General features: G+C 65.3%; 110 protein-coding genes and 4 tRNA genes (2 of these 114 running past the window's edge). 84 read left to right on the forward strand and 30 right to left on the reverse strand.

Annotated features, from left to right (window positions below; translation table 11 throughout):
* From LH390_RS01545 to LH390_RS01595, 11 genes are all read left to right on the forward strand, one after another.
* Window positions 1-165: the final stretch of an o-succinylbenzoate synthase gene (locus LH390_RS01545; protein WP_227280920.1), read on the forward strand. Its footprint begins 852 nt before the window's first position; the window shows 165 of its 1,017 coding nt (coding positions 853-1,017); its start codon lies beyond the left edge, outside the window; its stop codon occupies window positions 163-165.
* 276 nt (window positions 166-441) lie between these two features.
* Window positions 442-564, forward strand: coding sequence for an HNH endonuclease (locus LH390_RS11640; RefSeq protein ID WP_227280919.1), 123 nt, complete (start codon window positions 442-444; stop codon window positions 562-564).
* Window positions 561-1,061, forward strand: coding sequence for an SMI1/KNR4 family protein (locus LH390_RS01555; protein WP_227280918.1), 501 nt, complete (start codon window positions 561-563; stop codon window positions 1,059-1,061). Before LH390_RS11640 ends, LH390_RS01555 begins: the two co-directional genes overlap by 4 nt.
* An 80-nt stretch (window positions 1,062-1,141) precedes the next feature.
* The gene (locus LH390_RS01560; protein ID WP_227288252.1) at window positions 1,142-1,648 is read left to right on the forward strand and encodes an SMI1/KNR4 family protein; all 507 of its coding nucleotides are present in this window, start codon (window positions 1,142-1,144) and stop codon (window positions 1,646-1,648) included.
* Between the two features lie 35 nt (window positions 1,649-1,683).
* Complete coding sequence (locus LH390_RS01565) at window positions 1,684-2,178, forward strand: hypothetical protein (RefSeq protein WP_227280916.1); 495 nt, start codon at window positions 1,684-1,686, stop codon at window positions 2,176-2,178.
* Complete coding sequence (locus tag LH390_RS01570; protein WP_227280915.1) at window positions 2,178-2,666, forward strand: SMI1/KNR4 family protein; 489 nt, start codon at window positions 2,178-2,180, stop codon at window positions 2,664-2,666. The genes LH390_RS01565 and LH390_RS01570 overlap by 1 nt, the downstream gene beginning before the upstream one ends.
* A gap of 81 nt (window positions 2,667-2,747) precedes the next feature.
* On the forward strand, window positions 2,748-3,419 hold the full coding sequence (locus LH390_RS01575; RefSeq protein ID WP_227280914.1) for a hypothetical protein: 672 nt from the start codon (window positions 2,748-2,750) through the stop codon (window positions 3,417-3,419).
* Between the two features lie 38 nt (window positions 3,420-3,457).
* On the forward strand, window positions 3,458-5,104 hold the full coding sequence (gene menD / locus LH390_RS01580; RefSeq protein ID WP_227280913.1) for a 2-succinyl-5-enolpyruvyl-6-hydroxy-3-cyclohexene-1-carboxylic-acid synthase: 1,647 nt from the start codon (window positions 3,458-3,460) through the stop codon (window positions 5,102-5,104).
* 128 nt (window positions 5,105-5,232) lie between these two features.
* Window positions 5,233-5,628, forward strand: coding sequence for a DUF3592 domain-containing protein (locus LH390_RS01585; protein WP_227282658.1), 396 nt, complete (start codon window positions 5,233-5,235; stop codon window positions 5,626-5,628).
* A gap of 108 nt (window positions 5,629-5,736) precedes the next feature.
* Window positions 5,737-6,915: a glycosyltransferase family 4 protein gene (locus tag LH390_RS01590; RefSeq protein ID WP_227280912.1), complete on the forward strand. Its 1,179-nt coding sequence runs from the start codon at window positions 5,737-5,739 to the stop codon at window positions 6,913-6,915.
* Between the two features lie 16 nt (window positions 6,916-6,931).
* Window positions 6,932-7,618, forward strand: a complete 687-nt coding sequence (locus LH390_RS01595) for a demethylmenaquinone methyltransferase (RefSeq protein ID WP_227280911.1) — start codon at window positions 6,932-6,934, stop codon at window positions 7,616-7,618.
* Window positions 7,619-7,684: 66 nt separating this feature from the next.
* Here the strand turns inward: LH390_RS01595 and LH390_RS01600 are convergent, their stop codons facing one another.
* Window positions 7,685-8,416: a hypothetical protein gene (locus LH390_RS01600; protein WP_227280910.1), complete on the reverse strand. Its 732-nt coding sequence runs from the start codon at window positions 8,414-8,416 to the stop codon at window positions 7,685-7,687.
* A 106-nt stretch (window positions 8,417-8,522) separates the two neighbouring features.
* Complete coding sequence (locus tag LH390_RS01605) at window positions 8,523-9,803, reverse strand: geranylgeranyl reductase family protein (protein ID WP_399524987.1); 1,281 nt, start codon at window positions 9,801-9,803, stop codon at window positions 8,523-8,525.
* A 219-nt stretch (window positions 9,804-10,022) separates the two neighbouring features.
* Here LH390_RS01605 and LH390_RS01610 point away from each other — a divergent pair, with 219 nt between their 5' ends.
* The 12 genes from LH390_RS01610 to LH390_RS01665 all read left to right on the forward strand — a co-directional run bounded on the left by LH390_RS01610 (window position 10,023) and on the right by LH390_RS01665 (window position 20,388).
* Complete coding sequence (locus tag LH390_RS01610; RefSeq protein ID WP_227280908.1) at window positions 10,023-11,060, forward strand: polyprenyl synthetase family protein; 1,038 nt, start codon at window positions 10,023-10,025, stop codon at window positions 11,058-11,060.
* Window positions 11,061-11,295: 235 nt separating this feature from the next.
* Window positions 11,296-11,377 (forward strand) — tRNA-Tyr (locus LH390_RS01615).
* 886 nt (window positions 11,378-12,263) lie between these two features.
* Window positions 12,264-12,336, forward strand: a tRNA-Thr gene (locus tag LH390_RS01620).
* Window positions 12,337-12,398: 62 nt separating this feature from the next.
* Window positions 12,399-12,470 (forward strand) — tRNA-Met (locus tag LH390_RS01625).
* Between the two features lie 147 nt (window positions 12,471-12,617).
* Window positions 12,618-12,693, forward strand: a tRNA-Trp gene (locus LH390_RS01630).
* A gap of 27 nt (window positions 12,694-12,720) precedes the next feature.
* Complete coding sequence (secE, locus tag LH390_RS01635; RefSeq protein ID WP_227280907.1) at window positions 12,721-13,035, forward strand: preprotein translocase subunit SecE; 315 nt, start codon at window positions 12,721-12,723, stop codon at window positions 13,033-13,035.
* A 204-nt stretch (window positions 13,036-13,239) separates the two neighbouring features.
* Window positions 13,240-14,211 (forward strand): transcription termination/antitermination protein NusG, encoded by a 972-nt coding sequence (nusG, locus tag LH390_RS01640; protein WP_227280906.1) that lies wholly within the window; start codon window positions 13,240-13,242, stop codon window positions 14,209-14,211.
* A 443-nt stretch (window positions 14,212-14,654) separates the two neighbouring features.
* On the forward strand, window positions 14,655-15,086 hold the full coding sequence (rplK, locus tag LH390_RS01645; protein ID WP_227280905.1) for a 50S ribosomal protein L11: 432 nt from the start codon (window positions 14,655-14,657) through the stop codon (window positions 15,084-15,086).
* A gap of 73 nt (window positions 15,087-15,159) precedes the next feature.
* The gene (gene rplA, locus LH390_RS01650) at window positions 15,160-15,867 is read left to right on the forward strand and encodes a 50S ribosomal protein L1 (protein WP_227280904.1); all 708 of its coding nucleotides are present in this window, start codon (window positions 15,160-15,162) and stop codon (window positions 15,865-15,867) included.
* Window positions 15,868-17,354: 1,487 nt separating this feature from the next.
* The gene (gene rplJ / locus LH390_RS01655) at window positions 17,355-17,870 is read left to right on the forward strand and encodes a 50S ribosomal protein L10 (RefSeq protein WP_227280903.1); all 516 of its coding nucleotides are present in this window, start codon (window positions 17,355-17,357) and stop codon (window positions 17,868-17,870) included.
* A 129-nt stretch (window positions 17,871-17,999) separates the two neighbouring features.
* On the forward strand, window positions 18,000-18,383 hold the full coding sequence (gene rplL / locus LH390_RS01660; RefSeq protein WP_227280902.1) for a 50S ribosomal protein L7/L12: 384 nt from the start codon (window positions 18,000-18,002) through the stop codon (window positions 18,381-18,383).
* A gap of 715 nt (window positions 18,384-19,098) precedes the next feature.
* The gene (locus LH390_RS01665) at window positions 19,099-20,388 is read left to right on the forward strand and encodes an MFS transporter (RefSeq protein ID WP_227280901.1); all 1,290 of its coding nucleotides are present in this window, start codon (window positions 19,099-19,101) and stop codon (window positions 20,386-20,388) included.
* A 10-nt stretch (window positions 20,389-20,398) separates the two neighbouring features.
* Here LH390_RS01665 and nirD read toward each other — a convergent pair whose 3' ends face one another.
* Complete coding sequence (gene nirD, locus LH390_RS01670) at window positions 20,399-20,737, reverse strand: nitrite reductase small subunit NirD (protein WP_227280900.1); 339 nt, start codon at window positions 20,735-20,737, stop codon at window positions 20,399-20,401.
* Window positions 20,738-20,763: 26 nt separating this feature from the next.
* The gene (gene nirB, locus LH390_RS01675) at window positions 20,764-23,295 is read right to left on the reverse strand and encodes a nitrite reductase large subunit NirB (RefSeq protein WP_227280899.1); all 2,532 of its coding nucleotides are present in this window, start codon (window positions 23,293-23,295) and stop codon (window positions 20,764-20,766) included.
* A gap of 344 nt (window positions 23,296-23,639) precedes the next feature.
* On the opposite strand from nirB, the gene pgfA reads away from it, so the two are divergent.
* The 6 genes from pgfA (at window position 23,640) to LH390_RS01705 (ending at window position 36,154) form a co-directional block, all read left to right on the forward strand.
* Complete coding sequence (gene pgfA / locus LH390_RS01680) at window positions 23,640-24,941, forward strand: cell envelope lipid trafficking protein PgfA (RefSeq protein ID WP_227280898.1); 1,302 nt, start codon at window positions 23,640-23,642, stop codon at window positions 24,939-24,941.
* 239 nt (window positions 24,942-25,180) lie between these two features.
* Window positions 25,181-28,672, forward strand: coding sequence for a DNA-directed RNA polymerase subunit beta (rpoB, locus tag LH390_RS01685; RefSeq protein ID WP_227280897.1), 3,492 nt, complete (start codon window positions 25,181-25,183; stop codon window positions 28,670-28,672).
* A 130-nt stretch (window positions 28,673-28,802) separates the two neighbouring features.
* Complete coding sequence (locus LH390_RS01690) at window positions 28,803-32,813, forward strand: DNA-directed RNA polymerase subunit beta' (RefSeq protein WP_227280896.1); 4,011 nt, start codon at window positions 28,803-28,805, stop codon at window positions 32,811-32,813.
* Between the two features lie 395 nt (window positions 32,814-33,208).
* Window positions 33,209-34,513: an MFS transporter gene (locus tag LH390_RS01695; RefSeq protein WP_227280895.1), complete on the forward strand. Its 1,305-nt coding sequence runs from the start codon at window positions 33,209-33,211 to the stop codon at window positions 34,511-34,513.
* A 299-nt stretch (window positions 34,514-34,812) separates the two neighbouring features.
* Complete coding sequence (locus LH390_RS01700) at window positions 34,813-35,208, forward strand: hypothetical protein (RefSeq protein WP_227280894.1); 396 nt, start codon at window positions 34,813-34,815, stop codon at window positions 35,206-35,208.
* Between the two features lie 58 nt (window positions 35,209-35,266).
* Entirely contained in the window at window positions 35,267-36,154 is an 888-nt protein-coding gene (locus LH390_RS01705) for a hypothetical protein (protein ID WP_227280893.1), read from the forward strand.
* A 46-nt stretch (window positions 36,155-36,200) separates the two neighbouring features.
* Here LH390_RS01705 and LH390_RS01710 read toward each other — a convergent pair whose 3' ends face one another.
* Together LH390_RS01710 and LH390_RS01715 are read right to left on the reverse strand one after the other, a co-directional pair.
* Window positions 36,201-36,833, reverse strand: a complete 633-nt coding sequence (locus LH390_RS01710; protein ID WP_227280892.1) for an anaerobic ribonucleoside-triphosphate reductase activating protein — start codon at window positions 36,831-36,833, stop codon at window positions 36,201-36,203.
* Window positions 36,826-38,724, reverse strand: a complete 1,899-nt coding sequence (locus LH390_RS01715) for a ribonucleoside triphosphate reductase (protein ID WP_227280891.1) — start codon at window positions 38,722-38,724, stop codon at window positions 36,826-36,828. Before LH390_RS01715 ends, LH390_RS01710 begins: the two co-directional genes overlap by 8 nt.
* A gap of 660 nt (window positions 38,725-39,384) precedes the next feature.
* Between LH390_RS01715 and rpsL the strand changes: the two genes are divergently transcribed.
* The 6 genes from rpsL to LH390_RS01745 all read left to right on the forward strand — a co-directional run bounded on the left by rpsL (window position 39,385) and on the right by LH390_RS01745 (window position 45,635).
* Entirely contained in the window at window positions 39,385-39,756 is a 372-nt protein-coding gene (gene rpsL / locus LH390_RS01720) for a 30S ribosomal protein S12 (RefSeq protein WP_227280890.1), read from the forward strand.
* Between the two features lie 3 nt (window positions 39,757-39,759).
* Entirely contained in the window at window positions 39,760-40,227 is a 468-nt protein-coding gene (rpsG, locus tag LH390_RS01725) for a 30S ribosomal protein S7 (protein WP_227280889.1), read from the forward strand.
* A 393-nt stretch (window positions 40,228-40,620) separates the two neighbouring features.
* Entirely contained in the window at window positions 40,621-42,744 is a 2,124-nt protein-coding gene (gene fusA / locus LH390_RS01730; protein ID WP_227280888.1) for an elongation factor G, read from the forward strand.
* A gap of 412 nt (window positions 42,745-43,156) precedes the next feature.
* Window positions 43,157-44,347, forward strand: coding sequence for an elongation factor Tu (tuf, locus tag LH390_RS01735; RefSeq protein ID WP_227280887.1), 1,191 nt, complete (start codon window positions 43,157-43,159; stop codon window positions 44,345-44,347).
* An 84-nt stretch (window positions 44,348-44,431) separates the two neighbouring features.
* Window positions 44,432-45,109, forward strand: a complete 678-nt coding sequence (locus tag LH390_RS01740) for a hypothetical protein (protein WP_227280886.1) — start codon at window positions 44,432-44,434, stop codon at window positions 45,107-45,109.
* 133 nt (window positions 45,110-45,242) lie between these two features.
* Window positions 45,243-45,635, forward strand: a complete 393-nt coding sequence (locus LH390_RS01745; protein WP_227280885.1) for a hypothetical protein — start codon at window positions 45,243-45,245, stop codon at window positions 45,633-45,635.
* 15 nt (window positions 45,636-45,650) lie between these two features.
* Here the strand turns inward: LH390_RS01745 and LH390_RS01750 are convergent, their stop codons facing one another.
* From LH390_RS01750 to LH390_RS01775, 6 genes are all read right to left on the reverse strand, one after another.
* Window positions 45,651-46,208, reverse strand: a complete 558-nt coding sequence (locus tag LH390_RS01750) for an alkaline shock response membrane anchor protein AmaP (protein WP_227280884.1) — start codon at window positions 46,206-46,208, stop codon at window positions 45,651-45,653.
* Between the two features lie 3 nt (window positions 46,209-46,211).
* Window positions 46,212-46,790 (reverse strand): DUF6286 domain-containing protein, encoded by a 579-nt coding sequence (locus tag LH390_RS01755; RefSeq protein ID WP_227280883.1) that lies wholly within the window; start codon window positions 46,788-46,790, stop codon window positions 46,212-46,214.
* Complete coding sequence (locus tag LH390_RS01760; protein WP_227280882.1) at window positions 46,774-47,772, reverse strand: Asp23/Gls24 family envelope stress response protein; 999 nt, start codon at window positions 47,770-47,772, stop codon at window positions 46,774-46,776. Before LH390_RS01760 ends, LH390_RS01755 begins: the two co-directional genes overlap by 17 nt.
* Window positions 47,769-47,966: a hypothetical protein gene (locus tag LH390_RS01765; protein ID WP_227280881.1), complete on the reverse strand. Its 198-nt coding sequence runs from the start codon at window positions 47,964-47,966 to the stop codon at window positions 47,769-47,771. Before LH390_RS01765 ends, LH390_RS01760 begins: the two co-directional genes overlap by 4 nt.
* 182 nt (window positions 47,967-48,148) lie before the next feature.
* Window positions 48,149-48,565 carry a hypothetical protein gene (locus LH390_RS01770; protein WP_227280880.1) on the reverse strand — a complete coding sequence of 139 codons (417 nt, stop codon included), beginning with the start codon at window positions 48,563-48,565 and terminating at the stop codon, window positions 48,149-48,151.
* Between the two features lie 109 nt (window positions 48,566-48,674).
* The gene (locus LH390_RS01775; RefSeq protein ID WP_227324345.1) at window positions 48,675-49,211 is read right to left on the reverse strand and encodes an Asp23/Gls24 family envelope stress response protein; all 537 of its coding nucleotides are present in this window, start codon (window positions 49,209-49,211) and stop codon (window positions 48,675-48,677) included.
* A 900-nt stretch (window positions 49,212-50,111) separates the two neighbouring features.
* Here LH390_RS01775 and rpsJ point away from each other — a divergent pair.
* From rpsJ to rpsQ, 11 genes are read left to right on the forward strand one after another with little or no spacing between them, the layout of a single operon-like run.
* The gene (gene rpsJ, locus LH390_RS01780; protein WP_003854291.1) at window positions 50,112-50,417 is read left to right on the forward strand and encodes a 30S ribosomal protein S10; all 306 of its coding nucleotides are present in this window, start codon (window positions 50,112-50,114) and stop codon (window positions 50,415-50,417) included.
* 37 nt (window positions 50,418-50,454) lie between these two features.
* Window positions 50,455-51,111 carry a 50S ribosomal protein L3 gene (gene rplC, locus LH390_RS01785; RefSeq protein ID WP_227280878.1) on the forward strand — a complete coding sequence of 219 codons (657 nt, stop codon included), beginning with the start codon at window positions 50,455-50,457 and terminating at the stop codon, window positions 51,109-51,111.
* Window positions 51,108-51,761: a 50S ribosomal protein L4 gene (gene rplD / locus LH390_RS01790; protein ID WP_227280877.1), complete on the forward strand. Its 654-nt coding sequence runs from the start codon at window positions 51,108-51,110 to the stop codon at window positions 51,759-51,761. The genes rplC and rplD overlap by 4 nt, the downstream gene beginning before the upstream one ends.
* The gene (rplW, locus tag LH390_RS01795; RefSeq protein ID WP_227280876.1) at window positions 51,761-52,066 is read left to right on the forward strand and encodes a 50S ribosomal protein L23; all 306 of its coding nucleotides are present in this window, start codon (window positions 51,761-51,763) and stop codon (window positions 52,064-52,066) included. Before rplD ends, rplW begins: the two co-directional genes overlap by 1 nt.
* 38 nt (window positions 52,067-52,104) lie before the next feature.
* Entirely contained in the window at window positions 52,105-52,938 is an 834-nt protein-coding gene (rplB, locus tag LH390_RS01800; protein WP_227280875.1) for a 50S ribosomal protein L2, read from the forward strand.
* A gap of 16 nt (window positions 52,939-52,954) precedes the next feature.
* Complete coding sequence (gene rpsS / locus LH390_RS01805; RefSeq protein ID WP_146325605.1) at window positions 52,955-53,233, forward strand: 30S ribosomal protein S19; 279 nt, start codon at window positions 52,955-52,957, stop codon at window positions 53,231-53,233.
* 3 nt (window positions 53,234-53,236) lie between these two features.
* Entirely contained in the window at window positions 53,237-53,599 is a 363-nt protein-coding gene (gene rplV, locus LH390_RS01810; protein ID WP_227280874.1) for a 50S ribosomal protein L22, read from the forward strand.
* Entirely contained in the window at window positions 53,599-54,354 is a 756-nt protein-coding gene (gene rpsC / locus LH390_RS01815; protein ID WP_227280873.1) for a 30S ribosomal protein S3, read from the forward strand. The genes rplV and rpsC overlap by 1 nt, the downstream gene beginning before the upstream one ends.
* 2 nt (window positions 54,355-54,356) lie before the next feature.
* Window positions 54,357-54,773 carry a 50S ribosomal protein L16 gene (gene rplP, locus LH390_RS01820; protein WP_227280872.1) on the forward strand — a complete coding sequence of 139 codons (417 nt, stop codon included), beginning with the start codon at window positions 54,357-54,359 and terminating at the stop codon, window positions 54,771-54,773.
* On the forward strand, window positions 54,773-55,003 hold the full coding sequence (gene rpmC / locus LH390_RS01825; protein ID WP_227280871.1) for a 50S ribosomal protein L29: 231 nt from the start codon (window positions 54,773-54,775) through the stop codon (window positions 55,001-55,003). Before rplP ends, rpmC begins: the two co-directional genes overlap by 1 nt.
* Entirely contained in the window at window positions 55,004-55,282 is a 279-nt protein-coding gene (gene rpsQ, locus LH390_RS01830) for a 30S ribosomal protein S17 (protein ID WP_227280870.1), read from the forward strand.
* Between the two features lie 128 nt (window positions 55,283-55,410).
* Here rpsQ and LH390_RS01835 read toward each other — a convergent pair whose 3' ends face one another.
* The 8 genes from LH390_RS01835 to LH390_RS01870 all read right to left on the reverse strand — a co-directional run bounded on the left by LH390_RS01835 (window position 55,411) and on the right by LH390_RS01870 (window position 66,787).
* On the reverse strand, window positions 55,411-55,572 hold the full coding sequence (locus LH390_RS01835; protein ID WP_227280869.1) for a hypothetical protein: 162 nt from the start codon (window positions 55,570-55,572) through the stop codon (window positions 55,411-55,413).
* A 754-nt stretch (window positions 55,573-56,326) separates the two neighbouring features.
* Window positions 56,327-57,154: a lipase family alpha/beta hydrolase gene (locus tag LH390_RS01840; RefSeq protein ID WP_227280868.1), complete on the reverse strand. Its 828-nt coding sequence runs from the start codon at window positions 57,152-57,154 to the stop codon at window positions 56,327-56,329.
* A gap of 3 nt (window positions 57,155-57,157) precedes the next feature.
* Entirely contained in the window at window positions 57,158-58,426 is a 1,269-nt protein-coding gene (locus LH390_RS01845; protein WP_227280867.1) for an MFS transporter, read from the reverse strand.
* A gap of 31 nt (window positions 58,427-58,457) precedes the next feature.
* The gene (locus LH390_RS01850) at window positions 58,458-62,426 is read right to left on the reverse strand and encodes a non-ribosomal peptide synthetase (protein WP_227280866.1); all 3,969 of its coding nucleotides are present in this window, start codon (window positions 62,424-62,426) and stop codon (window positions 58,458-58,460) included.
* Window positions 62,423-63,763 (reverse strand): enterochelin esterase domain-containing protein, encoded by a 1,341-nt coding sequence (locus LH390_RS01855; RefSeq protein ID WP_227280865.1) that lies wholly within the window; start codon window positions 63,761-63,763, stop codon window positions 62,423-62,425. The genes LH390_RS01850 and LH390_RS01855 overlap by 4 nt, the downstream gene beginning before the upstream one ends.
* A gap of 93 nt (window positions 63,764-63,856) precedes the next feature.
* Entirely contained in the window at window positions 63,857-64,639 is a 783-nt protein-coding gene (locus LH390_RS01860; protein WP_227280864.1) for a heme ABC transporter ATP-binding protein, read from the reverse strand.
* Entirely contained in the window at window positions 64,636-65,691 is a 1,056-nt protein-coding gene (locus LH390_RS01865) for a FecCD family ABC transporter permease (protein WP_227280863.1), read from the reverse strand. Before LH390_RS01865 ends, LH390_RS01860 begins: the two co-directional genes overlap by 4 nt.
* Window positions 65,675-66,787, reverse strand: coding sequence for a heme/hemin ABC transporter substrate-binding protein (locus LH390_RS01870; protein WP_269961669.1), 1,113 nt, complete (start codon window positions 66,785-66,787; stop codon window positions 65,675-65,677). The genes LH390_RS01865 and LH390_RS01870 overlap by 17 nt, the downstream gene beginning before the upstream one ends.
* A gap of 444 nt (window positions 66,788-67,231) precedes the next feature.
* Here LH390_RS01870 and LH390_RS01880 point away from each other — a divergent pair, with 444 nt between their 5' ends.
* From LH390_RS01880 to LH390_RS01890, 3 genes are all read left to right on the forward strand, one after another.
* Entirely contained in the window at window positions 67,232-68,395 is a 1,164-nt protein-coding gene (locus LH390_RS01880) for a nucleotide disphospho-sugar-binding domain-containing protein (protein ID WP_227280862.1), read from the forward strand.
* A gap of 27 nt (window positions 68,396-68,422) precedes the next feature.
* Window positions 68,423-71,872, forward strand: coding sequence for an ABC transporter transmembrane domain-containing protein (locus LH390_RS01885; RefSeq protein WP_227337385.1), 3,450 nt, complete (start codon window positions 68,423-68,425; stop codon window positions 71,870-71,872).
* Window positions 71,873-72,677: 805 nt separating this feature from the next.
* Window positions 72,678-73,064 carry an SdpI family protein gene (locus LH390_RS01890; RefSeq protein WP_227280860.1) on the forward strand — a complete coding sequence of 129 codons (387 nt, stop codon included), beginning with the start codon at window positions 72,678-72,680 and terminating at the stop codon, window positions 73,062-73,064.
* 183 nt (window positions 73,065-73,247) lie between these two features.
* Here the strand turns inward: LH390_RS01890 and LH390_RS01895 are convergent, their stop codons facing one another.
* From LH390_RS01895 to LH390_RS01915, 5 genes are read right to left on the reverse strand one after another with little or no spacing between them, the layout of a single operon-like run.
* Window positions 73,248-73,475, reverse strand: coding sequence for a phosphopantetheine-binding protein (locus LH390_RS01895; RefSeq protein ID WP_227280859.1), 228 nt, complete (start codon window positions 73,473-73,475; stop codon window positions 73,248-73,250).
* Between the two features lie 3 nt (window positions 73,476-73,478).
* Complete coding sequence (locus tag LH390_RS01900; RefSeq protein ID WP_428845116.1) at window positions 73,479-75,113, reverse strand: (2,3-dihydroxybenzoyl)adenylate synthase; 1,635 nt, start codon at window positions 75,111-75,113, stop codon at window positions 73,479-73,481.
* Complete coding sequence (locus tag LH390_RS01905; protein ID WP_227280857.1) at window positions 75,110-76,243, reverse strand: isochorismate synthase; 1,134 nt, start codon at window positions 76,241-76,243, stop codon at window positions 75,110-75,112. Before LH390_RS01905 ends, LH390_RS01900 begins: the two co-directional genes overlap by 4 nt.
* Window positions 76,240-76,875, reverse strand: coding sequence for an isochorismatase family protein (locus tag LH390_RS01910; RefSeq protein WP_227280856.1), 636 nt, complete (start codon window positions 76,873-76,875; stop codon window positions 76,240-76,242). The genes LH390_RS01905 and LH390_RS01910 overlap by 4 nt, the downstream gene beginning before the upstream one ends.
* Window positions 76,876-76,913: 38 nt before the next feature.
* Window positions 76,914-77,690 carry an SDR family oxidoreductase gene (locus LH390_RS01915; RefSeq protein WP_227280855.1) on the reverse strand — a complete coding sequence of 259 codons (777 nt, stop codon included), beginning with the start codon at window positions 77,688-77,690 and terminating at the stop codon, window positions 76,914-76,916.
* A 760-nt stretch (window positions 77,691-78,450) separates the two neighbouring features.
* Here LH390_RS01915 and LH390_RS01920 point away from each other — a divergent pair.
* The 3 genes from LH390_RS01920 (at window position 78,451) to LH390_RS01930 (ending at window position 80,373) form a co-directional block, all read left to right on the forward strand.
* Entirely contained in the window at window positions 78,451-78,999 is a 549-nt protein-coding gene (locus tag LH390_RS01920; protein ID WP_227280854.1) for a hypothetical protein, read from the forward strand.
* Window positions 79,000-79,080: 81 nt separating this feature from the next.
* Window positions 79,081-79,761, forward strand: coding sequence for a hypothetical protein (locus LH390_RS01925; RefSeq protein ID WP_227280853.1), 681 nt, complete (start codon window positions 79,081-79,083; stop codon window positions 79,759-79,761).
* Between the two features lie 12 nt (window positions 79,762-79,773).
* Window positions 79,774-80,373 (forward strand): hypothetical protein, encoded by a 600-nt coding sequence (locus tag LH390_RS01930; protein WP_227280852.1) that lies wholly within the window; start codon window positions 79,774-79,776, stop codon window positions 80,371-80,373.
* A gap of 605 nt (window positions 80,374-80,978) precedes the next feature.
* On the opposite strand, the gene LH390_RS01935 is transcribed toward LH390_RS01930, so the two are convergent.
* Window positions 80,979-81,890, reverse strand: a complete 912-nt coding sequence (locus tag LH390_RS01935) for a carbohydrate kinase family protein (protein ID WP_227280851.1) — start codon at window positions 81,888-81,890, stop codon at window positions 80,979-80,981.
* Window positions 81,891-82,136: 246 nt separating this feature from the next.
* On the opposite strand from LH390_RS01935, the gene LH390_RS01940 reads away from it, so the two are divergent.
* From LH390_RS01940 to LH390_RS11645, 4 genes are all read left to right on the forward strand, one after another.
* Complete coding sequence (locus LH390_RS01940; protein WP_227288254.1) at window positions 82,137-83,642, forward strand: glycoside hydrolase family 32 protein; 1,506 nt, start codon at window positions 82,137-82,139, stop codon at window positions 83,640-83,642.
* On the forward strand, window positions 83,642-85,687 hold the full coding sequence (locus LH390_RS01945) for a sucrose-specific PTS transporter subunit IIBC (RefSeq protein WP_227280849.1): 2,046 nt from the start codon (window positions 83,642-83,644) through the stop codon (window positions 85,685-85,687). Before LH390_RS01940 ends, LH390_RS01945 begins: the two co-directional genes overlap by 1 nt.
* A gap of 105 nt (window positions 85,688-85,792) precedes the next feature.
* Entirely contained in the window at window positions 85,793-86,044 is a 252-nt protein-coding gene (locus tag LH390_RS01950; RefSeq protein WP_227280848.1) for a hypothetical protein, read from the forward strand.
* A 28-nt stretch (window positions 86,045-86,072) separates the two neighbouring features.
* Window positions 86,073-86,285, forward strand: coding sequence for a DUF2599 domain-containing protein (locus LH390_RS11645; protein WP_428845005.1), 213 nt, complete (start codon window positions 86,073-86,075; stop codon window positions 86,283-86,285).
* A gap of 314 nt (window positions 86,286-86,599) precedes the next feature.
* On the opposite strand, the gene LH390_RS01960 is transcribed toward LH390_RS11645, so the two are convergent.
* Window positions 86,600-87,853 carry an amidohydrolase gene (locus LH390_RS01960; RefSeq protein ID WP_227280846.1) on the reverse strand — a complete coding sequence of 418 codons (1,254 nt, stop codon included), beginning with the start codon at window positions 87,851-87,853 and terminating at the stop codon, window positions 86,600-86,602.
* A gap of 379 nt (window positions 87,854-88,232) precedes the next feature.
* Between LH390_RS01960 and rplN the strand changes: the two genes are divergently transcribed.
* The 5 genes from rplN to LH390_RS01985 all read left to right on the forward strand — a co-directional run bounded on the left by rplN (window position 88,233) and on the right by LH390_RS01985 (window position 92,305).
* Window positions 88,233-88,601, forward strand: coding sequence for a 50S ribosomal protein L14 (gene rplN / locus LH390_RS01965; protein ID WP_227280845.1), 369 nt, complete (start codon window positions 88,233-88,235; stop codon window positions 88,599-88,601).
* Window positions 88,602-88,916, forward strand: a complete 315-nt coding sequence (gene rplX, locus LH390_RS01970) for a 50S ribosomal protein L24 (protein WP_227280844.1) — start codon at window positions 88,602-88,604, stop codon at window positions 88,914-88,916.
* Entirely contained in the window at window positions 88,917-89,501 is a 585-nt protein-coding gene (gene rplE / locus LH390_RS01975; protein WP_227280843.1) for a 50S ribosomal protein L5, read from the forward strand.
* Window positions 89,502-89,939: 438 nt separating this feature from the next.
* Window positions 89,940-91,370, forward strand: a complete 1,431-nt coding sequence (locus LH390_RS01980) for a lipase family protein (RefSeq protein WP_227280842.1) — start codon at window positions 89,940-89,942, stop codon at window positions 91,368-91,370.
* Between the two features lie 149 nt (window positions 91,371-91,519).
* On the forward strand, window positions 91,520-92,305 hold the full coding sequence (locus LH390_RS01985; protein WP_227280841.1) for a formate/nitrite transporter family protein: 786 nt from the start codon (window positions 91,520-91,522) through the stop codon (window positions 92,303-92,305).
* A 23-nt stretch (window positions 92,306-92,328) separates the two neighbouring features.
* On the opposite strand, the gene fdhD is transcribed toward LH390_RS01985, so the two are convergent.
* Both fdhD and LH390_RS01995 read right to left on the reverse strand, forming a co-directional pair.
* The gene (gene fdhD, locus LH390_RS01990) at window positions 92,329-93,156 is read right to left on the reverse strand and encodes a formate dehydrogenase accessory sulfurtransferase FdhD (protein ID WP_227280840.1); all 828 of its coding nucleotides are present in this window, start codon (window positions 93,154-93,156) and stop codon (window positions 92,329-92,331) included.
* 3 nt (window positions 93,157-93,159) lie between these two features.
* Entirely contained in the window at window positions 93,160-93,453 is a 294-nt protein-coding gene (locus LH390_RS01995; protein ID WP_227280839.1) for a DUF6457 domain-containing protein, read from the reverse strand.
* Window positions 93,454-93,807: 354 nt separating this feature from the next.
* Here LH390_RS01995 and rpsH point away from each other — a divergent pair, with 354 nt between their 5' ends.
* The 23 genes from rpsH to eccB all read left to right on the forward strand — a co-directional run bounded on the left by rpsH (window position 93,808) and on the right by eccB (window position 113,182).
* Window positions 93,808-94,206, forward strand: a complete 399-nt coding sequence (rpsH, locus tag LH390_RS02000) for a 30S ribosomal protein S8 (protein WP_227280838.1) — start codon at window positions 93,808-93,810, stop codon at window positions 94,204-94,206.
* 17 nt (window positions 94,207-94,223) lie between these two features.
* Window positions 94,224-94,760 carry a 50S ribosomal protein L6 gene (rplF, locus tag LH390_RS02005; protein ID WP_227280837.1) on the forward strand — a complete coding sequence of 179 codons (537 nt, stop codon included), beginning with the start codon at window positions 94,224-94,226 and terminating at the stop codon, window positions 94,758-94,760.
* Window positions 94,761-94,762: 2 nt separating this feature from the next.
* Entirely contained in the window at window positions 94,763-95,170 is a 408-nt protein-coding gene (gene rplR, locus LH390_RS02010; protein ID WP_227280836.1) for a 50S ribosomal protein L18, read from the forward strand.
* A gap of 40 nt (window positions 95,171-95,210) precedes the next feature.
* On the forward strand, window positions 95,211-95,837 hold the full coding sequence (gene rpsE / locus LH390_RS02015) for a 30S ribosomal protein S5 (RefSeq protein WP_227280835.1): 627 nt from the start codon (window positions 95,211-95,213) through the stop codon (window positions 95,835-95,837).
* Between the two features lie 5 nt (window positions 95,838-95,842).
* Window positions 95,843-96,028, forward strand: a complete 186-nt coding sequence (rpmD, locus tag LH390_RS02020; RefSeq protein ID WP_227280834.1) for a 50S ribosomal protein L30 — start codon at window positions 95,843-95,845, stop codon at window positions 96,026-96,028.
* Between the two features lie 7 nt (window positions 96,029-96,035).
* The gene (gene rplO / locus LH390_RS02025) at window positions 96,036-96,485 is read left to right on the forward strand and encodes a 50S ribosomal protein L15 (RefSeq protein WP_227280833.1); all 450 of its coding nucleotides are present in this window, start codon (window positions 96,036-96,038) and stop codon (window positions 96,483-96,485) included.
* Window positions 96,486-96,914: 429 nt separating this feature from the next.
* Complete coding sequence (gene secY, locus LH390_RS02030; protein WP_227280832.1) at window positions 96,915-98,240, forward strand: preprotein translocase subunit SecY; 1,326 nt, start codon at window positions 96,915-96,917, stop codon at window positions 98,238-98,240.
* Window positions 98,237-98,791, forward strand: a complete 555-nt coding sequence (locus LH390_RS02035; RefSeq protein ID WP_227280831.1) for an adenylate kinase — start codon at window positions 98,237-98,239, stop codon at window positions 98,789-98,791. The genes secY and LH390_RS02035 overlap by 4 nt, the downstream gene beginning before the upstream one ends.
* A 160-nt stretch (window positions 98,792-98,951) precedes the next feature.
* Entirely contained in the window at window positions 98,952-99,755 is an 804-nt protein-coding gene (gene map / locus LH390_RS02040) for a type I methionyl aminopeptidase (protein WP_227280830.1), read from the forward strand.
* 60 nt (window positions 99,756-99,815) lie between these two features.
* Complete coding sequence (locus LH390_RS02045; RefSeq protein WP_227280829.1) at window positions 99,816-100,574, forward strand: L,D-transpeptidase; 759 nt, start codon at window positions 99,816-99,818, stop codon at window positions 100,572-100,574.
* Between the two features lie 26 nt (window positions 100,575-100,600).
* Complete coding sequence (locus LH390_RS02050) at window positions 100,601-101,218, forward strand: S1 family peptidase (protein ID WP_227280828.1); 618 nt, start codon at window positions 100,601-100,603, stop codon at window positions 101,216-101,218.
* Between the two features lie 176 nt (window positions 101,219-101,394).
* Window positions 101,395-101,613: a translation initiation factor IF-1 gene (infA, locus tag LH390_RS02055; protein WP_018118368.1), complete on the forward strand. Its 219-nt coding sequence runs from the start codon at window positions 101,395-101,397 to the stop codon at window positions 101,611-101,613.
* 195 nt (window positions 101,614-101,808) lie between these two features.
* Window positions 101,809-102,177 (forward strand): 30S ribosomal protein S13, encoded by a 369-nt coding sequence (rpsM, locus tag LH390_RS02060; RefSeq protein WP_227280827.1) that lies wholly within the window; start codon window positions 101,809-101,811, stop codon window positions 102,175-102,177.
* Between the two features lie 3 nt (window positions 102,178-102,180).
* The gene (gene rpsK / locus LH390_RS02065) at window positions 102,181-102,585 is read left to right on the forward strand and encodes a 30S ribosomal protein S11 (protein WP_227280826.1); all 405 of its coding nucleotides are present in this window, start codon (window positions 102,181-102,183) and stop codon (window positions 102,583-102,585) included.
* A gap of 22 nt (window positions 102,586-102,607) precedes the next feature.
* Complete coding sequence (gene rpsD / locus LH390_RS02070; RefSeq protein WP_227280825.1) at window positions 102,608-103,213, forward strand: 30S ribosomal protein S4; 606 nt, start codon at window positions 102,608-102,610, stop codon at window positions 103,211-103,213.
* Window positions 103,214-103,356: 143 nt separating this feature from the next.
* Window positions 103,357-104,370: a DNA-directed RNA polymerase subunit alpha gene (locus LH390_RS02075; protein ID WP_227280824.1), complete on the forward strand. Its 1,014-nt coding sequence runs from the start codon at window positions 103,357-103,359 to the stop codon at window positions 104,368-104,370.
* A 40-nt stretch (window positions 104,371-104,410) separates the two neighbouring features.
* Window positions 104,411-104,974: a 50S ribosomal protein L17 gene (gene rplQ / locus LH390_RS02080; protein ID WP_227280823.1), complete on the forward strand. Its 564-nt coding sequence runs from the start codon at window positions 104,411-104,413 to the stop codon at window positions 104,972-104,974.
* Between the two features lie 474 nt (window positions 104,975-105,448).
* Window positions 105,449-106,336: a PRC and DUF2382 domain-containing protein gene (locus LH390_RS02085; protein WP_227280822.1), complete on the forward strand. Its 888-nt coding sequence runs from the start codon at window positions 105,449-105,451 to the stop codon at window positions 106,334-106,336.
* A 179-nt stretch (window positions 106,337-106,515) separates the two neighbouring features.
* Window positions 106,516-107,235, forward strand: a complete 720-nt coding sequence (locus LH390_RS02090; protein ID WP_227280821.1) for a hypothetical protein — start codon at window positions 106,516-106,518, stop codon at window positions 107,233-107,235.
* Entirely contained in the window at window positions 107,235-108,092 is an 858-nt protein-coding gene (gene truA, locus LH390_RS02095; protein WP_227280820.1) for a tRNA pseudouridine(38-40) synthase TruA, read from the forward strand. The genes LH390_RS02090 and truA overlap by 1 nt, the downstream gene beginning before the upstream one ends.
* A 169-nt stretch (window positions 108,093-108,261) precedes the next feature.
* Window positions 108,262-111,084, forward strand: coding sequence for a DUF6541 family protein (locus LH390_RS02100; RefSeq protein ID WP_227280819.1), 2,823 nt, complete (start codon window positions 108,262-108,264; stop codon window positions 111,082-111,084).
* Between the two features lie 290 nt (window positions 111,085-111,374).
* Window positions 111,375-111,686, forward strand: coding sequence for a hypothetical protein (locus tag LH390_RS02105; RefSeq protein WP_227280818.1), 312 nt, complete (start codon window positions 111,375-111,377; stop codon window positions 111,684-111,686).
* A 206-nt stretch (window positions 111,687-111,892) separates the two neighbouring features.
* A complete protein-coding gene (gene eccB, locus LH390_RS02110) occupies window positions 111,893-113,182 on the forward strand; it encodes a type VII secretion protein EccB (protein WP_227280817.1) in 1,290 nt (429 codons plus the stop codon).
* Here the strand turns inward: eccB and LH390_RS02115 are convergent.
* Window positions 113,179-114,273 carry the 3' portion of a S8 family serine peptidase gene (locus LH390_RS02115; protein ID WP_227280816.1) on the reverse strand. 177 nt of this gene lie beyond the right edge of the window, so the window shows 1,095 of its 1,272 coding nt (coding positions 178-1,272); its start codon lies beyond the right edge, outside the window; its stop codon occupies window positions 113,179-113,181. The genes eccB and LH390_RS02115 overlap by 4 nt on opposite strands.

Genomic DNA, 114,273 nt, shown 5'->3' on the forward strand with positions numbered 1-114,273 from the left:
TTTGCGGCCGACGTTGCCGCGCCGCGTCCGCTTATCGACGGCCGCCTGCCCACCGCTCCGGCGGTCCCCGAACCCGAGCGCCTCGCGGACCTAGCCGCTGATGCGGCTACTGCCGACTGGTGGCGGGGGCGTATTGAGCGGTGTTGGCAGGTGCTTGCGGAGTGAGGGGGACAAGAATAGTTGCTGTTCTGTGTCTTCCTAGATGACGAAGGCTGTTAAACTATCGGTGCGTGGGACGTGGATCCCGATTACCGAGCATACGCAGGATCTGTTCAGCTACTCGGTTTCGTTTACAAAGCACGGATTCCCCTACTTTTAGAGTTATCTACAAATACGTGGTGGTGAGCCGTCGGTTATTAAATCGAGAGATCTGGGCAATAAAAACGGGCAACACATCAGGGATGTAAATCGTGCCCTTGGTCTATCTGGCAATATAGGGGTTTGGTTTGGCATCATGTTGAAAACGGGAAATATCTGATCTCCATACCGGCAGAGCTTCATAAAGTAATACGTCACGCAGGTGGCCGCGCCACTAGATTCTCAAGAATTGGGAAAGGGAAATGATAGATTTTGAGCTAATCTACAACAAATTCAACTATGGAGAGTTGCTGGAGGTTGAAAAACGTCTCCACCAGAAGTTGCCAGCCGATCTGAGAAAATTTCTTATTGATCGCGGAACCGGGTATATAAAAAAGTGGGGAGAACAGGACTTTTTAACATACCCAGATGATTCCATAGATGCATCAATAGAATACTTTTGTAGTACGAAGGAATATTTACAATACGTGGGTTTGGGGGTTGAAAATGGGTATTGGCCTCTGATGCCGCCGTGCTCGATCCCATTCGCCTGGGGGCCGGGGGTTGACTGGGGGATATATTTTAAAGGTCCAAACTCTGGGAAAGTTTTTATTCTCGCTCACGACCTTGGGCCGGAGGAGGAGCCTGTCGATTGGGATATTGAAACAGGTGCAGGTCTTCCTTATGAGCAGTATATCATTATTCTGGAAGATTCATTCGGTGAACTGATGGAAAAGGTGAAGACTGCCGAATATTTTGACTGATCCTGCAGTTAGAGAAACTCAATTTTGAGTTGCACTTGAGTAGTGTATATCGTGTCTAGGTGTGGGAAGGGGTGGTCGGAATGTTGCGTTTCTCACTATCTTATGGGTCGTTTGACCTCTGCAAGTTGCGAGAAATCGAACGTCGGATGGGGGGTGATCTGCCTTTAGATCTGTGGGAATTCTTATCAAAATATGGCTGTGGATTTGTTGGAAAAAATGGACTTTGTGATTTCTTTTTCTACCCTGAATTGCCCTTGGATGCCTCGATTGAATACTTCTGCACGGCAAAGGAGTATGAGCAGTATTTTAACTACGGTCTAAACAATGGATGGTGGCCCTTCATGCCTCCGAAATCTCTGCCGTTTGCCTGGGGTCCCGGGGTGGAGTGGGATATCTATTACGCGGGCCCCGACAGGGGAAAAGTATTTGTTCTTAAGCATGATGAGGGGCCTGAGGATGAACCTGAGTACTGGGATATAGAGAACGGATCCAATCTTCCGTATCATGAGTATATTCATGTGCTAGCCAATTCTTTTGATGAGCTCATGGATCAAATTTTGGTGCTAGAAGATGTTGAGGATGAGTAAGTGGATATCTGGGTTCAAATGAGATGGGAGTCAAAATGACAGATGTCTCCGATGCAATTCCGCAGTCGGTAGAGCCGTACATCAGCCCGCGGTCCGGGTTGCTGCGTTACCCAAGCAATTTTCATCTGGCCGGTAAGAGGTACCCGCTAGAGGAAGTAGCACCCGAGGTCGCACAACGCTACCCCGAAGGCGTGTATTTTGATGACCAGGGGTTCCCTGACCTGCGGCCCTACATCGCCCACATCGGTGGCGAGCCCGCCGTGGTGAAACTGAAGCAGCTAGGGCAGACCTCTGCGGCAGATATTCGGGACGCCAATCGGGCGTTCGGTATTAATGCTGCCGCGCATGGCTTGGCATGGTTCCACCTGCCGAACAGTACGTATTTGATTCTTGTTCCGGAGGACTTGCTGCGCGCACTGGTGTGTTCTGATGGTCGTTCGACGAACGGGGCGTTGACAGTGGAGGCTTATCAAGAGTGGAAGCGCCAACAAGCTGCAGCGGCAGTTGATGAGGGGCAGGGGGAAAACTGATGAGTGTGACCTTTGAGCTGGTTCCCCCGGATGGGGCTGTTCAAGAAAACTGTATCCAGCAGATTGAGGAGCTGATCGCCACCCGCCTGCCGGAAGATTTCCGGGAGTTCCTTGAGCAATATGACGGTGGTGTGCCGCTGCTTGAGGATGTCACGAACGTCCTTGTGTTGCCGGATCCGGAAGCCGATGCTGATGTGCTGCGATTTGTGTCCAGCCGGGAGATACTCAACTTTCTCCGCGGGCAGTCTGCACATGCCTATTGGCAGTACTTCACCGAGGGGGTGGTTCCCTTCGCTATAGGTTCCTGCGTGGAGTGGGGGCTGGGCGTGACTGGACCGCACTCGGGCAGCATTGTCATCCTCTACCATGAGTTGGTTCCGGTCGCTGGGGTGGCTGCGAAGGAAGATTCTTATTCTTGGGAGGCCACAGCCACAATGTCCTTCTCGCAGCTCTTGGAGGTACTTGTTCCACAAAGCTCCCTGGAGTAACGGCGTTTCCGCGGAACCTCATCGCCGCGCTGCCCGTTGAGGTCAGTAAGAGCCCGCCGCCCTTGGGAAGGACCTGAGCAGATGAACGATGATGACACCGAGACCCGCTACCTTGGCCCCACCGCCAACGCCGCGGGAGGCTCACACGGCGGTCCGCAGGGGGCGGAGGAGCGCGGGCGGCAGGCGCGCGGCAGTGGCCCAAAGCAGTACTTTCCACCCGCCGCGCCCGCCCCGCAGCAGCAGGGTTATGACTATGACCCGGCCTACCAGGCCCCCGCTGATAACCCTGGCTACCAGGGCTATCAGGATTACGGGCAGTACCACACCACCCCAGGGCTGACTGGCGCGGGGAACCCAGCAGGAGGTGGTGGCTTCGGTGGGGGTGCGGGGGCGTCGCAAAGCTCTGAAGACGCACCACCCCGACGGGGCCTGCAGGCCGGGGCGATCGCGGCGATGGTGGGCGCGGTGCTGATTTGTTCTGGCGCGTTTTATATTCTCGGCCGCGCGACCGGGCATAGTGAACCGGAGCAGGTAGAGGTCACCACCACCCAGATCTCCACAGTCACTCAGACCACTACCGTCACCGAGCCTGCGCCGGCGGGCCGGGGGCTGCGGTTGCCCAGCGAAGTTCCCACCAAGCTGCCCGAAGTGGAGGTGCCCAGCTGGCTGCAGGACCTCATCGGCGGCGACCAGCCGCAAGAGCCCGCCCCCGCAGGTGGCGAGCAGCACGCCGAGCTCGCCCCAGGGGCTTAAGGGTGGCCCGTGGGGCGTCGGCCTTAGACTGAGCATCCATGAGCAGCCTGGAATCGCCCGCACTTGCCACCGCCGTCGTCGCCGCGCTGGCAAGCCACGTCAGCGACTGCGTGATCTGCCCAGGATCGCGCAACGCGCCGCTGACGTTGGCGCTGCTGGCGCGCCGGGACATCCGCGTCCACGTGCGCATTGATGAACGCGCCGCCGCGTTTTGCGCCCTGGGTATCGCCCGCACGCAGCGTCGGCCCGTCGCGGTGGTCATGACCTCTGGGACGGCGGTGGCCAACTGCCTGCCCGCTGTCATTGAGGCCCGCCAATCGCACACGCCGCTGGTGATTTGCAGTGCGGACCGGCCGCGGTGGCTGGTGGGCAAGGGGGCGTCACAAACCATCGACCAGGTGGGGCTTTTCGGCGGCTACGCGCCCACGGTCCAGGTTGCACAAGAAGCAGATGTGCCCGCTGCTGCCCGCGCGATGGCGCAGCATCCGCAGCTCCACCTCAATATTGCGCTGGATGTGCCGCTGATCGCCCCGGAGCTTCCCGAACTGACCGGGAAGGCGCGGCCCATCGCGGGCCCGCGCCCCGGCCCGCACCAGGACCACGGTTCTGTGGCGCTAGATATTAGCAGGGACACCCTGGTCATCGCCGGGGATGAGGCGTGGGCAGTGCCGGGCCTAGAGGACGTGCCCACCATCGCCGAGCCTTCCGCACCCGCCCCGTATGTGCCGGTGCATCCGCTGGCCGCGCAGCTGCTGTCCGCCCGGGAGGCCGCCGTCGAAGGGGAGGACCGGCGCTACGCCGTGCGCACCAAGCCCGAGCAGGTGGTGGTGGTAGGACATCCCACGCTGCACCGGCCGGTACTGGCCCTGATGAGCGACCCGGACATTGCCGTCACCGTGCTCACCCGCACCGAGACCGCCACCGACCCCGCGGGGCATGCCGCCCAGATAGGCTCGCGGGTGACCGTCACAGGTGAGCCCTCGGCGCGGTGGCTCGACATCTGCTCGGCGGCCTCCGAGCTCGCGGCCACAGCGGTGCGCGACGCCCTGGCCAACCCAGACTTTGGGTTTACTGGACTGCACGTCGCCGCCGCCGTGACGGATTCGCTGGCGGTTGGCGATACCGCGTTCATCGCCGCCTCCAACCCGGTACGCGACGTGTCCATGACCGGCCTGCCCTTCGACGGCGTGCACGTGATCACGCCGCGCGGCGCCGCAGGCATCGACGGCTCCGTCTCCCAGGCAATAGGCATGGCGCTGGCCGCCCAGGAGGAAGACCCCACCGCCCCGCGCGCCCCGCGTGCCGTGGCGCTACTCGGCGACCTTGCTTTTCTTCATGACGCCGGCGGACTACTCATCGGCCCGCTAGAGGCGCGCCCAGAAAACCTCACCATCGTGGTGGCCAACGATGACGGCGGCGGCATCTTCGAAGCCCTGGAACCCGGGGCGGACCCGCTGCGCAACAGCTTTGAGCGCGGCTTTGCCACCCCCCACGGCGCGGATATTGCTGGCCTGTGCCAGGCCTATCACGTGGACTACCTGCGGGCAGACAGCCTCGAAGAGCTCCAACGCGCCCTGGAATCCACCACCGATGCGGCCGCGGGAATAACCGTCATTGAGGCCCGCACAGTGCGCGATACCCGCCGCGCGCTGCACGCCGCATTAAACCAGGCGGTGGCGCTGTGACCACGGCCGACTCGCCGCGCTCCCAGCGCCCCCCGAGCTCGTCGAGTTCGTCGCGCTTAGCGCAGTCCTCCCGGGTGCCGCACTCGCAGCGCCCGTACCTGCGCAAACGGCTGCGCCAGGTGGTGCTCATGATGTGGGCGCTCACACTGCTCGGCGCGGTGGCCATGGTGGGCGGGGCAGGCTTGAACGCGCGGGCCATCGACTCGGATCCGGGCCGGGCGCTGGCGCACGTCACCGGGGTGGGGGCGTGGCGCACCACCGTGGAATACCAGGATGAGGAAGGCCTCTACCATGCGCCCCAGCAGGGGCTGCTGTACCCGACGGGTCTGGGGGAGGGGCAAAACGTGTGGGTGCGTTATGCCCGCTCAAACCCGGATGTGGTGGCCGTTGAGGGCCGGACGTGGACGCTGACCATCGTCCCGGCGGCGTCGGTGGCGGTGGTGGGCACGGCGGTGATGGGACTACTGTGGTGGGCCGTAGGCGTGGCTACGCGGGAGCGTCCGTCGCGGCGCGCCGTGAGTTAGCCAGGGTGGGGCAGCGCCCGGCCGCGTCACCTGGAATTTGCACGACTGTCACGTCGAGGTCGCCTGGAGGGAAGGCCGCCGTCACGTGATGGGGAAAGGATGGCTGCTATGCGCATTGCTATTGTCGCCGAGTCTTTTCTTCCTAACGTCAACGGCGTGACTAATTCGGTGCTGCGGGTCTTGGAGCACGTTGCTCAGGCCGGCCATGAGGCGATTGTCATTGCCCCGGGGGCGCGCAATTTTGAGGAGGAGGTTGCGGACTACCTGGGCTATCCGGTGCACCGGGTGCCCACGGTGATGGTGCCGCTGATCAACTCCTTGCCGGTGGGGGTGCCGGGCCCGTCGGTGGCCGCCACGTTGCGCGATTTCCGCCCGGACGTGGTGCACCTAGCCTCCCCGTTTGTGTTGGGGGCAGCCGGGGCGTTCGCCGCCCGGCAGTTACATATTCCGGCCGTGGCCGTCTACCAGACGGACGTGGCCGGTTTTGCTACTCGCTACCATTTGACGCCGCTGGCGGCGGCGTCGTGGGAGTGGACGCGCACGGTGCATAACGCGTGCCAGCGGACGTTGGCGCCCTCGTCGCCCACGATTGCGCAGCTGCGCCACCACGGCATTGCCAATGTTTACCGCTGGGGTCGGGGGGTGGACGCGCAGTTGTTTTCCCCGGATAAGCGCAGTGCCGAGTTGCGCCGTTCGTGGGATCCCACGGGCACCAAGAAGGTGGTGGGGTTCGTTGGCCGGTTGGCCGCGGAGAAGGGGGTGGCGCGGCTGGCGGCGTTGGCGGGCCAGCCGGGCATTCAGGTGGTCATTGTGGGAGATGGCCCGCAACGCCTGGAGCTGCAAGCAGCGCTGCCGGAGGCGGTGTTTACCGGCCAGCTCCGTGGCGAGGCCCTGGCACGCGCCTACGCCAGCCTGGATGTGTTCGTCCACCCCGGCGAGTTTGAGACGTTCTGCCAGGCCATCCAGGAGGCCCAGGCCTCCGGCGTGCCCACCATCGGCCCGCGTGCGGGCGGCCCGGTGGACCTCATCGATCCGGGGCGCAATGGGGTGCTTATCGACGTCCCCTCCTTCGCCCGGGAGCTGCCCGCCGCGGTGGGCTGGGTGCTCGACCCGCAGCGCCACGGGCGGCTGCGGGCCGCGGCGCGCGCCGGGGTGGCGCAGCGGACCTGGGCGGCCCAGTGCGATCAGCTGTTTTCGCACTACGCTCAGGCGGCCGCCGAGTTTGCCACACAGGTGCCGGTCCCGGTGACCCAACGCGCCCGGGCGGCGATGGCGCAGTGGTGGTGACCTAGACTGGGCAACCGTGGTCAAGGCGAATCTGGATAAGCAGCCCCTCGACGTTGCCGCGATGTTTGACGGCGTGGGCAAGAACTATGACATCACCAACACGGTGCTTTCTTTTGGGCAGGACCGCTACTGGCGCCGGCGCACGCGCGCGCGTCTGGGCTTGGTGCCAGGGGAGCGGGTGCTTGACTTAGCGGCCGGCACGGCGGTGTCCACGGTGGAGCTGGCCCAGTCCGGCGCGTGGTGTGTGGCCTGCGATTTTTCGCAGGGGATGCTCGCCGCGGGGGCCCACCGCGCGGTGCCTAAGGTGGTGGGCGATGCCATGACGCTGCCGTTTGCTGATGCCTCCTTCGACGCGGTGACCATCTCCTACGGGCTGCGCAACGTCCACGATTTTCGGGCGGCCCTGCGGGAGATGGCCCGGGTGACCCGCCCGGGCGGGCGCCTGACGGTGGCGGAGTTCTCCACGCCGGTCATCCCGGTGTTTTCGCGGCTGTACAAGGAGTACCTCATGCGCGCCCTGCCGGCGGTGGCGCGGGTGGTGGCCACCAACCCGGAGGCCTATGAATACTTGGCGGATTCCATCCGCCACTGGCCGGACCAAGAGCAGCTGGCCCGGGAGATCAACGCCCAGGGGTGGGCAGACTGCGGCTGGCAGAACCTCACCGGCGGCATTGTGGCGCTGCACTCGGCGGTGAAGGCTTAAAAAAATCCCCCCGGGGGGCGGCCGATGTTCGGCGATCCCCGGGGGTAGGTGCGCGGTTGGCGCTGCTTACTTGTTGTAGGCGGCAGACCAGGTGGGCTTCTTGCCGTCCGCGTTGGTGGCCTTGTTGAAGGTCACAATGTAGTCGGTGGTATCCGGGGCGGACGACGGGGTGAAGCAGACCGTGCCTTTGGTGCCCTGGGACTTGGGCAGCTCGCCCTTGGAGACCTCAGACTGCGGGCCTTCCTGCTGGGTCAGGTTCTCGCCGTCCGGGGTGGACAGGCCCCAGTCATCGGAGCCGTTGAGGATGATCGGCTCATCGCCCAGGTTCTTGACGTTAGTGTCAATGCACAGCAGCTGGTCGCCATGATCGGTGGCGCCGATGTGGCGGAAGTTCGAGGCGGTGACCTCAGCGTGGGGCAGCACGACGGTGTCATTGATCACGGCGGGGGTGTTGCCGTCGACCAGGTGGCGATCATCAATGGTCTTGCCGTTGGCGTCGGTGGGCTTGACGGAAGAAGACGCCGCGGCGCTGGAGTCGCCGTCCTTGTCGCCGCTGAGGGCGCTAATGAGCCACCACACTAGGCCCAGCACAACCAGGAGGGCGAGGATGGCCAGGAGGATCTTCCACCAGCCGCCGCCGGCGGAGTCATCGCCGACGGGGTGGGCGGTGTTGGGGTCAGGCACAGTCGTGGGCGCGGGGGTGGGGGTAACGGCTTCTTCTCCCACGGGGTGCGCCGTGTTGGGCTCCGGTACGTTGGCGCCCGGGTTGGGGGTGGGCTGCGGATGATCGTTGGCCATGTCGGCTCCTTCTTCTTTGTTGTGGGTGGACCAATAGGTGCCTGTATACCCTTTTATCGCGCGGTATGCGGCAACTAACAGAATGGTAGCGCAACAGCCCGCCGCATTAATAGGGTTGGGTATCCCACAGTGGTCGGTTTTGTGCGTGTGCCAGGGTCGCGGCGGCCCGGCCCGCCAGCCGCCAGGTGCGGGCGAGCAGATCCGCGTCGGCGTCATCAATGAGGTTGCCCATCAGTCGGGCGGCCGCCGGCAGCAGACGGTGTCCCAGCGGGCCGCGCAGCCCCACGTTTCCGGCGGCCGGCAGGAACCCCGGGATGGCAATGACTCGGGCGGCGGCCCTGGCCAGATGGAATGCCTGGCCGTACCTTTCGCGCAGCAGTGCTGGCCAGGCGCGGTAGAACAGCTCGGGGCCGCCGAGGAGCCCCACGGCCAGCCGGGCGGTTTCCATCCCGTAGTCGATGCCCTCCCCGTTGAGGGGGTTGACGCAGGCGGCGGCGTCGCCAATGAGCATCCAGTTGGCCCCGGCGACGTTGCTGACCGCCCCGCCCATAGGCAGCGCCGCGGAAGCGACGCCGTCTTCCGGGCCCAGCTGCCAGCCGGCGCGCTGGGTGTGCGCGTAGTGGGCAAGGAGCTTCTTGGTGTTCACTCGCGCCGGGTGGCGGTCAGTAGACAGCGCCCCGGCGCCGAGGTTGACCGTCCCGTTGCCCAGGGGGAAGATCCAGCCGTAGCCGGGCTGCGGGGTGCCGGCGGCGTCGGAAAGCTGGAGGTGGGAGTGGATCCAGGGCTCGTCGGCGCGCGGCGAAGCGCAGTAGGACCGGGCCGCCAGGCCATAGACCTCGCCGCGGTGCCACTGGCGCCCCAGCTTGCGGCCGAGGGGGGAGCGCACCCCGTCGGCGACGATGATCCAGCGCGGGTAGACCTTCACCGTCTCGCCGCCATGCATGATCCCCACCGAGCGCGCGCGGCCGCGCTCAACGGTGACGTCCACAGCGGGGCTGTCCTCCCAGACTTCGGCCCCGGCGGCGCGTGCGGTGGTGAGGAGGAGGGCGTCGAAAAGCGTGCGCGGCATCGCCGAGCCCACCGTCCCATACGACGAATCCGGCCAGGGGGCCGTAACCGAATTGCCAAAACCATGCAGGATCAGCCCCCGGTTGGTGTAGCCTCCGGTAACGCGCTCGGCCAGCCCCAACGCCCGCAACTCGCTGAGCGCCCGCGGGGTCAGGCCGTCGCCGCAGGTCTTGTCGCGGGGGAAAGAAGCGGCGTCAACAAGCAGCACCGCATATCCGGCGCGCGCGGCATGGATCGCGGCCGCACTGCCGGCGGGGCCGGCGCCCACGACGAGCAATTCTGGGCGAAGTAAACGAGCTGGGGCAGTCACGGCGCCCATTGTCCCATTGCCCAGACGCCGCAGCCCCATCGACGCCAACGATCGCCCCCCGGTAGGCTTCCCCACGCCAAGTTCGCGCCGTGCGCAGGGCCCGCCTGACCGACCCCTAGAGTAGGAGCGCTCCGCAGTTTGGGCTACGGTTGGTGGCGAGCTGAACCCACTTCCCGGCACCACGCATGCAGACCCGGGGATACAAACTATCTGCGAGGACACCGAGACATGACCACAGGTCGACCCGCCGACGCAACCCGCGGAGCAACTCTCGCAGCGGCCCCGGGGCTGCTGGGCTTTGGCGATACTGAGCTTTCCCAGCGGGTCACCGAAGGTCTGGCCAAGGTAGAACAGGTGCTCTACCAGGAACTCTCCCGCGGCGAAGAACTAGTCACCGACAAAGTTCTTCACCTCGTGCGCGCCGGCGGCAAAAGATTCCGCCCCATGTTCGCACTCCTGGCCTCCGAATTCGGGCCCCGGGCACTCAGCGACGACGTCATCAAAGCCGCCGCCGTCGTCGAAATGACCCACCTGGCCACCCTCTACCACGACGACGTCATGGACGAAGCCTCCCGCCGCCGCGGCGTCGAATCCGCCAACGCCCGCTGGGGCAACTCCGTAGCCATCCTCGCCGGCGACCACCTCCTCGCCCAAGCCTCCGGCCTCATGGCCCAACTCGGCGTACCCACCGTGGAACACTTCTCAGAAACCTTCGGAGAACTAGTCACCGGCCAAATGCGCGAAACCGTCGGCCCACGCGGCGGCGACCCCATCGAGCACTACATGAAGGTCATCGAAGAAAAAACCGGCGTCCTCATCGCCTCCGCCGGCTACCTCGGCGCACTCCACGCCGGCGCCGCCCCCCACCACATCGACGCACTGCGCGGCTACGGACGCGCCATCGGCATGGTCTTCCAAATCGTCGACGACATCATCGACATCTTCTCCGACCCCGCCGACTCCGGCAAAACCCCCGGCACCGACCTCCGCGAAGGCGTATTCACCCTCCCCGTGCTCTACGCACTCAACGAAGACAGCCCCGCCGGACGCCGCCTCCGCACGCTTCTCGACGCCCCCGTCGACACCGACGAGCGCGTCACCGAAGCCCTCCACCTCCTCACCGAAACCCAAGGCCGCGACCGCGCACTCGCCGACGTCCACCGCTGGGTCACCCGCGCCAACGAACACCTATCCGCCCTCCCCGACACGCCCGCCGCACGCGCCCTGCGCGAACTAACCGACTACACCGTCCGCCGCGTGGGTTAACAGAACAGATCGGCGGTGGGCTGCCGCTGTTTTCTGGGCTGTGCGCTGTGCGGTCTGTTCTGGGGTTGGCTCTGGGGTCTGGTCTGGGGTCGGCGCTCGGCGGTCCGGGGTCTGCGGTCTGCAGCCTGCTGTGTGCGCTCCACGCGAGAAAACCCAGCACACAGGCCTGATTTCACCGATTCCCCCGCCGTCTAGTACAGTGTTCTTCGCACCTGATCATGGGATCACGGCGCACGCCAGGTTGCCCGAGCGGCCAAAGGGAGCGGACTGTAAATCCGCCGGCATTGCCTTCAGAAGTTCGAATCTTCTACCTGGCACCCCTCACCCCGTCACTGCCATTGCTAACAGCGATGGCGGCGGCGGGGTTTTGCGTGCGTGCCGGGCTTCGGGGTGCGGCGGCGGCTAGCTGCGTAGCTGCGTGTCGGCATGGCGGCGGGTCTGGCCGTAACGCCGGTCCGGTTGTGATGTTTATTCGAACATGTCGTAACCTGCCGCGGAAACTAAAATCTGACCTGCGGAAATGCTGGCGCCGAAAAATCGATGAAGACATCTGCCGGTTGGCGCTGGCGGCGACGCGCAGTCTGGTAGTCCGGCGGCGCGCGGCACGGTGAGGGGGCCGGGAGTCTGGGGGCGGGGGCGTCGATACGCAGTCCAGCAGGAAGCGGCAACTGCGGTGGCGACGATTGCGGTCATCGGGTGCCGAATGCAGGCGTGGCTGCGGCGATCATTCGAACATGTCGTAACCTGCCGCGGAAACTAAATTCTGACCTGCGGAAATGCAGGGACCGAAAAATCGGTGAAGACATTTGGTGCTCGGAGGCGGGGTGCGGCAGTGCTGGGCGTGTCGGCGGCGGTCACCGGGTGCCGAATGCAGGCATGGCTACGGCGATTATTCGAACATGTCGTAACCTGCCGCGGAAACTAAAATCTGACCTGCAGAAACGCCGGCGCCGAAAAATCGATGAAGACATGCGCCGCGCGAGGCGGGCGTCGCCACCGGCGACGCGCAGCCCGGCGGCGAGCAGCACGGTGAGGGGTCCGGGAGTGGGGGACGGGGGGCGTCGATAAGCAGCCCAGCGGCAGGCTGAAAATGCGCTGTAGCGTGCGGATTTGTGTACCTGTAGTGACTCAGGTTAGTCTTTGGGAGTCTTCAGGGCGCGGCAGCCCGGCCAGATGGTCGTTGTTTCTGTGCCCGTGAGATGTGCCCCCTTAGCTCAGTCGGTAGAGCGTTTCCATGGTAAGGAAAAGGTCAACAGTTCGATTCTGTTAGGGGGCTCTGTTGTTTTCTCCCCGCCCGGCGCCGGCAACGGTGTGGCGCGGGGGTGAAGGCGGCGAAGGGGCGGTGTAGCTCAGTGGTAGAGCAAGCGACTCATAATCGCTGTGTCGCGAGTTCAATTCTCGCCATCGCTACGGAATATGGAACAAGTTTTGGCGTCACCAGCGGCCGCTGATGTGGCGCCTGACCTGTCTATTCCAGCCAAGTTCGGCCCGGCGTTCCTGGAGTGAAGTAGAGCTCTGGTAGGGTTGTCCGTGCTGCCCACCCGGGTGGTGCTTTGAAGGGGCGTGGCGCAATTGGTAGCGCAACGGTCTCCAAAACCGTAGGTTGCAGGTTCGAGTCCTGTCGCCCCTGCCAAAACTTCTCAACGCTAAAAGGAGAACCGTGAGCGAGGAACGCGGAAACCTGACTCCCACCGGTAAGCGTCAGCGTACCGGGGCGAGCACCGTGACCAGCGCCACCTATCAGTCGAAGCAGGTGGCCAAGACAGCTCGCGATGATGAAAACCCCGGCGGTGGCCCGCTGCGCTACCTGCCTGAGGTTGCTTCTGAGATGAAGAAGGTCATCTGGCCTACCGCGTCCCAGATGGTGACGTACACTCTGGTTGTTTTTGCCTTCCTCATCGTTTTGACGGCCCTGGTTTCTGGCGTGGATTTCCTCGCCGGCCTTGGGGTTGAAAAGGTGCTGGTGAACAAGTAGCATCTCGCTAAGAATTGCTGAACATCCCGCCCCCGGAACGCTCCGGGCAGGCGGGATCATTCTTTGTCCCACCTAGACGGTGGTGCCCGTACGTTCATCCGGACGTGGCGTCGCCCCGATAGGATGGGGAGCAACACCGGTGCGTGCCCTCGCGCCAACCACCAGCCCACACCCGAGTAACAAGTTACGGAGTTGACAGAAACGATGAGCCAAGAAGACCAGATCTCCCACCCCGGCCTGGACAGTGAGGGCACCACGATCCCCGAGGTAGCGGACGCCGCCGAGGCCGCCGCGGCCCTAGAGGAGCAGCAGGCTGCATCGCTTGCCGACGCCCCCGCGGACACCGCCGGCACGGAAACTTCCGAAGCCCCCGCCGCCGCCGAGCAGGCGTCCGCGGATGCGGAATCGGCAGAGGCCGCCGCCGACGCTGGCGCTGCTGGTGCTGGTGCTGGTGCTGGCGACGCCGCCGAGGCTGCAGCGGAGACCAGCGCGGCGGACGCCCCGGAAGGGGCCTCCGAGGAAGCCTCTGAAGAGGCCGAATACCGCCGCCGCCTGCGCGAATTTACCCGCGATCTGAAGAAGCAGCCCGGCCAGTGGTACATCATCCAGTGCTATTCCGGCTACGAGAACAAGGTCAAGACCAACCTGGACATGCGTGTGCAGACCCTCGAGGTCGAAGACGCCATCTATGACGTTGTCGTGCCCGTCGAGCAGGCCATCGAGGTCCGTGACGGAAAGCGCAAGCTGGTCAAGCGCAAGCTGCTTCCCGGCTACGTGTTGGTGCGTATGGACATCAATGACCGTGCGTGGTCCGTTGTGCGCGAGACCCCCGGCGTGACCAGCTTTGTGGGCAATGAAGGCCACGCCACCCCGGTGCGGCACCGCGATGTGGCCAAGTTCCTCATGCCTAAGGCTGTGCCGGATGGCCAGGAACCGGCCCAGGATAAGGATGGCGAGCAGATCATCGCCATGCCGGAAGAAAAGTCCAAGCCCACCCAGCACATTGACTTTGAGGTCGGCGAGGCCGTGACCATCCTCACCGGCGCGTTGGCTTCCGTGTCTGCCACGATTTCGGACATCGACCATGAGACGGGCAAGATCCAGGCCTTGGTGTCCATCTTCGGCCGCGAAACCCCTGTGGAGCTCACCGCCGACCAGGTGGAAAAGATTATGTAGCAGGTTCTCCTGCGCCGAGGGGTCGGGGCGCGGGGCCGCACCCGCGGGTCAGCGGGTCAGCGGGTCGGCTTGTTGGCCGGTCGGCTTGTCTGCGGGCCAGCAGTCCAGCTTTTCAGCGGGCCAGGCCCCACGGACCCCCACGATGAAGGCAGCTTTTGTGCCAGCGGTGCTGGCGCGTTAAGCTGTCTTTTCGCGTGTGTGCCCACGTCGGTTTAGTTCGTTGTGGGCGCGCACAAGACAAGCATTCATCCCCGGTGGCCGGGTTACGTGAAGAAGCTGTCCGTGGCACTCCCGTGAAAGCATAGGCGGGACGCTGGCTGGCAGTGAGCGGGGCCCAGCATCCGGACGGGGAGTGGAAGGGATCATCCGTCTAGGCGTGCCGAGCGCATGGCCCTGCGGTGTATTCCGCCCATACCGCCCCCGGTACCAAGGAAAGAGGACTCATGGCTAAGAAGAAGAAGGCCACTGGCTTTATCAAGCTGCAGATCGAGGCTGGCGCTGCTAACCCGGCTCCCCCGGTCGGCCCGGCGCTGGGTGCCCACGGCGTCAACATCATGGAATTCTGCAAGGCGTACAACGCTGCGACGGAATCCCAGCGCGGCAACGTCATCCCCGTGGAGATCACCGTCTACGAGGACCGCAGCTTTGATTTCAAGCTGAAGACCCCGCCGGCCGCCAAGCTGCTGCTCAAGGCCGCTGGTCTGCAGAAGGGCTCCGGCGTGCCGCACACCAACAAGGTTGGTTCTGTGACCATGGCGCAGGTGCGTGAGATTGCCGAGCAGAAGAAGGCCGACCTCAACGCCCGCGACATCGACGCCGCCGCGAAGATCATCGCCGGCACCGCCCGCTCCATGGGCATCACCGTCGAGGCCTAGTTTTTAGTCCGCGAGACACCGTGGCAGGGCCCGCTCCGGCCCGCACACCACAGATTCGAAAGAAGGAATCCCAATGAGCAAGAAGTCCAAGGCCTTCAAGGCCGCGGCGGAGCTGGTTGACGCCTCCCGCCTCTACCGTCCCCTCGAGGCCGCCAAGCTGGTCAAGGCCACCGCCTCGAAGAACTTTGACGCCACCGTTGACGTGGCCCTGCGCCTGGGTGTGGATCCCCGCAAGGCCGATCAGCTGGTGCGTGGCACCGTCTCCCTGCCCAACGGCACCGGCAAGACCGTGCGCGTTGTGGTCTTCGCCGAGGGCCCGAACGCCACCGCCGCCGAGGAGGCTGGCGCTGACGTTGTGGGCACCGCCGAGCTGCTGGAGCGCATCCAGGGCGGCTGGACTGACTTCGACGCCGCGATCGCCACCCCGGATCAGATGGCCAAGGTTGGCCGTGTGGCCCGCGTCCTGGGCCCCCGTGGCCTCATGCCGAACCCCAAGACCGGCACCGTGACCACCGACGTGGCCAAGGCTGTCAAGGAGATCAAGGGCGGCAAGATCAGCTTCCGCGTGGACAAGGCCGCGAACCTGCACGCCGCGATCGGCAAGGCCTCCTTCACCGAGGAGCAGCTTGCGGAGAACTACGGCGCGCTGATCGACGAAATCAACCGTCTGAAGCCGTCTTCCTCCAAGGGCATCTACATCAAGAAGGTCACCCTGTCTTCCACCACGGGCCCCGGCGTTCCGGTTGACCCGACGGTGCAGAAGGGCTACACGGAGGCCTAAGCTTTCGCCTCTTCCCTTCAACCGGGCCCTGGGTTTCCAGGCCCGGTTTTTCTTTTGCTTATCGACGCCCCCGCGTCCTCACCGCAGCCAGCCTGCACGGGCAGGGGAGGGGGCGTGAGCGGGTGGAACGCCTTCGAAAGGTGTCGCAGGTGGGGACATACGTACCCCCTTTGAGCTGTGTATGGGAGTTAGCAGAATTTTGTAGCGTCGAGAATTCCTCGGTGTCATTTTTGCCGCTAACAAACAGGGCTGTTGATGTCGAAAAACGGATAACTGGATAGAAGGCTGGCGGTGTGAGAGAACTCTTTCAGTAGCCACTGGGAAAGATTCTTGTCGATCATAGAAGTCAGATCGACGTAATCATTTACCGCTTCTTGCAAACTGAGCCGTTCGGCTTGGCCATTTAGCGGCACCCCATTAATAAGCGGTTCGTGATGTGCAATGCGGTTTCTTAGTGTTGCACGTTTTTGGCGATCCTGTGGGTGTAGGACCTGGTGAACCGCTCGCCGTGTAAGCGGGCGACTGTGCGGCCGCCTGGGAAAGCTTTGTGGAGCGTATCTCGCCAGAGTTCCTCGTAGTCAACCCGTCGTCTGGTGCTTCCATCGCCGGTCCAACCCCCTTGATCGAGTAACCCTACCCATGTTCCTAGTGTGCATTGCGCTATGAGGCGTCCAGGGATAGAGGGATCGTTAGCAGCAAGGTCTTGGTGGCCTCGCAAAACCTGGTTGCTGGCTTTGTCGAATGCCTTGTAACTCCGCTTGTCGAGGTCGATCCTGTCATACCAGTGCTCACCATGACATTCCGCTAGGCAGTTGTGCATAGAGTTTCGTAGTGCAACTTCTACGATCGAGAGATCTGCGAAAATTGAAGCGGCTAGCTTCCGGTCGCTAACATACAAGCCGGTGCTTATCGAGGTCAGGCGCTGTTCGTTGAGCCCTGGGAACTGGTGGCTCACGAACCGCTTGTAAGTTCCCAGTCGGTTCGGAGACACTGCTAACAGCAGTGGGTGTTGATGTTGTTTCATGTCCCGTCCATGAGCTATCATGGCCTCGTAGTCCCCGGAACCCGCCTCTTATGGACCTGAGCCATGATGCGGCCGGGGTTCCCTTTTGCATTCAGTATATTGAGCTGTGCTTTCGGTGGGGGGCGGGGCGTCGATAAGCAAAGATTTGCGGCGGGGCGGGGTGTCGGCTAGAGTGTCCGGAGAAGTTTGATACGGCGTGTGGGCGATGCCCCGCGCCCGGCTCAAGTTTCACCGAAGACCGTCGGTCATCCCCAACGTTGGGGATCGAAGGTTCCTTGCACCTCGTTGAGGTGGAGGAACGGCCCACGCAGGAGACACTTGGAATTAGCCGCGTTCTTTCCTTTATCAAGGATTTTGATCGCCTGGCCCTGTGCTCCCTGCACGGGGCTTTCTTTATGCCGCAAGGCAGGTAAGGAAGGCCCGGGCGGATTGACACATTCGTTAAAGGAAGGAGGCGAAGTACATGGCGAATCCGAAGAATGAGGCGGACCTTCAGGCTCTGAAGAACCGCTTTGCCGAGGCCGATAGCGTTGTGCTCACCGAGTACCGCGGCCTGTCCGTGGCGCAGACCACTGAGCTGCGCACCGCGCTCGGCGACGATGTCCAGTACTCCGTCGCCAAGAACACCCTTCTCAAGCTGGCTGCTAAGGATGCCGGGCTCGAGGGTCTTGACGAGTACCTGACCGGCCCCACCGCCATCGCCTTTATCAAGGGCGAAGCCGTGGATGCCGCGAAGGCTATGAAGAAGTTCGCCGAGGATAACAAGGCGTTCATCGTCAAGGGCGGCTACATGGACGGCAACGCCCTGTCCGCCGACCAGGTCAAGGCCATCGCCGACCTGGACAACCGCGAGACCACCCTTGCCAAGCTGGCTGGTGCCATGAAGGGCAACTTGGCCAAGGCCGCAAGCCTGTTCAACGCTCCCGCTTCCCAGGTGGCCCGCCTCGCCGGCGCGCTGCAGGAGAAGAAGGAAGCCTAAAAACTCGCGCTGGTCTGCGGTTACACAACGGCAGTGCCAGGCACACCGTACCCATACTTTTCGGGCGCACACGATTACTTCCCGCCACGATAGGCGGGCCGCGCCCACCACAGACGAAAGGATGCCACCATGGCTAAGCTTTCCAAGGACGAGCTCATCGAGGCTTTCAAGGAAATGACCCTCATCGAGCTCTCTGAGTTCGTGAAGGAATTCGAGGAGGTCTTCGAGGTCTCCGCTGCTGCTCCGGTCGCCGTTGCCGCCGCTGGCGCCCCCGCCGAGGCCGCTGCCGCCGAGGAGAAGGACGAGTTCGACGTCGTGCTGGAGAACGCCGGCGCCAAGAAGATCGGCGTGATCAAGGCTGTCCGCGAGATCGTCTCCGGCCTGGGCCTGAAGGAAGCCAAGGAGCTCGTCGAGTCCGCTCCGAAGGCCATCCTCGAGGGTGCCAAGAAGGACGACGCCGAGGCCGCCAAGGCCAAGCTGGAAGAGGCTGGCGCCACCGTCACCCTGAAGTAATCTCACTTCAGCTTTGACTTCAGCTTTGACTTCAGCTTTGAGCAAAGCCTCTGAAAGCTCGTAGAGCTTCGAGAGCATTCAACCCGGCTTCCACCACTGCGGTGGGGGCCGGGTTTTGCTGTTTTTTGGTGTCAAGCCGGCCACGCCTGCGGGCTAAGCCGGCGCGGGGGCGGCGATTATTCGAACATGTCGTAACCTGCCGCGGAAACTAAATTCTGACCTGCGGAAATGCTGGCGCCGAAAAATCGATGAAGACATTCGGAGCTTGGAGGCGGTCGGCGGCGGTGTTTCGGCCCGGGAGCCGGCGGTAGCGGCGGCGCGCGGAGCGGTGAGGGGTCCGGGAGTCTGGGGCGGGGGCGTCGATAAGCATCCCAGCAGACAGCGGCAACTGCGGTAGCGGCTATTGCGGGCGGTGGCAGGCGGCGGGTGCCGGATGCAGGCGTGGCCGCGGCGATTATTCGAACATGTCGTAACCTGCTGCGGAAACTAATTTCTGACCTGCGGAAACGTCGGCGCCAAAAAATCGATGAAGACATCTGCCGGTCGGAAGCGGCGGTCACCGGGTGCCGAAAGCCGCCGCGGGGCGGCGATGATTCGAACATGTCGTAACCTGCTGCGGAAACGCGGGAGCAGAAAAATCGGTGCAGACATTAGCCGCTCAGAGGTAGCATCAGCTCCATCGAAAAACTGGCGCGAAGCATGAGGGGTGAACGTCGTGGGCATTGACGCCGCTACACGCAACCCGTTTAGGCATCCCGACTATCGACGCTGGTTCGGCGCAGAAACGTTTTCGGATTTTGCCGCCTCCATGAGCCTTGCCACCACGCTGGTGTTGATCGAGGTCACCGAGTCCATCTCCGCGGCGGGGATCATAGCGAGTATTTCCAGCGCCCTGGCTTTGGTGGCGACGTTCCTTGGCGGGAGCGTCGGCGATGCGTATTCGCGGCGCCGGTTGCTGCTCGGCAGCGGGGTGGTGGTGACTTCGTGTGCGGGGCTGCTGGCCGTGATCCTTTTCGCACGGGCGCTTCTTCCGCACGCTTTGGTGCTGGTCACGGTGATTGCGCTGACGTTCATTGTGGGTGTGACCGCGAGCTTTTTGGCTCCGATTTTGGACGCGGCCCTCAAACGTCTGATTACGCCGCAGGAGTTTCCGCGCGCGATGAGTGCCACCCAAGCCCGCTCGGAGGTGTTGCACATCGTTGGTTCTCCGGTCGCTGGCTGGCTCTATCGGTTTTCGCCGGGTGCTCCTTTTGTCGTGGTCGCGGTGTGCCAGGGGATTTATACTGCGTTGCTGTCGCGGGTGTCCACGGAGCTGGGGCCTGAGGCGCCTGAGGCTCCTGCGGCTCCCGCAGCATCGGGCGCGTCCAAGCGGTCGGGGTGGAAGCGGGCTGTGGGGCATTCGCTCGGCGGCTGGCACCACCTGCGTACTCACCCGGAACTGTTCCGGCTGTTGTGGTGTGCGCCGCTGATCAATATTGCTGTTTTCGGCACGATGAGCTGGGTTGTCTATCAGCTCAAAGACGACGCCCATAGCTCCACCACCATCGGCTTTGTCACCGCTGGCTTCGGGGTGGGGGCGCTGGTCGGTTCTGCGCTTGCGCCGTATCTGTCGGATCGTTTCGCGGTGGGCCGGCTGGTTGTGGGCGGGCTGGTCTGGATCATCGCGGGCATGACCTGCCTGTACCTGGTGCCGCGGGAGCCCTGGCCTTTGGCGGTCATCGCGGCGGTGGCGCTCATTTTCTCGCCGGCGCTTAACGGTGCGTTGTTTGGGTATGTCTTTGCGGTGACTGGTGAGGAGCTCCAGAGCCGGGTGATTGCCACGTTCACAGCCATCGCGGGGATCGCGGGGGCTCTTGCCCCTTTGGTGGCCAGCCAGGCGGTGTATCACCACGTGCCCGCGGTCATGGGCGCGGGTGTTGCGGCGGTTGGCTTTGCAGGCCTGGCGCTAACGGTGTCCTCGCCGCAGGTCAGGGGCATTGGGAAGGTGGGGGACTGGGAAAGCTAGGCCAGCCCGGCTACACCAACCACACCCGCCCGTCGTGTTCCTCGATGGCCGCTACCGCTAGGTTTTTGCCGTCGTCGGCTAGGCCGGTGCCGTCGTCGAGGTAGAAGCGCTGCTTGAGCAGCGGGGAGGCGACGGTGGGGCGGCCTTCGTGTTCGCCGACGATGCCGCGGGCGATGACGGCGGCCCCGGAGTAGGGGTCGATGTTGTCGACCGCATACAGGCGGTCGGGCCCGCCGTGAGGGGCCGTGGCGGGGATGCGGAAGAGGGCGAGTTGGCGGCCGTCGTTAAGCAATACTGCGGCGCCAAGTTCTGGCTCTAGGTCGCTGGCGGCGCACAGATCGATGCTCATCGTGAGTTATTTCCTTTCGCAAAAAACTAGTGCACCAGGGCGGGCATGGGCAGGGGGATCTTGCGGCCGTGGTCGTGGCCGAATTGGACGGTGGGGTCGGGGGATTCGGGGGCGTTGACAAAGGAGACGAAGCGGCGCAGTTTCTCCGGGTCGCTCAGCACGGCGGCCCATTCGTCTTGGTAGGCGTCGACGTGGGCTTCTACGAAGGCTTCGAGGTCGGCGGCGATGCCCAGGGAGTCATCGATAACGACGTCGCGGATGTGGTCGAGGCCGCCGTCGAAGGCTTCTTGCCAGGCGGCGGTGCGCTGGAGCCTGTCGGCGGTGCGCACGTAGAAGCCGAGGTAGCGGTCGATGTAGCGGATGAGGTCGTCGGTGCTCACGTCGCGGGCGAGTAGTTCGGCGTGGCGCGGGGTGGCTCCGCCGTTGCCGCCGACGTAGAGGTTCCAGCCCTTTTCGGTGGCGATGACGCCGATGTCTTTGCCGCGGGCTTCGGCGCATTCGCGGGCGCAGCCGGAGACACCCATCTTGAACTTGTGGGGGGAGCGTAGGCCGCGGTAGCGCAGTTCGAGTTTGACTGCCAGGCCGACGGAATCTTGTTGGCCGTAGCGGCACCAGTCGGTGCCTACGCAGCTCTTGACGGCGCGCAGGGATTTGCCGTAGGCCTGGCCGGATTCCATGCCGGCGTCGACGAGGCGGCGCCAGATTTCGGGCAGTTGGTCCACGCGGGCGCCGAACATGACGATGCGCTGGGCGCCGCTGATCTTGAGGTGGAGGTCAAAGTCGGAGGCGATCGATGAGATGACGGTGAGCTGTTCGGCGGTGACTTGGCCGGCGGGCAGTCGCGGGCACACGGAGTAGGTGCCGTTGCGTTGCATGTTGGCCAGGAAGCGGTCGTTGGTGTCCTGGAGGGCGGCGCGGCCGTCGTCGAGGACGTGGTCGCCGGTGTGCAGGGTGGCAAAGATGGAGGCCAGGGTGGGTTTGCAGATTTCGCAGCCGCCGCCGGTGCCAAAGCGCGCGATGAATTCGCCGAAGGTGCGGATGTCCGTGGCTTGGGCGATTTCGAAGAGTTCGGCGCGGGTTTGGGGGAAGTGTTCGCACAGGGCGCGGGATTGCTCGATGCCCTCGGCGTCGAGAAGCTGGGAGAGCAGTCCGATGCAGGAGCCGCAGGAGGTGCCGGCGTTGGTGCATTTCTTCAGCGCGTCGACGGTGTGGGCGCCGTCGTGGATGGCGGTGGTGACGTCGGCTTTGCTCACGTCGTTGCAGGAGCAGATCTGGGCGTCGTCAGGCAGTGCGCCGACGCCGATGCTGGCGCCGCCGCCGTCGCCCGACGAGATGAAGCTGATGGGCTCGCTGGGCAGCTCGTGGCCGACCATGGGGCGCAGCAGCGAGTAGGAGTCGGCGTCGCCGACGAGCACGCCGCCGATGAGCATGCCGGTTTCGCGGTCGATGAGCAGCTTCTTGTGGGTGCCGCCCAGCGGGTCGTGGACGGAGATGTCCGCCACGGATGCGCCGTGGGCAAAAGGCTCGCCGAAGCTGGCCACGTCCACGCCGAGCAGCTTGAGCTTGGTGGACATGTCGGGGTCTTTGAACTCGGCGGGGCTGCCGCCAGACAGCTCGTCGACCACGATGTCCGACATGGAGTTGCCGGGGGCGATCAACCCGTAGACAGACCCGTCCACGGCGGCGCATTCGCCGATGGCGCGCACATGCTCGACGTTGGTGTGGCACAGGCGGTTGGTTAAGAAGCCGCCGCGCGGGCCGCGCTCGATGCCGGCGGCCTCCGCGAGCTCGTCGCGCGGGCGGATGCCGGCGGAAAAGACCACCAGATCGGCGGTGACGGTGCCTTGCTCCCCAAGATCGAGGGTGACCCGGGAGTCGTCTTCTTCGCTTATCGACGCCGTCGCCGCACCGACATGCACCGTCACGCCCATCTCAGTGAGCGTTGCGGCGAGCAACGCGCCGCCTTCCTCATCAACCTGCAAGGGCATGAGCCGCGGCGCCATCTCAATGACATGGGTGTCCATGCCCAGGGTTTGCAGCGCGCCGGCGGCCTCCAGGCCGAGCAGCCCGCCGCCGATGACCACGCCGACCGGGCGGGCGTGCGCAGCCTGGCCCGCGGGGCGCGAAGAAGCAGCACGCTCCACCGCGGTGCGGATGGCATCCAGGTCATCGAGGGTGCGGTAGACAAAGCACTGCGGCAGGTCGTGGCCGGGGATGGGCGGCACGAACGCGGAGGAACCCGTGGCCAGAATCAGCTCATCGTAGGGGAAGCTCTGCCCGCTCTCACCGGTGGCAACCCGGGCCTGCGGGTCCACAGACACGATGCGATCGTGCACGTGCGTGACCTGTTCAGGCAGGTCATCGAGGGTGAGCTGGGAGCGATCCCAGGAGCCCACGTAGCTGGAGATGTGCACGCGGTCATAGGCAAAGTCCGGCTCCTCGCCGACGATGGTGATGGAGTCGGTGGGGCAGCGCTGCGCGAGCGTTGCGGCACACCGGTGGCCAACAGGGCCGAAGCCCACGATGAGAACGCGGCGGGAGGCGGAAGAATCTGGCATGGGAACGGGAAAGCTCCTGGGGGATCGAACGGATAACAACCACAGTGCGCACGGGGACGTGCAGGCCGTGGGGGCCCAAAGGGTCGTGCAGGATCGTGCTAGCCGGGTGGGCTTGGCACGAGCCGGACCTCCTGCGCCTGGCCGCCCGAGGTTCTCGCTGGGTCCTATCTGGTTGCAGATAGGCCGCGGCTAGGCCCGAAGGTGGTGCGACGCTGTGCCGGCCGGAGAACCGGACTTGGTCCGGGTTTGATCGTATCAATCTAGGTATAGGGGTGCGCAACAGAACGCCTGTACTCCTGGGGTGCCCGGTGGCGCAATCGGGGCAGCGCGGTACACTCGCGGCCATGTTGCCCCGGTCCCGCGTCGTCTCCGTGCTCCTGCTTGGCCTCGGTGCCGCGCTGCTCGCCGCAGGCCTGCTCGCACCCCGATTCATCCCAGGTGATGGGCGCCTTGCCCTCGACGTCGGCGAGCTGACCTGGACCACCCACGATGAGGCCGCCACCACGCGCGTCTTCACAGACCCCCAACGCCGCGTCTTCCAAGCTCCGGTGACTCACCAGCTCAACCTCACCATCGAAGAGCCCACCACCGCAAGCACTGCCACGGCCCGGGTGGGCTCCACCTTCGTGCGCACCAGCCTGCAACAAGAACACGACCGCCTCATGCAGGCCACCGTGTGGAACTGGGTACTCGACCGCGTCACCGGCGCCGCAGTTGGCCCCATGACGCTGAGCTACCAGATGGCCAGCCCCACCGCGCAACTCGACGTCGACGGCGTGTGGCTGAAATTCCCCGCCAACCTCGGGCGTGACGACGTCTCCGTCCTCGACGAAACACTGCGCCGCGCCACCCCCGCAACCTTCATCGACGAAACCGAACTACACGGGCGCAAGGTCTACCACTTCCGGCAAGACATCGCCCCCACCAACGTTGCCCTGGACTACGAGGCCATAGGCACCACCATCGACCTGCCCACCCCGGAAGGACACGAGGGCCCCGGCGAGACGGGGTACCTGTTCCATTCCGCAGTGAGGGATTACTATGTGGACCAAGCCTCAGGGCTGGTGCTCAACATTGAAGAGTCCATCGATGATTACTACGGCACCCTCGACGGAACGAGGCGCGAGCCAGTGCTCGCCTTCCACGGTGTCATGGAGGACTCTCAAACAGCGCAGCTGGCCCAGGTCGCGCAGGCCATCACCCAACACCGCGGGGTAGGGATGTGGTCCTGGATCACCGCGGGAATCGGCGCGGTGCTCGCCGCGCTCGGGCTCCTGGGCGCGCTCGGCGTCGCAAGCGCGCGCCGGGCAAACCGGGCCACCGGGCGTGCGGCGAGGGCTGACGCCGAAGGCGCCGGTGCTCAGGGTGCCGGTGCTGCTGGTGTTGGTGGTGCTGGGGCTGCCGGTTTTGGTCCTGGGGCCGCTGTTGCGGCGGATCCTGAGGCCACGGGAATTATCGCGAGCCGGAAGGTGCCGCGCCCGCGCCAGTACATCCCGCAGCAAGGTCCGCGCCAGCAGTCGCCGCGCTCCGGTGGTGCGGAGGGCTCCGGTAGGCCTGTGGACCCCGGTAGGCCTGTGGACTCCGGTAGGTCGGCCGGCTCAGGCAGGCCGACTGGCTCGGGTCGCCCGGGTGGGAGGCGCCGCTAGATTCCGCCTGCGTCTAAGGTAGGGGTTGCGTGTGGGGCGGTTGATGCTCTAGGCTGTTTCTTTGCGCTGGAGTCCGTCGCCGGTGTGTCAGGAAACCTTGTCTGCTTACTTGTTTTTGAAGTGACTTGACAAGGTGACTTTGTGCTATCTGGGGGCGGCGACTCCACAGCAGACAGAATGCTAAAACTACCAGCGGATTCTAGTCGGTTGTTGGCCCATGCAACCGGCGTCCGCGTGAGGTGCTGGAAGGACCCATCTTGGCAGTCTCCCGCCAGACCAAGTCAGTGGCCGACATCCCCGGAGCTCCTAACCGTTACTCCTTTGCAAAGTACTCGGAGCCCATTGAGATCCCAGGTCTGCTTGACCTGCAGCGTGAATCTTTCGCGTGGCTTATTGGCACGTCCGATTGGCGTGCGCGCCAGCAAGAGGAGCGTGGCCCCGAGGCCCGCGTGACCAGCGGCCTGGAGGACATCCTCGACGAATTGTCCCCGATCCAGGATTACTCGGGCAACATGTCGCTGTCCCTGTCCGAGCCGCGCTTCGAGGACGTGAAGAACTCCATCGAGGAGTCCAAGGAAAAGGACATCAACTATTCCGCGCCGCTGTATGTGACCGCGGAGTTTATTAACAACGACACCCAGGAGATCAAGTCCCAGACCGTCTTCATCGGCGACTTCCCGATGATGACGGACAAGGGCACGTTCATTGTTAACGGCACCGAGCGTGTGGTTGTCTCCCAGCTGGTGCGTTCCCCCGGCGTGTACTTCGACCGGACCATCGATAAGTCCACCGAGCGGCCGCTGCACTCCGTGAAGGTTATCCCCTCGCGTGGCGCGTGGCTGGAGTTCGACGTGGACAAGCGTGACACCGTTGGTGTGCGCATTGACCGTAAGCGTCGCCAGCCGGTCACCGTGCTGCTCAAGGCCCTTGGGTGGACCACCGAGCAGATCACCCAGCGCTTCGGCTTCTCCGAGCTGATGATGACCACGCTGGAAAATGACGGCGTGGACAACACCGACCAGGCCCTGCTGGAGATTTACCGCAAGCAGCGCCCCGGCGAGCAGCCCACCCGCGAGCTGGCGCAGTCCCTGCTGGATAACTCTTTCTTCCGCGCCAAGCGCTATGACCTGGCCAAGGTGGGCCGCTACAAGGTCAACCGCAAGCTGGGCTTGGGCGGCGACCATGACGGCCTGATGACGCTGACCGAAGAGGACATCGCCACCACCCTGGAGTACCTGGTGCGCCTGCACGCCGGTGAGCGGACCATGACCGCTCCCAACGGGCAGACCATCCCCGTGGAGACCGATGACATTGACCACTTTGGTAACCGCCGCCTGCGTACCGTCGGCGAGCTGATCCAAAACCAGGTCCGCGTGGGCCTGTCGCGCATGGAGCGCGTGGTCCGCGAGCGTATGACCACCCAGGACGCGGAGTCCATCACCCCGACGTCCCTGATTAACGTGCGCCCGGTTTCTGCTGCCATCCGCGAGTTCTTTGGTACCTCGCAGCTGTCCCAGTTCATGGACCAGAACAACTCGCTGTCCGGCCTGACCCACAAGCGCCGCCTGTCCGCGCTGGGCCCGGGCGGCCTGTCGCGTGAGCGCGCCGGCATTGAGGTCCGCGACGTTCACCCCTCGCACTACGGCCGCATGTGCCCGATTGAGACCCCTGAGGGCCCCAACATTGGCCTGATCGGTTCGCTGGCCACCTACGCGCGCGTCAATGCGTTCGGGTTCATTGAGACCCCGTACCGCAAGGTCGAAGATGGCAAGGTCACCGATACTGTCGAGTACCTCACCGCCGATGAGGAAGACCGCTTTGCCATCGCGGAGGCCTCCACCGAGGTTGCTGCTGACGGCACGATCACCCAGGGCCGCATTGAGGTGCGCGTCAAGGACGGCGACATTCAGGTCACCGACGCCTCCGGCGTGGACTACCTGGACGTCTCCCCGCGCCAGATGGTGTCCGTGGCTACCGCCATGATTCCGTTCCTGGAGCACGACGACGCCAACCGTGCCCTCATGGGTGCGAACATGCAGCGCCAGGCCGTGCCGCTGCTGCGCTCGGAGGCGCCGCTGGTGGGCACCGGCATGGAGTCGCGTGCCGCCTATGACGCCGGCGATCTGGTCATCGCTGACCGCTCCGGCGTGGTGGAGGATGTCTCCGCGGACTTCATCACCATCATGGATGATGAGGGCTCCCGCCAGACCTTCCTGCTGCGCAAGTTCGAGCGCACCAACCAGGGCACCTGCTATAACCAGACCCCGCTGGTCAACGTGGGCGACCGCGTGGAGCAGGGCCAGGTCATCGCCGATGGCCCCGGTACTGCGCACGGCGAGATGTCGCTGGGCCGCAACCTGCTCGTGGCGTTCATGCCGTGGGAGGGCCACAACTATGAGGACGCCATCATCCTCAACCAGCGCATCGTGGAGGAAGATATCCTCACCTCGATTCACATCGAGGAGCATGAGATTGATGCCCGCGATACCAAGCTGGGCGCCGAGGAGATCACCCGGGAGATCCCGAACGTCTCTGAGGACGTGCTGCGGGACCTGGACGATCGCGGCATCGTGCGCATTGGTGCGGACGTGCGCGCCGGCGACATCCTGGTGGGCAAGGTCACCCCGAAGGGTGAGACGGAGCTGACCCCGGAGGAGCGCCTGCTGCGCGCCATCTTCGGCGAGAAGGCCCGCGAGGTGCGCGACACCTCCCTGAAGGTGCCCCACGGCGAGACCGGCAAGGTCATCGGCGTGCGCCGCTTCTCCCGCGAGGACGATGATGATCTGGCCGCTGGCGTCAATGAGATGATCCGCGTCTACGTGGCCCAGAAGCGCAAGATCCAGGACGGCGATAAGCTGGCCGGCCGCCACGGCAACAAGGGCGTGGTGGGCAAGATCCTGCCGCCGGAAGACATGCCGTTCATGGCCGATGGCACCCCCGTGGACATCATCCTGAACACCCACGGCGTGCCGCGGCGTATGAACATTGGTCAGGTGCTGGAAACGCACCTGGGCTGGCTGGCCGCCGCCGGCTGGAAGGTGGATCCGGAGGATCCCAAGAACGCCGAGTTGATCAAGACCCTGCCCAAGGACCTCTATGACGTCCCGGCGGGCTCCCTGACCGCCACCCCGGTGTTCGACGGTGCGACCAATGCGGAGGTTGCCGGTCTGCTGGCGAACTCCCGGCCGAACCGCGACGGCGACGTCATCGTGGACGGCGACGGCAAGACCATGCTTCTCGACGGCCGCTCCGGGGAACCGTTCCCCTACCCGGTCTCGGTGGGCTACATGTACATGCTGAAGCTGCACCACCTGGTGGATGAGAAGATCCACGCCCGTTCCACCGGCCCGTACTCCATGATCACCCAGCAGCCGCTCGGCGGTAAGGCCCAGTTCGGTGGCCAGCGCTTCGGTGAGATGGAGGTGTGGGCCATGCAGGCCTACGGCGCCGCCTACACCCTGCAGGAACTGTTGACCATCAAGTCCGATGACGTGGTGGGCCGCGTCAAGGTCTATGAGGCGATTGTCAAGGGTGAGAACATCCCGGATCCGGGCATTCCGGAGTCCTTCAAGGTGTTGCTTAAGGAGCTGCAGTCCCTGTGCCTCAACGTTGAGGTGCTGTCCGTGGACGGAACTCCGATGGAACTGTCCGGCTCTGACGACGATATGGAGACCACCTCACTGGGCATCAACCTGTCCCGTGATGAGCGCTCCGACGCCGACATCGCATAGGCGCGAGGGGTAGCACCCCACGCGCCAGCTGCACCCCACGCAGCTGACAAGTTCCCCCATTAGTCGCCATTTGAAAATCCCCTTAAACCCCCGCGATCTGCGCGCGGGGGAAAGGTGAAAGGGATAGTACGTGTTTGACGTCAACCTCTTCGACGAGCTTCGGATCGGCCTGGCCACTGCCGACGACATCCGTCGGTGGTCCAAGGGCGAGGTAAAGAAGCCGGAGACCATCAACTACCGCACCCTCAAGCCGGAGAAGGACGGCCTGTTCTGCGAGCGCATCTTTGGCCCCACCCGGGACTGGGAGTGCGCCTGCGGTAAGTACAAGCGAGTCCGCTACAAGGGCATCATCTGTGAACGCTGTGGCGTCGAGGTGACCAAGTCCAAGGTGCGCCGTGAGCGCATGGGCCACATTGAGCTCGCCGCACCCGTGACCCACATCTGGTACTTCAAGGGTGTGCCCTCTCGCCTGGGCTACCTGCTGGACCTGGCTCCGAAGGACCTGGAGCGCATCATCTACTTCGCGGCCAACATCATCACCAGCGTTGATGATGAAGCCCGCCACGCCGACCTGACCACTCTGGAAGCCGAGATGCTGCTGGAGAAAAAGGACGCGGAGGCCGACGCGGAGTCGGAGATCGCCGAGCGTGCCCAGAAGCTGGAAGAAGACCTGGCCGAGTTGGAGGCCGCCGGCGCCAAGGCCGACGCGCGCCGCAAGGTGCAAAACGCCGCCAACAAGGAGATGCAGCACATCCGCGAGCGCGCCGAGCGCGAGGTGGATCGCCTGGACGAGATCTGGCAGACCTTTGTCAAGCTCGCGCCCAAGCAGATGATCATCGATGAGAACATCTACAGCGAGCTCGTCGACCGCTATGAGGACTACTTCACCGGCGGCATGGGCGCTGAGGCCATCCAGACCCTGATCCGTAACTTTGATCTCGACGCGGAGGCGGAGTCCCTGCGCGAGACCATCAACAACGGCAAGGGCCAGAAGAAGATGCGCGCGCTCAAGCGCCTCAAGGTCGTCGCCGCGTTCCAGCGTTCCGGTAATGATCCGGCCGGCATGGTGTTGGATGCCATCCCGGTCATCCCGCCGGAGCTGCGCCCGATGGTTCAGCTTGACGGTGGCCGCTTTGCCACCTCGGACTTGAACGATCTCTACCGCCGCGTGATCAACCGCAACAACCGCCTCAAGCGCATGATTGACCTCGGCGCGCCCGAGATCATTGTGAACAATGAGAAGCGCATGCTGCAGGAGTCCGTGGATGCGCTGTTTGATAACGGCCGTCGTGGCCGTCCTGTCACCGGCCCGGGTAACCGCCCGCTGAAGTCCCTGTCTGATCTGCTCAAGGGCAAGCAGGGCCGCTTCCGCCAGAACCTGCTGGGTAAGCGTGTGGACTACTCCGGCCGTTCGGTGATTATCGTCGGCCCGCAGCTCAAGCTGCACGAGTGTGGTCTGCCCAAGCTCATGGCGCTGGAGCTGTTCAAGCCCTTCGTCATGAAGCGCCTGGTGGAGCACGATTACGCCCAGAACATCAAGTCCGCCAAGCGCATGGTGGAGCGCCAGCGCCCCGAGGTGTGGGACGTGCTGGAAGAGGCTATCGCCGAGCACCCGGTGATGCTCAACCGCGCCCCGACGCTGCACCGCCTGGGTATCCAGGCCTTCGAGCCCAAGCTCGTGGAGGGTAAGGCCATCCAGCTGCACCCGCTGGCGTGTGAGGCCTTCAACGCCGACTTCGACGGCGACCAGATGGCCGTGCACCTGCCGCTGTCGGCAGAGGCGCAGGCGGAGGCCCGCGTGCTCATGCTCGCCTCCAACAACATCCTGTCGCCGGCCTCCGGCAAGCCGCTGGCCATGCCGCGTCTGGATATGGTTACCGGCCTGTACTTCCTCACCATGGATAAGGGTGAAGATGAGATCGGCGGCCAGGGCGCCTACCGCGAGGCCACCGAGGATGCTCCCGCACGCGGCGTGTACACCTCCATGGCGGAGGCGATCATGGCGCGCGACCGTGGCGTGTTGGGCCTGCAGGCCCCCATCCACGTGCGCATCTCTCACCTGCGCCCGCCGCAGGATATTGAGGCTGAGCAGTTCCCCGATGGCTGGGAGCGCGGCCAGGAGTGGCTGGCTAAGACCACGCTGGGTCGCATCATGTTCAACGAGCTGCTGCCGTGGGATTACCCGTACCTTGAGGGCGTGATGGTCCGCAAGGGCGGCGGGTCCGGCAAGATCCTGCTCGGCGACGTGATCAATGAGCTGGCTGCCACCTACCCCATGATCACCGTGGCGCAGACCATGGACAAGATGAAGGACGCCGGGTTCTACTGGGCCACCCGTTCCGGCGTGACCATCTCCATGTCTGACGTGTTGGTGCTGCCCAACAAGCATGAGATCCTGGAGCGCTACGAGGCGGATGCCCGTCAGATCGAGCGGAAGTTCTGGGAGCAGGGCGCGCTGACCGAGCGCGAGCGCTACGACCGCCTCGTGGAATTGTGGAAGGATGCCACCGACGAGGTCGGCGAGGCCGTCGAGAAGCTGTATCCGGATGACAACCCGATCCCGATGATCGTGAAGTCCGGTGCCGCGGGCAACATGCGTCAGATCTGGACGCTGGCCGGCATGAAGGGCATGGTTGTGAACTCCAAGGGTGACTACATCACCCGCCCGATCAAGACCTCCTTCCGCGAGGGCCTGTCGGTTCTGGAGTACTTCAACAACTCCCACGGTTCGCGTAAGGGCCTGGCCGATACCGCCCTGCGTACCGCAGACTCCGGCTACCTCACCCGTCGTCTGGTGGACGTGGCGCAGGACGTCATCGTCCGCGAGGAGGATTGCGGTACCCGTCAAGGTGTGCGCGTGCCGGTCACCGAGGCGCTTGTCGACGCCGCCGGAACCGTCACAGGGCACGTCCCTCACCCGCTCATCGAGACCTCGGTCGCCGGCCGCGTGCTGGCTACCGACGTCAAGGGCGAGGACGGCGAGCTCATCCTCGCCGGCGGCTCTGACCTGACCGAAGCCAACATCGCGCTGCTCGTTGACGCCGGCGTGGCCGACGTCAAGGTCCGCTCCGTGATGACCTGCCAGACGCCCACCGGCGTGTGCGCCAAGTGCTATGGCAAGTCCATGGCCTCTGGCCACCAGGTGGACATCGGAGAGGCCGTGGGCATCGTGGCCGCCCAGTCCATTGGCGAGCCCGGCACCCAGCTGACCATGCGTACCTTCCACCAGGGCGGTGTCGGTGGCGACATCACCGGCGGTCTGCCGCGTGTGCAGGAGCTCTTCGAGGCCCGCGTTCCTAAGAACCGCGCCCCGATCGCCTCTGTGGCCGGCACCATCCACCTGGAGGACGAAGGCAACTTCTACACCCTGACCATCACCCCGGATGACGGCGGCGACAACGTAGTCTATGAGAAGCTGTCCAAGCGCCAGGGCCTGGCCCAGGTGCGCCGCCCGATGGAGTCCAACCCGCAGGCCATGATCGAGCGCGCGTTGCGCGAAGGCGACCACGTGGATGTGGGCGACCGCCTGCTGCGCGGCCCCGCCGATCCGCACGACGTGCTCGAGGTTCTGGGCCGCCGCGGTGTGGAAAAGCACCTCATCGATGAGGTCCAGGCGGTCTACCGTACCCAGGGTGTGGCCATCCACGACAAGCACATCGAGATCATCATTCGCCAGATGCTGCGTCGCGGTACGGTCATTGACTCCGGTGACACCGAGTTCCTGCCCGGCACCCTTGCCGATCTCTCCGAGGCCAAGGCCGCTAACGCCGAGGCCATCGCCGCCGGCGGGCGCCCCGCCGAGCTGCGCAGTGAGATCATGGGTATCACCAAGGCCTCGCTGGCCACGGAGTCCTGGCTGTCGGCGGCCTCCTTCCAGGAGACCACCCGCGTGCTTACCGACGCCGCGATCAACAAGCGCTCCGATAAGCTCATCGGGCTCAAGGAGAACGTGATCATCGGTAAGCTCATCCCGGCCGGCACGGGCATCTCGCGCTACCGCAACATCTCGGTCAAGCCGACCGAGGCGGCGCGCAACGCGGCCTACGCCATCCCCACCTACGGGGATTCCATCTACAGCGAGGAAGGCTACGGCGACTTCACCGGCGCCTCCGTCCCGCTGGATGAGGCCTTCGACATGTAAGGCCAGCTAGGCCGCCGGCCTGAAAGCGCACGCCCCGAGGTCCCCTGCACGCAGGGGTGCCTCGGGGTTTTGTGTTGGGTGGGGTGGGGGAGAACTGGCTTTCGCGGCGCCTTGGTGTCACTGTCGACTACGCGGGTCAGTTTGTTTGTTGACATGTGTTGAAAGAGCATCGTGGTTAGCCATCACCGGGCGCGCCTCCTGGGTTAAACTCCTCCGGGATGAGACTCCGTACAGTCACCCTCGGTGTCGATGCGGTGGAGCCCTCTGACTGGGTGGGTATTGCCTAGGCTTTCCACCTCCGCGCCAGATAGGGCAATGGGGCGGTGTCCCTTTGAATCACACCCACAGGCAGACCACGCGTCGGGATGGTCTCAGCGAGCGTTGCAGGATTAACGATGATCAAGGCACATAGTGACCGGACAGTGTTGGTGCTCGCCGGTGCTGAACTTTTAGGCGCTATAGGCATGCAAATAGCGGTGTTTGCGCTCCCGCTGGCAGCACTCGAAGTCTTCGATGCTTCGCCCATGCAGGTGGCATGCCTCAACCTCATGGAATCTGCCGCCGCCCTGGCGTTTGGGCTTGTGGTAGCGGCGTTCATCGACCGCGTGCCAGGAGCCACGGCAATCACCATCGCCAATGCTCTCCGGCTGATCGGATGCGCCTCGGTTGCGCTTTCCCTCTATGCGTGTCCTGCTTTCGCCATACTGTTTGTTTGCTTTTTTATTTTGGGAGTGTCCAACCTTATTAATGAGGCCGGGGTCAATTCAACGATTGTTTCGGTCGTCGGCCGCAACACTCAATCTCTGAATAGGGCAAACTCGCTGCTTCGCAGCTCTGGTGTCATCTCAGAGCTGGGTGGAATTGCGCTCGGCGGCATCGTGGTCAGTGTGCTGACGTTTGCCACCACTATGGCAGTTGGTGGGGTGAGCTTCGGCCTGGCCCTTGGTCTTTCTTTAATCCTGTGGGTTGGGCTTAGGCGTTCGGGCAAGCTTGGTGAGTATTTTTCCCGCGCCCGGGCAGATGCGGTCGATGAGTCCTCTTCGGAACTTCATGGATCTTCGCTCAGGGGCTTGCGGTATATCTTTGGAAGCATTTTTCTCAAAAGGCTTACCCTTACCTCGTTTCACTTCAACTTCTTCAGCGCGGTCTTCCAGGCCGTGTTCGTGGTGTATTGCGTCCAGGTCTTGGGCTTCAGGCCGTGGGCCTTGTCCGTCGTGGGCGTAGCTGGCGCGATAGGGGGTTTGGTGGGGGCGGTGGCGGCAAGTACCTCGTTTTCTTCTGAGAGGGCGAGGGGGATCTATGCATTATCTATAGGACTGCCAGCGCTGAGCATTGCTCTCATGCTCGCTTCGCAACTGAGTGAATCAACCCTCGTTCGTGTATCGATTGTTGGGCTAGCGGAATTTATTTTCGGCTTATGTATGGTCCTGTGCATCGTCCTATTTAATACGGCCAGGCAGCAATGCTCGCCGGACTCAATGGTAGGCGAGATCTCGGCAACGGAACGCACGATTGCTCTTGCGGGAGAGGTCCCTGGCTTTTTGATTGGCGGGGTTCTGGCTACGGCATTTTCCTTGCAATTAGCAATGTGGGTAGCGGTTGCAGGGATTGTCTTCGCTCCGGCGTGGCTCTGGCGTTTGCGGGTGTGGCCCTCGGAGGCTGGCATCGGGTCCACAACTGTGGAAAAGGAGATCGTGTGAGCACCCGGTGAAGGTCTGTGGGGCGTGCGTTCTCGCGGATGGCTGGTGCCTGTCAATGACAGGCGCAGCGCTAGGGATTGGCGATGAGCTCGGGCGTTTCGGTGGCAGTGCTTCATCCTGAGCATCCACTCCTGAGACGCCGTCCCGGCCCCAAGGGGTGGCGGAAAGCGTTGTTGGGGGTGAGAGCTCTCCGGGGGCGAAGGCTGGAACGCAGCCGATCAACGCATCAGGCACAATGGGTGACGCACTTACTGTAAGGAGCCACCGTGTACCGCCATGTTCCAGTTGCACTCCTGACCGTGTTCATAGCCCCCTTCGCTGCAGCATGTGCGGGGCAGGATGCAGATGAGCCGCCAGCGCAGAGCAAGACGATTCCTGAAAAGCCCACGCGATCGGCGGGCCAGCCGATCCTTGGGGCGGTCTCCCACGATGGGCTGTGTGATCCCTCCGTCATAGATATTGACCATGAGAAAAACACGGCGTACATCACGTACTGGGGGGACCCAGGCGACAAGGTCACGCTGGACATCTTTCTCAATGACGGCAAGGTGAAGAACGAGTCCTTCCAACTCGCACCGAACCAGCGTGGGGTGCATATCCCCAGCGGAATCTATAACGGCGATATTGACAGAATCCAGGTCCATGCTGGAGGGACGACGGGGAAACCCGGGTCCTGCACGATCGCAGTCAACTAGGCCGTCGCGCAGCGGAGTCCTTCAGCGCTAGCAGGGTGAAACCTCGGCAGGAGCAGCAATGATCCAATACGTGGCGTATGCGTTTAATCCGGAGACCTATGGCGAGCCGCTGGCCGGGTTTCCCACCTCTGAGGTGGAGCTTCATCAGCTGGAGGCGGAGCTTTCCAGTCGGTTTCCGGGGTGTGTCCTGCGGTGGCAGGACTACCAGGTGCACGGGGGTGAGATCGGGGATGTGGGCTTCATCGTGCTCAGCGGCAGTGCCAAGAAGTCGGTCTGGGATGACGATGACGTCGATGACCCCAACGTCACCCGTGTCTATGCGGACTTTTGGGAGGCCTTTTCTCGCTCGTTCCCCTTAGATCCGCGTGAGCTCATGCAGATCGTGCAGCACTACGTCCTTCCGTTTCGTCCGGGGTGGAAGCGGGAAGGGTTCTTCGCGGATGGTTGTGCCTGGCCTTTGACCAGTGTGCCTGGTCAGCGGGAGGCTGAAGCGTGTGCCCCGACGGGTACGCCGTGTTGGGTGGCGTTTGTGAGGGATGCCGGGTCTGGGTTGCGTCAGATTGCGGGGTTCCCTGACGGTGAGCAGGAAATAAGACAACTCGAGCGTCGCTTGCGGGTGTCGGCCGAGCCTGGATCCCTGGAGATTGAAAGATTCGAGGTCCTGGGACGCCCGCGCAGTGACGTCCTCTTTGGCGTATTCCAAGGGCATTTCCCGCATCTAGTGCGCACGCGTCCGGGCTTGATGGGTGATTGCTCCTGTGATGGGGTGTACGGCAGTTATTGGGATGGGGTGGAAAACAAGTCCCCTCGTAGCGTTGAAGAATTAATGGACGGCGTGCGCAGTTGTGTGCTGCCTTTTCAGCCTGGGTGGTTGTACGAGGAATATATTGACGGTGGTGCGCCGTGGCCTCCTGCCGAGGTCAGCGCGGCAACGTTTGCCCCTTAGCGGGGCAGCCGGCAACCCCTCCACGCGCACCCCTGCGCCGTTGACCTCACCCTGCCTGCTGCATATACACCCCTTCCGCGTCGACTCCGCGGGCCCATTGGACGTGCAGGGTGTGGCCCAGGGCGGCTACCTCATCCTGGAGTTGGGGTAGGTGCTTTTCCAGGATGCTGTTGGGCCAGACGGTGGTGCGGATCTGGCAGTCGATGCCGCTGGCGGCGACGATGCGCAGGGATTGCCAGGAGGCTGCGGCGATGTGGGCGGGGCGGCCGACCACGGCGGGCAGGTCGGCGGGTAGGGCTTTGATGTCGATGCCGATCCAGTCGGGGGTGGTGGCGGGGGCGTCGAGAAGCGCGGCGAGGCGTTTGGGTGCGTAGCCGCAGGTGTGCAGTCCTACCTTGAAGCCGTGGTGGTGGGTGGCGGCGATGGCGTGGGGCAGGTGGGGTTGTGCGGTGGGTTCGCCGCCGGAGATGACCAGGCCGTCGAGAAGCTCGCGGCGCTGATCCAGGTGGTCGAGCACGTCAGCGAAGGTCACCTCACCGCTGCGGAAGGGTTGGAGGGTGGGGTTGTGGCAGTAGGTGCAGCGCCAGGGGCAGCCTTGGGTGAAGATGGTGGCGGTGAGGTGGTCGGGCCAATCGGTGGCGGAGAAGGGGATTAGCCCGGCGATGGCAAGGTCAGGCATGGGTTTCCTGGAAGTATTGCCGCTCGTGGAATTCGCCCTTTTTGCCGGTGTTGAAGCTGGCTACGGGGCGGAAGTAGCCCATGACGCGGGTCCACATTTCGGTGGTTTCGCCGCAGTCGGGGCAGTGGGGGTGTTCGCCGGAGCGGTAGCCGTGGTTGGGGCAGATGGAGAAGGTGGGGGTGATGGTGATGTAGGGCAGGCGGAAGTTTTCCAGGGCGCGGTGCACCAGGGTGGCGCAGGCCTGCGGGGAGCTCATGGCAGCGCCCATGTAGAGGTGGAGAACGGTGCCGCCGGTGTATCGGGTTTGCAGGTCCTCCTGGGCGGCGAGCGCGGCGAAGGGGTCGGGGGTGTGGGCGACGGGCAGCTGGGAGGAGTTGGTGTAGTAGGGCTCGGCGTCGGTCCCGGCTTGCAGGATGCCAGGGAAGCGGGCGCGGTCTTCGCGGGCAAAGCGGTAGGTCGCACCCTCGGCGGGGGTGGCCTCCAGGTTGTACAGGTGCCCGGTGGTTTCCTGGGCGGAAACCAGCAGCTCGTTGAGGTGGTCGAGCAGGTCCACGACCATCTGGTGGCCTTGGGGGTCGGTGATGTCATAGGCATCGCCGGTGAAGTTGCGCACCATCTCATTGGCACCGTTGACGCCGATGGTGGAGAAGTGGTTGTCCAGGCTGGGCAGCCAGCGCCGGGTGTAGGGGTAGAGGCCGGCTTCGATGAGCTCGCCGACGGTGGTGCGGCGGCGCTCCAGCGTCTCGATGGCTACTTCGGTGAGCGTATCGACGTCGCTAAGCACCCCCTCCCAGTCCCCTGCATGCAGGTAGCCCAGTCGCGCAAGGTTGAGGGTGACCACCCCGATGGAGCCGGTGTGCTCGGCCGAGCCGAACAGACCGTTGCCGCGCTTGAGCAGTTCGCGCAGGTCGAGCTGGAGGCGGCAGCACATGGAGCGGATCATGCCGGGGTCGAGGTCGGAGTTGATGAAGTTTTGGAAGTACGGCAGCCCATAGCGCGCCGTCATGGCGAACAGCGCTTCCGTGTTCGGGCTGTCCCAGTCGAAGTCCTTGGTGATGTTGTAGGTGGGGATGGGAAAGGTAAACGGCCGCCCATCGGCATCGCCTGCGGACATGACCTCGATGAACGCGGCGTTGATCAGGTCCATCTCCGGCTGGAGGTCCCCGTAGGTGAAGTCCACAGGCTCCCCGCCGATGAACGGCACCTGATCGCGCAGGTCCTGCGGGCACACCCAGTCGAAGGTGAGGTTGGTAAAGGGGGTCTGGGTGCCCCAGCGCGAGGGCACGTTGAGGTTGAAGATGAACTCCTGCATGTACTGCACCACCTGGTCGCGGGTGAGGCGATCAAGCCGGACGAACGGCGCCATGTAGGTGTCAAAGCTGGAGAACGCCTGCGCACCGGCCCACTCGTTTTGCAGGGTGCCCAGGAAGTTGACCATCTGCCCGCACGCAGACGAGAAGTGGCGCGGCGGGGCGGAAGAGATGGCCCCAGGCACGCCGCCGAAGCCCTCCTCTAGCAGCTGGCGCAGGGACCAGCCGGCGCAGTAGCCAGACAGCATGTCCAGGTCGTGGATGTGGATGTCGCCCTCGCGGTGGGCGCGGCCCGCCTCGGGGGAGAATACGTGATCCAGCCAGTAGTTGGCGGTGACCTTGCCGGAGGTATTCAGGATCATCCCGCCGAGCGAGTAGTCCTGGTTGGCGTTGGCGTTGACGCGCCAGTCGGAGCGGTCCAGGTATTCGCTGATGGTGGCGCCGGGGTCTACGGCTGCGGTGCGCGCGGCGGGAGCTGCGGTGGGCGCGGCGGGAGCTGCGGGGGTGGCTGCCTGGTGCTCCGCGGCGGGGCATGTGGCGTGCTGTGTGGCGTGGGTGCGGGGTGCTGTGGAGGAGGTCATGACCCGGACCCTACGCCAGCCCGCGAGCGAATCTCAATGGTGTAATTATTCCAAGATGATTCGGGGTTAGTTGATTATATGGTGGTGGCAATTGTCACAGGCCCTACATGTAGTGGTTCAATGTAATGAACAATTGATAGGGAAAGGCCGAAAACCGCAGGATCCCGCGCGTGACCCGCGCCCCAAGGTGTAGGGCCTGCCGGCCGGGTGGATCGCGCCCGGCCCCGGGGGTAGGCAAAAGCGCTGTACAGCGAGTGTGAGGGCTCTCCGGGGGTGCGTGGGTGACGGGCGTGGCGGCGGTGGGGGAGGGGGCGTCGATAAGCTCTTAGTGAAACGCGAGGCGTGAGCTTGCGGGGCGGGGCGGTGTGCTGGTAATGTGCCGGGAAGTCTCGCGCCCATTGTGGCGTGGGAGCCTCATGCCCGCAGGAAAGCCGGAAATCGGCACCACCGCGGCAGGGAGAAACAACGGAAGCGGCCCCGTCACTAGAGCCCCTTCCTTGTGCATGCCCAAAACGGGAAACGCGCCCCGTGCGCGTGACCGCCTAGGGGCCTCCCGCGAGGCGACACAGATCTACACACGTAAGTCGGAAGTACGTGCGCGGCGCAAGGGGCCACCCCGCAGCCCGTGCCGCGAGGCTTCCGCGAGAAGAAAGCGACACTATGCCCACTATTCAGCAACTCGTGCGCAAGGGGCGTCACGATAAGACGGCGAAGGTCTCCACCGCCGCCTTGAAGGGCTCCCCGCAGCGCCGTGGCGTGTGCACCCGCGTGTACACCACCACCCCTAAGAAGCCGAACTCCGCCCTTCGGAAGGTCGCCCGTGTGCGCCTGACCTCCGGCATCGAGGTCTCCGCCTACATCCCGGGCGAGGGCCACAACCTGCAGGAGCACTCCATGGTGCTCGTGCGCGGCGGCCGCGTGAAGGACCTTCCGGGTGTGCGTTACAAGATCATCCGCGGCACCCTGGACACCCAGGGCGTGAAGGACCGCAAGCAGGCCCGTTCCCGCTACGGCGCAAAGAAGGAGAAGTAAACAGTGCGTAAGTCTCGAGCTCCTAAGCGCCCGATCATCAAGGACCCGGTCTACGATTCCGAGCTGGTCACCCAGCTGGTGAACAAGGTCCTGCTGGACGGCAAGAAGTCCACCGCGCAGCGCATCGTCTACGGCGCGCTGGAGAAGTGCCGTGAGAAGACCGGCACCGACCCGGTGGGCACCCTGGACAAGGCCCTGGGCAACATCCGCCCCGACCTGGAGGTCCGCTCCCGCCGCGTCGGTGGCGCCACCTACCAGGTGCCGGTCGAGGTTCGCCCGGCCCGCTCCAACACCCTGGCCCTGCGCTGGCTGGTCACGTTCACCCGCCAGCGTCGTGAGCACACGATGATGGAGCGCCTGGCCAATGAGATCCTGGACGCCTCCAACGGTTTGGGCGCCTCCGTCAAGCGGCGCGAGGACACCCACAAGATGGCCGAGGCCAACCGCGCCTTCGCCCACTACCGCTGGTAGTACCAGGCCAGTCATGGCTCAGCACCAAGGCCCACTCGGCGAACCTGCGCTGCCGCTAGCCGGCACCTCGCGTCCGTGCGTTGCACCCTCATTGGCGTGCGCCGCGCGGGACCGAGCGCATCGGATGCGAGTGGGTCTTTTGGTCTGCTAGCTTCACGGGCGAGGTGCGCGCACAGATGGCGCAACGCGTAAGCGCTGCGCTGAGTCTGGGTGTGGCCTGGCTTTGTCCGGCCGCCGCCGCACGCGTCTGAGATGCCCGGGGTAGCGCCCAGTGGCAAAATTGAACAAGAATTATCCGCCTAGGAGGTCGTCGCGCGCTGACATGCGCTGAAACAAACAGTGCAGCACGCAGTGCGCGGGGCATCCGACAACTAACGAGTTGGGGTAAAAACAGTGGCACAAGAAGTGCTCAAGGACCTCCACAAGGTCCGCAACATCGGCATCATGGCGCACATCGACGCCGGTAAGACCACCACGACCGAGCGCATCCTCTTCTACACGGGTATCAACCGCAAGGTCGGCGAGACCCACGATGGCGCCTCCACCACCGACTGGATGGAGCAGGAAAAGGAACGCGGCATCACCATTACGTCTGCCGCCGTGACCTGTTTCTGGAACGGCCACCAGATCAACATCATCGACACCCCGGGCCACGTCGACTTCACCGTCGAGGTGGAGCGCTCCCTGCGCGTGCTCGACGGTGCCGTCGCCGTCTTCGACGGCAAGGAAGGCGTGGAGCCGCAGTCCGAGCAGGTGTGGCGCCAGGCCGCCAAGTATGACGTCCCGCGTATCTGCTTTGTCAACAAGATGGACAAGCTGGGCGCTGACTTCTACTACACCGTGGGCACCATCGTGGACCGCCTCGGCGCCAAGCCGTTGGTCCTCCAGCTGCCCATCGGCGCCGAGGATGACTTCGACGGCGTGGTCGACCTGATCAACATGGAGGCCATCATGTGGCCGGGCAAGGTTGAGGTTGGTGCCGAGCCGACCCACACCGAGATCCCCGCCGAGCTCCAGGACAAGGCCGAGGAATACCGCGAGAAGCTACTCGAGGCCGTTGCCGAGTCCGACGAAGCCCTCATGGAGAAGTACTTCGGCGGCGAGGAACTCACCGTCGAGGAAATCAAGGGCGCCATCCGCAAGATGACCGTCAACTCTGAGCTCTACCCCGTGCTGTGCGGTACCGCCTACCGCAACAAGGGCGTGCAGCCGCTTCTCGACGCCATCGTGGACTACCTGCCCACTCCCCTCGACGTCGGAGAGGTGCACGGTCACAAGGTCGGCGACGAGTCGGTTGAGCTGACCCGTAAGCCCTCCGATGACACCCCGCTGTCCGCCCTGGCCTTCAAGATCGCGGCACACCCGTTCTTTGGCAAGCTCACCTTCGTGCGCGTCTACTCCGGCACGCTGGAGCCGGGCGACCAGGTGCTCAACTCCACCAAGGGCAAGAAGGAGCGCGTGGGCAAGATCTTCCAGATGCACTCCAACAAGGAAAACCCGGTGGACTTCGCCCACGCCGGCAACATCTATGCCGTCATTGGCCTGAAGGACACCACCACCGGCGACACCCTGTGCGCCCAGTCCGACCCGATCATCCTGGAGTCCATGGACTTCCCGGACCCGGTTATTAAGGTCTCCATCGAGCCGAAGACCAAGTCCGACCAGGAGAAGCTGGGCGTGGCCATCCAGAAGCTCGCCGAAGAGGACCCGACGTTTACCGTCGAGCTCGACGAGGAGACCGGCCAGACCGTCATCGGCGGCATGGGCGAGCTCCACCTGGACGTCCTGGTGGACCGCATGAAGCGCGAGTTCAAGGTTGAGGCCAACGTGGGCGCCCCGCAGGTTGCCTACCGCGAGACCATCCGCAAGCCCGTGGAAAAGCTGGAATACACCCACAAGAAGCAGACGGGTGGTTCCGGCCAGTTCGCCAAGGTCATCATCGCCCTGGAGCCCTACAACCCGAGCGAGGACGAGCTGGAGGAAGGCGAGTCCGCAACCTACAAGTTCGACAACGCCGTCACCGGTGGTCGCGTGCCCAAGGAGTACATCCCCTCCGTGGACGCCGGCATCCAGGACGCCATGCAGTACGGCTACCTGGCCGGCTACCCGCTGGTCAACATCAAGGCCACCCTGCTCGACGGCGCCTACCACGAGGTGGACTCCTCCGAAATGGCCTTCAAGATCGCCGGTTCCCAGGCGCTCAAGGAGGCCGTGGCCAAGGCTAAGCCGATCCTGCTCGAGCCGCTCATGGCCGTCGAGGTGATCACGCCCGAGGAGTACATGGGCGAAGTCATCGGCGACATCAACTCCCGCCGCGGCCAGGTCTCCGCCATGGATGACCGCGCCGGTGCGAAGGTTGTCAAGGCCAAGGTGCCGCTGTCCGAGATGTTCGGCTACGTCGGCGACCTGCGCTCCAAGACGCAGGGCCGCGCCAACTACACCATGATCTTCGATTCCTATGGTGAGGTGCCCTCCAGCGTTTCCCAGCAGATCATCGAGGAGCGTGGCGGCCACTAATCCTGGCTAGCGCGCGCCACACGTGCCCCGCCACCCCGGCATACACCGGGGGAGGCGGGGTTTCGTTTCTGTGCAACAGGGGCGAAACGGTGGCGTTCCGGGAGCGTCCTGGCGGCAAAGGTCCAGGCCGCGGGGGCATGTGGCATCTGGGAAGGTGAGGTGCTAGGTTGCAGGGACGGACCAACCGCGCCGCAGGATGCGGCAGGCGGTGCGTCCCCCGGGACTGATTCATTGGGGGTTGGGTTTGAAAATCGCCCGGCTAAAACCTAGGATCAAGTAACTGGCACATTGTGTAACTGTCGTCCGGCGATTGTGCACGCCTGTTTTCGGGTGAGTGCCCGCCGGTAAGCCGGCAGAAATAACCACGTGGCTGCGAGAGTCGTAGCCACCATGAAGTCCAGGAGGGCATACAGTGGCAAAGGCGAAGTTCGAGCGTACGAAGCCGCACGTCAACATCGGTACCATCGGTCACGTCGACCACGGCAAGACCACCACCACCGCGGCGATCACCAAGGTACTGGCGGACAAGTACCCCGAGGAGAACACCGCCTTCGCTTTCGACGCCATCGACAAGGCGCCGGAGGAGAAGGAGCGTGGTATCACGATTAACATCTCCCACGTTGAGTACTCCACCCCGAAGCGTCACTACGCTCACGTGGATGCCCCGGGCCACGCCGACTACATCAAGAACATGATCACCGGCGCCGCCCAGATGGATGGCGCGATCCTGGTTGTGGCCGCCACCGACGGCCCCATGCCGCAGACCCGTGAGCACGTGCTGCTCGCGCGCCAGGTGGGCGTCCCCTACATCCTCGTTGCGCTGAACAAGTGCGACATGGTGGATGATGAGGAGATCATCGAGCTCGTCGAGATGGAAATCCGCGAGCTGCTGGCCGAGCAGGAGTACGACGAAGAGGCTCCGATCGTCCACATCTCCGCTCTGAAGGCTCTTGAGGGCGACGAGAAGTGGGTTGAGTCCATCGTCGAGCTCATGGACGCCGTCGACGAGTCCATCCCGGACCCGGAGCGCGCCACCGACCAGCCCTTCCTGATGCCCATCGAGGACATCTTCACCATCACCGGTCGTGGCACCGTGGTCACCGGCCGTGTCGAGCGTGGTCGCCTGAACGTCAACGAGGACGTTGACATCATCGGCATCAAGGACAAGGCCACCCACACCACCGTCACCGGCATCGAGATGTTCCGCAAGCTGCTGGACTACACCGAGGCTGGCGACAACTGTGGTCTGCTGCTGCGCGGTATCAAGCGCGAGGACGTCGAGCGTGGCCAGGTTGTCACCGCTCCGGGCGCCTACACCCCGCACCAGGAGTTCGAGGGCTCCGTCTACGTCCTGTCCAAGGATGAGGGCGGCCGCCACACCCCGTTCTTCGACAACTACCGTCCGCAGTTCTACTTCCGCACCACCGACGTCACCGGCGTTGTGCACCTCCCCGAGGGCACCGAGATGGTCATGCCCGGCGACAACGTTGAGATGCGCGTTGAGCTGATCCAGCCCGTCGCCATGGACGAGGGCCTGCGCTTCGCCATCCGCGAAGGCTCCCGCACCGTGGGCGCCGGCCGCGTCACCAAGATCATCAAGTAATGATCTTTTAGCGGGTACTACCCGCACTGTTTAACCCGCCTGGGCTTATCCCAGGCGGGTTTTTGCTATCCCTACAATGAGCCCATGGACCCCTCCCGCATCCCCGACGTCCTGCGTGCCCTCGAGCGCGTCTGGGAAGGCCAACCCGACCTCCCCCTCGCAGCCATCTGGGGCGAACTGGCCAACCGCGGCGTGGGGTGGGCCACCAGCGACGCCGAACTCCTCGACCACCTCGAGGCCCTGCACGCTATGGCTCCCTCGCTTCTCGACGCCGCCCACCCCACCCTCGCGCTCGTGCGCACCGAAAGTCCGGCCTACTGGCTCACGATTGACACGAAGGCACACACGGTGGTGGTGCGCGACCCTGCCGGGCGTGTGGCCCCCGGAAGGTGGACGTTCGCGCCCACCGATTCCGTCCGGCTGAACTGGCCGTGCACGCTGACGGACACCAACGGCACGCCGCACAGATTAGGCATTGCAGTGGCCATCGACATCCTTGACGGCCCGGTGCGCAGCGACCTGACGGGCCTGCGCCCCGGGGAAGGCCTCTACGGAGTGGAGCTTGCCGATGGGGCGGGAATGGTGGTGCTGTCCCGCCCAGCGCGAGCGTACCTGCGGGGACGGCGCACGACGGACGTCGAAAAGCTGGCGTGGACCCGCGTGCTGCGCGGTGTCGTCGGGGAGCCACTGGCCTTGGAGGACCCATATAGCGCTACGGTGACATTGCCGGAGATTTCTGCGGTGTTCCCCATCTCTGTGTAAAAAAGGGCGAGTCATGGTGATGCAGTTCGTGGCCTTTGGCGCCAATCTTGTGCTGTTTTGCGCGTTCCCCTGGATTGTCGGGCATGTGGTGCTCCGCAATTTCTCGGATAGACACGGAGCTCAGGGGTGGCCCGTGGCACGCACCGAGGCGGTGCTCGCGGCGAAGGGGGCGGCAACGGTGGGCATTGTGTGGGGCCTGTGGGACACGCTCGTGGGCGCGCCGGCATGGGCAATGTGGGGGCTGCCGACCGTGGTGGGGGCCATCACCCTGCTGGTTCTGCGGCCCACCATGCGGCACCGCTGGGCCAGTCCGCTTGCCGGGGCACTGGGAGGCACCGCAGGGGCGGCGGCGGCCGTGGCTGTGGTGGTGCTGTGCGTCCCGGTGGCCGAAGACGACGGCATGGGTGGCCTGCTGGTCGCCGGAGTGTGGCTGTTGGTGGGGATTCCGCTGGGGTTGTGCGCCGTGGCCATCGGGATGCTGGGGGCACACAAAAGCCGGCGGCCCCAAGCGGGGAACGCCGGCTGAAATGCGAGCGGTGTGTTAAGACTCCACGGGGGAGAGGTGGAGCTTGTACACGGTGTCCACGTCCACATCGCGCACGGCGGTGCGGAAGTCGCGCTCAGACTGCTCGATAGCTTGGCGTAGCTGGCCCAGGTCGGCGGTCGCCTCGGCATTAACAGTCCAGGCGATCGTCGGGCGGGAGCGGTCCATGGCCACCTTGTGGTTGACCCGGTTGACGCGGGGCAGCTCCTCAAGGTGCTCGTCCACAGCCGACGCGATGCGCTGAAGCGCAAGGTCAATAGCGCCGGAGTGATTCGAGGCGGAGGAACGCACCCGGTTGAAACCGCGCGGGTTCAGGTTGGCCAGGATCCACCAGATTCCCAGGATGACGCCCAGGATGAGCACGGCCCAGAGGGTCACCTCATACCAGACGGTGTCCTGGAACGTCTTGATCTGGCCGGCATCGATGTGCTGGCCAATCTGGTTGGCCACATCAATGTTCGCCCACACGCCGATGCCCCACAGACCGGCGGCAATCGCGATGAGAGACAGCAGGAAGATGACGGTCCTATCCAAACCGGCAAGTCCACGACTCATGGTTTAGTTCACCTCCTGGGTCTGCTGGGTGTAATCCGGGCGGGTCAGCCGCACGGATAGGGGAGTATCGCCCACGATGGGCGCGAGGCGCGCCTGCACGGAGCTGCGCACCCGCTCTTCCAACGCCGGGTCGGCGCTGGAGCAGTCGGCGGCCAGGGTGATCCCGTTGCGCTTGACCGTGGTAGACGCGGAAGACACGCCGGGCACCCGCTTGGCGGACGCCGTACTGTAGCGGGCAATGTCCACCGGGCGGGCCCACAGGGACACCTCGGAGGTCAGCTGGCGGTGCGTGCGCCGGCGGGGGCGCAGCGCGATAACAAACAGCACGATGCCCACCAGCAGGGACAAAATCGCGGCCGGGATCATCCAATCCTGGAAGCGGTTCTGCGCCAGGTTGTCAGCCAGGGGGTTGAGCCAACTGGTCCAGGTGGTGGAATCCGAATAGTGGATCCACAGCTCCCGGCCCGCCACGGCGGCGATGCCAATGAGCACCAGGCCGAGCAGGATGGCCGTGCCCCGGGCGATGGGGGAACCCTTCGGCTCCTGCCCCGGGTGGAAAGTGATGTCAGCGGACTCGGCCATGGCGGCTGGCTCCCTTCGTGTTCGACGGGCTCAGCGGCGACAGCGGAATGACCCTGATGGGGGTCAAGGGACGCTCGGCTGGTTCGTGCACTGAGATAACCGGGGCCTGGCGCACCTCAATGGGCTTCAGCGGGCGCTGGATGGGCACGGAGACCTCGATGAGGCGATCCGCAAAGTCCGGCACCTGCACGGCCTTGAGCGGGGTCTCTTCCGGCACGGAGACGGGCACGGTGGGTACGTCGTCTGGTGCGGAGACGGCCTTGAGCGGGGTCTCCTCCGGTACGGAGATGGCCACCTCGCGGGAGTTCGAGCGAACTTCCACGGGGGTGGTGGCCTCCGGCGTGCCGGTTATGGTGACCGGAACGTCGGCGACATTGTTGGGGCGCACTTCCACCGGGACCTCGCGTGCGGTGGAGACCACCGCGACGTCGGCAAGCGGGCGCTGCGTGGAGCGGGCCGCGCTGGCGGGCTTGATCTCGGGGGAGCGCACGGGTAGTTCCCGGACCTTAACGGGCGTGATCTGTGGGACCAGCGCGTGGGCGTCGAGGAACGTCTGCGAGACCCGCTGGGAGGTGTTGACCACGGAGCCGACCACCACGTTGACGTGGTCGACTTTCAGGCCGGTCATGCCCTGGACCCAATCGGTAATGGTCTCCCGGACGCGTTCAGCAACGCTGGTCACCGGCGACGGCCAGGCGACGGCGATGTAGGCCTCGATGGAGGCGATGCGCCGATCCTGGTCGACCAGGACGTCAAAACGCGGGAAGCTGCGTGAGGCGATGCGCTCAAGCGTGCGTCCCACTTCCACGGTCCCCGGCACCGCGCGGGTGGCGGCGGCGACGACGCGGGAGACGGCCTTTTCGCTGATGTTTACGTGCCCACCAACACCTGTTGTACTGGCGGCACCGTCTGTGACGGTCATGTCGGTGGGTAAGGTCCGGGTGGTGGACTCAGGTGCGGTGCCGCGCTGCGCGGCGGTCACCCCCTACCTCCGCGTGCGGAGGTGAGCTGGTCCCACACCGTCTTCAGGTCAATGCGGCCTTCGAAGTGGGCGCCAACGACTCCGCCGACGGCCCCGAAAACGAGGGCCCACAGGAAGCCGGGGAAGCCCCCGATGGCGGTGGCCAGCGCGACGGCCAGCCCGATGGCGATGCCAATTACTGTCAAGTTCTTCATGCGTATTCCTCAAGTGGGATGAAAGTAGGATGGCGGCACTCTCGCGGTGGTGCCGAGGTCGTCTGCGAGGCGACCAGGGTCTTCGCGAAAGCGCCGCCCATGAAAAGCTAGCGTCGAGTAAAAACTGCGTGTCCCGTCCTAGGCGCGTGCCGGTTAAGCCCGGGCGAGCCTAGGGCGAGGCGTCAGTCACGATTGCGGCGCACTGCGGTGGCGACGGACGAAGACTCCGACTCCTCAGACTGCGGCTCGGCATGCTCGACGGCATCGACGATGATGACGTCAACCGGGAAGGGGCTGCGCCCGACGCCGTGGCCCTGGGCTGGCCCCTGCGCGATGCGCCGGATGTCCTGGCCAAGGTCATGCAGGCTCGAACCGGACTCATTGAGTGCGTGCAAGTCCGCGACGACACGAACCTCCAGGTGCTCCGAATCGTCTTCGGAAGACGTGGTCACATGCAGCCCGGGGATGCGCTCCCCTGGGAAGAGCAGGGCCTTTTCTCCGAAGTGTCCGGCGTGGAGGTGCGCCACACCGTCGAGGGCGGTGATGCCGTCGGCGATGGCGCGGGCGTCCTCATACGCGATGGGATCTTCAGTGGTCATAGGTGACAACCCGATTCCTCGTCAAAGCGGTTGATGCGAAAGGTGCCTGGCCTGGGGCCGGCCGGGCTAGGAGTACGTTGGTCCGGCCGGGCCCCGGGCGGTGGGGAAACTACTGGACGCGGGGAGTGGAGGTCTCCTCGGCGCGGGCGCGCGCACGAGCGGCTTCCTTCTCCTTCTTCTCTGCGTCCTCGTCCTCATCGTCATCGTCGGACTCGAGGTGCACGTCGGTGACGTTGACGTTGACCTCGGTGACCTCCAGGCCGGTCATGCGCTCGATGGCCTTGATGATGTTGCGGCGGATGGCCTCGGCCAGCTCGTGGATAGCAACGCCGTACTCGGCGACGATGGACAGATCCACCGCGGCCTGGCGCTCGCCGACCTCCACGTCCACACCCTGCTGGATGTTCTCGCCAGCGCCGAAAGCCTCACGGATGGCGCCCACGGTACGGGCTCCGCCGCCGCCGAGGGCGTGCACGCCGGTGACCTCACGGGCAGCCAGGCCGGCGATCTTGCCCACAACGTTGTCTTCGATCTGGGTCTTGCCGTGGGAGGTGTGAAGGTTGTCGTTCTTGGCAACCTCGGTGGACTCCTTGGACGCCGCGGTGGCCGCGGTGTTGTTCTTCGCGGGGGTGTTCTGCTCAGCCATGTTCACTCCTTGGTTGTTGTACTTGCTGCTTCAAACAATCGGTCGTGGTGTGCATTGCAGCGCTAGCACGTAGGTAACTAATGCAATAAAAGTACTGCTTAAGTGGCCTGCATCCACGGCGCGGCACGTGCACCAATCAGTCTAGTTACTCTTGCCTGGCCGGTGCACGGCTCGACTTCTCAGCGTAGCAATATCCGGCCAATAGCGTCGCCGGCAAAGGCGCACTATGTGGATACAGGTGGCCCCGATGGGCTGCTAAATGTCCAGGAGCGGGCGATATGCTTCACTGTTGCTGGGTTATAACAATTTGGAAAAAATGCTTATCGACGCCCCCCGTCCCCCGCGCCCGCACTATGGCGCACTGTCGGCGGCACGATTGGCGGGCGAATCCCCCGGGTTGCGCTTGCGGCATCGACGTGGTTTACTACCTAGGTTGCTTTAACACGGCAACTGCTTGTGCTGCGCGTAAGCGCAGGTCACATGCGGTGCCGATGGTGAGGTGAACATGACACCTTCGCACGCACCCTCTGGGTGTGACGAAGGCTCCGCAATCGGGGTAGGTCGGTCCAGTGAGACGCGGCATTCCCGAGCGTGGAGACCGGAGAAGGGGCATGGCAAATAAACAGCGGCAGTACGCAAGGGACTTATCCCTTCTACTCGACGGTGACGCTTCCTCCATTGCAGGGGGAAGGTTCCTGTGCGATGTTTGTGGACTTGTGCCCCACGCAGCGCGAAGGCTTGTCATGACGGTCAAGTAAGGAACTGGCGTTGCGCCGATCGTGCCCTGTATTTCCAGGCTCCGGACAACGTTATAGAGAACATCAGGAAGCGACATTCCACCTCTGAAGCGGGATTTTCATCCTCCCGCCCATGTGGAACCGAGCGAGGAAGAGGATAAGCGTGGCGGGACAAAAGATCCGCATTCGGCTCAAGGCCTATGACCATGAGGCGATCGACGCGTCGGCACGCAAGATCGTCGAGACCGTCACCCGCACGGGTGCACGCGTCGTCGGCCCTGTGCCGCTGCCCACCGAAAAGAACGTGTACGCCGTTATTCGTTCTCCCCACAAGTACAAGGACTCTCGCGAGCACTTCGAGATGCGCACGCACAAGCGCCTGATCGACATCCTCGACCCGACGCCGAAGACGGTTGACGCCCTCATGCGCATCGACCTGCCGGCCAGCGTCGATGTGAACATCCAGTGATCGACGATCGACGACAAACTTTGGCGGAGAATTACTAATGAGTGAAAACGAGATCAAGGGCATTCTGGGCACCAAGCTCGGCATGACCCAGGTCTTCGACGAGCAGAACCGGGTCGTCCCGGTCACCGTCGTGGAGGCCGGGCCGTGCGTGGTCACCCAGATCCGTACTACCGAAACCGATGGCTACAACGCCATCCAGATCGCCTACGGCGAGATTGACCCCCGCAAGGTGGCCAAGCCGCAGGCAGGACATTACAAGAAGGCCGGCGTGACCCCGCGCCGCCACGTCACCGAGATCCGCATGGATGACGTCTCCGGCTACGAAGTTGGCCAGGACATCACCGTCGAGATCTTCAACGACGTCGAGTTCGTGGACGTCACCGGCACCACCAAGGGCAAGGGCTTTGCCGGCGGCATGAAGCGCCACGGCTTCTCCGGCCAGGGTGCCGCCCACGGTAACCAGGCCGCCCACCGCCGCGTCGGTGGCATCGGCGCTGCCGCGACCCCCGGTCGCATCTTCAAGGGCAAGCGCATGGCTGGCCGCATGGGTTCTGACCGTGTGACCACCCAGAACCTCAAGATCCAGAAGGTTGACGCTGAGGCCAACCTGTTGCTGATCAAGGGTGCAATCCCCGGCAACCGTGGCGGCCTTGTCACCGTTAAGACCGCAGTGAAGGGCGGTGCACACGCATGAGCAATCTGAAGTTGGACGTCCTCACCGCGGACGGCAAGACCAACGGCCAGGTTGAGCTCCCGGAGGAGATCTTCGACCGCGAGGCATCTGTTGCTTTGATGCACCAGGTTGTCACCGCGCAGCTGGCTGCCAAGCGCCAGGGCACCCACGCCACCAAGACGCGTGGCATGGTCCGTGGCGGCGGCAAGAAGCCGTTCCGTCAGAAGGGCACCGGCCGCGCCCGCCAGGGCTCGATCCGCGCGCCGCACTTCACCGGCGGCGGCATCGTTCACGGCCCGCAGCCGCGTGACTACTCGCAGCGCACCCCCAAGAAGATGAAGGCTGCCGCCCTGCGTGGCGCCCTGACCAACCGTGCTGCCAACGAGCGCATCCACGTCATTGAAGAGCTCGTCCCGGGCCAGAAGCCGTCCACCAAGTCGGCTCGCGCCTTCATCGAGCGCATCACTGACCGCAAGCGCGTGCTGCTCGTCGTCGGCGCGGAGGACCTGAACGCCCAGCGCAGCGCCAACAACCTGCCCAACGTTCACATCCTCGTCCCGGAGCAGCTCAACACCTATGACGTGCTCAACTCCGACGATGTTGTGTTCTCGGTCGAGGCCCTGCACACCTTCATCAACCGCGCCAACGGTGCGGACAAGGAGGACAACTAATGGCTAAGATCTACAACCCGCGCGACATCATCCTCGCGCCTGTGGTCTCTGAGAAGTCCTACGGCCTCATGGAGCAGAACACCTACACGTTCTACGTGGCCAAGGACTCCAACAAGACCCAGATCAAGCAGGCGATCGAGGACATCTTTGGTGTCGACGTCGCCTCCGTGAACACCGTCAACCGCGAGGGCAAGCGCAAGCGCACGCGCACTGGTTTCGGCCGCCGCAAGGCCACCAAGCGTGCCTACGTCACCCTGCGCGAGGGCAGCGACTCCATCGACATCTTCGGCGGCGCGACCGCTTAAGCGGAACCGTCAGGACGTCGAGAAGCAAAGGAACCATTATGGCTATTCGCAAGTACAAGCCGACAACTCCGGGTCGCCGCCAGAGCTCCGTTTCCATGTTCGAAGAGATCACTCGTTCGACGCCGGAAAAGAGCCTGCTGCGCCCGCTGCACAAGACCGGCGGCCGTAACACCCACGGCCACATCACCACTCGTCACAAGGGCGGCGGACACAAGCGTCGTTACCGCGTGATCGACTTCCGCCGCGCCGACAAAGACGGCGTGCCGGCCAAGGTCGCGCACATCGAGTATGACCCGAACCGCACCGCGAACATCGCGCTGCTGCACTACTACGACGGCGAGAAGCGCTACATCATCGCCCCCAAGGGCCTGAAGCAGGGCACCGTCGTGGAGGCCGGCCCCAACGCCGACATCAAGGTGGGCAACAACCTGCCGCTGCGCAACATCCCCACCGGTACCACCATCCACGGTGTGGAACTCAAGCCCGGTGCCGGCGCCAAGCTGGCCCGCTCGGCTGGCGCGTCCATCCAGCTCCTCGGTAAGGAAGGCTCCTACGCCGTGCTGCGTATGCCCTCCTCCGAGATCCGCCGCGTGGACATCCGCTGCCGCGCCACCGTGGGTGAGGTTGGCAACGCCGACCAGATCAACATCCGCTGGGGCAAGGCCGGCCGCATGCGCTGGAAGGGCGTGCGCCCGACCGTCCGTGGTGTTGTGATGAACCCGGTCGACCACCCGCACGGTGGTGGTGAGGGTAAGACCTCGGGTGGCCGCCACCCGGTCAGCCCGTGGGGCCAGAAGGAAGGCCGCACCCGCAACCCGAACCGATACTCCAACAACATGATCGTGCGTCGCCGCCGGTCCAAGAAGCGCTAAGAGGAGGTAAGTCACAATGCCACGCAGCCTGAAGAAGGGCCCGTTCGTCGATGAGCACCTCCTCAACAAGGTCGATGCTCAGAACGAAAAGGGCACCAAGCAGGTCATCAAGACCTGGTCGCGCCGTTCTACCATCCTGCCCGACTTCATCGGTCACACCTTCGCCGTCCACGACGGCCGCAAGCATGTGCCGGTGTTCGTCGACGACTCGATGGTCGGACACAAGCTGGGCGAGTTCGCCCCCACCAAGACCTTCAAGGGTCACGTCAAGGACGACAAGAAGGGACGTCGATAAGCGATGAGTGACACCATCACCTCCGCACGCGCCACCGCGCGCTACGTTCGCGTCACCCCGATGAAGGCCCGCCGCGTCATCGACCTGGTCCGCGGTAAGTCCGTCTCCGAGGCCCTGGCCATCCTGAAGTACGCCCCCCAGGGCGCCGCCAAGCCGGTGGCCAAGGTCGTCGCCTCGGCAGCCGCGAACGCCGAAAACAACTTCGGCCTGGACCGCCGCACGCTGGTCATCTCCGAGGCATACGCCGACGAGGGCCCCACCATGCGCCGCTTCCAGCCGCGCGCCCAGGGCCGTGCCTACCAGATCCGCAAGCGCACCAGCCACATCACCGTGGTTGTTGAGAGCCAGAAGGAAGGGGCCAAGTAGTGGGCCAGAAGATTCATCCCCACGGCCTCCGGCTGGGTATCACTTCCGACTGGAAGTCCCACTGGTACGCCGACAAGAACTACAAAGACTACGTCGCTGAAGACATCAAGATCCGCGAGTTCCTCTCCAAGGGACTCGAGCGCGCCGGCATTGCCGACGTCGTGATCGAGCGCACCCGCGACCGCGTCCGCGTGGACATCCACACCGCCCGGCCGGGCATCGTCATCGGCCGCCGCGGCTCCGAGGCTGACCGCATTCGCCGCGAGCTGGAAAAGCTCACCGGCAAGCAGGTTGCGCTCAACATCCTCGAGGTCAAGAACGTTGACGCCAACGCTCAGCTCGTCGCGCAGAACATCGCCGACCAGCTCGCCGGCCGCGTCGCCTTCCGCCGCGCCATGCGCAAGGCCATTCAGTCCGCGATGCGCCAGCCGCAGGTCAAGGGCATCAAGGTGCAGTGCTCCGGGCGTCTCGGCGGTGCCGAAATGTCCCGCACCGAGCGCTACCACGAAGGCCGCGTTCCGCTGCACACGCTGCGCGCCGAAATCGACTACGGCTTCCACGAGGCCCACACCACCTTCGGGCGCATCGGCGTCAAGGTGTGGATCTACAAGGGCGACGTCGTCGGTGGCCGCCGCGAGAGCGAAATCAACGCACCGTCCGAGCGCCGCGGCCGCGGCGACCGTGGAGACCGCGCCGGTCGCCCGCGTCGTGGTGGGCAGCGTCGTCAGCGCGCTGAGAAGAAGCAGGAGGGCTAAACGTGCTTATTCCTAAGCGTGTCAAGTACCGCCGCCAGCACCGCCCGACCCGTCGCGGCGTGTCCAAGGGTGGCAACCGCATCACCTTCGGTGACTACGCCATCCAGGCCCTCGAGCCGGCGTACGTGACCAACCGTCAGATCGAGGCCGCTCGTATTGCCATCAACCGCCACGTCAAGCGTGGTGGCAAGGTGTGGATCAACATCTTCCCGGACCGTCCCCTGACCCAGAAGCCGCTCGGCGTGCGTATGGGTTCCGGTAAGGGCCCCGTGGAGAAGTGGGTGGCCAACGTCAAGCCGGGCCGTGTCCTGTTCGAGATGAGCTACCCGGATCGCGCCGTCGCCGTTGAGGCCCTGCGCCGCGCCGGCCAGAAGCTGCCGTGCAAGGTCCGCATCATCGAAAAGGAGGACCAGTTCTAATGGCTACCGGTACCCCCGCACACGAATTCCGCGAGCTGTCCGCCGAGGAACTGACCACGCGTCTGACCGAGGCCAAGGAAGAGCTGTTCAACCTGCGCTTCCAGAAGGCCACCGGCCAGCTGACCAACAACCGCCGACTGCGGACGGTCAAGCGCGACATCGCCCGTATCTACACCGTGATCCGCGAGCGCGAGCTGGGCCTGTCCGTCGTCCCGGGAGCTGAGGCTTAAATGAGTGAGGCAAACGTGACCAAGAAGGAAAAGGGCGCGCAGAAGGTCCGCATCGGCTACGTGGTTTCTGACAAGATGCAGAAGACCATCGTCGTTGAGCTGGAAGACCGCAAGCGCCACGCCCTCTACGGCAAGACCATGCGCACCAACTCCAAGGTGAAGGTGCATGACGAAGACGAGATCGCCGGCGTTGGCGACCGCGTCCAGATCGCCGAGACCCGGCCGCTGTCCAAGGACAAGCACTTCCGTCTCGTCGAGATCATCGAGAAGGCCAAGTAATTTTGCGCTAGCTCGATAAAGATCAAGCCCCCAGGTTCTTCCTGGGGGCTTTTTTCGCTTATCGACGCCCCGGTGCGTTGCGCTCCCCACAATCAGAGCTGTGCTCCGCTATCGATGGGCACCGGGCGCTATTTCCGGCGCCAGGTACTTACCAACACACTGACTGCGTACATCGCCAACAGAATCGCTGCGGCTGAAAGACCCCACGCAGCATCGCCGAGGAGGAAGCCCACGACGACCAAGATGGCGGCGCAGATGAGGGACCACTTGGTGAGCTGATGGAGATCCATGTCGTTTCCCTGCCTTCCTTCGTTCTGAGTTTGTGGCGTAAGTGCGTGACTACCGGCGCGGGGCCACTGCAGTGAGCGAGTCTACCGGTAATGCTGTACCGCCACGCCGTTGTTCCCTTATGTCTACCGCCTTGGCGATCCCCGATGTCGAGACCAGTGGTGCGCGCGGAGCACGCGGCGTCGATAAGCGGGACTGGGGCACGGCAAAGGGGGGGACAGGAGCCTCGTCCCCGCACCGTGTGACTGGTGTGACTGGCCGAGTGCGTTTTCGGGGGTGAAAAGCGGCCTTTTCGGGGGTGTTTTGTGCACCGTGTAAACCCCACCAGTCACACGTCGCATGTGGAGGGCCGCCGACTGCGGCCGAAGCGCTGTTGGGGACTGCCCCCGCGGTTTTCTCAGCCCGGGTCTTAGCAATCGGTGGTCGTCCGGAGCCCTGCCTCTGCACCGTGTGACTGGTGTGACTGGCCGAGTGCGTTTTCGGGGGTGAAAAGCGGCCGTTTTGGGGGTGTTTTGTGCACCGTGTAAACCCCACCAGTCACACGTCGCATTAGGGCGCACGGCGGGGACACGGCGGGGGCACGGCAGGCGCACGCCGGAACCGTCACTCGAAACGCCCAGTGTCAGCGCAGTAACGCGTAGCGACGCCCCGCGCCCCCCAGACCACAGCCACCCACAGCCCCTCGCTCTAGAAAAACAAGAGGCCGTGCGCACAGCATGAGGAGTGCGCACGGGCTGCCGCCGGGAAGAAGGGAATCTATAGGCCGTCCTGGAAGACGGTGTCTTGCCAGCGGATGGCGCCGTCGGGCTCGGTGACAAAGTCGCCGGCGCAGGTGCCGCCTAGGGCGGTGATCACGGCGGCGATGGCCTCGTGTTGCAGGGGTTCTAGGGAGTGGTGGAGTCCGCCGCCGCCGAGGCCGAACAGGGGCAGCGGTAGGGGGGTGATGCGGCATTGGCCGCCGTCGAGACGCCCGTCGGCCCATTCGTGGGCGGAGCGCAGGGAGTAGTAGTGGGTGGTGCCGGGGGTGTCGTCACCCGCGTTGAGGGCGGTGAGGAAGTCGGAGCCGGGGCAGAGGTCGCGGGCGAGGCCTTGTTGGACGCAGGCGCCGGGGCTGCCGTATTGGGGGCTGCCCATGGCGATGTAGGACTCAATGATCCCGGCCCCGCCGCCATGGACGAGGTATTCGCGGGCGCTCATGCCGCCTGCGCTGTGGCCTACCAGGGAGATGCGGGCGTGGGGGTTGGTTGCCCGGATGGAGGTGACTTCGGCGGCGATGGCGGCGGCGTCGGCACGCAGGTCGGTGCCGGCGAGGTCGAGGATGCGGGCGTTGTAGCCGGCGGTGCGCAGGGAGTTGGCTAGGGGGCCGTAGGGCAGGGTGCCTACGGATTGGCCGGGGATGATGAGCACGGTGGGGGCGTCGGGGGCCACGGTGGCGGGGGCGGAGGAGCCCTCCGCGACCGGCGGCACCCCAGGCAACCCGGGCACCGAAGGCAACCCAGGCACCGAAGGCACAGCAGCCGTAGCCAGCGGCGCGGCCAGCGCCACTGCGGCGAGTGCGCAGGCAAATCGCGAGCGGAGTTTCATGGTTTATGAACCTGCCTTTCGTAGGATCCAGGACAGCCCCGCGCCGACGAGCGCGGTGGCTGCGAACAAGAGGAAGGGGGCTTGGCTGGCGCCGGTGGAGGCGACGAGCACGCCGGTGACCCAGGGCCCGATGATGGCGCCGAGGCGGCCCATGCCCAGTGACCAGCCGACGCCGGTGGTGCGTGCGGCGGCGGGGTAGGAGCGGGTCACCCAGCCGTTGATGAGGGTTTGGGTGGCCACGGCTCCGTAGCCGGCGAAGATGGCAATGCCTAGCAGTACGGCGGTGGAGCCTACGAACGCGAAGGCGCAGATGGCCACGGCGCCGATGATAAAGGAGGCGGTGACTACGATGCGGGAGCCGAGTTTGTCTGCCACCACCCCGGCGGCGATGCCGCCGATGATGGCGCCGGCGTTGAAGCACATGAGGAAGGCCAGTGAGCTGCGGAAGGCGTGCCCGTTGGCTTCCATGAGTGCGGGCAGCCAGGTGTTGGCGCCGTAGACGAAGAGGAGGGAGCAGAAGCTGATTGCCCAGAACGCGATGGTCATGGCGCGCAGGTGGGGTGCGAAGATGATGCGCAATCCGGCGGTGTGGTCATTGCTTGCGGCATCTTCGCGGGAATCGGGTAGCCATTTCCAGGCGGCGGGGACGACGGTGATCAGCGGTAGGGCGCCGATGAGGTACATCCAGTGCCAGGACAGGTTGGGGATGACCCACATGGCGATCAGGGAGGCGGCGACCCCGCCGATGGGGTAGCCGGATTGCATGAGCACGTAGGCTACGGCGCGGCGCCCGGGTGGGGCGAATTCTGTGGTCAGTGCGGCGGCCAGCGGCATGACTCCGCCGAGGCCTAGGCCTGCGAGGAAGCGGAGGACGGCGAAGAGTACGGGCCCGCCGGCGGCGGCGCAGGCGGCCATGAGCACGCTGAACCAGATCAGGCAGGCCAGGAAGGTGCGTTTGCGTCCCCACAGGCTGGCGAAGCTGCCCACTAGGATCGCGCCGAGCAGCATGCCGGCGAGGGCGGAGGAGCCGACGAGTCCGGCGGTGCTGGGGTCGAGGCCCCATTCGTCACGCAGGCGCGACAGGGTGGTGCCGTAGACGACGATGTCGTAGCCATCGAAGGCGATCGCCGCCCCGCAGATGGCAATGATCGCCCCGGGCAGGCGGGTGGTTACCCCGCCCTGCTTATCGACGCCCCCGGCGCCACGCAGGGCGTCCCCGTCACGGGAGGGCGCAGCGGCGGGGGCGCCGCTGGGTAGTGGATCTGTGCTCACGGTGTGTTCCTTCTTAGGTGGTGTGGGTGTGTTAAGCGGGGGCGTTGAGGACCGTTGCCACGGCAGCCAGGCTGTCTGGGGCAACGAGTCCCGGGTGGGTGACGTCGAGGCGGTGGACGCGCAGTCCGCCCAGGTAGTCCTGCCAAATAGTGTGGTCCATGTGTTCGGGGTTGCGTTCGGCGCGGAAGAAGTCGGCGGTGCCGGACCACGGGTGGGTGGTGTGTTCGCGCATGATGCGTGCGTTGTGGGCGATCATGGTGGTAATTGCCCCGAGGACGGATTCGGGCAGGGCGCCGAAGGCGCCGCCGCTGGCGCGCAGGGCGGCGATGACGTGGGATTCGTCCAGCTCGTCGCCTTCCTCGGCCCAGTCGCGCCCGGCCATGGTCAGCACGCCTTGGAGGAGTTCGTGGTGGGTGGGGGCGGGCCGGCCTTGCCAGAGTTCGGCGGGGTAGGCGTCGAGCAGGCACAGGCGGCGCACCTGGGGGGTGTGGGTGGAGCCTGCGGCGGCGGCTTCGAGTTGGGCGGCAACCTCTTGGGCGAGCACCCCGCCGACGGACCAGCCGACCAGGTCTACCTGGGTCAGGCCCCGGGCGCGGATGTCGGCGACCACGAGTGCGGCGGCGGCGCTTAAGGTGTCCGCCGGCGCGGTGTGGGGCAGCAGCCCGGGCGATTGGGCCAGGATGACGCCCCGCCGCGCATCCGTAAGCAGCGGCAGCAGTCCGGTGTAGGACCAGCTCAGCCCGCCTGCGGGGTAGAGGCAGTACAGCGGCACCCCGTCGCGGTGTTCGCGCAGCACCAGGAAGGGGTCGAAGCCGGAGGGCCCGGCGTTCGGTGCGCCTTCCGGGCTGGTTGCAGCGCTGGCGGCAGCGTTGGTACTCGCACCGGCCTCCAGCCGGGTGGCCAGCGCGGCGACGGTGGGTGCGGCGAAGATGTCTGCCACGCTGATCGCCCCGTCGAGGGCGACGGTGAGCTCTACGGCGGACAGGGAGGTGCCGCCGAGCTCAAAGAAGTGGGCGTCGCGGCTTAAGCTCCCGTGGCCGCAGCGCCCCAACACCCGGCCCATGGCCGCGGCGACGCGTTCCTCGGTGGGGGTGGCCGGCGCGGGCCCGTCTGCGCCGGTGTCCAGCTCGGGCAGGGGCAGGGCCCGGGTGTCCAGCTTCCCGGAGGTGGTGGTGGGCAGCGCGTCGAGTTCGACGACGGCGGTGGGCACCATGTAGGCGGGCAGGTGGGCGCGGGCGTGGTCGAGAAGCGTGCTGGTGTCCAGGGGGGTCGCCGCGTCCGGGGTGGGCACAACCCAGGCGACTAGAGACTCCGTGGTGCTATCGCTAGCGTCGCTGCCGAGCCCCACCACTCCCACGGCCACCTGCGCGACATCGGGGTGGGAGTGGAGGACGTCTTCGATCTCGGCGGGTTCGAGGCGCTGTCCGCGCAGCTTGACCTGGGAGTCGGCGCGGCCCAGGTAGTCGAGGGTCCCGTCGGGGCGCCACCGGGCCAGGTCGCCGGAGTCATACATGCGCCCTTCGGCGAAGGGATCTTCCTGGAAGGCGGCGGCGGTCAGCTCGTGCCGGCCGATGTATCCGGTGGCCACCTGGACGCCGGCGAGCCACAGCCGCCCGGTGGCCCCAACGGGCAGGATCCGCCCGGCGGTATCGCGCACGTAGCAGCGGGTATTCCACACCGGCGCGCCGATGGGAACGGTGTCTTCGGTGCCCGTGATCGTGTAGGCGGTCACGTCCACGGAGGCCTCGGTGGGCCCGTAGAGGTTGTGCAGTGCGCAGTGGAGCTTTTCGACGCCCCGGTGGGCCACGCTTACAGGCAGCGCCTCGCCGGAGCAGATCACCGCCCGCAGGTCCGGCAGGAGGGTGTCCTGCGGTGCGCTGGTGGCATCCGCCCAGGCGAGGAAGGCCTTGAGAGCGGAAGGGACGAAGTGACAGATGGTGGCGCGGGCGTCGGCAAGCTCTGTGCACAACGTGGCGGGATCGCGGTGCGCGTCGGGGCTGGCCACGGCCTGCGCGCAGCCGTGGGTGAAGGGCAGGAGGAATTCCCATACGGACACGTCAAAGGACGAGTGCGTCTTTTGCATGATCGTGTCGCCGCTGCCGATGCCGTAGTAGGCGGCCATCCACTCCAGCCGGTTGGCGATGCCACACTGCGGCACCTCCACCCCCTTGGGCTTTCCGGTGGACCCGGAGGTAAACAGCACATAGGCCGGGTCGGTGGGGCTGGCCTGCTCCCACTCCGGCGCCGGGTGGGCGGGGGAGTCGGTAAGCAGGGGGCGCGCCGGATCGATGACCTGTGGGTCCAGGTGCACATCCGCTTCCGGCGTAGCGCCCACGCGCAGCACCGGGTGGGCGATGCTGCGCATGTAGGCGGTGCGCGCGGCGGGCAGCTCCGGGTCGATGGGCAGCCAGGCGCAGCCGACCAGCGCGCACGCAGCGATGGTGAGAGACAGCGCGGGGCTGCGCGGCAGCTCCACGGCCACCAGCGTGCCGGGGCGCGCGCCCAGCTCGGCAAGCCGGGCGGCCACGGCGTCAACCTGCTGCCACAGTGCGGCGCGGTCGAGCCACTGCCCGGACCACCACAGCCCACCCCCGTCCCCCGTGGCCCGGCACGCCTGCACGGCCTGCTGCACGGTCGGGTGGGCCGTGGCATGCGCGGTGGCGTTGAAGGTGCCTAAGACGGTGGCCTTTTCTTCCGGGGTAGCAACCTCAAGGGCGGCCAGCGGCGCGTCGGCCGAGGCGTGGGCGGCGGCGCTAACCAGGTGCGCCAGGCGGGTGATGTGGGCGGCCAGGGTGGCCTCGTCGGCGTCGGTGCCGTGGGCAAGGCCCTGAATGAGCATGCCGCCGTCCATCTCTGACTGGAAGATCAGCTCCACGTCATGGACCAGGCCCACCGAAATGGTGCGCAGCGCGGCGCTGGCCGGACCGAAGGAAAAGACGGGGCTAAAGGGGCGCAGGTTGATGCTCGGCCCGGTGAACTGGTGGGAGGGGTCAGACACCCCCAGCAGGCGGCGCAGCTCCTCGCCGCGCATGGTGTCATGGGCGCGCAGGGCCGCAATCGCGGCCGCCGCCGCGGCGTAGGACTGCGCGGCGTTCTGGTCGCGGGCGGTTGCATCCAGGGGGGTCAGCGTCAGCGGCAGCACGTTGACCGCCGGTTCGAGGGCCACGGTGCGTGCCCCCAGCGGGCGGTTCATCAGCGGCAGGCCCAGGCTGACGGTCTCGGCGCCGGTCATGGCGGCGGTGTAGTGGGCGCTCAAGGCCGCAAGGACATCAAGCTCGCTGACCGAGCAGGCGGTGGCGCTGGCGCGCAGTGCGCGGCGGGTGGGGGCGCTAATCAGCGCGGTGGCGGCGATGGGGCGGCCGGTGGTGGCGGGCCGGTCTGTCCGCAGCAGGGTCGGCGGGTTGGCGGTAATGCTGCGCGCCGGGTCGGTCCAAAAGTCCTCGTCGGCGGCGCTGATGGGGCGGGTGTCGGCGGGGTCGGCGGGTCGCAGTGGGCAGGCCACGCCCGCGGGGTCCTCGCCGACGAGCAGCGCCTGGTAGGTCTGGCCCACCCAGCGGATCAGCGAGTTGATGGCAAAGCCGTCGGCGATGATGTGGTGGAAGCGGGCCAGCCAAACCACCTGCCCGGACGCGGTGGTCATGATGTGGTGACCGTGAAGCTGCTGCCCGGCGATGCGGGTGCCGTCCGTCATCGCCTTCGCAGCGGCGACGGTGGTGGCCGCCCAGGTGACCGGGTCGGTGTCGGCGTCCAGGTTGCCAAAGCTCAGATGCTCCGCGGCCGGGCGGGCCTGCGGATCCGGCACCGCCCGCGGGGTGGCCTGCGCGTCGAGCTCATAGGAGGCGCTCAAGGCGGGCAGGGCGTCCAGGCAGTGGCACAGGGCGCGACCCAGCAGCTGCGGGTCCACCTCGCCGGTGAAGGTCAGCAGCTCCGCGCATTGCAGGGCGCTGCTGTTCGGCAGGGCGGCCTGGGCGAACCAGAGGGCGGTTTGGCCGGGGGTCATTGGGCACTACCTTTCGCGGTGGTGGGTAAGTCTGTCAGGGCGGGGCCGACATCGGGGAGTGATTCGGGGCTGAGAATGGCGTGCAGCCGGGTGGTCAGCGCGCAGCGCCACCAGGCGTAGTCGTGGCCGCCGTCGTAGAGGTGCAGCGGGGTGTCGAGCACCTGGGCGAGCATGTGCATGCGCGCCACGGAGAGCTTTTCTTGCAGGCCCACGTCGAGGTGGATGGGCGGCAGCCGTACCCCACTGGCCTCGGCGCTACCGGCACCGGCCGCGGCGGCGGCAAGCTCCCCGGTGATCCAGTCGATGGTGCGCTCGCCGAGGTGCGCGGGGAAGCGGTTTTCCCCGGGCACCCACCACAGGGAGGGCGACTGGGCGATGATGTGGTCCCAGGCCTGCGGCAGCTCGCGGGCGGCGAGCAGCGCGGTCAGCCCGCCGAGGGATTGCCCGGCGAGGATCCGCGGTCCGGAGAGCGCCACCCCGGCGGCCTTGGCCTGGGCGCGCGCCCAGTCGGTGGCCCGGCCGGCGACCTCGTGCACAAACACGGGGTTGGCGCCCAGGGTGGCCTTGCGGTCGGGTACCGAGTTGTTGGCCAGGCCCAGCACCGCCAGCGGGGGCAGGACCCCGTCCGCGGTGGCGGCGGCCAGGATGTCCGGCAGGTGAAGGCGGTCGAACCAGACGTGGGCGTCAAAGATGGTCAGCAGGCCGCACGCCGCCGTGTCGGCGGGCAGGTACAGGTAGGCGCCGCGGGTCAGCTCGGCGTCGGGGTGCGCGGCGGCGGTGTCCGGGAAGTCCAGGTCAGCCACGGTGTAGCCGCGGTGGGGCGGGGCGTCCGGGGTGCCCTGGCGGTGTGTTTCCCACAGCGGGTCGGCGGGCGCGCCGGGCCCGCGCAGCAGGGACAGCCCCCGGCCGGGCTGGTCGCCGCGGACCATGGGCGCGGTGGTGGCGGTGGTGTCCAGGAACCCGGCGTAGGTGTTGTGTGCGGGCGGCCCTTTGCGCACCTGCCCGCCGGCGGCGACGGGGTTGAAGCAGTAGGAGGCGCGCAGCGTCGGCGGCAGGATGAGCGTGCGCGCCCAGATGTCCGTGCCCGGGATGGGCAGCATCATGCCGCGCGCCTGCTGGTCCTTGTCCGTGATGCGGTTGAGCGCCAGGTGTACTGCCTCGGGGGTGTCCAGGCCCGGCGGTGTGCGCCACAGGAATGTCCAGCGGTTGGTCTGCTTATCGACGACCGGCGTGCCCCCGGAAGTCAGTTCCTGCCACAGGGCATCCCCCGACGCGGGCAGACTGTGGTCTTCCGCGCGGCGGATGAGGTCGTCATCGGTGAAAAAAGAAGCGGGCATTGCGGTGGCATCATCCAGATCTGAAGCTGACTCAATAAGGGCACACAAGGGGCGGGGCCAGGCCGGCCCCACGTCCCCCTAGCATAGGACACGCTAACTTTGGGGCGGTCCGATGGGCACGATGATGGGCGCGCCATTATCCGGGTGGGTCAGCACGTGGACGCGCTGACCGTAGACCTCGAGAATGCGCTCCGGGGTCAGCGCCTGGTCCGGGGGTGCGGCGCAGACCACGCGGCCCTGCTTGAGCATGACAATGCGGTCTGCGTAGCGCGCGGCGACGTTGAGGTCGTGGAGGACCACAATGACCGTCTTTCCCTCCCGCGCCCACCGGTGTGCCTGGGCGAGCACGATTTCCTGGTGGCGCAGGTCGAGGGCGGCGGTGGGTTCGTCGAGAAGCACCACCTGTGCGTCCTGGACCTGGGCGCGGGCGAATTGCACCCGGGCGGCCTCCCCGCCGGACAGGGTGGTCACCGAGCGGCGTGCCATCGACTCCAGCTCCGTGGTCTCCAGGGCGGCGATGACGCGGCGGCGATCGCCCTGGCGATCCACCTTGTAGGGCAGGCGCCCCATGGCCACGGACTCATCGACGGTGAAACCAAAATGGGCGTCGTGGCGCTGCAGCATCACCGAGCGCACCTGCGCCAACTCCTTGGGGCGGAACGTGTTGACCGCCTTGTCGGCGATGCGCACAGCGCCCGCCGCGGTGGGATCGTCTCCCGCCACGACCCCAAGGAGCGTGGATTTTCCCGCCCCATTGGGGCCCACCAGGGCCGTGACCTGACCGTGCAGGAAGTCCACGTGCACATCGTCGAGGAGCACCCGGCCCCCGGCGCGTACCGTCACGCCGGCGACGTGGACTGCACAATCCGCGTTCATCGCACCACCCGCTTTTCACGCAGCACCAAGAACAGGAAGAACGGGGCGCCCACCGCGGCGGTGAACAGCCCAATGGGCACCTCTGCTGGCGGGGCGATGGTGCGCGCGGCGGCGTCGGCAGCCACGATGAGCACCGCGCCGGCGACCGCGGATGCTGGCAGCAACGCGCGGTGACCCGGGCCGACGATGAAGCGCACGATGTGGGGAACCACCAGGCCGATAAAGCCGATGGCGCCCGCGAAGGCCACCGCAGACGCCGTGAGCAGCGCGGTGACAATGATCACCAGGAACCGGGCGCGGCGCACGTCCAGACCCAGGTGTTGGGCCTCCCGCTCGCCGAGCGTGAGCACGTCCAAGGCCTTGGCCAAGAACACCACCAGCACCACGCCCAGCACAAAGACGGGGCTGACGGCGCCCAGCTGGGGCCAGGTGACCTTGCCCAGCGAGCCCATCTGCCAAAACACCAGCGATTGCAGCTGCTTCTCATCGGCGGTGTAGGTCAAAAATCCCACCACCGCCTGGCAGGCAGCGCCGACCGCGATGCCCACCAGCAGCATCCGCGCGGTGCCGTGGTTGCGTCCCGGGCGCGCCAGCGCATAGATGAGCAGGGTGACGGACAGGCCGGCGACGAATGCCCCGATGGGCACCGTCCACGTGGTGGCCGAATCAACCAGCACGATCGCCGCGACCGCGCCTGCCGAACACCCGCCGGTCACGCCCACGATGCCGGGGTCTGCCAGCGGGTTGTTAAACAGGCTTTGCAGCGCGGCGCCGGATATGGCCAAGCCCGCGCCCACGATCACGCCCATGACCACGCGCGGGAGCCGCAGCGACCACACCACGGAGGAGTCGCGGGGGTTGATTCCCAGCGCGGCGTCCGGCTGCGGGCCGGCACCGACGATTGTCCACACCTGGTCAAAGGGGATGCGCAGCGGGCCGATGGACACGGAGACCACCGCCACCACGGCGAGGAGGGCCACACCGATACCCAAGAACAGCGCCAGGGGGATGCGGCGGACCTCCGCCTGGGGTTCCTTACTTCTTGGTGTCAAGGAGCGCCTTTGCCAGGGCCTGGGCCCCCTCACCGATCTGCGGGCTGGTGTAACGGATGAAGGAATCCGGCAGCACGATGATGCGGTTGGCCGTTCCGGCAGGGGTGTCCTTCAGGGTGGGGAAGGCCTCGAACAGGCCGTCGGCCCCGCCCCACTTGCTTAAGTCCGACTCCGCCAGGATGATCACGTCCGGGGCAGAAGACAAGATGCCCTCGTTGCTGAACTCGCGGGAGAATCCGCGGAAGCCGGACTCCTTGCCCACGCTGGTCAGGCCCAGGGTTTCTACCAGCTCGGTGCCGGGCGCGCCCACGCCGGCGACGGAGTTCTGCCCGCCCGCACCGGTGGCGGTGACCTGGATGATGCGCAGGGAGCCCAGATCATTGTCGGCGACGAGCTTCTTGGCCTCGTCGAAGTCCTTGTTGATCGCCGCGACGAGCTCCTTGCCGGTGTCCGCGGCGCCAACGAAGTCGGCGACGTCCTGGATCTTTTCTACCTGCGGCTTCTTATCGTCGAGCACCACCGCGTCGGTGTGGGCGTCGCGGAACTGCTTGGCCACGTCGCCGTGGCGCTTGGAGTTATCGCCAATGAACAGGGTGCCGTTCATGGCCAGCAGGCCCTCGGCGCCGGTGGACTTGTTAAACGCGAAGTGCTCCGGGGCGCATTCGCCCTCCGGGGAGGTGCTGTTTTCCGGGGCGGCGGCGATGTTGCCGGCCAGGCCCAGGGCGCCCAGGGTGGCGGAGACGCCGTCGCCGGCGGAGATGATGCGGGAGGCGTCGTGGATTTCTACGCTCGTGCCGGTGCCGTCGGTGACGGTGGTGGGCAGGGAGGGGGTGGCGTGCAGGTCGGTGCTGGTGTAGTCAGCGGTGACGCGCACCCAGCCGTCGGGTAGCGCTGTTTGGGACATCGTGTGGCGCTTGTCGTCCAGGCAGGACTGTGCAGAGCTGCTGGCGGCGCTGGACTGGGTTGCTCCGGCGGCCTCGGTGGAGTCGGTGGATCCGGTGCCGGCGTTGCTGCACGCGGAAATCAGGCCCACGGACAGGATTGCGGCGGGCGCGAGGGCGCGCATCCAGCCGCGCCGGGCAGAAAGGGTAGTCATGGGTGTGTATCTCCTTGGGTGGGGAGGTCTATCGACGATGGGCGTGTGGTGACGCCGGCCGGGTGAGGCGCGGCGCTGCCACGGTTTCTACACGGAGTGCGCAGTCGATCACGCCCGGAGAATGTGGTGAGCTTTGCGCAACCTAGTTAACTCCTACGCGATAGCTGCGCTGCGTGCAAGCTTCCTGGACGCCGGGTGTGGTGGCCATGATAACCGCTTTTAGGTCAATGACCTGCGCGAATACCTACATTGCGGAGTAGGGGTAGCGCTATATGGGGGTAGTGGCCAGCAGGATTAGGTCAGGAAAACCAATTGCTGCTAAACCTAACCGAGGCATTCCCTGCGCTGCACGCTAGTGCGGCGCGTGGAAAGCCTTCTCGTGTTGCTTTGCTTCCCCACACCCCACGCGGCCGCCGAGCCGCCGCTTGTTAAGAAAGGCGCCTAGTGAAGGTCCTCTTCATCGCCCCACCGCTCTATGGACTGACCTACCCCATCATCACCCTGGCCCAAGCCTTCCGCACCGCAGGAGCCCGCACCATCGTGGCCACCGCCGGTGCCATGGCCACCAAAGTCGCCCACGCCGGGCTAGCCGCCTATGACGCCGCCCCCGACTGCGACGCCGACGCGGAGTACGCCCGCTGGGAGGACAAGCGCAAGCAGGCCCACGCCGGCACCCGCCCCATGGGCTTCCCCTTCTTCAGCGACCTGCTTATCGACGCCGCCGATGCCCTCATCCAGGACTGGCACCCGGACCTGATCATCTACCCACCCTTAGGCGTGTGCGCCCGCGTGCTGGGGACCCGCCACGAGATCCCCACCGTCATGCAGACCGTCGGCTTTGCCCACCAGGCCCACCACGTGGACGTGGTCACCCAGGCGCTGCTGGACGCGCGCCCGGACCTGGGCCTTCAGGTAGCGGACCTGGCGGCCGATCGCGCGTGGATCGACGTCGCCCCGCCGAGCATGACCGTGTTGGAATGCCCCGCCCCGCAGTGCCTGCCCATGCGCTACGTGCCCTACAACGGCGGCGCCGTGGTAGGAAACCTGTGGCCGCGCCATACCCAGGACGATGCTGAATCGGATGCAGCACGGACCCCGCGCCGGGTGGCCGTGAGCCTGGGCACGCTCAAGCCGATGGTCGATGGGCTGGGCTTGCTCGCCACCATCCTCAACGGCCAGGACGATGCCGTAGCCGACGTGGACTACGTCATCCAACTGCGCCACAACGCGCGCGCCGAGCTGCCGGAGCGCCTGCCGGACAATGTGCGCGTGGTGGACTGGTTCCCCGGCGGCGTGCTCGATGATGCAGACCTGTTCATCCACCACGGCGGGGCGGGCAATACCTTGACCGCCCTGCACCACGGGGTGCCCCAGATTGTCTTTGGTCAGGGGGCGGACCGGCCGCTCAACGCTCGGCTTGTTGCCGATGCCGGCTGCGGGCTCATCCCCGGCGAGGACGGCCTGACCGCACAGCTGGTGGCAGGCGCGCTGGATGACGCCCAGCTGGCTGAGGCCGCGCGGCGCGTGCGCGCAGAGATGGCGCAGATGCCCAGCCCGGCGCAGGTGGTTGAGCAGCTGGCGGACCTGACCTCCCGGCAGCGCGGATAGATGGTCGGCCCAGGTGTGCGGCTCATAGTGGCCGAAGTTCGCCATCACGCGCGGCAATTGTGGTGGATTCTCGCGGTCACGGTGATCAGCGTCAGCGGCATGGTGCTCACCCCGCTGCTGACGCGAGGGGCGCTCAATGACGCCGTGGTGCAGCGCGTCGATCGAGTGACCTGGTGCGCACTGGGCATCGTGGCGCTGGCCGCGGTGGACTTTGCGGGCGATTATGTGCGCCGATGGTTCGCCGGGAAGCTGTCGCTGGATGTGCAACACCGGCTGCGGGTGCGCATGTACGCCGCCGCACAGAACAGCTCGGCGGCGCAGTCGGGATTGCTGAGCCCACACGAGATTGTGACGCGGACCAACTCGGATTTGCAGCAGATCCAGCTGGTCTTGACCATGATCCCCGTGCCCGTCGCCGTGGCGGTCTATTACACCCTGGGCCTGGGGTTGATGCTGTGGCTTTCGGTGCCGTTGACGCTCATTGTCGTGCTGACGGTCGTGGTCTTCGGGTGCGTGGTGGCGCGAGTGCGCATTGTGGTTACCGATGTCGCCGGACAGGTCCAAGACCTGTTCAGCGTGTTCGGCCAGCTCGTCGCCGAGCTGGTGTCCGCGCATACCTTGATTGTGTCGGAGGGGTTGCAGCACCGCGGCCTCGCCGCGGTCAAGGAGGTCACGTCCAGGCTGTATCAGGCGCGGATGAGTTTGGCGCGCACGCAGGCCCCCCTGTCCGCGGCTTTGCAGGTCATCCCCTGGTGTGGGCAGCTGGCCGTGGTGGGTGTGGGCGCGCTGTTGGTTATTCGCGGGTCCGTGGATGTGGGGGCGTTGGTCGCGTTTTCCCTGTATCTGGGCATGCTGGTGGGCCCGACTCGGGTGCTGGCCATGTATGTGATTAACCTGTCGCGGGCGGTGCCCAGCATGAACAGGGTGGCTGCGGTCTTAGCCGCCCCGGCGGTGGATGTGAGCGCTGGGCGTCCTGCCCCGCAGGGCGCAGACATGGAGCTGGCGTTGACCAAGCAACAGCCGCCTATACGGGTGCGCCCTGGTGCGGTGCTGGTGGTGGATTGTCCATCGTCGGCGCAGGTGGAACACGTCTGCGCGTTGCTAGCGCGCAGCGAGCAAGCCTCGCAGTGCCCCGGTTCGGTGCGCCTGGGTGGGTGCGCGGTAGAGGATTTGTCTTTGGAGTCCTATTGGCGCGAGGTAGTCACCGTGGGGCGCGCGCCCTTCTTTGCCACGGGCAGCATCGCGCAGGCGTTGTGCGATGGCCAGGAGTGGGACGCCGCACGGGGACAGGCGGCGCTGCGGGTTGCGGGTCTTGATGCGCTCATAGCGCAGCTACCCGGCGGTACGGACTATGAGCTGACCGAGGGGGCGGAGAATCTTTCCGGGGGCCAACGGGCGCGCCTGGCCGTGGCGCGCGCATGGTATTCGCAGGCCCCGTGGCTGGTGTTGCAGGAGCCCGCGGCGGCGGTGGATCCGGTGACCGCTGCGGAGGTCTTTGGGCGGCTGGGGCGGGCCGTGGGGGCGTCGCAAAGCAGCAGGGGCGTCATCGTGGTGACCACGGATGCCGCCGCGGTGGCGCGTGCGATACCGGAGGCGGTGCTGGTGGAGGCTCCGGTGCAAGACGCGCAGCCGGCCGCCGACGCGCAGGCGCGAACACCGCAGCTGAGCTCTGTGTGGGATGGCCCCGGCGCGCAGGTGGTCACGGAAGAACAGGCGTTGCGGGTGCGCACCCTGGTGGCGCGCTCGGGGTGGCGTTTTGTGTGCGCGGCGCTGTTGATGCTGATCACCACGGGGCTCACGGTGGGCTTCTCGCGGGTGTACGATCACGTGCTTACCAGCGCCTCCCCGCCGCAGGATGCCGCCTACCCCACGCGGTGGTTGCTTCTTGCAGTGGCCATCGTGGTGGCCTGGGCGATCATCGACTGCGTGCAGGCAATCGTGTGTGCCACGGCGGCAGAAACGGTGCAGCGCCAGGTGCGGCGTCTTGCGGCCCAGCAGGTGGTGCTCACCCCGGTGGGGATTGCTCGCAGCACGCGCCGCGGCGAGGTGTTGACCAAGGTGGTCGCGGATGTGGAATCCTTGGCCCGATTTTTGCAGCAGGGGCTGGCGCCGGCGCTGTCCGCACTCATCACCATCGTTGTGGTGGCCGTATCCATGCTGGTTATCGCCCCTGGGGTGACCAGCGTGGCGTTGACCAACGTGGTGATCGTGGTGGGGGCGACGGTGGTGTTCAATGTGGTGCTGGACCGCAGCTATACCCGGGCGCGCCGCCACATGGGCCAGGTCAACGCGGCGCTGGATGAGGATACGCGCGGCCGGGATCACGTGATGCGCAGTGGGCAGGCCCGGCAGGCAGGAAACCGCTTTGCGGCGTTGTCTGATACTTACGCTCGGGCGCGGCTGCGCGCGCAAAAGGCGATGGCCTTCTACTTCCCGTTCGTGGCGTTTAATGCGCAGGTCACCACGGCCCTGGTGGTGTGGCTGTGCGCGCGCGAGATCGCCGCGGGCCAGCTGGGGGTGGGGGTGTGCGCGGCGTTGCTGTTGTTAGCCGGACAGCTCTTCGGCCCCGTCCAGCAGGTGGCCTCCATCATCGATGGCTGGAAGCAGGCCACCGTGGCGGCCCTGAAGCTCAACGAGTTCTTTGCCCAACCGCGCGAACCCCTTGACCAGGCCACCGTCGAGCCGGCACCGCGGCCACGCCATCCCGGCGAATTGAGCGTTGATCAGGTCTCGTGGGGCTACGCGGCCGATGCGCCCGTGGTGCGCAACGTGTCCCTGCGCGTGCCCGCGGGCCAGGTGTTGGGCATCGTGGGGCAGTCCGGCGCGGGCAAGACCACGTTGATCCGCCTGTGCGCGGGGCTCGAGCACCCGCAGCAGGGCCGCATCATCGCGGAAGGGTGGTGCGAGTCGCGCGCGCACCGCGATGCTTATCGACGCCGCGTGAGCTACCTGCCCCAAGAACCCATCCTGCTCAGCGCGAGCATCCGCACTACGATCACGGCGAGCGACCTCACCGGGGGAGGGGCGGCAGCCACACCTATCGATGCCGCACGGTTGGACTATGCCGTGCGCGCGGCGGGGCTGACTAACACGGTGAGCGTGCTGCCCGGCGGGCTGGATTATGTTGTGGGCGCCCAAGCCAGCGAATTGCCGGACCAGGATCGCCAGCGGGTCAGCATCGCGCGGGTGCTCTACAGCCAGGCCCCCATCGTGGTGTTGGACGAGCCCTCGGCCGCGATGACCGATGCGGAACAGCGCAGCCTCATCGCGGCCGTGCGCGAGCAGGGCCGCACGTGTGTGGTGGTCACCCACCAGCCGGCCACTGCGGCGGCGTGCGATCAGGTGGCCGTCCTGGAGGCAGGCCAGCTGGCCTGCGTGGGCGACCCGGCGCACCTCCAGCAGCAGGGTGGCAATGCCTTCGCCCGGTGGTGGGCGGCGGGATCACGCCAGTACCCGGAGGCTACCGGCGCTGACTAGCCTCGCCTGCCCGGTAGGCGTTGCCGGGCAGCCGCGCGAGCAGGGCCATCGGCGGGTGTCCTGCTACTTTGGGGCCAACACCTCCACGATCACGCAGAGCGCCAAGCTGGTGGGGCGGTGACGCGAAAATACATAACGCACAGTGAGGTACGCATGGTGGACAAACTCACGTTTCATGAACTCGCCTGGGCCCCGGGCCCGACTAGGGCCTTGATGGCCGCACTTCTCTGGGGGCTTGGGCTGGTATTCCTGTTCCTTGGAGGGATCAGCTTTTATATCTGGTGTGGCGTTTTTGCCCTCGTTGGATTTTCGTGCGCCATCTTTAACGTCTCCACAAAATGTGCCGAAGGTGGGGTCCTGTGCGTGTATGTCTGCGGCATTCGCATCTTTAAGGTGGATGCCGCGCAGGTGCGTTCCATACGCCTGGTGAACAATGCTGCGACGTCCTGGACTACCCGCTGGCTTTTTGGCCTGTACATCGCGGGCCGACGGAAATGGTGGGCTGCGGCAGGGGTCCCGTGGTGGAGATTGACGCCGGTGAAAAGGCTCTGCTTGTGACGCTGGGCAGGCATGAGGAGCTGGCCAGGGTCGTGGCGGGTGTGACGGGCCGAAGCGTGGACGAGATTGTAGGGGAAACGAGCATCCTGGGAATCTAGTTTCACACCAAAACGCCGAGGTTCTTGTGGGTGTGCGCCGTGGGGACGCGTAGTGGGACCGGTGATGACCGCAGTTCCCACGACCCGCGATGAAACGTCGGTTGCGGCCAGGATTCCGGTAAAGCCAGGCAGCGATGGGAAAGGAAAAGATGGCAGTGTGGATCACTGTCCTGACCGGATTGCTTTCTCTGTTTTGCGCACTCCTTTTTGCCCTTATTGCAGAGAAGAGCCGCCGGGGAACCCTGCCGCGGAATCCGATTGTGGGCATTCGATTGCCCAGCACCATGCAATCCGACGAGGCCTGGAAGGTAGCTCACCAGCGGACCTGGATAGGCACCGCTCTTGTCGCCCTTCTATTTCTTGTGGGCAGCATCTTCATGCTTGCCTGCTGGGAAATAACAGACATCTCCGATGCGGTTGTGGTGGCTGTCATATTGAGTGCGGCGGTGCCTGTCTTAGTGGTTCAGGCATCGTGCGCAAAGAAGGCAGCTCTGGGTTGGGTGGAAGCGCCCCCAAAGGGGACGGATGAAGCATGAGCGGGCAACCTAGGAAGGGGAAAAGAGGGTGTGGCGCTGTGTGGGCATTCAGGGCCGCATGCGAGGCAGCCACCCATCATGTGTGACTGTGCACAGCGCGACGCTGACGGTGGCCGGCTCGGTGGGTGGTGCGGTAGGCCTTGGCCTTGGTTGTGGGGTCAAGGCCAAGGATGCCGCGGGGCATTAGACCAGCAGGGCCACCCACTCATCCAGGGTGGGGGCCATCATGATCTGGTTGAAGTCCACCTCTGCGCCGTCGGCGCGCCAGTTTTCCACCAGCATGACGGTGCGCAGTGAGTCGAGTCCCTGGTCGGCCAGCGGAGTGGTGGGGTTGACCTCGTCGGGGGTAATGCCGAGGGCTTCGGCAATGTCGGCGGTGATGCGCTCGCGGGTCAGTGTGGTCTCGGCCATGGGCTATTCTCCTTGGGTTTCAGTGTCGGTCAGCAGTGCGGCGAGTTTGCGGCGCAGGGCCTTGCGGGAGATCTTGCCCACGCCGGTCAGTGGGAAGGAGTCCGCGAATTCAAAGCGGTCCGGGATCTTGTAGGTGGCCACGCCGCGTTCGCGCAGGAAGTCGCGCAGGTCTGCGGCGGTGGGGGTCTCAGCGCTGATCACGTAGGCACACGAGCGCTCGCCGAGGTAGTCGTCGGGGACGGCGACTAAGGCGGCGTCGATAACCGCTGGGTGGGCGATGAGATGGTTTTCAATCTCCTCGGCAGAAACTTTCTCCCCGCCGCGGTTGATCTGGTCCTTGTCGCGGCCCTCCACAACCAGGTGGCCGCTGGGCAGTTGGCGCACGATGTCGCCGGTGCGGTAGAAGCCGTCGGGGGTAAAGGAGCCCGGGTCGGCGCCGTGGAAGTAGCCGCGGATGGTGTAGGGCCCGCGGGTAAACAGGTTGCCGCGCTCGCTGTCCGGCACGGGGTTGCCTTCATCGTCGAGGATGAGGATTTCATCGTCGGGGGAGATGGGCCGGCCCTGGGTGCCCACGACGAGCTCGTCGGGGTCCTCGTTGCGGGTGTAGTTGACCAGCCCTTCGGCCATGCCAAAGACTTGGCGCAGCCGGCAGCCGAGGACGGGGCGCACGCGCGCGGCGGCCTCCGGGGTGAACTTCGCGCCGCCGACGCCGAGCTCTTCGAGGGTGTCTAGGGTGGCGTCGATGCGCGGGCGCATCTGTAGCCACATCATTGCCAGCGGTGGGACGGCGCAGGTGTAGGTGATTTTCTCGGCGTCGATAAGCCGAAACACTGAGGTCGGCGTGGGGTCCTCGGTGAGCACGCAGCACCCGCCGGCGCCGATGACGCCCAGAATGCCCGGCGAGCTCATAGTGAAATTGTGCGAAACCGGCAGCACCACCAGCATGCGGGTGTCCTGCGTGATGTGGCAGATGCGGTTGGACTCGCGCACGGAATACAGGTAGTCCGCGTGAGCGCGCGGAATGAGCTTAGGAATACCCGTCGTGCCACCGGAGACCTGCAAAAAGGCCAGGGACTCCGGATCCACCTCAGCAGGCTTATCGACGCCCCGGGGGTCCTCCTCCAGCGCATCCTCACCGCACACGATGAGCTGCGTATCCGCCCCCAGGGAGGCGATCACCTCGGCGGCGATGGCCGGGAAATCCACCCCTCCGCGCGCCTGCGTGGTCACCAGCGCCGCAGCCTGAGTCTCCCGCAGGAAGTGCGTCAACTCCGCGCCCCGGTGGGCCGGCAGCGCGAAAACGGGGCGCGCCCCCAGATAAAACACCGCAAACACCACGCGGAAATACTCCACCACGTTGGGCAGCTGGACCAGCACAAAGTCATCCCGGCCAATGCCGTGCTCAGCCAGCGCCGCCGCAGTGCTGCGCACGGCAGCCAGCAACTCCGCATAGGTCCAGCGCACCTCCTGGCCAGCCAGGTCATGGCCCACCAGCGCCGGGGCGTCCGGGTGAGCGGCGGCAGCCTGCGGCAGCCAGGTGGCTAAGGTGTCCTCATTCCAGTACCCGGCCGCGCGGTAGCGGCGCGCAAACTCCTCAGGAAACAGGGCGGCATTCTTCTCCGTCACAGCACCAATCATCCTTCCTTGTGGCTCAAACCATCTAGCGTATCTACGCCCAGCGCCGCGCGCACCGGGCCCAACTTGGTGGACGTTTCCGCCACCTCCACATCCGGGTCAGAGGTGGCCACTAGGCCGCCGCCGGCATGCGCGATGACCTGCGTGCCGGCGACCACCGCGCTGCGGATGACCACCCGCCACTCGCCGTTGCCGGCGCTATCAGACCAGCCCACCGCCCCGGCATAGAAGCCGCGATCCGGCTCCCGGCGCGCCAACTCCTCGCGCGCCTCGGCGCTGGGGAAGCCCGCCACCGCCGGGGTGGGATGCAGCGCCTGCGCCAGCTCCAGGGCGCTGACCTTCGGGTCTTTGAGCTGGCCGGTGATCCGGGTGCCCAGGTGCCAGGTAAACGCCGTGCGCGTCAGGCTCGGGCGCGCCGGGATGATCAGCTCGGTGCACAGGGGCTCGAGCACGCGGCGGATCTCCCGGGTGACGTAGGAGTGCTCATCAAGATCCTTGGCAGACAGCATCAGCTCCGTGGCGCGGGCCTGATCCTCCACCGGGTCCACGCTGCGCGGGGCGGTGCCCGCCAGGGGGTGCGACTCAATGTAGGGGCCGCGCTTGTATATCAGCAGCTCCGGGCTGGAGCCCACCAGCCACTGCCGGGCGTGGGTAGGGCCGGCGCTGGACAGGTCCACCAGGTGCCCGTGGCCGGTACCCGAATGCGCGATGAAGCGACTGAGCAGGACCTCCGGGTCGGCGGGCTTGTCCAGCTCAAAGGCCATCGCCCGGGATAACACCAGCTTGCGCAACTGCCCGTCGCGCAGGGTGCGCACGGCTTGGGCCACGCGCTGGCGATGCTCGTTGGCGCTGGGAATCGCGCGCTGCCCGACCACCCGGGCAGGAGAGTCAGCAGGGGTGCGAAACTCCGGTGCGCCGTGGCTAAACCAGTACCGCAGCGGGGTAAACAACGCCGGGGCATCCGTGGGGTGGAAGGGCAACGCGCCGGCGATGAGGCTAGGGCGCTGCGTGCCGCCGGCATGCAACGCCGTGATGGCCTGGCGCACATCCGGCCAGCTGCGCTGCGCCCCAATGCCTAACAGCGTGGAGCGGCTATCCGTCAAGACCAGACTATGGGCGGTATCGGAGGTCACTGCTGGGCCTCCAGCGATGCCACGGCGGCCGCGGTGGTCATGGCCACACCAGCACGGGTGCCCACCCAGTTGATCGCGCCGGCGTGCTCGCGGGCGCTAAAGTCCGCGATGGCATCAGTGATGAGGAAGGCCTCAATGTCATTCATGAACGCATCGGCCGCGCTGACCTGGCAGCCCATATGCCCGTACACGCCGGTGATGACCAGCTGATCGCGTCGCGCATGGGCCAGCGTCTCGCGCAGGTCGGTGCGCTGGAACGCCGAATAGCGCCACTTGGTCACCACGTGGTGGTGCGGCTGCGGGTGCAGCGCCTCGATGACGGCGGCCTGCTGCTTGGTAGACATGCCTTGGCCCCAGACCTCGGTGAGCAGACCGCGGCGCAGCGGATCCTGCGCGGGCGGCTGCACGGAGTAGAAGACGGGGGCCCCGGCGGCGTCGAAAAGCGCAATGAGCTGCTGGATATTGGCGATGACCGTGCGGATGGGATCCGCATCCGGGTCGAAGGCATCGATGAAATAGTTCTGCATGTCATGGACCAGCAAAGCCGCACGCTGCGGCTGGAGAGTCCAGTCCACGACGGGGGTCGGAAGGTCCGAAGGAATGCGATAAGACTCGATATGCGGAATGGGCACAGGCCCGGCAACCTTTCTGTTTGTGGTGCGCGAAGAATCTAAGAATCAAGGGTGGCGCCGCCATCGACGCGCAGGTCATGCATGGTGATGTGCCGGGCGGCAGGGGAGATGAGGAAAGCGCACGCCGCCGCGATATCCTCCGGCGAACCCAGCGTCGCGTCCGGAATGCCCAGCCGAAACTCCTCCGGGCTGCCAGCGATGACCCGGGCTGACTGATCCGTGCCCTCCGGCCACATACCGCGCAACATCGGCGTATCCGTGGAACCAGGAGAAACGATGTTGCAGCGCACCCCATGGCCAGCGCACTCCAGCGCCAGGACCCGAGTCCAGGCAGTCGCCGCAGCCTTCGACGCACAGTACGAGGCCATGCCCATCCGCGGCGTCGTCGCCGCATTAGAAGACACCACCACGATCGCCCCGCGGCCGCGCGCAATCATCAGCTCAGCCACCACGGAACACACATTGACCACCCCGCCCACGTTGACCTGAAGGCTGTGGCTCAAGCCCTGGGGATCCGGGGTGACGGCAGCATCCGCATGCAGGACGCCGGCGGCATGGACGAGGGCGTCGATAGGCTGGCGCGCGTCGAGAGCGCGCACCGTGGCGGCGATTGCCGCAGCATCGGTGACGTCATGATCAGGCAGATCCAAACCCGTCACCGTATCCCCCTGCGCCTCTAGCAGCGCGACCAGCGCGCGCCCGACGCCCCCCGCCGCGCCGGTGACAACAACGTGGCGAGGTGGTGCAGCGGCTTCAGCGGGGGTTGGTGCGGCAGCCTGTGCAGAAGGTGTTGCGGGGGCTTGGGATGACGGCACGATTGCACATTCTCCTTGCAAGTCACGAGCGGCCCGTCCCGGGGTACAGAGCACCGGGGTTCGGGCGCGCGAATCGGGGTCAGATGGGGGGCTAGGGGGTTCTGGGGTTAGGGGTCCACGCCGTCTCCCCGCATGGAGCGCGCGGCCCCTGCTGCTCCGAGCAGAGCGCCACACCTCCTGCGGGAAGCTAAGGCGGTGCTAATTGTAGGCCACGGATGCCGGTGCGGGAAGGTGAGGTGTGGGCCTGCCGCACAGGTTCACAACTCGGGTCATAACCCGGGATGTGCCAGGGGTGCCACGCTGCCACGGGGGTGAACCGCCCCTTATCCGGGTGTGTTCCATCGGCCCAACTTTTCGGGCCAAAGGATACCTATCAATTAGCGCTGATTCATTCATCAACGCGCTGTGCTGGGCTTATGATGGTACGTTCCAGGGCGAAAGTACCTGGTGAGGGGCATAAGCGGGGTGCAAGGTGGCGTCCAGAAAATGGCAAGGCTCCCAGCGAAACCTTAAAATTCAAGGGGCACTAACCGAGGAGCGAAAAACACCGCCAACCTTGGGCCCCATCCGTTCTATAACCTCATAACCACAGGATCCGGTGACTGCCCCACCACGACCCCACCCGGGGCCAGCGGCAGGGCAACCCGGCCGGAACCACACCTCACCCCCTGACCCAACCGGGCACAACAAGGGGGGACAGGTTCCCCGCAATCGTGCACCACGGGGACCGGTCGATACCGCCAAACCGAAAGGCACTCTCATGCGCAACAAGATCATTGCCACGCTGACCGCAGGTGTAATCACCATGGGTGGCGTCGCTTTCGCGCCGCTGGCCTCCGCCGCCGTCCCGGTCGTCCCGGGCACCGTCGGCGAATCCTGCTCCGCTGAAGGCCAGCGCGGCCAGGAACTCAAGATCACCGGCTCCACCTTCGAGGTCGAAGGCACCGCCACCGTGGCCAACTTCAACGACTCCGATCTGCCCCTGACGCAGACCATCCGCGAAGGCAAGTCCAAGACCTGGAACGTCGGCGGCTCCGTCGACTTCGACCTGCTCAAGCTGTTCCACGTCACCTTCAACGCCGGCTACTCCTCCACCCAAACCTGGGAAGTCGGCCAGACCATCGGCCCGTACCAGGTCAAGCCCGGATACACCGGCGTCCTGGAGTACGGCTTCCTCAACCACGACTTCCAGGGCACCCACATTCGCTGCTCCGGCGGCACCTGGGTTGACGAGGGTCGCCCCTTCCACGGCACCATCCCCAAGGAGCGCCACGTGAAGGTCTCCATGCGGGAAAACAGCAACAACTAACCACCGTGAGCCACCCGGGGTTGGGGTGCCGCACCGCACACCCCATGTCCGGGCCATCCACCCTCAGCTAAGGACAACACAATGAGGAAGACCATAGTTAGCGCCATCTGCGCGCTGGCAGTCGGAATCGGGCCCTTCGCCGCACCGGCATTCGCCGGCCCCAGCGGCAACGTCACCCCCGACCAGGATGAGCACCGGGACAGCTTCATTAACGATGAGGCGTGTGACCCGAACTCTGCCGAAGGGCAGCGTCACCCCTGGGAGCAATGGGTCAAAGACGAGTGGGACCGCTACAACGGCACCACCTCCTTTACCAACACCTCCGACCGCCCCATCACCTTCTCCCTGGAAGTCACCGAAGGCGTCAACGAGTCCGTCTCCGCGATGAGCTCCGGTAACACCTGGGACGTCTTCTTGAGCGGCGTGAAGAACCGGTACGGGATCGTGGAGACCTCCGAATGGTCCGTCGGCGACAAGCTCGGCCCCGTCACCGTCAAGCCCGGCGAAACCGTGCGCGCAGACTACGGCGTCCACATGAAGGAATTCATCGGCCGCGTCCGCACCTGCGACAAGCGCACCCAACTGTGGCGCACCGAACGCTACTTCGGTGAATACCACGGCAAGGGCCCCAGCACCCGGTTTGTGGTCTGGCACCGCACCACCAAGGAAGGCGACTACCGCCAGAACTACGTCCCGGTTGCCGGAAACAAGGGCTCCCAGGGCGATTCCGGCCCCGGCGCCGCGACGATTGATGGGAAGTAAATAGCCATGCACATGCGCACAACTGCCGCCACCGTCGTGGCCGCCGCGACCCTCCTGAGCAGCCTCGCCGGAATCACCACCGCCGGCGCGGAAGAAATCGAGAGCAACAAGACCGGCACCACCGCCGATGGCTGGACCCCCGTGCCCGCGCTCAAGGAAGTCGAACGCGGTCCTGAACCCGGAACCCAGTGCGAATCCCGCGGCGAAGTCCGCGAATTTGTCAAGGCAACCGGATCCCACTTCGACGTTGAAGGCCAAATCTCCTCGGCCAACGACACCGACGGCGTGGTCCCGCTCAAGCAGCAGCTCAAGGAAACCAAGAAGAAGAAGTGGACCTGGTCCACCACGGTGACCATCAAGCTGACCCAGGAAATCTCCAAGAAGTACCAGTGGGAATACAACCGGGAAATGATCTGGTCCATGGGCCAGGTTGTGGGGCCCTATGACCTCAAGCCCGGCGAAAAGGGAACCCTGGCCTGGGGCTTCATCATGGATGACTACACCAGCCAGCGAGTGCGTTGCGACGGCTCTTCGTGGCAGTCCATTGGCCGCCAGAACTTCGGTTCCGCCCCGCGCGAGCGCCACGTGGAGGCCCGCATCGAAAAGATGTAACGCTTCACCTGCGTAGCGTTTCCGCTCACGCGTAACCCCCTTTCCTCCCCATCACGCCACCAGCTGGCCGGGGCGGGAAGGGGGTTTTGTGCGTTGCTTTTGGGGAATGGGTGCTGCTGGCCGCCTAGAGGCGGTGGAGGGGGCGCGGTGCCCCGCACATGCACCGTGTGACTGGTGTGACTACCCGAGTGCGCAAAACACCCCCGAAAACGCCCATTTTCACCCCCGAAAACGCACCGTGTAAACCCCACCAGTCACACGGTGCAATCGATGCCGTGCGCGCCCTCCTCAAGCCATAGGCCGAACGGGGAGGGAAGAGGGGTGTGCGCTGTCCGAGTAGGGGGCCGGGCGAGCAGCGCTGCGGTGGAGCTCGACCTTGGGGGAAAGGGCGTCGAGTAGCGTGCGGCGCGCACCGTGTGACTGGTGTGACTACCCGAGTGCGCAAAACACCCCCGAAAACGCCCTTTTTCACCCCCGAAAACGCACCGTGTAAACCCCACCAGTCACACGGTGCAAGTGAGGCCGCGCAAGGGACACCGCGCACGCGACGCCGCCGGACGCACACCACGCCTCTCTGGCGACGCGGAGCAAGGCCCGCGGGTCGGCTAGCGCTCGGCGGTGAGGAATTCCTGGAGCTCGGCGCTGGTGGGCGGCTGGGCGCCGGTGCGCGAGCAGGTGATGGCGGCAGCGGCGGCGGCGGTGCGGATGATGTCGCGCCAGGTGTCGGTGGGGACGTCGGTAAGCGAGTCGGCCGTGGTGGCACCGCGTTGGTCGAGTTCGGCGACGATGGTTCCCATGATGGTGTCGCCGGCGCCGATGGTGTCGGCAACGGTGGTCGGGTAGGCGGGGACAGTATCGGCCTGATCGGCGCGGTAGAAGGTGAGGCCTTCGCCGCCGTCGGTGACAACGATGTAGGGCACGCCGGTGGCGCGCAGTGTGTCGATGCCGCCGAAGAAGTCGACCTCGTCGGCGGAGAGTTTGAGCAGGGTGGTGGAAGCGCAGAGCTCGAGGAGGCGGGCGCGGTGGGCGTCGGTGGCAAAGGAGGGGCGGATGTTGGGGTCGACGGCGATGATCCCGCCGTTGCGGGCATGCTCTTGTGCGACGGTGAGGTAGCGGGATGCGGCGGGTTCCCAGGCCAGGGAGCAGGTGCCAAAGACGGCCAGAGCAGCTGGGTCGGTGGGTGCGGTGGGGTGGGCGAGCCGGTCGGCGGTGGCGTCGTTGTAGAAGTTGAAGGAGGCGGAGCCGTCTTCGGCAAGCGCGGTGACCGCGAGGGTTGTGGGCTCGTCGCCTTCTTCTACGCCGCTGGTGTCTACCCCTTCGTCTTGGAGGCGTTGGCGCAGGGCCTGGCCGAAGGCATCGGTGGACAGTCGGGAGTGGAAGCGCACGGGGCGGCCTTGGCGGGCGGTGGCGATTGCTACGTTGTAGGGGCCGCCGCCGAGTGCGGGTACAAGCGGAGACAGGGGGGTGTTGTCCTGGGGGACGAGGTCGATGAGGCCTTCGCCGTAGACGTCGATCATGGTGGTAAGTGCCTTCCTGGCTAGGCCGTCAAGGGGGCGGTGGTGGTGGCTAAGACTAGGACGTAAGGCTAGCAAGTATGGCGCTGCTTCGATCGGATGTTGGCTGCTGGCGTGTGGCTGCGCCCGCCGCCGAACAGGCCCATTCGGGCTGTTAGGCCTGTGCTGCCCCTGAGAAACAAACTAAATCGGGTGAGATCGGACACAAAACTCACAAATTGTGGGGGTGGAACGGCTAAGGTGAGTGCCATGGCGAGCACTCACTATCGTCCCGTCTTCCATGTCAGTCCTCCGCTGGGTCGGCTCAATGATCCTAATGGCTTGTTTCTGGGGGATAACGGGGATCTGCACGTGTTTTATCAGCATGATCCCTACTTCCCCCACGCGGCCAAGCGCACCGGGTGGGGGCATGTGGTGATTCCGCTCGCCGGCGGGCAGGCTGGGATTCCTCGCCATCTTCCGGACGCGCTGGTCCCGGACCGGGACTATGACAGCCACGGCTGCTATTCCGGCTGCGCGGTGCGCCCCGCCGCCAACCAGCGCCCCGCCGCCGACCAGCACCACGGCAGCGACCAGCGCCCCGCCGCCAACCAGCACCACGGCAGCGACACCCCGCACGAACCCATCCGCCTCTTCTACACCGGCAACCACAAGTCCGACACCGGCCGTGTGGCCACCCAGAACGTGGTGGTGGTCGATGACCCGGATGGCCCGCTCGGCGGCACGTATACCAAGGCGCCTACAAATCCGGTGATCGCTGATCGCGCGCCGGGCACGACTCCGCATTTCCGGGATCCTCATGTCAGCGCGGACCCGCAGACTCCCGGGGCCTGGCGCATGGTGCTGGGCGCGCAGCTTGGTCAGGGCGAGGGTGGCGAAGGCGCAGGGACCGGCGCGATTGCGTTGTATCGCAGCGATGATCTGGATTCCTGGGATTTCGCCGGCATGCTCAGCTTTGATACTTCCCAGGCAACCCCGGGCGATGCCCCGGATCTGGTGCCGGGCGGCTACATGTGGGAGTGCCCGAATCTGGTGCGCCTGCGCGACGAGGCCACCGGCCAGGACCAGGACGTGCTGGTGTTGTGTCCGCAGGGCCTCGAAGAGGTCGAGGAGATGGACCCGGATCACCCGGATGTCATGTTCACCCATTACGCCAGCTCGGATCAGTGCGGCTACCTGGTGGGTCGCCTCGAGGGCACTACTTTCCACGTCACCCGGGGTTTTAGCGAGCTGGATGTGGGCCATGAGTTTTATGCCCCGCAGCTGTTGGGCACCGGCGATGGGGCGGCGCTGATGCTGGGGTGGATGGGCCTGCCCGGCCAGGATGACAAGCCCACGTTGGCGGAGGGCTGGGTGCACATGTTGACGTGCGTGCGCCGGGTCACCTTGCGCGACGGGTGGCTCTATCAGCGCCCGCTGGTGCCCGAGCAGTGCCCGCGGTGGCGTGGGCAGCTGGGGGAGCGGGACGTCGATAAGCAGCTTGTCGACGCCGCCGGTGCCCCGGTGGTGCGCATCTCCTACGACGCGCAGGCGCACGCGCTGAGCATCGCTCGGCGCGGCGGCGGGCCCGGTCTGGATCGCGGGGATGGCAATTCCTGGGACACGCGCACCGTCCGGGTGCCGCGGGGGGACGTGGAGATCATCGTCGATGGGGCGGCCGTGGAGGTCTTTGCCGGCGATGGCGCCGTCAGCGCCGCATTGCAGGCCTACCCGCTGATCGATATTGCAGAATTCAACAAGAAAGATGAACACTAGTGGATCACAAAGACGTAGCCAGCCGGGTGCTGGCCGCGGTCGGCGGTGAGGACAACATCGTCGCCGCCGCGCACTGCGCCACCCGCCTGCGGATGGTGCTCAAGGATGACAAGGCCATCGACCGCGCGGCGCTGGACAACGACCCGGACCTGAAGGGCACCTTCGAATCCGGCGGCATGTTCCAGGTCATCGTGGGCCCTGGCGATGTCAACGAGGTATTCAAAAACCTCGACGCCATGACCACCAAGAGCATTGCGGTGAGCACCGACGAGCTGAAGAACGTGGCCGCCAACTCCGGCAACTGGTTCTCCCGCGCCGTGAAAATGCTGGCCGATATCTTCGTCCCGCTCATCCCCATCCTCGTCGGTGGCGGTCTCCTCATGGCACTCAACAACGTGCTCACCGCCGAGGGGATCTTCGGGGACCAATCGCTTATCGACGCCCACCCGGCCATCGCCGACATCTCCGGGCTGATCAACCTGCTCGCCGCCGCCCCCTTCGCCTTCCTGCCCGTCCTGGTCGGGTTCACCGCAACCAAACGCTTCGGCGGCAACGAATACCTCGGCGCCGGCATGGGCATGGCCATGGTCATGCCCTCCCTGGTCAATGGCTACGAAGTCGCCGCCACCACCGCCGCCGGCGAGATGCCCTACTGGGACATCTTTGGCCTGCACGTAGCCCAAGCCGGCTACCAGGGCACCGTCCTGCCCGTGCTGGTGGTCTCCTGGCTGCTAGCCACCACGGAGAAGTTCCTCCACCGCCACCTCAAGGGCACCGTCGACTTCCTGGTCACGCCCGTGCTCACCCTGCTGGTCACCGGATTTATCACGTTCATTGCCGTCGGCCCGGTCATGCGCACCGCCGGCGACTGGCTGGGCGAAGGCCTGGCCTGGCTCTACAACGTCGCCGGCCCGGTCGGCGGCCTGCTCTTTGGCCTGGTCTACTCGCCGATCGTGATCACCGGCCTGCACCAGTCCTTCCCGCCCATTGAAATCCAACTGTGGGCCTCCGACAACGGCTCCTTCATCTTCGCCGTCGCCTCCATGGCCAACATCGCCCAAGGCGCAGTCACCCTCGCCGTGTGGACGCTGGCCAAGTCCGACAAGCTCAAGGGCCTGGCCGGGGCTTCAGGCTTCTCCGCCATCTTTGGCATCACCGAACCGGCCATCTTCGGCGTGAACCTGCGGCTGCGCTGGCCCTTCTTCATCGGCATGGGCGCGGCCGCCATCGGCGGTGCGCTCATCGCGCTTCTCGACGTCAAGGCCGTGGCCCTCGGCGCGGCCGGCTTCATCGGCGTGGTCTCCATGCGCGCCGGCGACTGGGGTGCCTTCCTCGGCTGCGCCGTCGCCGTGTTCATCCTGGCCTTCGCCGCCGCCTGGAGCTACGGGCGCTACCTGATCAAGCGCAATGGCTCCATCGATCCTGACGCAGTCGAGGCGCCGGGGGCCAGCGCTGCGGCCGGTGCTGCCGGTGCGGGTGCTGCCGGTGCCGGTGCTGCTGGTGCTGCCGCTGTGGCCGCCGCCGACGCCGCCCACGTCGCCTCCCCGCTGACCGGATCCGTCACCGAACTCGCCGCCGTCTCCGACCCGATGTTCGCCGCCGGCAAGCTCGGCGCCGGGCTGGCCATCACCCCCACGGTCGGCGAACTGCGCAGCCCGCTTAACGGCACGGTCACCGTCGCCTTCCCCTCCGGGCATGCGTTCGCCGTGCGAGGCACCGACGAGAAGGGCAACAACGTCGACGTGCTCATGCACATCGGCTTTGACACCGTCAACCTGGAAGGCAAGCACTTCAACCCGCGGGCCGCAAAGGGCGACACCGTGCGTGCCGGTGACGTGCTGTGTGAGTTTGACATCGCCGGGATTAAGGACGCCGGCTATGAGGTCACCACCCCCGTGGTGGTAGCCAACTCCAAGAAGACCGGGCCGGTTCTGCCCGCCGCAGGGCTGGCACTTCCTGGCGAGGTTGCCGCTGGTGAGGAACTGTTTACCGTCGATCCCAAGCAACCGGCGCAGGCGCAGGCCCCGGCACAGCCACAGGCCTAGGCACCTCGCCGCGAGCGCCCCGCCGCGTGCGAGGCGCCGCGCGCCCAACGCACCCCAATTCGCGCCCCGTACCTCTTTCGGTGCGGGGCGCTTATCCTGTGCAGCATGACCGGTCCCCGCGATCTGCGCTTCCCGTCGCTGACGTTGAACCTCCTCGACGCGCGCGACCGCTTCACCGTGCTGCGTAGCCGTCGCCGCCGTGAATCACCCACCGGTGACCAGGTCTCCAGCGTCTATCTTTTCGACCCAACCACCTTTAATGAGGTCCTCGTAGGTTTCGTGGCGGACGAAGCCCTGATCCCGACGCTGGCCACCCGGCTTCGCCCAGAGTGGAAGAGCTATGAGCTGCCGTTATAAGGTATTTCCTACAGTTCTTGGTAGGGCGATGCGTTCTCCAATACCTGAAACGTTCGGATGGCGCGAAGCTAAATCAAAAGGTGTTGCTGACACAGGAAGCCTGCATAATCAATTTGTTTGCCATCCTCTGTCTCAGGTGGCCCGAGTAAAAGCCAGTTGGAATCTTGAATCCTGGCGTCCAGATGTAGGTATTGCGCGCACGATCGCGGCCCGATGCAATCCTGGAGGCGGGGATGACTGATTCTGGTGGCCTCCATGAGGCCTCGGCAAAAAGAGGTAGCAAGAAATCTCGGCTGCAAATCCTTCTGATTATTCTGACCTCAGCCTCATTCGTGCTGATGGTTATAGTGAATTATGCAGTCGGGATCAGCGCGGACGAGACTTACTATGGGTCGCGCAGCTGGCATGTCTTAGGCTGGGTGACTGTAGGCGTGTTCATATCCATGTGTGCGGTGACCTTGCTCACCTATCTCATGCGGCGAAAATGCACTCCCTAGGAAGGTCAGTATTGACCTGTCCGTCTTGGGCAGGGGGCTGCACCTTCCGGAGCTTTAATTAGCCACGCCCTAGCCACGCGCAGGCCGCGACAACGATGGCCTCCACGCCGCGGTCGAGGGTCGGACGCATGTCTGGCGCGAAGCCGGGGTGGTGGTTGCCGGGTGCGGCGGCGGCATCGGCAAACCCGCCGAGGCCCCAGTAGACGTAGGGGCAGCCGAGGGAGTCGGGAATGATGGAGAAGTCTTCCGACGCGGATTGCCGGGCCATGTCTACGGAGTCATCCCCGAAGTAGTGGTCAAAGGCGGCGCGCACGGTTGCGGTGGCGGCTGCGTCATTGTCGGTGATGGGGAATTGGCTATAAAACTCAAATTCCGGCGGCGTGGGGCACGCGGCCCCTTCGCATTCTGCGGTGATGATGCGCACGATGCCCTGGTGGAGTGTGTCGCGCACCTCGGGTGAAAAGGCGCGCACGTTGATCATGAGGGTGGCGGTGTCCGGGATGATATTCGGTGCGCTTCCGGCCTGGATAGAGCCGACTGTGACCACGCCGAAGTCGTGCGGGGCGAGGCTGCGGGAGACCAATGTTTGCAGCTTCATCACCGCACTGCTGGCCACCACTACGGGGTCGACCGCCAGCTGCGGCATGGATCCGTGCCCGCCGCGCCCAAAGATGGTCACTGTCATGGATTCGGCGGTGGAAAACACCGGCCCGGCGATGGTGCCCACGCATCCGCCCGGGATGGTGCCCAGCACGTGCTGGCCGAGGTACACATCGGGGCGGGGGTCAAGCAGCTTGTCGACGCCCCCGTCCACCATCGCGCGCGCCCCCTCGCCGGTCTCCTCGCCGGGCTGGAACACCGCGTGGAAGGTCCCGGACCACGCCTCCGGGTGGGCGGCGAGCGCCTGCACGGCACCCAGCAGGGCGGTGATGTGGACGTCGTGGCCGCAGGCGTGAGCCACCGGCACTTCTTCGCCGGCCCGGTTGACCTGCGTGGCGGTGGAGGCGTAGTCCTTGCCGGAGTCTTCTTTGACCGGCAGGCCGTCATAGTCCGCGCGCATGGCCACGGTGGGGCCGTCGCCGTTGCGCAGCGTGGCAACGATCCCGGTGGTGCCCGGGCTGATGGGGGTGACCGTCGCGGCGTCGATAAGCGAAAGCTCGTGGATGATGCGCTCGGCGGTTGCGTGCTCCTGCATGGACAGCTCGGGGTGGCGGTGGAACTGCGTGTACAGGGCCTCGCGCGCGGGGCGCGTGGCCGCCAGCTCGCCCAGAATGCGCTGGATATCCTGGGTATGCGCGCGGTTGTCAGGCATGGGTTTTCCCCTTTCGTGGGCGGAAGATATGGGTGCGGCGCCACCAAGAAGAGTGAATCGTCATACCAACGATAGGTCGGCTGTACGCGGGTTGGCTAGCGGGGGCGGTCAGTAGGGCCGATGATGAGGGTCGTTCGGGGCGCCGCGGCACCCTTTGCCCTCCGCAGGTCGGGTGTGGTTAAATGTTCGGGTTGCGTGCACAGGTCGGCGTGGCCGGTGCGTTTCCGAGCCGCCGCGCCGAGACCCTCCGACCAGCAAGGTTCGGCGTCTCACCTGCGGCAAGACCACAGGCAGATGTGTCACGCAAGAGAACAGTAATAGACCGCGTGCGTACAGGCCGGAAATCTGGCGCACAGTAATCCAGGTCAGGAGACCAGCAGTGATTCAGCAAGAATCGCGTCTGAAGGTCGCCGATAACACCGGTGCCAGGGAGATCCTGTGCATCCGCGTGCTCGGCGGCTCTACCCGACGCTTTGCCGGTATCGGTGACACGATCGTCGCCACCGTCAAGGAAGCCACCCCGGGTGGCAATGTCAAGGCCGGTGAGGTTGTTAAGGCCGTCATCGTGCGGGCGAAGAAGGAGACCCGTCGCGTGGACGGCTCCTACATCGCTTTCGATGAGAACGCCGCCGTTCTGATCAAGAACGACAACGAGCCCCGCGGCACCCGTATCTTCGGGCCCGTGGCGCGCGAGCTGCGTGAGAAGAAGTTCATGAAGATCGTGTCCCTGGCACCGGAGGTGATCTAGTTGAAGATCCATAAGGGCGATATGGTCCTGGTTATCTCCGGCCCCGACAAGGGTGCCCGCGGCAAGGTGATTCAGGCTTTCCCGAAGAACAGCAAGGTCCTCGTTGAGGGCGTTAACCGCATCAAGAAGCACGTGGCCAACTCTGCTCCGGAGCGTGGCGCCGAGTCCGGCGGAATTGTCACCCAGGAGGCGCCTATTCACGTCTCCAACGTGATGGTGCTGGATTCTGACGGCAACCCGACGCGCGTGGGCTACCGTTTCGATGAGAACGGCAAGAAGGTCCGTATCTCGCGTCGCAACGGGAAGGACATCTAAATGAGCGAGAACTACACCCCCCGTCTCAAGACCGTCTACCGCGACGAGATCCGCACCAAGCTCAATGACAAGTACGTCTACGACAACGTCATGCAGATCCCTGGCCTGACCAAGATTGTGGTCAACATGGGTGTCGGCGACGCTGCTCGTGACTCCAAGCTCATCAACGGTGCCATCGAGGATCTGACCGCGATCACCGGCCAGAAGCCGCAGATCCGCCGCGCGAAGAAGTCGATTGCTAACTTCAAGCTGCGTGAGGGCATGCCCATCGGCGCGAAGGTCACGCTGCGTGGCGACCGCATGTGGGAGTTCCTCGACCGCCTGCTCACCGTTGCGCTGCCGCGTATCCGCGACTTCCGCGGCCTGTCTGACCGCCAGTTCGACGGCCACGGCAACTACACCTTCGGCCTGACCGAGCAGACCATGTTCTATGAGATCGACGTGGACAAGATTGACCGTCCGCGCGGCATGGACATCACCGTGGTCACCTCCTCGACCAACGACGAGGAAGGCCGCTCGCTGCTGCGCCTGCTGGGCTTCCCCTTCAAGGACGCCGAGGGCAAGATGCAGGCCAAGGAGGCCTAGTCTTCAGCTTTCACAGCTGTAACACTCGAAGGCGGATCCGCGTGCAGCGGGTCCGCCTTTGTGTTGCTTATCGACGCCCCTGTCGCCGGGCACCCGGCACGCACGCTGCGGCGAGAACGGGGGTGGGGGAGATGGCGGTAGCGCAGCGGAGGGGCGGTGAGGGGGTCGAGCGGGGGGAGTTGCGGGGGTAACCGGATCGGCGGTGTACACGCAGAATACTGCCCAAATTCTGTTATAGTCTGTAACTGCTAATGTCTAGACATCTTTAGGCTTTGGTGTCCCTTGCTGCCAGTACCGTCTACGCCGACTGTCACTGCCCGCCGGCGGCCCACGTTTCCCGCGGTAGCAAGGGGGGTACCGCTAGCGATCCAGCGCCGCGCAACCAGGCGCTCGACAGTAGGAAAGCGAGAAAGCTCTATGAAAAGGACTGCCATTGCAGTGCTGACAGCGTCAGTGTTGGTCGGCTCCACCATCACCGCGACCGCGGCACCAGAGCCGCTGTTGAGCTCGGACAAGAACAAGGAAGCCAGCTCCGTATTCATCCCGCAGGACCTGGTTCCCGATCACGGCCAAGGCTCCTCCGTCACCGACCCCCTAGGCACCCAGTTCAACGGCCCGGAAAAGGGCGCCCCCTTGGGTGGCTCCTCCGTGGTGCAGCCGGACGGCGGGTTCTTTGCCAATGACCAGGACCTCACCGGCAAGGCACCCGGCGAGATCATCGGGTCCCGCGAGCTGAACTACTCGCTGGCAGGCCTACCCACGCCCCTGCGGGTGGTGCAGCTGAAGTTTGTCACCACCGACGGGTTGGGCAGGCCTGCCATGGGTATTACCTCCGTGGTCAAGCCCCCGCGCAACAGCATCAATAAGGTGCTGTCCTTCCACTCCGTGTATGACTCCCTCAACCCGGAGCACAGCCCCTCCCGCGCCATCCAGGGCAACCTGCAGCTGGGCACCATGGCCTCCATGACCGAAACCGCGGTGCTGTTGCCCTTCCTGGAACAGGGCTACACCGTGGTGGTCACGGACATTGAAGGCCAACAGGCAAACCTGGGCGCCGGGCCCGTGTACGGCACGAACACGCTCGACGGGCTGCGCGCGACGCTCGCCTCCCCGCTGACCGGGGTGACTGCTGACGCGCCGATCGGCCTGCTCGGCTACTCCGGCGGCGCCATCGCCACCAACTGGGCGGCGCAGCTGGCGCCGTCCTACGCGCCGGACATCAATGACAACCTGGTCGGGGCGGCTTCGGGCGGCCTGCTGGTCAACCCGATCACCAACATCGCCTACCTGGATGGCGCCGGCAACTGGTCGCCGCTGTTGGCCATGACCATCGTGGGCCTGAGCCGGGAGTACGGGATCAACCCGGAGCCCTACCTGTCGGACTACGGTATGGAGGTCTACCGGCGTCTGGAGCACGCGACCATCCTGGAGGTCTACGCGCTGCACCGGCACATGACCTGGGGCTCGCTGTTCAAGCCGGAGTACCAGGACCCGCGCTCCATCCCGGAGCTGGTTGAGGTGCTCAACAAGGTCAACCTGGGCCTGGCCCCGGATCCCACCGTGCCCTTCTTCTACGGCCAGGCCAACGCCGGCTACCTGGATGGCACGGCCACCGGGGGTCCGGGCGTGGGCCACGGCGACGGCGTGATGGTCACCGGCGATACCCGCACCCTGGCACGCAAGGCGTGTGCCGCGGGCGTGCCGGTGGACTACCGCGAGTATGACAACGTCAGCCACACCATGGCTTTCGTCGCGTGGTACCCGGCGGCGACGGCGTGGATGCTCGGCCGCTTCAACGGCCAGCCGGCGCCGAATACGTGTGCGTCGATTCCGGAGGGCAACGATCTCTCCGCCATCAAGCCGCTGTAGCGTGGGCGTATCCTCCCCCGGCGGTCCCCAATATGGGGGCGCCGGGGGAGTGTGCGTGAGTCCGGCGCACGCGCATGCGGCGTGGTCCTTTACACTTTTGTGCGGTTGCCGTGTGCGCCGATTTTTCACCTCACATAAGGAGTCAAGGGATGAGCCTGAACGAGACTGTCACCGCGGGTGTGGCTAAGAAGGTCGATCTGATTAGCCAGGACTGGGGGAGGTTTGCCACCCGGGCGACGCTGGCTGGCGCGTATCTCACGCTGGGTACGGCGTTTGCGGGGGTCGTGGGCCAGGCGGTCAATCAGGTCGCGCCGGGCTTGGGCGGGGTGGCCTTCGCCCTGTTCTTCGGCCTGGGGCTATTTTGCATTGTCATCCTCAATGCGGAGCTTGCTACCGGGGACATGATGTTCATGATCTTCGGGGCTGTGCGTCGCCAGATCTCGTGGGGACGAGCTTTCGCCGTCATCGGGGTGGCCACTTTGTTCAACCTGGTGGGCGCGGTAGCAGTGGCCGCGGTGCTGGGCTGTTCGGCAAAGCTGTCCGGGATGGGGGCGGATCACCTGATCTATACGCTGACTGAAGGCAAGTTGGGTAAGTCTCCGGTGCAGTTGCTCGTGGAGGGTATCGGAGCGAACTTTGTGGTCAACATGGGCATTGTGGGCGCGCTGTTTGCCAAGGACATTGTGTCCAAGTTCGTTGTGTTGGTCCCGGTGATTGCCATCTTTGTGGGCTTGGGCTTTGAGCACGTTATTGCCAACTTCTCGCTGGTGACCACCACGCTGTTTGCCGCGGACTCCTTGAGCTCGCCGGTGGATGCGGCCCACATTCTGACCAACTGGGCGTTGGTGTGGGTGGGCAATGTGCTCGGCGGCGGGTTCCTCATCGGCGGGGTGTACGCGTGGCTGAATGCGGGCCCGGAGGCCTACCGCGACTAGGCGTTGAGCGCGGTAGCCGGGGCCTAGTCGGTCAGTTCGCCCGAGTAGAGGTTGAAGCGGTCGCCGCGGGCGAACCCGATGAGGGTCAGCCCGAGCTCGCGGGCGAGGTCGACGGCCAGCGAGCTTGCCGCGGAGACGGCAACGAGCGCCCCGAACCCGGCCATGGCCGCCTTTTGTACCAGCTCGAAGGACGCCCGGGAGCTCATCACTAGGATTCGGTTGTGGGCGGGCACGGCATCGGCAGCCAGCAGCGCTCCGATGACCTTGTCGGCGGCGTTGTGTCGGCCGATGTCCTCGCGCACAACCAGCGCGTCGCCGGCGGTGCTAAATGCGCCGGCGGCGTGGAGTCCGCCCGTGCGGCGGAAGCCCTGCTGGTGTTCGCGCAGCATGTCCGGCAGCCGGGCGACCAGGTGCGGGTCGAGGGGCAGGGGGGTTACCCGGCCGGCGGCCCGGCTCATCACGTGGTCGATGGAGGTGGATCCGCACACCCCGCAGGCGGAGGTGGTGGCGGTGGTGCGAATGAACTCGGGGCCGGGGGCGCGGGTGTGGGGGGCCAGCGTGACGTCGAGGACGTTGTAGGTGTTGGTGCCCTGCGGTCCGGTGGCGCCGGCGCAGTATCGGGCCTCGGCGACGTCGTCACGCGTGGCGATGATGCCCTCGGAGAGCAGGAAACCGTGCGCCAGCTCCACGTCGTGGCCGGGGGTGCGCATGGTGGTGGTGATGGTCGTGCCGCCGACGCGCAGTTCGAGCGGCTCCTCGCCGGCGACGCGGTCGGCGCGGCGGTCACAGGAGACCGACTCGCCGTCGATGCGCACGTGGGTGACGGCGAGGGAGGGGGTAATCCGCGACATGTACTAGGAGTCCTGGGGGTCGGTGTAGTCGGCGACGAGCCGGCGGATGTGGGTGATGCGGTCACGGGCGGCGTCGGCAGTCGCCTGCGGGCTGTCCACGGCAGAGGTGCCGCGCCCGGTGGCCAGCCCAACGAGGAACGCCGTGAGCGGGGCGGCGGGGCGGGAGGGCCCGTGGGCGACGTCGCGAGTCAGATCGAGCAGCTCGCCGGTCAGCTGGGTGACCACGCGGGGGTCGAGTTCCAGGGCCTGTGCAGCGGCGGTGAGCCATCCGTGTGCGGAGCGATCGGGTTCGGTCATGGTCAAACTCCTTGTCCAGTGCGTGCGGTGTGCCCCCAACTATAGGGAGTTCTGCGCTTATCGACGCCCCACCTCCCGCAGGTCCCGCGGCCCGCGCCACCATTTGCCAGGGTTGGCGGCGGCGGTGTATCGTAGCCGGTCGGACTTGTGCGCGGTGCGTACAGGCCCCTTTGCACTGAATACACCTACTTTGTTGTAGGCCCCCCGCCATCACGCGGACCGAGTGGGAAGCGGCAGCGAGCACCCCGGGTTATTGAGCCTGTGGGAGCGCTAAGTGGCCCGAAGGAACACACGGAAAACGCTTCCATGGTGGGTTAGGGAACCGCAGCGAGAAAGGCATGAAGGTCACTACCTATGACCATGACTGATCCTATTGCCGACATGCTGTCGCGCGTGCGCAACGCAAACCATGCGCACCACGACTCCGTGTCGATGCCCTCCTCCAAGCTCAAGGCGAACATCGCCGAGATCCTCAAGCAGGAGGGCTACATCACCGACTACAAGGTTGAGGACGCCAAGGTTGGCAAGACCCTGTCCATCGACCTGAAGTACGGCCCGCAGCGCGAGCGCTCCCTGTCCGGGCTGCGCCGCGTGTCCAAGCCGGGCCTGCGTGTGTACGCGAAGTCCACCGAACTGCCGAAGGTCCTGGGCGGCCTGGGCGTGGCGATCATCTCCACGTCTCAGGGTCTGCTGACCGATCGCCAGGCGAGCGAGAAGGGCGTAGGCGGAGAAGTTCTCGCCTACGTCTGGTAAGGGAGGTATGACACAGTATGTCTCGAGTTGGTAAGGCTCCTATCGCCATCCCCTCCGGGGTGGAAACCTCCATCGACGGCCAGACCGTCGAGGTCAAGGGCCCCAAGGGCACGCTGAGCCTGGACGTCCCGCAGCCCATCACCGCGGTTGTGGAAGACGGCCAGATCGTTGTCTCCCGTCCGGATGACAACCGCAAGAGCCGCGCCCTGCACGGCCTGTCGCGCTCCCTGATCAACAACCTGGTTGTTGGCGTCACCGAGGGTTACACCATCAAGATGGAAATCTTCGGCGTGGGCTACCGCGTCCAGGCCAAGGGCAAGGACCTGGAGTTCTCCCTGGGCTACTCGCACCCGATCCTGATCGAGGCGCCGGAGGGCATCACCTTCGCCGTCGACGGCAACACCAAGTTCTCGATCTCGGGCATTGACAAGCAGAAGGTCGGGCAGATCGCCGCTAACATCCGTCGTCTGCGGAAGGACGATCCCTACAAGGGTAAGGGCATCCGCTACGAGGGTGAGCAGATCCGCCGCAAGGTCGGAAAGACGGGTAAGTAAGCATGAGCAACAACGCAGAACAGAACCAGAAGCGCACTCCGGTGGGCAAGGATATCTCCTCGCGTCGCCGTGCCGCCCGTGCACGCCGCCACGTCCGCGTCCGCAAGACGCTGCGCGGCACCCCCGAGTCCCCGCGGCTCGTGGTGCACCGCTCGTCCCGCCACATGCACGTTCAGATCATCGACGATTCGATCGGACACACCCTGGCCGCCGCCTCCTCCATCGAGCCTGAGGTGCGCGCCCTGGAAGGTGACAAGAAGGCCAAGGCCGCCAAGGTCGGCGAGCTGGTTGCAGCTCGCGCCAAGGAGGCTGGCATCACCTCGGTCGTGTTCGACCGCGCCGGCTACAAGTACCACGGCCGCGTTGCCGCGCTGGCCGATGCAGCCCGGGAAGGTGGCCTGAAGTTCTAATGACCACCGCAATCGTGAACATCAACGGAAGGATCGCGTAATGCCGGGACGTGAACGGCGTGACGGCGGACGCTCCGCCGACGAAAACAAGAAGAACAACAACTCCGAGCGCCGTGGCGGCCGCAACGATCGCCGCAACAACCACGACGATCGGGACAAGTACATCGAGCGCGTTGTCACCATCAACCGCGTGTCCAAGGTAGTCAAGGGCGGCCGGCGCTTCAGCTTCACCGCCCTGGTCATCGTGGGCGACGGCGAAGGCATGGTCGGCGTGGGCTACGGCAAGGCCAAGGAAGTTCCCGCGGCCATCCAGAAGGGTGCCGAGGAAGCTCGCAAGAACTTCTTCCGCGTCCCCATGGTCGCCGGAACCATCACCCACCCGGTGATCGGCGAAGCCGCCGCCGGGCGCGTCATGCTCAAGCCTGCCGCCCCCGGTACCGGTGTCATCGCCGGTGGCGCTGCCCGCCCCGTGCTCGAATGCGCGGGCATCCAGGACATCCTGTCGAAGTCCCTGGGCTCCGACAACGCCATCAACGTTGTCCACGCCACCGTCGCCGGACTCAAGCAGCTGGTGCGCCCCGAAGAGGTCGCAGCCCGCCGCGGCAAGTCCATCGAAGAGGTCGCCCCGGCCCGGATGCTGCGCGCACGCGCTGGACAGGAGGCCTAAACACCATGGCACTGAAGATTACTCAGGTCCGCGGCACCGTGGGCTCGAACCCCAAGCAGCGGGCAAACCTGGAGGCCCTGGGCCTCAAGCGGATCCGCCACAGCGTGGTCAAGCCCGATAACGCTGCCGTTCGCGGCCAGATCAACGTGGTCCGCCACCTGGTCGACGTCGAAGAAGTGGCAGGGGAGTAGGTAACACATGAGCGACATCATTAAGCTCCACGATCTGCGCCCGGCCAAGGGCGCGAACAAGGCCAAGACCCGCGTCGGTCGCGGTGAGGCGTCCAAGGGTAAGACCGCCGGCCGCGGCACCAAGGGCACCAAGGCCCGCAAGCAGGTTTCCGCAGCATTCGAGGGTGGGCAGATGCCTATCCACATGCGGCTGCCTAAGCTCAAGGGCTTCAAGAACCCCAACAAGGTCTACTACCAGGTTGTCAACGTCGGCGACCTGGGCAAGGCCTTCCCGGACGGCGGCGAGATCACCTCGGCTGACATCGCAGCCAAGGGGCTGGTTCGCAAGAACGAGCCCGTCAAGGTCCTGGGCAACGGTGAACTCAGCGCCAAGCTGACCGTCACCGTTGAAAAGTTCTCCGGCTCCGCCAAGGAGAAGATCGAGGCCGCCGGCGGCACCATCACCGCCGCCAAGTAATACCCCCCCTCGGTGGTATTCCAGCCCCCGCAGCACGCCCCGCATATGGGCGCGCGGCGGGGGCTGTTGGCATTGGGGGAAAGCAGAGGGTGGGGGATACCTTTGGGCCCCGACGGGTGTACTCGAAGGGATCCTGCCGCGGGGTTTTATGCACGTGAAAATAGGTATGCCAAAGAAATGCGGGGGGAGAATCTGCCCAGGGGCTCCTAGCTGGTAGGGTGGAACAGTCAATCGTGTCTGACGTCCTTGACGCATGTCCCTCCCCACTGCGTGCAGCGGGTGGTTAAGGGCGAGAGATCGCAACAGATTTAGGTAACTCTTCGCAGGTCACGTACCTGATTGGGGTTCGGCTCACGGCGGTGGAATGATCGCGCAGCGTGCCGGATGCGCCCCGGTTAGGTGGGTGTTGCGGCGAAGCCAGGAGGATAAGTGTCCGCCATCATCCAGGCATTTAAGGATCTCGATCTTCGGAAGAAGATCTTGTTTACCGTCGCGATGATCATCCTGTACCGCATCGGTGCACAGATCCCCTCGCCGGGGGTTGATTACGCGTCTATTAGTGACAGGCTGCACCAGCTCACCGATGAGCAGGGCAGCGTCTATTCCATGATTAACCTGTTCTCCGGCGGCGCATTGCTTCAGTTGTCGGTTTTTGCCATCGGCATCATGCCCTACATCACGGCGTCGATCATCGTGCAGCTTCTCACGGTGGTTATTCCTCACTTCGAGCAGCTGAAGAAGGAAGGCCAGTCCGGGCAGACCAAGATGACGCAGTACACCCGCTACCTCACGGTGGCGCTGGCATTGCTCCAGTCCGCGGGCATTGTCGCGCTGGCGGATCGCCGCCAGCTGCTCGGCGAGGGCATTGAGGTGCTGCGCATGGACCGCAACATCTGGACGCTCATCGTCCTGGTAGTCACCATGACGGCCGGCGCGGTGCTGGTCATGTGGCTCGGCGAGCTGATTACCGACAAGGGCATTGGCAACGGTATGTCTCTGCTCATCTTCGCCGGCATTGCTACCCGTCTTCCCCGCGACGGTGTTGACGTGCTGCACACCTCCGGCGGCATGGTGTTCACCCTCGTGGTCCTGGCGGTCATCGCCCTGGTCGTCGGCGTGGTCTTTGTCGAGCAGGGACAGCGGCGCATTCCGGTCCAGTACGCCAAGCGCATGGTTGGCCGGCGCCAGTACGGCGGCAGCTCGACCTACCTGCCGCTGAAGGTCAACCAGGCCGGCGTTATCCCGGTGATCTTCGCGTCCTCCCTGATCTACATGCCGATCCTGATCACCCAGATTGTCAACTCCGGCAACCAGGGCGTGCAGGACAACTGGTGGCAGCGCAACGTGATCGCCCACCTGCAGTCCCCGTCGTCCTGGCAGTACATCGTCTTGTACTTCGTGCTCATCATCTTCTTCTCCTACTTCTACGTGTCTGTGCAGTACGACCCGAACGATCAGGCAGACAACATGAAGAAGTACGGCGGCTTCATCCCGGGCATCCGCCCCGGGCGCCCCACCGCCCGCTACCTGGCCTACGTGATGAACCGCCTGCTCTTCGTCGGCTCCCTCTACCTGGGCATCATCGCGGTGCTGCCGAACCTGGCGCTGGACATGGGCGTGGCTGGTGCCAACGGTGCGGGCATGACGGCCTTCGGCGGTACGGCTATTCTGATTCTTGTGTCGGTGGCACTGACCACCGTCAAGCAGATTGAAAGCCAGCTACTCCAAAGCAACTACGAAGGACTGCTCAAATGAGACTCGTACTCCTCGGCCCCCCCGGTGCCGGCAAGGGCACCCAGGCCGCACTTCTGTCAGAAAAGTTGGGCATTCCCCATATCTCTACCGGCGATCTCTTCCGCGCCAACATCGGCGACTCCACCCCGCTGGGGCTGGAGGCCAAGGAATACATCGACGCCGGCAAGCTCGTGCCCACGGACGTGACGGCCCGCATGGTTGAAGACCGCCTGGCACAGGAGGACGCCCGCGAGGGCTTCCTGCTCGACGGCTTCCCCCGCACCGTGGAGCAGGCGGACATCCTGGAAAAGCTGCTCGCAGGGTCCAACACGGCCCTCGACGGCGTGCTCAACTTCCAGGTCAGCGAAGACGTGGTGGTCGAGCGCATGCTCTCCCGCGGCCGCGCCGATGACAACGAGGAGACGATCCGCACCCGCCTGCAGGTGTACCGCGACGAGACCGCGCCGCTGATCGAACACTACGGTGACGCCCTGATCACCATCGACGCTGAAGGTACCGTCGAGGAGATCAACCAGCGCGCCATGGACAAGATTTCCGCACTGAAGAACTAGAGGGTCACGGACCCCCTCTTCCCCCTGGGCCCAGACCGCGGCCCCCGGAGCCACACCGCTTCGGGGCGTGGCTGCCCGGGGGCTTTGTGTTTTACGCCCTGTCAACACAGCGATGCCAGCATGGCACCGTCACCGACGACGACAACGAAAAGGAGCCCACATGGGTTTTAAGAAAACAAAGCGGATCCCGGGAAAAACCCCCGGGGAATTAGACGCGATGGAGGCAGCCGGCGCCATCGTGGGCAAGGCCCTTGTCGCGGTGCGCGACGCGGCCCGGGCGGGGGTGAGCACCGCGGAACTCGACGCCGTGGCAGAACAAACCATTCGGGATGCCGGCGCCTACCCCACGTTCTTGGGCTACCAGGGCTTCCCGGCGTCCATCTGTGCATCCGTCAATGACGTCATCGTGCACGGCATCCCCGGGGACTCCACGGTGTTGCAGGACGGCGACGTGGTCTCCATCGACTGCGGGGCGACGTTAGACGGCTGGGTGGGCGACTCCGCCTGGAGCTTCATCTGCGGCGGCGACGAGGCCGGCAGCGATCAGGCGCGCGGTCTCAACCAGGCCACCAAGTGGGTCATGGAGCAGGGCATTGCCGCGATGGTGCCGGGTGCGCGGCTCACGGACGTCTCCCACGCCCTGGAAGTGGCCACCGACGCCGCGGCACAGAAATGGGGCATCACCCTGGGCATCGTGGACGGCTACGGCGGTCACGGCATTGGCCATGAGATGCACGAGGACCCGTTCCTGGCCAACGAGGGGCGCCCCGGCCGCGGCCCGATCATCTCGGAGGGCACGACCCTGTGCATCGAGCCGATGCTCACCCTCGGCAGCGGGGACAACGCGGTGCTTGACGACGACTGGACGGTGGTCACCACCGACGGCACGTGGGCGGCTCACTGGGAACACACCGTGGCGGCTACCGCCCAAGGCCCGCGGATTCTCACCCCCCGACCGCGCTAAAAGGTTGGCTTGACGGGGCCCAATACGGCGATTGTGCGTAGAGGGTTATACTACGGAACCATGTTCTACCAGCCCCGTCACGCCAAGCCCTCGGCGACGCGCCAGCGCGTGCTCACCGCGGCTGCCGCCGGCGCCACCACCGGCGCGCTTGTCTACCTACCTGCCACGGCCAGCGCGGCCCCCGCGCTGCCGCCGGCACCGGCAATTCCCGGCTCTTCGCTCCCGGACACCCAGGAGCTCAGCTCACAGGTACAGCGTGACGCCTTGGGCGTGCGCGACCAAGTGGTCGGCCAGCTGGGGGGCTTGCCTCCGCAGCTGGCGGACCCCGCCCGGGAGGCTGTGGATGGTTCCGTAGAGGCCCTGTTTCCGGGAGCCTTAGCGCAGCGGGAGGAGCAGCGGCGCCCGGCCCCGGCGCCCCAGCCCGCACCAGCCCCGGCACCGGCTCCGGCGCCGCGTGTGGATACGGGCCCGTGCCCGCGGGAGGCTGACGCGTGCGTCGACCTGGCCGGTGGCCGCACGTGGCTCCAGGACGGCGGTGAGGTCTCCTACGGGCCGGTGCCCATGTCCGCGGGCGCTCCGTCGCCGGAGACGGCCACGCCGCGGGGGACGTTCTACGTCAACCGCAAGGTCGAGCATGACGTGTCCAAGGAGCACGATGACGCGGCGATGCCCTACTCGGTATACTTCACCAACAACGGGCACGCGTTCCATGAAGGAAACACCAACCTGTTGTCCCACGGCTGTATTCACCTACGGCACGATGACGCCGTGGTGTACTTTGATCGCCTCCAGGCGGGGGACATGGTCTACGTTTATTAATCTCTACGAGGAGTAGTGAAATCTGCATGCGTCTTCTTCGCTCGCTTGCGCTGGCCTTGGCGGCTGTTGTCGCCATGTCGGGGGTGGCCACCAGTGCGGAAAACTCCAAACTAACCTTGACCAACACCACGATGATCCGCGTGGGCATGGCCATCTGCTCGATCACGCTGGTGGACGCCACCACCGCGCTGACCGCATCCCACTGTGACCCGAAGGGCTTTAAGGTCGGCGACGTTGTCCACATGGACCGCACGCCCATTGGCACCATCGGTGCGCTGGGCAACCAGGCGGATCCCAGCTACTACGTCGACGTCGTGCGCATTGATCTGGACCCCAACACCGTTACCGTCGATCATCCCGTAGAGATCGGTCGGTCCGCCGACCTGCGCCCCGGCGATACGGTTCGGCGCGTCGGCGCGGTCAGCCAGCGCGAAGGCAGGATCGTCTCCGACGGTGCGCAGACCGGGCACTGGCACTATGGTCCGGAGAAGTACATGCTCTCCACCGCCAACGGCCGGCACGGCGACTCCGGCGGCGCCGTCTTTGACGCCCAGGGGCGCCTCGTGGGCGTGCACTCCGCGGTGCTCAGCGGAAAGCAAATGTTCGTGCCCATCGATTTTGCGGCGAAGCTGCTCCAGCGCTAAGCGCAACCCCCGCCACCGTGGCGGGGACGGGGGCGTCGATAAGCTCGGGGGGACGGGGGTTTGGTATTGCTGCTAGACGCGTGTACAGTGACCCAGGATCACATGGATAACGTGGGCGCAGTGTGCGCACACGCCGGTGATCGCACTCAGATACTCGTCAGCGGGAAGTGGAGGATATGGCAAAGGAAGGCGCCATCGAAGTTGAGGGCCGTGTCATCGAGCCCTTGCCGAACGCAATGTTCAAGGTAGAGCTTGACAACGGACACCAGGTTCTGGCCCACATCAGTGGGAAGATGCGCCAGCACTACATCCGTATCCTGCCCGAAGACCGCGTGGTCGTGGAGCTGTCTCCGTATGACCTCTCGCGCGGTCGGATTGTCTACCGCTACAAGTAGGACATTTTTCGCCTCCCCATTCCAGGCGTCGGCCCGCCCCAGCGTGGGTGATTGGGCTGACGCTGCCAACCTTTAGCCACGGTGGCTGAAGCCTTGCAAACCACGACCCACCCTCCGGTAAGGTCCGGACAACGTGTCGCGTGGCAAGGATGAACGGGGAGAAAACCACCGTAAAAACCGGAAAGGTACTGCCTAATGGCACGTCTTGCTGGAGTCGACCTCCCGCGCAATAAGCGCATGGAGGTTGCTCTTACTTACATCTACGGCATCGGCCCCGCCCGTGCCGCCAAGCTGCTTGAGGAGACCGGCGTCTCTCCCGATCTGCGCACCGATGATCTGACCGATGAGCAGATCAGCTCGCTGCGCGACGTGATCGAAGCTTCCTGGAAGGTCGAGGGTGACCTCCGCCGCCAGGTTCAGGCTGACATCCGCCGCAAGATCGAAATCGGTTCCTACCAGGGTCTGCGTCACCGCCGTGGCCTGCCGGTGCGCGGTCAGCGCACCAAGACCAACGCGCGTACGCGTAAGGGCCCCAAGAAGACGATCGCCGGAAAGAAGAAGTAACACATGCCTCCGAAGACACGCTCTGGCGCACGCCGCACTGGCCGCCGCGCCGTCAAGAAGAATGTGGCCCAGGGCCACGCTTACATCAAGTCCACCTTCAACAACACGATCGTCTCCATCACCGCCCCCAATGGCGATGTGATCTCGTGGGCCTCCTCCGGGCACGTCGGGTTCAAGGGCTCCCGTAAGTCCACCCCCTTCGCCGCTCAGCTGGCCGCTGAGAACGCCGCCCGCAAGGCGATGGATCACGGCATGAAGAAGGTTGACGTGTTCGTGAAGGGCCCGGGCTCGGGCCGTGAGACCGCTATCCGTTCCCTCCAGGCCGCCGGCCTCGAGGTCAGCTCGATCTCGGATGTGACGCCCCAGCCGCACAACGGCTGCCGTCCGCCGAAGCGTCGTCGCGTTTAAGGGAAAGGAAAGGTAAACACACATGGCTCGTTACACCGGCCCTGCAACCCGTAAGTCTCGTCGTCTCCGCGTCGACCTCGTCGGCGGGGACATGTCCTTCGAGCGTCGCCCCTACCCTCCGGGACAGGCTGGCCGCGCTCGCATCAAGGAGTCCGAGTACCTCATCCAGCTGCAGGAGAAGCAGAAGGCTCGCTTCACCTACGGCGTGATGGAAAAGCAGTTCCGCCGCTACTACCAGGAGGCCGCGCGCCTCAACGGTAAGACCGGCGATAACTTGGTCATCCTGCTGGAATCCCGCCTGGATAACGTGATCTACCGTGCCGGTCTGGCGCGGACTCGCCGCCAGGCTCGCCAGCTGGTCTCCCACGGCCACTTCACCGTCAACGGCAAGAACATCAACGTTCCTTCTTTCCGCGTTTCGCAGTATGACATCATCGATGTCCGCGATCGTTCCAAGAAGATGCTGTGGTTCGAAGAGGCCCAGGAGAACCTGTCCGACGCCGTCGTTCCGGCGTGGCTCCAGGTTGTTCCGGACTCCCTGCGCATCCTCGTGCACCAGCTGCCCGAGCGCGCGCAGATCGACGTTCCGCTGCAGGAGCAGCTCATCGTCGAGTTCTACTCGAAGTAATCATTCGCTTGTCGACGCCCCCGTGGTCCCCGCGGGCCCGCGGCGCGCCGGCATCCGGATGGTTTCATCTTCACTTCAAGCTTCATCTGTTTCGTTTCTTTCCAGCTATCGGCGTCAAATAGCGGGCGCCAAAGGAGAGTCCCATGCTCATTTCCCATCGTCCGGCCCTGACCGAGGAGTTCGTCGACGAGTCCCGTTCGCGGTTCATCATCGAGCCGCTGGAGCCGGGTTTCGGCTACACCCTTGGCAACTCCCTGCGTCGCACGCTGCTGTCCTCTATCCCGGGCGCGGCAGTGACCAGCGTGAAGATTGACGGTGTGCTCCACGAGTTCACCACCATCAACGGGGTCAAGGAAGATGTCTCTGACATCATCTTGAACATCAAGTCCCTGGTGCTGTCCTCCGACTCTGACGAGCCTGTGGTCATGTACCTGTCCAAGGAGGGCGAAGGGGAGATCACCGCCGGTGACATCCAGCCCCCGGCCGGCGTGGAGATCCACAACCCGGATCTGCACATCGCCACCCTCAACGCGCAGGGGCGTCTGGATATTGAGCTCGTTGTCGAGCGCGGCCGCGGCTACGTGCCTGCGGCAAGCACCGGCGGCGGGGAGATCGGCCGGATTCCGGTCGATCAGATCTACTCTCCGGTGCTCAAGGTCAGCTACAAGGTCGAGGCCACCCGCGTGGAGCAGCGCACCGACTTTGACAAGCTGATCATTGACGTAGAGACCAAGAACTCCATCTCCGCCCGGGACGCCATGGCGTCCGCCGGCAAGACGCTTGTTGAGCTGTTCGGCCTGGCCCGTGAGCTCAACACGCTGGCCGAGGGCATTGAGATCGGGCCGTCCCCGCGGGACGCCGAGTTCATGGCCGCCTACAACACGCCGATCGAGGACCTGAACTTCTCCGTGCGCTCCTACAACTGCCTGAAGCGCCAGGAAATCCACACCGTCGGTGAGCTTGCCGAGTGCACCGAGTCCGACCTGCTGGATATCCGCAACTTCGGGCAGAAGTCCATCAACGAGGTCAAGATCAAGCTTTCGAGCCTGGGCCTGACGTTGAAGGATGCGCCGGCGGACTTCGATCCGACGACGCTGGAAGGCTACGACGCCGCCACCGGTGACTTCGTAGACGATGAAGCCGAAGAAACCGAGTAAGAAGTCGCTCGCTCATACCAATCCACACGAGGAGTAATTAATGCCTACCCCCAAGAAGGGCGCTCGACTCGGCGGCTCGTCGAGCAACCAGCGAAAGATCCTGTCTAACCTGGCTGCTCAGCTGTTCGAGCACGGCGCGATCAAGACCACCGACGCCAAGGCGAAGATGCTGCGCCCGTACGCGGAGAAGCTCATCACCAAGGCGAAGAGAGGCACCCTGGCGGATCGCCGCGAGGTGCTCAAGAAGGTTCCGCACAAGGACGTCGTCGCCCACCTGTTTAATGATCTCGCCCCGAAGTTTGAAGGGCGTGAGGGTGGCTACACCCGCATCATCAAGCTGGAGAACCGTACCGGTGACAACGCTCCGATGTCGCAGATCTCGCTGATCCTTGAGGAGACCGTCTCCACCGCCGCCACCCGCGCCACCCGCGCGGCGGCCTCGAAGAAGGCTGCGCAGGACAATGCTGCGGCTGAGGCCGAGGCCGAGACTGAGGCTCCCGAGGCTCCCGAGGCAACTGAGGCCGAAGCCACCGAGGCCACCGAGGCCGAGGCTGTTGAGGCCGCCGAGGAGACCACCGAGTCTGCCGCTGCCGAAGAGAAGTAGCCTTTAGGTCTACTTAAGGCTGGACCCCGGCCCGCGGCGTGCCATGCACGCGACCGCGGGGCCGGGGTTTGCGCATGTTTGCCCTCCCCTTAGGGCTGCTGCCAACGACGCAACGGGACTTTTTATTCAGCCCGCGGGGGTGTTATGCAACTGTGACCAAGTCTTAAAGGTCTATCCAGAATTAGCTAGTTTTGGGGTGGGTACTACCTTCAAGTCCCTGGTCAACACATTGGGATTCCCTTTCAACGTTCATGCTTAAGCGGCCATATGGGTGCACTTCGGGGGTGTTTGGACCATGTAGCGGCTGCAATGCACCCGAGAACGCGCCTATCGTGGTGATCGGTTCCAAGGGTTGCGTTCCTTGGAACTGCGTGAAGTTAAGAACTAACTCTTTTTCGCCCGTAGATACCCGGGCGGTGCGCCGCTTTACCTGCACTGCCTTTCGGGCGAGACTCGACCATGAAAGGACACTCTATGGCTAACGAGCGTGAACTGAAGGACCTGTTCGACGCGACCGCATTCGACAACGCTGGGGAGAAGCTCGGCTCCATCAAGGAGATCTTTGTCGACGACAACACCGGCCAGCCGACCTTCGTTGAGGTTGGCCACGGCCTGTTCGGCCTGAGCTCCAGCCTGGTCCCGCTGCGTGGTGCCTCCCTGGACGGCGATGACCTCAAGCTGGCCTTCTCCAAGGACCGCATCAAGGACGCCCCCGATCAGGATGCGGACCGCAACCTGACCGGTGAGCAGCAGGAGGAGCTCTACCGCCACTACGGCGTGCAGGATGCCCCCGAGGTCAGCGGCTTCCGCACCCGTACCACTGAGACCGGCCACGGCGCCGAGTACGCCGCCGCTGGTGCAGGCGCTGGCGCTGGCGCCGGCTACGTCGCCGACAAGTCCGTCGAGGACAAGAAGGTCGCCGAGGAGAAGGTCGCCGACAAGCGCGAGGTTCGCCACGAGGAGAAGAAGGCTGCCCCGGCTGCCAACGATGGTGAGATCATCCGCTCCGAGGAGCGCCTCAACGTGGAGAAGGAGCGCGTCGCTTCCGGCGAGGCTCGCCTGCGCAAGTACGTCGTAGAGGACACGGAGACCGTCGAGGTTCCGGTGTCCCGCGAAGAGGTCCGCATTGAGCGCACCCCGATCTCCGAGGAGGAGGCCGCTAACTTCTCCGGCAAGATCGGTGAGGAAGAGGCTTCTGTGACGCTGCACGAGGAGCGCGTCAACGTTTCCAAGGACACCGTTCCGGTGGAGAAGATCAACCTCTCCAAGGAGGCGGTCCAGGACACCGAGACCGTCACCGAGACTGTCCGCAAGGAGCAGTTCGACACCAAGGGCCTCAAGGACTTCGACGAGAAGAAGTAGGGCGCCTGTAAGGCCGGATCCTGCCAGCCCGTGGACGCGCGGGTGAGCGGGAATCGAGCCTGAGTAGGACACGCGGAGCCGCCGCCACCTTCCGGTAACCTGCCGGTAGGAGGTGGCGGCTCTTGCTACGCTTGGTACCTTGGCCCGCACCCTCGCCGGGCCTGAGTGTGAAGGAGAACATGGGCACTATGAAGCAGGCGCCCCGGTGCGGAATCGCGCTGGCCGCGGCGGCCGTTGTGCAGGCTGTCGGCTGGTTGATTGCCGTTGTACTGATGAGGGGTGAATACTCGGGGAGTTTCAGCCTGACCAGCGATGTCGGCACACCCGGCTGCGCTGATATCACCGACGCGTTTTCTCCCCGGTATGTGTGCAGTCCGGGGTACGGCTGGTTCTTTGGTGCACAGGTCCTCTGCGCCGTGCTGCTGTTCGGTGCGGGAGTGTCCATGGCGCGGCTGCGCGCACGCTCCGGGCGCCCGCTAGCAGGGGCGCGCGCGGTGGGCTTCGCCGTTGCCGCGACAGGGGGCGCCTGGCTGGTGGCGGCTCTGGGGCAGTTCTTCGCCGTGGGCTGGCTGCACCAGGTGGGTTGGGCTGTGGCGATGCTCGCCGTGTGGAGCGCGTGCGTGGCAACTGCGCTGGCTGCACGGCGCGCGCAGATCCCGGTGGGCGATTCTGTCGCAGCTGCGCCAGGCTTGGTCGGCCGCCCGATGGTCGTTGTGGCAACAATCTGCGCGGTGCTCATGGCCGCTGGGATGGCGCTGCTGGTCGCAGCGGCGCTGCGGGATGTGCCGTTGGCGCCGGTCGGTCGCTACGAGCAGATCTTCCTTGCTGCTGCCGGGGTGTGGCTGGTGGCGTTGTGCGCTGCGTTGATGAGCCTGCCGCGGCGCCTGGGGGTGGCGTGATGGCGCTGCCTGAGGCGATGGTGCGCCTGCGCCTGGATCTGGCCTATGACGGGACGGATTTTCATGGCTGGGCCCGGCAAAAGGATCCGCAGTTGCGGACGGTGCAGGCGGTTGTGGAGGATGCGTTTTCGCTGGTGCTGCGGGTCCCGGTGGCTCTGACGGTGGCGGGGCGCACCGATGCCGGGGTGCATGCATCCGGCCAGGTGGCCCACTGCGATATTCCGGCCAGCGCGCTGGAGCAGCGCAGCATTGATGGCGATCCGGCGCGGCTGGTGCGCCGCATGTCCCGGCTGCTGCCAGAAGATATTCGACTCAGCGCGTGCACTCTGGCCCCGGAGGGCTTTGATGCGCGCTTTTCCGCCCTGCGCCGCCACTACCGGTACCGGGTAACCACGGCTAGTGCTGGCGTGTTGCCCACCCGGGTGCGCGAAACCGCGTGGTGGGCCAAGCCGGTTGATGTGCAAGCGATGCAGCGCTGCGCGGATGAGCTGATTGGCCTGCATGATTTTGCGGCGTTTTGTAAGGCGCGCCCGCATGCCACGACGGTACGCGACGTGCAGAGTTTTGTGTGGCGCGATATTTCTACGCCGACGCAGCCGCAGCTGTATGAGGCACAGGTCAGTGCGGATGCCTTTTGTTGGTCGATGGTGCGCTCGCTGGTGGGCTGCTGTCTGGTGGTGGGGGAGGGGCGTCGAGAAGCGGGCTTTGCTGCGGAGGTCTTGGAGCTGCGCTCGCGTTCCTCCCGGGTTCCGGTCGCCCCCGCCTGCGGCTTGGACTTGGTTGGCGTGGAGTACCCGGATGCGGCCGAGTTGGCGGCCCGTGCGGAGGTAACGCGCGCGCGGCGGTCGCTGTCATGAGGGGCTGTTTGGCCCCGCCGGTGCAGGCAAACGTTAGAATCGATGCGACTGTGTCTCCCCTTGTCCCGCGGGAGCCGGCGGGGCGTCCTGGCCACACGCCGGGCGCGGCGGGTATTTTATGGGGGACATTACCGGCTCGAGGAGCAGAAAGGACAACAGGCGCCTGCTGATGGATACCGCCACTATCGTGTACCTTTCGGTGCTCATCCTCGTTGTACCGGGTTTTTTGCTCAACTGGGCGTCTGGGTTAAAGGTTCCGTGGGCGCTCGCGGGGGCGTTGCCGGTGAGCTTCGGTTTGTTTGGTCTGGCGGCGTGGCTGCTGGGGCTGACTCCGTGGCGCTATGACGTGGCAACCGTCACCGTGTTGTGGGTGTTGTTGCTGGTGCTGGCGCTGGCGTGGCGTGGCGGGTGCGCGTGGTGGCGGCGTCGGCACGCGGTGGTGGCCCCGGAGCGGTCGGCGCGGGGATGGCCGGCGACGACGTCGCTGAACACCGCTGCGCAAGCGGCCTCGGCAGGCGCCCCGGCGACGGCCAAGGCGCCACCGGTGGCGGTGTTTCCTGCGGCCCGCCCCAAGCCCGGGCGACCCGTTGCGGCTCCGGAGGCGCCCGCCGCGGTGTTGGCCGCGGTGGTCTTTGTTGATCCGCAGGCGGACATCCTCAACAATGCGGCGGATCTGGCGGCGGCGACGGGATTGGCTGCGGCGACGCGGGGGCGTCGGCACGCGGGATTGTTGGAATCCGTGCGGGCAGTGGAGTCCGTCAAGGGTGCGGCGGATGCGCAGCCTGAGGTTGTGGCCGCCGTGGCTGCACCGCGGACCATTGAGCCGGCCACGGCCACCGCGCTCGCAGACGCGCACGATGCTGAGCAGGCCGGTGGCGCGGCAGCGCGCGCGAAACGCTGGCTGCGCGGCGCCCTGGGGCTGGATGGGACGGCTGGGTGGCGGTTCTGGCAGGACCCGCAGCGCCGCGCCGGCTCAGTGGCGGATCCGGTGTGGGCGATCCCCGGCATTGGCGTGATCATTGGCGCCTGGGCGATCATCGCTCAGTCCTTCTCTTTCCTGGAGGAAACCCCGGACAAGCTGGACAACATTTTCCAGGGTTGGGATGTGCAGTGGCACGCCAACGTCGTGCGTTTCATCCTGGAAGAAGGCATCGCGTCGCCCACGCGGATGGGGGAGCTGCACAATATTGAAACCCACAACAGCATGTACTACCCCAGCGGGTGGCATGCCGGGGTGTACTTCATCGCCGAGTTGTTGGGCGTGTCCCCGGTGGAGGCCGTCAACGTGGCCAGCATCGTTGTGCCGGGTCTGGGCCTGCCGCTGTCGGTGGGCCTGCTGGCGTGGAAGATGATGCGCTCCCGCGGGATGACCACGCAGCTGGGTGCCGCCCTGGGTGCGCTGATGATTCCCGGGGCGCCCGCGGTGTACTGGGTGGGCAGCTACGTGGGCGCGTGGCCCTATGTTGCGGCCATTGCGGTGACGGGGATTGTCACGGCGATGTTCATGACGGTGCCGTACCGCCCCTCTTTCATCTTCGCCGCGGCGATGGCGCTGATGGGCATGACGCAGATGCATCCGTCCTCGGCGACGGTCGTTGTCGGCGCGCTGCTGCTGTGGTGGCTGCTCTACCTGGTCTTTGCGCCATCGACTGCGCCAAGCGGGCTGCGCGCTGCCATTCGGGTGCGGCTTCACGACGTCGCCGTACTCGCCGTCGCAGGCATCATCGGGGTGCTCATCTTGCTTCCGCAGCTGCTCGTCGGCTCGGAGGTCACCGAGGAAGTGGCAGCGTTCTCCGGGCAAGAAGACGTCACCGCCGGCGAGGCCTGGATGAAGGCGCTGACCATGAACACCCGGCACGTCGACAGCTTCGGCGACTTTGACCTGCGCTGGGTGCTGTGGGCGGCGGCGATCGGCGGGATAGTGCTCATCTTCTGGCGCCGCAACCTGTGGGCCCCGCTGTTCTACCTGTTCAGCCTGGCCGTAACAGCCAACGCGCTGACCCCGCTGGGCGATCCGTGGACAGACTGGCTGGGATTCATCGGCGGGCTGCACTACTCCATGGCCCACCGCCTGGTCATGCCCGTGGGCATGTACTGCTTCGCCGCCGCCGGAGTGGGCATAGCGGTGCTCATCCGACTGGTCACCCTCGGGCCGGTGACGCGCTGGCGGCGCTGGACCACGCTGGCCTCCATCTTGCTGGCCATCCCCGTGGCCTGGGGCGTCTACGTTCACCAGACCGATGAGATTCATCGCGGCGCCAGGTGGGCCATCACCGCCTCCCGCTTTGATGACCGCATGGTCAGCGCCTATGACCGCAAGGCCTTCGACTGGCTGGCCAAACAACCCCACGCCTTTGACGGCATGATCATGGGCGAGCCCGCCGACGGGCACGGCTGGATGTACGCCTACAACGGGCTGCCGTCCGTCATGCGCCACTACGACTGGCCCAGCGATGACCGCGAGTCAGATACCCGACTGCTCTACTGGTGGGGCAACGCCCTCGGTGCCGGCAACCCGGGCGCCCCCAACGAACGCAACCACGTTGACGAGGCCGCCGAGCGCATGCACGTCAAGTACTACTACCTGTCGCCCGGAAACTTCTGGCCCGCGCAGGAATACAACGCCAGGATTAACGACGGCCTGTGGGTCACCCCCGGCGTCACCGCCGTCTACGCAGACCACAACGTCACCATCTTCGCCGTCAACGACGCCTTCACCGACGCCGAACTGACCGCCATGCGCGAAAGCGGAGACTCACCCGACCCCCTCGATGAGCGCAACCCGGTGCGCACCAAGGCACAGGCCGGCGTAGCCACCGGCGCCGACGACGCAGACGAGCCGTACTATCATCGGCCCACCGAGCCCAACAACTACAAGGGCGAACACGAGCTGGGCCCCGAGGACGATCCGGAGAAGGCGCGATCGCCGTTCAAGGACGCCGACGGCGACGGCTACGACGACTTCACTGGGCAGAAGATCCCCACGCTGTAGCGCGTGGGGATGTGGGGGCGCACAGGGCGTGGGGGTGTGTCGGTGCGCGATGGGCCGGAGGGGGAGCACGCCCGTGGTGGGGATCCGGTTGCTCAGTGACGGGGTGGTGTGGCGGCTGCGGTGCTGGTGGGGCGCAGTGAGATAAATAACAAAACCCTAGCCAGCAGAGGTGCTATCTGCCTATTGTTGAGCACCAGGAAGCTGGAGCTTGCGCAGTTTCATGAGAGTGATACCGGAAAACAGAGCTACCCCCTGATTCAGGGATAGCGCCACATGAAGGGAGAAAACTCATGTCAACCAAGAAGCTGTCCATCGCAGCAGCGTGCGCCGTGGCGGCGAGCGCATTAGTAGGCCCGGCCGTAGCCCAGGGGGCAACCCAGGACGATGCCTGCACGGTGTATAGAGAGTCGAACTACGTGAAGGCGACGTGCACCAACGACACCGACTCGCCAAAAACCATCAACCTGTATGTCAACTGCCAACCCAATCCCATAACCAAGCCGCGGTCAACCAAGCCCATCGCTGCGCACCAGACCGAATCGCTGAGCACCGTCTGCGGCGGCTGGTCCACGGTGCAGGGGGCGTACGCCAACCTGAGCTAGAGATCTGCTTAAAACAGCGCTGACCGGCAGTCCTCCCTTGTGGGGTGGGCTGCCGGTTATCTTCTTTAGCGAGCTCACGGTCGCGGTGACCGGTGACATGCGGGTGCAGGGTTGCTGGACACCCCGGTCCCCTTCCGCTTGCGTGGGAGAACCGCTAGGATGATTCGGCGGAGGGAGAAAACACCACACTTTTCGGGGGGAAAATCATGGCCGCTTCTGGCTTTGTCGCGCCCACAACGCGGGCGCAGGTCACTGGGCACCGCTTCCTGGTGCGGCGGGTCCACCACGGGCTCGTTTTTGGCGATATTCGTATGATCCATGATCCGCTGGCCAGGCGGCGTCGCGCGCTGATCTTTGGGCTGGTGGCCACCGTGTTGCTCAGCCTCGGGGCGGGGCTGTTTGCCCTGGTGTCACCGCGTGCGCAGCCGCGCGATGCCACGATCCTGCGGGCTAGCAGCGGGCAGCTGTACGTGCGGGTGGATGACACGGTCCATGCGGTGAACAATCTGGCTTCTGCGCGGTTGATTGCCGGTGCGCCCGATAAGCCCGCGGCGGTGTCTGATGCGGCCCTGGCGGGCTTCCACCATGGGCCGACGGTGGGCATCGTGGATGCGCCGGGGTTTAGCGCCCCATCGCTTTCCGACGCCCACTGGGCACTGTGTTCCGGGCCTGGTGCGGATGCGCAGGCGCGCACCGTTGTGCGCTTCGGGCAGGCACCGGTGGCGCTGTCCGAGTCTCAAGGCATTCTGGCCCGCGCCCACGGCACGGACATGCTGATCACTGCATCTGGGCGGGCCATCATGCCCGCAGCGCACACACCCCAGGGCAGGGCGCTGCGCCGCCGGCTGGGCATCACGGATGCTACGCCCTTGTGGACGCCCCCTGCGGCAGTACTTAGCGCCATTGTTGAGCGCCCCGCGTTGTCCTGGCCCAGCCCGCTGCCGCAGGTCATTGACACGGAGGAGGAATCGTGGATAGCGCACGATAACGCGGTGCGCCCCATTACTCGATTGCAGCGTGACCTGCTGGCAGATCTGGGCGCGCCGGTGCGGGTGCGCACGCCTGAGGAGATGTCCGCACTGCCGGATCTGGGTGGGGACTACGTGGTGCAGCTGCCGGCTCAGGAGCTGGACTTCATTGACCCAGCCCAGAGTCCACCGTGCGCGATTGATGATGGCTCCACCGTCGGCGTGCTCGATGGCACGGATGGCCTGAGCAGTGGTGTGGAGCTTCCCGAGTCTGCGGACGGGGCCTTCCACGCAGACGCCTTCCACAGCCCCGCCGATGCGGCTGGCGCCCGGGCGGTTGACACCGGGGCGGGCATTCACGTCATTGGGGCAGACGGGGTGCGCCATGGGCTGCCTCATCCGGAGGATAGACAGGTGCTGGGCCTATCCGACCCGCAGCCTGCCCCCTGGCCGGTGATCTCCGTCCTGCCGCAGGGCACCCCGCTGGACCGGGAGCATGCGCTGCGCGTCCAGGTGGTGGGCAGCTAGGTCAGCTGGGGGCGCTGGCGGCGGGGTGCGCTCCCGTGGATGATGCCCGCCACGACTACGCCCAGGGCACTGGCCGCTGCCAACACCAGGCTGAGTGCGGTGGCGCGGCGCGCCGCCCGGGTATCTGCCGGGTGTGCTGGCGCGATGCTTCGCGCGGGCGCCGGTGACTCGCCGTAGGCGGGAACCCCGACGGTGCTGGTGGCGTGGGCGATGTTGATGCCTCCCCAGGGCGGCTGGGCGGCGGCACGCAGCACGGCACGAACATCGGCGGCAGAGTAATCGGGATGGCGTTGGATGATCAACGCCGCCGTACCGGCAATAACCGGCGCGGCAAAGCTGGTGCCGGCAAATGGAGTCGCCTGGTGTGGTCGCCCCGCCGGGCCGGAACCCAAACCGATGGCAAGGCCGTGGCCATCGGGGCTTAAGGCCACCGGGGCGAGTCCCGCGGCGGCAAGACTGGCGGCGCCAGGGGCGGCGGGCAGGGCGTAGTCGGCGCGATTGTGCGCATCGGACGTGGCCGTCACGGCGAGCACGGTGGGTGAATGTGCGGGATAGACCACGGAGGTGGCGTCGCAGTCCCCGGTCGTGTTTCCTGCCGCGGCAATGACCACCGTGCCCGCGGCCTCTGCCTTGCTCAACGCAGCGTCGAGGCCGCTGGTGTCGAGGCGGCCGGCAGTATCGGCGGGCACGCAGGCGACGACGGACATATTAATTACTCGGGCACCGGCGGTGACGGCGGCGTCGATAGCCGTGGCCAGGGAGGCGAGGGTACCGCGGTGTGCTTGGCTGGCATCGGAATCCGCCGAGTCCGTGTCTTCCTCCCCTTGGGTTCGGCGCGCGTGCGCGGAGGACTGGCGGATGGACAGCAGCGTGGCGTCGGGGGCGATTCCCACGGACAGAGGCTCGTCGCCGTGGCCGGGATTGGCGGCGATGATTCCGGCGACGATGGTGCCGTGGCCGTCGCAATCACGCAGCGCGTTCGCATCACTCGGGTCCACCAGATCCGGCCCGGCCTTCAGGCGGGGCAGTAGCCGATGGGCGCTGACCCCCGTATCAATGACCGCGACCGTGACCCCGGCGCCGGTGGCCAG

The organism is Corynebacterium uberis (assembly GCF_020616335.1).
Classification (GTDB): domain Bacteria; phylum Actinomycetota; class Actinomycetes; order Mycobacteriales; family Mycobacteriaceae; genus Corynebacterium; species Corynebacterium uberis.

Coding starts and splice junctions, on each gene's coding strand:
- LH390_RS01555 (WP_227280918.1), top strand. CDS start 561: ATGATAGATTTTGAGCTAATCTACAACAAATTCAACTATGGAGAGTTG.
- LH390_RS01560 (WP_227288252.1), top strand. CDS start 1,142: ATGTTGCGTTTCTCACTATCTTATGGGTCGTTTGACCTCTGCAAGTTG.
- LH390_RS01565 (WP_227280916.1), top strand. CDS start 1,684: ATGACAGATGTCTCCGATGCAATTCCGCAGTCGGTAGAGCCGTACATC.
- LH390_RS01570 (WP_227280915.1), top strand. CDS start 2,178: ATGAGTGTGACCTTTGAGCTGGTTCCCCCGGATGGGGCTGTTCAAGAA.
- LH390_RS01575 (WP_227280914.1), top strand. CDS start 2,748: ATGAACGATGATGACACCGAGACCCGCTACCTTGGCCCCACCGCCAAC.
- menD (WP_227280913.1), top strand. CDS start 3,458: ATGAGCAGCCTGGAATCGCCCGCACTTGCCACCGCCGTCGTCGCCGCG.
- LH390_RS01585 (WP_227282658.1), top strand. CDS start 5,233: ATGATGTGGGCGCTCACACTGCTCGGCGCGGTGGCCATGGTGGGCGGG.
- LH390_RS01590 (WP_227280912.1), top strand. CDS start 5,737: ATGCGCATTGCTATTGTCGCCGAGTCTTTTCTTCCTAACGTCAACGGC.
- LH390_RS01600 (WP_227280910.1), bottom strand. CDS start 8,416: ATGGCCAACGATCATCCGCAGCCCACCCCCAACCCGGGCGCCAACGTA.
- LH390_RS01605 (WP_399524987.1), bottom strand. CDS start 9,803: ATGGGCGCCGTGACTGCCCCAGCTCGTTTACTTCGCCCAGAATTGCTC.
- LH390_RS01610 (WP_227280908.1), top strand. CDS start 10,023: ATGACCACAGGTCGACCCGCCGACGCAACCCGCGGAGCAACTCTCGCA.
- nusG (WP_227280906.1), top strand. CDS start 13,240: ATGAGCCAAGAAGACCAGATCTCCCACCCCGGCCTGGACAGTGAGGGC.
- rplK (WP_227280905.1), top strand. CDS start 14,655: ATGGCTAAGAAGAAGAAGGCCACTGGCTTTATCAAGCTGCAGATCGAG.
- rplA (WP_227280904.1), top strand. CDS start 15,160: ATGAGCAAGAAGTCCAAGGCCTTCAAGGCCGCGGCGGAGCTGGTTGAC.
- rplJ (WP_227280903.1), top strand. CDS start 17,355: ATGGCGAATCCGAAGAATGAGGCGGACCTTCAGGCTCTGAAGAACCGC.
- rplL (WP_227280902.1), top strand. CDS start 18,000: ATGGCTAAGCTTTCCAAGGACGAGCTCATCGAGGCTTTCAAGGAAATG.
- nirD (WP_227280900.1), bottom strand. CDS start 20,737: ATGAGCATCGATCTGTGCGCCGCCAGCGACCTAGAGCCAGAACTTGGC.
- nirB (WP_227280899.1), bottom strand. CDS start 23,295: ATGCCAGATTCTTCCGCCTCCCGCCGCGTTCTCATCGTGGGCTTCGGC.
- pgfA (WP_227280898.1), top strand. CDS start 23,640: ATGTTGCCCCGGTCCCGCGTCGTCTCCGTGCTCCTGCTTGGCCTCGGT.
- LH390_RS01695 (WP_227280895.1), top strand. CDS start 33,209: ATGATCAAGGCACATAGTGACCGGACAGTGTTGGTGCTCGCCGGTGCT.
- LH390_RS01705 (WP_227280893.1), top strand. CDS start 35,267: ATGATCCAATACGTGGCGTATGCGTTTAATCCGGAGACCTATGGCGAG.
- LH390_RS01710 (WP_227280892.1), bottom strand. CDS start 36,833: ATGCCTGACCTTGCCATCGCCGGGCTAATCCCCTTCTCCGCCACCGAT.
- LH390_RS01715 (WP_227280891.1), bottom strand. CDS start 38,724: ATGACCTCCTCCACAGCACCCCGCACCCACGCCACACAGCACGCCACA.
- rpsL (WP_227280890.1), top strand. CDS start 39,385: ATGCCCACTATTCAGCAACTCGTGCGCAAGGGGCGTCACGATAAGACG.
- LH390_RS01740 (WP_227280886.1), top strand. CDS start 44,432: ATGGACCCCTCCCGCATCCCCGACGTCCTGCGTGCCCTCGAGCGCGTC.
- LH390_RS01750 (WP_227280884.1), bottom strand. CDS start 46,208: ATGAGTCGTGGACTTGCCGGTTTGGATAGGACCGTCATCTTCCTGCTG.
- LH390_RS01755 (WP_227280883.1), bottom strand. CDS start 46,790: ATGGCCGAGTCCGCTGACATCACTTTCCACCCGGGGCAGGAGCCGAAG.
- LH390_RS01765 (WP_227280881.1), bottom strand. CDS start 47,966: ATGAAGAACTTGACAGTAATTGGCATCGCCATCGGGCTGGCCGTCGCG.
- LH390_RS01770 (WP_227280880.1), bottom strand. CDS start 48,565: ATGACCACTGAAGATCCCATCGCGTATGAGGACGCCCGCGCCATCGCC.
- LH390_RS01775 (WP_227324345.1), bottom strand. CDS start 49,211: ATGGCTGAGCAGAACACCCCCGCGAAGAACAACACCGCGGCCACCGCG.
- rplC (WP_227280878.1), top strand. CDS start 50,455: ATGAGTGAAAACGAGATCAAGGGCATTCTGGGCACCAAGCTCGGCATG.
- rplD (WP_227280877.1), top strand. CDS start 51,108: ATGAGCAATCTGAAGTTGGACGTCCTCACCGCGGACGGCAAGACCAAC.
- rplW (WP_227280876.1), top strand. CDS start 51,761: ATGGCTAAGATCTACAACCCGCGCGACATCATCCTCGCGCCTGTGGTC.
- rplB (WP_227280875.1), top strand. CDS start 52,105: ATGGCTATTCGCAAGTACAAGCCGACAACTCCGGGTCGCCGCCAGAGC.
- rpsS (WP_146325605.1), top strand. CDS start 52,955: ATGCCACGCAGCCTGAAGAAGGGCCCGTTCGTCGATGAGCACCTCCTC.
- rplV (WP_227280874.1), top strand. CDS start 53,237: ATGAGTGACACCATCACCTCCGCACGCGCCACCGCGCGCTACGTTCGC.
- rpmC (WP_227280871.1), top strand. CDS start 54,773: ATGGCTACCGGTACCCCCGCACACGAATTCCGCGAGCTGTCCGCCGAG.
- rpsQ (WP_227280870.1), top strand. CDS start 55,004: ATGAGTGAGGCAAACGTGACCAAGAAGGAAAAGGGCGCGCAGAAGGTC.
- LH390_RS01835 (WP_227280869.1), bottom strand. CDS start 55,572: ATGGATCTCCATCAGCTCACCAAGTGGTCCCTCATCTGCGCCGCCATC.
- LH390_RS01840 (WP_227280868.1), bottom strand. CDS start 57,154: ATGAAACTCCGCTCGCGATTTGCCTGCGCACTCGCCGCAGTGGCGCTG.
- LH390_RS01850 (WP_227280866.1), bottom strand. CDS start 62,426: ATGACCCCCGGCCAAACCGCCCTCTGGTTCGCCCAGGCCGCCCTGCCG.
- LH390_RS01855 (WP_227280865.1), bottom strand. CDS start 63,763: ATGCCCGCTTCTTTTTTCACCGATGACGACCTCATCCGCCGCGCGGAA.
- LH390_RS01860 (WP_227280864.1), bottom strand. CDS start 64,639: ATGAACGCGGATTGTGCAGTCCACGTCGCCGGCGTGACGGTACGCGCC.
- LH390_RS01870 (WP_269961669.1), bottom strand. CDS start 66,787: ATGACTACCCTTTCTGCCCGGCGCGGCTGGATGCGCGCCCTCGCGCCC.
- LH390_RS01890 (WP_227280860.1), top strand. CDS start 72,678: ATGGCAGTGTGGATCACTGTCCTGACCGGATTGCTTTCTCTGTTTTGC.
- LH390_RS01895 (WP_227280859.1), bottom strand. CDS start 73,475: ATGGCCGAGACCACACTGACCCGCGAGCGCATCACCGCCGACATTGCC.
- LH390_RS01900 (WP_428845116.1), bottom strand. CDS start 75,113: ATGATTGGTGCTGTGACGGAGAAGAATGCCGCCCTGTTTCCTGAGGAG.
- LH390_RS01920 (WP_227280854.1), top strand. CDS start 78,451: ATGCGCAACAAGATCATTGCCACGCTGACCGCAGGTGTAATCACCATG.
- LH390_RS01925 (WP_227280853.1), top strand. CDS start 79,081: ATGAGGAAGACCATAGTTAGCGCCATCTGCGCGCTGGCAGTCGGAATC.
- LH390_RS01930 (WP_227280852.1), top strand. CDS start 79,774: ATGCGCACAACTGCCGCCACCGTCGTGGCCGCCGCGACCCTCCTGAGC.
- LH390_RS01935 (WP_227280851.1), bottom strand. CDS start 81,890: ATGATCGACGTCTACGGCGAAGGCCTCATCGACCTCGTCCCCCAGGAC.
- LH390_RS01940 (WP_227288254.1), top strand. CDS start 82,137: ATGGCGAGCACTCACTATCGTCCCGTCTTCCATGTCAGTCCTCCGCTG.
- LH390_RS01950 (WP_227280848.1), top strand. CDS start 85,793: ATGACCGGTCCCCGCGATCTGCGCTTCCCGTCGCTGACGTTGAACCTC.
- LH390_RS11645 (WP_428845005.1), top strand. CDS start 86,073: ATGCGTTCTCCAATACCTGAAACGTTCGGATGGCGCGAAGCTAAATCA.
- LH390_RS01960 (WP_227280846.1), bottom strand. CDS start 87,853: ATGCCTGACAACCGCGCGCATACCCAGGATATCCAGCGCATTCTGGGC.
- rplE (WP_227280843.1), top strand. CDS start 88,917: ATGAGCGAGAACTACACCCCCCGTCTCAAGACCGTCTACCGCGACGAG.
- LH390_RS01985 (WP_227280841.1), top strand. CDS start 91,520: ATGAGCCTGAACGAGACTGTCACCGCGGGTGTGGCTAAGAAGGTCGAT.
- fdhD (WP_227280840.1), bottom strand. CDS start 93,156: ATGTCGCGGATTACCCCCTCCCTCGCCGTCACCCACGTGCGCATCGAC.
- LH390_RS01995 (WP_227280839.1), bottom strand. CDS start 93,453: ATGACCGAACCCGATCGCTCCGCACACGGATGGCTCACCGCCGCTGCA.
- rpsH (WP_227280838.1), top strand. CDS start 93,808: ATGACCATGACTGATCCTATTGCCGACATGCTGTCGCGCGTGCGCAAC.
- rplF (WP_227280837.1), top strand. CDS start 94,224: ATGTCTCGAGTTGGTAAGGCTCCTATCGCCATCCCCTCCGGGGTGGAA.
- rplR (WP_227280836.1), top strand. CDS start 94,763: ATGAGCAACAACGCAGAACAGAACCAGAAGCGCACTCCGGTGGGCAAG.
- rpsE (WP_227280835.1), top strand. CDS start 95,211: ATGCCGGGACGTGAACGGCGTGACGGCGGACGCTCCGCCGACGAAAAC.
- rpmD (WP_227280834.1), top strand. CDS start 95,843: ATGGCACTGAAGATTACTCAGGTCCGCGGCACCGTGGGCTCGAACCCC.
- rplO (WP_227280833.1), top strand. CDS start 96,036: ATGAGCGACATCATTAAGCTCCACGATCTGCGCCCGGCCAAGGGCGCG.
- LH390_RS02035 (WP_227280831.1), top strand. CDS start 98,237: ATGAGACTCGTACTCCTCGGCCCCCCCGGTGCCGGCAAGGGCACCCAG.
- map (WP_227280830.1), top strand. CDS start 98,952: ATGGGTTTTAAGAAAACAAAGCGGATCCCGGGAAAAACCCCCGGGGAA.
- LH390_RS02045 (WP_227280829.1), top strand. CDS start 99,816: ATGTTCTACCAGCCCCGTCACGCCAAGCCCTCGGCGACGCGCCAGCGC.
- LH390_RS02050 (WP_227280828.1), top strand. CDS start 100,601: ATGCGTCTTCTTCGCTCGCTTGCGCTGGCCTTGGCGGCTGTTGTCGCC.
- infA (WP_018118368.1), top strand. CDS start 101,395: ATGGCAAAGGAAGGCGCCATCGAAGTTGAGGGCCGTGTCATCGAGCCC.
- rpsM (WP_227280827.1), top strand. CDS start 101,809: ATGGCACGTCTTGCTGGAGTCGACCTCCCGCGCAATAAGCGCATGGAG.
- rpsK (WP_227280826.1), top strand. CDS start 102,181: ATGCCTCCGAAGACACGCTCTGGCGCACGCCGCACTGGCCGCCGCGCC.
- rpsD (WP_227280825.1), top strand. CDS start 102,608: ATGGCTCGTTACACCGGCCCTGCAACCCGTAAGTCTCGTCGTCTCCGC.
- LH390_RS02075 (WP_227280824.1), top strand. CDS start 103,357: ATGCTCATTTCCCATCGTCCGGCCCTGACCGAGGAGTTCGTCGACGAG.
- rplQ (WP_227280823.1), top strand. CDS start 104,411: ATGCCTACCCCCAAGAAGGGCGCTCGACTCGGCGGCTCGTCGAGCAAC.
- LH390_RS02085 (WP_227280822.1), top strand. CDS start 105,449: ATGGCTAACGAGCGTGAACTGAAGGACCTGTTCGACGCGACCGCATTC.
- LH390_RS02090 (WP_227280821.1), top strand. CDS start 106,516: ATGGGCACTATGAAGCAGGCGCCCCGGTGCGGAATCGCGCTGGCCGCG.
- truA (WP_227280820.1), top strand. CDS start 107,235: ATGGCGCTGCCTGAGGCGATGGTGCGCCTGCGCCTGGATCTGGCCTAT.
- LH390_RS02100 (WP_227280819.1), top strand. CDS start 108,262: ATGGATACCGCCACTATCGTGTACCTTTCGGTGCTCATCCTCGTTGTA.
- LH390_RS02105 (WP_227280818.1), top strand. CDS start 111,375: ATGTCAACCAAGAAGCTGTCCATCGCAGCAGCGTGCGCCGTGGCGGCG.
- eccB (WP_227280817.1), top strand. CDS start 111,893: ATGGCCGCTTCTGGCTTTGTCGCGCCCACAACGCGGGCGCAGGTCACT.